Genomic DNA, 115343 nt, shown 5'->3' with positions numbered 1-115343 from the left:
ACCAAGGGCAGCGTTATGGCCGCCTCCAGCACATCCTTGCCGGGAAATTCCCGGCGGGCCAGAAGCCTGGCCACCGGCAGCCCAAAACAGGTTACAGACGCCAGTGCAATCAGCGCCACCCTGAGCGAAAGGAATACCGGAAACCAGTCGTGTATATGAAAATACATGGCTATAAATCAAACTTTATTTGGCTGTAAAGCCATAATTGTCAAATACTTTCGCGGCTTCGTCACTTTGCAGGAAAGCGGCAAAATCTTCGGTTTCCTTCTGGTGCTTGGTGCTTTTAATAACGGCCATGGGATATTCGATGGGTTTATGAGAATCCTCCGGAGCAGAGGCAATTACCTTAATCTTTTGGCCGGCCATAGCGTCCGACCGGTATACCATACCGGCGTCCACATTGCCGGTTTCAACATATTGCAGCACCTGGCGCACGTCTTTGGCCGGCACCAGTTTAGGCTGTATTTGATCCCACAGTTTCAAGTTGATCAGTGCTTCTTTGGCGTAGCTTCCCGCAGGCACGGTTTCGGGGGTGCCAATGCTGATTTGTTTTACGCCGTCGCCGGTTAGATCGTCAAATCCCGTGAGCCCGCTGTCCTGACCGGCGATCAACACCAACTCGTTACTCAGCAAGGTTACTCTGGAGCTTTCTATAATCAGCCCTTTGTCCGCCAGGGCATCCATTTGTTTTTTACCGGCGGAAATAAACAAATCTGCGGGAGCCCCTTCCTCAATCTGCTTTTGCAAAGTGCCGGAAGAAGCAAAATTATATGTTATATCCACTCCGGAATGCTCTTCCTGATAGATATCTTTTAACTCCGCCGCCGCATCCTGCAGGCTGGCGGCGGCGGATATGGTCAGTTTGACCTGTTCCACTTCCGTCCCGGGCTGCCCTTGATTACTGCCGCACCCGGCCAGGGCAAAGGCAATAAAGATTAAAAGACCTAAAAATATGTACCTCTTTTTCATAACCAGACTCCTTCCGTTAACCTTCGTTAATTTGTCAGTGATTGCATTAAGACGATGATATGATGCGCCGCCAAATTTTTTGTCCACCCCCCCTTAAATTCGGGATATCCCCTAAATTTTAAAATTGGTGACATTTCGCGAAAAAGGTGTATCCCCTTCCATATACAGCGTGTCCATTTTCTTATATCCTTTTGAATTTTTTAACAAAAAAACCCGACATTGCTGATATGTTGGGCATCATTGCCTTATAAATGACAAGAATATGTAGTTATCAGTTATATATTAGTTAATTACTAAAAGATATTAAACGTTACATAACTAAATTTAGATTATCCAGGCACAGTATCCAGGTCTTATTGATAATACTATATTCACCACCGGGACAGCATCAATGAGAAACATAAAGGCATACTTAATTCCTGACTAAACATAACGCAACGTAACTATACGTAAATAATAATGTATGCTAAAATAATTGTCAAGTTACATAAAAACGATATTAAACTAATATAAAACAACTTAATATAAAACAACAGCTTATGGGGAGGGAAATTCCGGTGGATATAACCGATGATATAGCAGCGCTAATCCTTGCGGCCGGCTCTTCATTTCAGATGAAGGAATTCAAGCCTTTGATGAAATTAGGGCATATTACTGCCGTTGAGCATGCTGTTCGCTGCTTTAACTATGCGGGCATCAACGATATAAGAATCGTACTGGGCTATAATGCGCTTGATGTGATAGAAACATTAAAGTATTATGTTGTCAGGTTTATTTTTAACAAGCGTTTTCAAGAGGAAATGTTCACCTCGGTGCAGGAGGGCATCATTACTTTAGAACCGGAAGTAAAAGCATTCTTCATTATGCCTGCGGACAACCCGCTCGTGAGTGTTAAAACAATATGCACCATGCTTGAGCGCTTTCACGCGCCGGATGAACCGGATATTGTATATCCAATATTTAATGGCAGGCGCGGGCATCCACCCCTCATCTCGGCCAAACTAAAAATGGATATTTATAATACTTCCAGCACCGAAGGGCTGCGTGGGGTATTGAAAAATTTTGAATCGGGGGCGGTAGAGGCAGAGGTGGATGATGAAGCAATATTACTGGATATGAATGCGTATGATGATTACCTCCGCTTGTTAAAATATCTCAAATACCAAAAAGTTGTGGGATAATTATTATTGAGTTTAGAAAATAACCGGTGACAGTTCGGAGGCGTAAAAAAATGGATGAATCATCTTTAACACCCGAAGAAGTGGCCAGAATATTAAAAATAGCTAAAAATACCGTTTACGAGCTAATCAAGCGGGGAGAGCTTCCCGCTTACCGGGTGGGCAGAAAAATCAGAGTAGATTTGAAAGACGTGGAGTCTTACAAAAGACGGGGCAAAAAAACCAATCCGACACTTGATGAATACAGTAATTACAGTGGTACTCAAGTAAGGGAAAAAAATATTCACTGTGCCAGTATTAACCTTGCATGTCAACAAGGGAAATTGATCATTTGCGGACAGGATGTTTTGTTGGATATCCTGACCCGCCACCTGGAACGTCATCCTTACGGGACACACGCCTTCCGGCACCATGTGGGCAGCTTCGCCGGGCTGCAGGCCCTGTACCAGGGCAAAGCCCAGATGGCGGCGATTCACCTCTGGGACGGAGATACCGACAAATACAACATACCCTACGTGCGGCATATGCTGCCCGGCACACCCACGACAATTATTCATCTGGCAGGCCGGCTGCAGGGGTTCTACGTAGCCGCCGGCAACCCCAAGGATATAAAAGAGTGGCAGGACCTGACCCGGCCCGGCATACGCTTTATCAACAGAGAAAAGGGCTGCGGTACACGGGTGCTGCTGGACGAGCAGCTCCGGTTAAAGAAAGTGGACCGCAGAATGATTAACGGCTACGAAAAGGAAGAGCTTTCCCACCTGGGGGTGGCTAGTGCCGTAGCCAGGGGAGAGGCCGACGTTGGGCTGGGCAATCAAAAAGCCGCCTTGCAGGTGCGCGGCATTGAGTTTGTTCCCATGCAGCAAGAACGATATGAGCTGGTCATCAAGCAGGAAGATTTGGACCGGCCGGAATTTAAGGCGACCATTGAAATACTGCAGTCCGAAGATTTCAAGGCCGAACTCCGGGGACTGGGTGATTACGACCTGTCCGAAACCGGGAGGATTGTTGCCAGAAGTTAGCTTTTAAATTTCAAACTATTCCACTAAAGATATACCTCGCATATGGACCATCCTATTCCGGCTATTGTAATGTAATTGATTCACATGGACATTGCCAAAACTTCGGCAATGTCCAAAACTTGAATTTGCCCCTGCCTCTCCTGGGAGGCAAGCGTCTCTTCCATCAGCATCTTGCAATACGGACAGGTGGTGCACAACAGGGAGGCTCCGGTGTCGATCACTTGCTGTACCCGGTTGGCAGCAATCAGGTTTTCTTCCCCGGCCTTGGTCCAAAACCGGCCGCCGCCCGCCCCGCAGCAGAACGAACAGCTCTCCTTGCGCTGCATCTCTACCAGCCGGACGCCGGGCAATGCGCTCAGAATTTCCCGCGGCTCGCGGTAGATACCGTTGTAACGCCCGAGATAACAAGCATCGTGGTAGGTTACCGTCAGATTATTATTAATAGCTGGCTTCAGCCGGCCTTCTGTCAACAGGCCGGCCAGCAGGACGGAATGGTGGATGACTTCACAGTTACCGCCAAATTGAGGATATTCATTTTTCAAAGTATTGTAGCAGTGGGGGCAAGCGGTAATCATTTTTCGCACACCCAACTCCTGCCATTTCCTGATGTTATTTTGGGCAATCTGCTGAAAGAGTGTTTCGTTTCCCATTCTGCGGGCTGTTTCGCCACAACACCACTCGTCCGCACCAAGTGTCGCAAAAGATACTCCGGCTTCTTTCATAATATTGATCAGGGCTGCGGCTACGCGCCCGGCCCTGGCGTCAAAAGAGGCGGCACAGCCTGCGAAAAAAACATACTCCGCACCGTTGCTCCCTGCTACCGCATTTGCACCAAAGCTTTCCAACCAGCCGGTGCAGTCGTTTCGGTTCACTCCCCATGGGTTGCCGAACGCCTCGACATTGGCAAAATACCGCCGCATCTCATCGGGAAAATCTTTTTTGGCCAAAACCAGATAACGCCGCATTTCAATAATCTTGGGAGTATGTTCGACGGAAACCGGACAGGCCTCCTCACAACTGCCGCACATGGCGCAACCCCAAATGAAATCCTTCTTGAAGACATTGCCGGCGATCTTCTTCTTTAAGACCGCCTGCGCCTGCCCGGAAGCGACCTGCTTTATGCCCCGCCTTGACCTTTGCATCAGCACAAGCGGCGCCCTTTCTTCGATGTGCTTGCGGAGACGGCCCTGCAACGGCTTGGGCTTGACCGGCTCACCGCTTTGAAAAGCGGGGCACTGGTCGTTGCAGCGACCGCACTTGGTGCAGGCATAAGCCTCCAAAAGCTGTTTCCAGGTCAAGTCCTCCATCTGATTAACTCCGAACGTTTTGCCGTCCCCACCGTCCAGATCGGTTTTCTTAATTGCCCCCTTGGGCTCCAGGGAGTGCCAGTAAGTGTTGAACGGGGCGAAGACAAGGTGCAAGTGCTTGGAGTTGGGGATAATCCAAAGCAAAGAAAAAATGGCCAGAAAATGCGCCCACCAGAAAATGGATGCCGCCGTGCCGGTGGCCTCAGCCGGTTTGTTAATGAATAAGCCGGAGAGAGCACCGGCCAGAGGAGCGGGCCAAAGGGTGCCGCCGCCCGGCTGAGACGCCAAATTGGCCCCGTGATACAGCGCTTCGATTGAAACCACAGTAACAATGAGCAGGAGTAGCCCTATGGCTTCGGTGTCGTTTTTCAACCATTCCGGCTTGCTGATTGTCCGCCGCAGCAGGCAGCCAATTATGCCCACCATAACCAATGCTATGAACAGATCTTTTATAAAGAGATAAGGGGCGTTATTTGCCACAAAGGGAAGCCCGGTGTGCAAAAACCTTTCGGAGATCATGCTGGGGATCCCCGGCAGCAGAAGCACAAACCCGTACATAATGAAGGTATGATATAAGCCGAAGAGAGGATCACGGCGGATCTTTTTCTGGCCCAATACATTGGCGGCAAAATATTTCCAGCGCTGGAGCGGCCGGCCGGTGTGTTCAACCGGCCGGCCCAGGCGGATATAACATATACGCCGGTAAACCATGTAGATAAAATAAACACACGATACGGTTAAAAGGGAAAAGAACAAATAACTTTCCATGATACCATTCCTTTTAATTTCTGTCCAATTTTCAGCGTTTCGTACAAAAAAAACTTCATCAAGAAAATACCCCACAGAAATAATTGTCATTAAAAAAAGATAAATATGGCCAACGTGATTACTCCGAAAAGGAAAACTCCAAGGTAAAATTCAATCTGAATCCAAACCAAAATATTGGGCATCCCCCTTAGACAAAAGTTTGTCCAAGGGGGATGCAGTTGGCCTTTAATCCTGCTGGTTGTTACTTAGTGCATTGATGATAACCGAGACGGCTTCTGCTCTGGTAGCATATGCCAGGGGACGCACGGTCTTGTCATCGTATCCGTTGATAATCCCGTTCTTGATAGCCGTAGCCATAGAACTTCTGGCCCAATCGGAGATACTACCACTGTCTTTAAACGTTATTTCTTCGGTTACCAGGGTTAGTTTGGCTGCTTTTACGATCATGGCAGCCATCTGCTCACGAGTAATCGGATCGTTCGGCCCAAAGGTGTTAGCATCATAGCCGCTAACGATACCATAATATGATGCTGTAGCTATGGTATCCTTGGCCCAGTGTTCGGCGGTGTCAGCAAAGACTTTGTCTTTCCGGGGCGCCAGCTTGAATGCTTTCACCAATATAGAGACAAATTCAGCTCTGGTAATTTTGTTGTCGGGCTTGAAGCTGCCGTCAGGATAACCACTGACAGCCCCGAGGGCAACCAGTTCTTTGATGCTGTTTTCTGCCCAGTGAACGGCAATATCATTTAAGGTTATCGACGATTGTTCTACTACAGGTACATTAGCTGTTTTCTTAACGGCAAACACAGTGTACTTGGTGAAGTGGTTCACTTGCACGGTGATGGTCGATTCGGATACAGTACCACCGATGTTGACCCACTTGCCCTTAGATTCATCATAGTAGTGAATAGCCGGGGTTTCATCTGCACCGATGGCGGCAGCGTTGAATTTAAACGTCAGGGTAACGCTCTTGGCAAAGCTGTACGTTTGCTTGCCCCCCACGGTAAACTCATACACGTCGCTGGCTGGCTTCGCGCCTTCGGGAGCCGTCGGAGGCGAGGCTACCTTCTGGATTTTTACTTCCGCGTCGGTTTCTTGCAACGCGCCCGCTGAAATGTCAACCACGGCGTCGTCGCCCAGACTGACTCTCGCGTTCTGATCCGAGGATACCGTGGCTGTTCCGCTATTAGAGTCAACTGTCGGCGTCGAAGTTTCTGTTACGGTAAAGGTAACAACTTCATCTTCGTTGCCGTTGTTTTCGCCGAGGGTATGTCCGTTATTCGCCGTCATGTTTTTGCTGATGATGATTTTATACGTTTTCCCGGGCGTCAGGTCGCTGGTCGGGGTGAGGAAGATATAATGTAAATTATCGTTAATTGAATCGGTGGATCCCAACCTGAAAACCTTTATGGAAACGTTCGAACCGGTGCTGTCCTGCAAAGATATACATCCCTTGTTGTGGCTCCAGACCGCGTCGGTGGTCACACCCCGGTCAAAATAAATTCTGATGGTGGGATCGACCGGCACGGTAGTGCTCCCTTCTATGGGACCATCGTCAGTGGAATTGTCCCCGCTGACTATGGTCAGGGAACTCTGGTCGGCTATAAAAGACAGGGGATTTTGCCCGGGCAGACTTTGTCCGGTAATAGCTGTGCTCCAGTTGCCTACCGCGTCACGTGCTTCTACCGACCAGACATAGGTATTGTTACCACGTTCCAACCCAGAGTCATCGTATGTGGTCGTGTTGTCGTCCACGGTATCCAGTTCGACACCGTCACGTTCAATCCTATAGCCGGTGACTCCTATGTTATCCGTGGCCTTCGGCCAGGTCAGGGTTGCCTCAGTCTGATTCCTGCTAACCGTCACTTTGGCATTGGCCGGCCAGGTGGGAGCCTCAGTATCGCCACCGTTGCCACCGCCGTCACCGGAGGCGGTTGTGGTGGCGCTGGTTTCGGGGCCGTCGGTGCTCCATTTGCCCGCTGCGTCACCCGCTTCCACCTTGAAGGTATAGGTGGTTGCAGCGGTAAGCCCGGTAACATGATAACTCAGGGTACTGCCTGATACGGAATCCAATAGTGTGCCGTCCTTGTAAATCCTGTAGCCTGTCACTCCCACGTTGTCCGTTGCGGTACTCCAGGTCAGGGTCAACCCAATCCGGGTCACGGCGGAAGCGGTAAGACTGTTGCCGGTGGGCCAGGTGGGAGCCAGGATGTCGGATGGTGCTGTTGACGTTACAGTCAGGTCAGCGCTGGCGACGTTGCTATCGTAGCCGGCTACGACGGTCAGTATCCCCGGGTCAACTTCCGGTACTTTGAAGGTGTCGCTGTAGTTGCCGCTCGCATTTGACTTGACGGCATCGAAAAAGACGATGTTCTGCACACTGACAAGGACTTTAATCGACACCCACTTATTGGGGTCGGACAGGCCGGAGGCAGTCACGTCTGCCCCGACAACGGCACTGTTTTTATTTAAAGACAGTAAAGGGTTCAAGGTACCGCCGCCGGTGGTCTTGACCGTTGTTTGCAGATTATTGGTACTCAGGTTATCGGCAAAATCAACAGCCTCCACCTTGAATTGGTAGTCGGTGGCCGGGGTAAGATTGGTAACCTGATAGGAATTTATCGCCCCATCCACGGTTGTTAACAGAGTTCCATTCTGGTAAATGTTGTAATGCAGGTTTTCATAGTCCAGTCCATGATTATCCTGGGCGGTAGGCCACTCCAAAGTCAGGCTGGTATCAGTCAGACCGGCAGTGGTAAGGCTGCTGCCGGGAGCCCAGTAGGGCTTGGTCTGGGAATCAGCCGTGGTGGTAAATTCAAAGGAAAAAGTACTGGAAATTGGCCCGGTATGGAAGGCAAAGCCTTTTAGCACTTCAACAACATAGGTTGTGTCAGGTTCCAGGGCTCTGCTTTTCAGGGCCAGTCCCAGGGGAGCCCGCCCTTGTATTTGCTTGAAATACCAATCAGTATATTCCATATACCTATCTGGAAGAGAACCCTCAAATGGTACCGGCTCGGTGAGGATATTGGGCAGTTCCACCTCTGCACCGGTATCTTTGTTATAAAACCTTACATAATCAGCCAGATTATCCGCAAAGTTTCTAAAGAAGCCGTTGGTAAAATAAATGGCCAGGTTGACATCATCATAATCCATCCGGTCATTCAAACGATATTTTACTATTTTTCCACCTGTAGGGTCGTCAGCACAGGCAATTTCAGTAGCGGCCGGTTCATAATCAACCAGTTCCAGTTGAATTACATTATTGGTTACCCCCAGGTTCGTAAAGCTTTCCAGTAATGTTCCATCTGCTGCTGCAACTGTCCCCTTGGTATAACTAACAGTAATTGTACCTGGGGTGTCAGAGTAGGTTACTAGACTGGCCAGGCTGAGCAAAATTTGATTGGCATTGCTGCCTGGGGATACTCCGGTTACCTGTTTATCGGTTCCATTTACGGATACTGCAAATTGAGCCTGGCTTCCCGCGGGATCAGCCATTGGTTTGTCCAATTGCAGGGTTATTATTTTACCTAAATGATCAGTGCCGGCGCTTACAACAACTGGCGCATTAGCTGCACTGGCTGCCGGCACACTGCTTAGCAGTGACGACAGCAGCATAAGCATACTGAATAATATAATCAGGCAGGGATAGTGCCGTGTAGTATATCTCTTACTCAATTCCATAGCCTCCTTATAGAATTAGGCACTAAAAAACTTAGGGTAGACGCCCATGCCGCTAAACGCGGCACCATCAGAAATGAAAATCTGCTTGCAGTTATGTCATTCTGAACGAAGTGAAGAATCTAAGATCCTTCGCTACGCTCAGGATGACATTTCCCTAAACTTATTTTCAGGGTAGTTAGCCGGGGAAAGTGCTGACTTCCCCCGGTACTTTTCAACCAACTTACTGTTGTAAAATCGTCGGGTTGAAGTTGGTGTCATTGGTTAAGTCGTCCACAATATATACTTTAACGACATCGCCGGGTTGCACGTTGAAGCCTGCCCTGGCGGTATGCACGGTGTCGAAATCCTCTTCTGTGGTATCCAGGCTAATCTGCATGCCGTTTCTAAGCAATACGAATACCGCTTTTTCGTTACCCGGATGATCTGTGACCGGGCTGATACTGACATTGAAGTACTTGAGCCCGGTAATACCGCTGTTCACGGTCATGGTGTCAATGCCGTCCGCAGTTTTGCCGTTGGCGTAGGTTGAGTCCACAGCCGGGGTCACCGTATAGATTCCTGTTGTGCCATCGCCACCCCTGGCGGTTGTGGTTGCGTCGACGGTTGGACCGTCGGAGCTCCAGTGGCCCGCCGCGTCGCCCGCCTCGACTTTAAAGGTGTAATTGGTGCCGGGGTCCAGGCCGGTGATGTTGTAAGTGGTGGTTGTGCCGTAAACTGTATCAATGACAGACCCGTCTTGATAGATTTTATAATTCGTTACGGCCACGTCGTCCGTAGCATAGCTCCAGGTCAGGGTCAACCCGGTCTGGGTTATACCGGAGGCATTCAGGATTGCGCCGTCAGGCCAGATGGGTGCTGTTGTGTCTGGATCACCATAGACTGCCGTAGTCACGCTGACGGTTGGGCCGTCGGTGCTCCAGTTGTCGTCCGCGTCGCCTGCCTCGACTTTAAAGGCGTAAGTAACGCCGGGGTTTAGGCCGTTGACGTTGTAAGTGGCGGTTGTACCGTAAACTGTATCAATGACAGACCCGTCTTGATAGATTTTATAATTCGTTACGGCCACGTCGTCCGTAGCATAGCTCCAGGTCAGGGTCAGGTCGTTTTGGGTTACGTTCGTAGCTGTCAAGCTGCTGCCTTTGGGCCAGGTGGGCGCTGTTGTGACACCTCCGCCACCGGAAGCAGTTGTGGTTATCGTTGTTTCCAGGCAATTGGTACTGAGGTTATTGGCAAAATCCACAGCCTCCACCTTAAACTGGTATTCGGTGGCCGGGGTAAGATTGGTGACACTATAGGAAGTTGTCTCCCCATCCACACTTGTCAGCAGGGTACCATTTTGATAAATGTTGTAATGCAGGTTATTATAGTCCACCCCGTGGTTATCCTGGGCTGCCGGCCATTCCAAGGTCAGGCCGCTATCAGTCAGACCGGAAGCGGTGAGGCTGCTGTCGTCGGCCCAGTAGGGCTTGGTCTGGGAGTCGGCCGTGGTGGTGAATTCAAAGATATAGGCATTGTTAATTGGACCAATATGAAAGGAAAACCCTTTTTGAACTTCAACAACATAGGTGGTGGACGGCTTCAGGGCCGTGCTTTTCAAAGCCAGTCCCAGGGGAGCCCGCCCGGAAATTTGCTTAAAGTACCAGTCGGTAATTTCCATATACCGTACCCCGTCGACATACGGAAGCGTACCATTATCTTGTATTCCCACAGTGACTACATTGGGCAGTTGCACCTCTGCTCCGGTATCTTTCTCATAAAATTTAACATAATTAGCCATATTATCCTCGAAGTTTCTAAAAAACCCGTTGCTAAAATACAAGGCCAGGTTGACATCATCGTAATCGACCAGGTTATCCAGGCGATATTTAAATATTTTGCCACCTGCTCCATCGTCATCGCAGGCAATTTCAGTGGCATCCGGTTCATAGTCGCGCAGTTCAATCGCTAACCTGTTATTTGCTACTGCAACACCTGTAAAGCTGGGCAGTAGTGTGCCATCTGCTGCCGCCACATCGCCCATCGTATAATTGAGGGTAATAACCTGGGGCGTTTCGCTTGAATAACCCCAATAGGGTATTTGGTAAAGCAGGGTAAGGATGATCTGATTTGGATTATCGCCCGGAGACACGGCGGCTACCGGGCTGTCAACCCCGTCTATTTTGACCAGAAACTGGTCCTGTTTGCCTGTGGGGTCGGCCATAGGCAGGTCAAAATTCATTGTTATTTTTTTGCCCAAGCTGTCGGTACCGGCAGAAACAACAGATACTGTTTCCCCCGGCGTCTGGCCGTTGTCTGCGGCAGTAAAGCTGAAGGGGTTGCTGGTAACCCCGTAGACCGAGGCGGTGACACCAATTGTACCGCTGCCGTTGATGGTCAGGGTGCTGTCCGAGACTGTGGCCAGGCCGGAGTACACTGCCCAGGTAACTGACTGGCCGGTAAGATCGAAAGCGTCCCCGTTCTGGTCCGTACCGGTCAGGATCAGGCTGTTCAGGTCGAAGGTTAAGGGGGTGCCGCTGTAGGTTAAATCCGGGCTGCCGCTTAAGGTGAGGGAAGCCAGAGTCGGTGCTTGAGACAATTGCATGTGGAAAATACGGGCATAGGAGCCGTCATTAATATAAAGATTTCCATCACCGTCAAATGCTAATTTTTGGGGACTAAAATTACCAATTGGGAAATTGAGGGTCCCATATACGGGAGTTGTTTTATCTGCAAAGGTAGTAATGGTACCGCCGGTGTCAACCTTACGTACATGCCCGTTTTCAGCTATATAGAGATTGCCTGCACTGTCCAAGGCAACACCTCTAGGAGATTTTAGCCGAGCGCTAGTGGCTGGACCACCGTCACCTGAGTAGCCGCCAGCATCATTGCCTGTTGCTCCAATACCAGCTACGGTGGTGATAATACCGCTATTGTCTATCCTGCGAACGCAATTATTAAGGTAATCAGCAATATAAAGATTGCCAACACTGTCACAGGCAATATCATGAGCGTTGTATATCTGTGCATTGATGGCCGGACCGCCGTCGCCGGAATAGCCGCCGCTTCCTGTGCCGGCAATGGTTGTTATGATGCCGTTGGTATCTATCCGGCGAACATAATTATTCATAGCCTCGCAGAGGTAGAGATTACCGACCCTGTCGAAGGCTATACTGCCAGACCCGATCTGGGCGTCGGTGGCTGGACCGTCGTCACCCGTATGACCATTGGTACCGGTGCCGGCTACGGTGGTGATGATGCCGCTGGTGTCTATTTTGCGTATCCGGTATGAACCACTTACATAGAAATTACCGGCCCTGTCAAAGGCAATAGAACCAGGCCTAACCTGAGCGCTGGTGGCCAACCCACCGTCACCATCAGAACCGTTTGTTCCGTTTCCGGCTATGGTGTAGATATAACCTGCCTGCATGGAAATTCCGTACTGCGTACCCGATACTGCCACCACCACACGAAGACGATTGTTGGCGACATCGGCAATAAAAAGGTTACCGGCACTGTCAAAGGTTATTTTTGCGGGAGAAGAAAACTTAGCATTTATTACCGGACAGCCGTCACCGTAGTAGCCAGTGCCTCCGTTGTTTACTGGGGTTATCGAGCCTACAGGCATGCCCGTAACGTTTAAGATCGAGGCTGAAGCCTGAGCCGGATTCACGCTTCCAATAATACTGAATATTATGGTAAACACTGCTAAAAGAGTGATCATTCTTTTGGTAGTAGATTTAAACTTGAAACCTGAAAACTCCATATCTTTCTCACTCCTGTTCAAACACAATATTTTTGTGCAATCAAAAAAGTGTTCGAGGACACATTCATTTATGCTAGTTCTTTTGACCTATACTCCTCACCTCCGGTAACGTATTTACAACACAAAAGCCGAGACGCCGGAAGCGTTGGACCGACATACTTGGCTCTTATTAAGTCTTGCGTTTTATTGCAAGATCAACTAATTAAAAAACACCTTGTCCATCCTTTCCGCAAATAACTATTTAATTGATTAGCTGTATATAAAAGCCATACTCATCAGCGTTTCAAACAGACAAAGGAGCGCTCAGTCCAGCGCCGGAACCGGCAATTGTAGCAGGATCTTTCCTCTTCAGCCACCAGTTCATCCTCGTCGTCCGGCAGGAAGTGCGGGCAATTTGCTGCTAATTGAGCGGCCTGCGACCAATCATGCCGTCCGCCTTTAAACTTGGCCTGTCCTCTTTCATTTTTAATCCAAAACTCCATTATCATCACCTCAATAATGCTCCAGGTGAGAGTTGGTACAGGTTTCCCACGCCAGCCCGTCCTCCCGGCGATAGACCGGCAGGATGCGTTTACCGTCCAGCAGTACGGTCTTTAATTTGTTGCCCAGCCGCACCTCTTCATCCTCGCGCAGAACATAGCCGTCCACACTCTGCACCCTTTCCACCGGACTGCTGCTTATGATTTCAGCCACATTGATGATGGCTCCGGGGGCTTTCAGTTGCAGCTTGCCTTGAAAGCGCCCGTCATTATTGGTCATTCTCAGGCCCACTCCTGCCAGCGCCCCGATCACGCCGAGACCCGTACCACCGTGTTCAGACAGGTGGACACCCAGTTTTCCTGCCAAGGCATAGGCTTCCTCTTTGGTCATGATCCTGATCTTGGTTTCATAACCATAAGCGATCAGGCTCTCGGTATCCCGAAGTTGTTCCTCCACCACCACACAAAGGCCGGGGTCGGAACCGGGTGCGCTGTGTTGCTCCAGAAATTGGCCGGCTTCCTCGATCAGAGGTTCCAGACAGGCGGCTTCAATTTCAGCGATAAAGCACATGGAGCTGTTGTGGGAGGTATAAGCTATGTCCGGGTGCAAGAGCAGCTGATGGCGGGTGAGCCCTTGACAGCTTCCCCAGTGATTCTCTTCAACGATCTTGATCACTTGATTAGCTGACGCCCCGGTGGCTCCCTGGTCAATATTGTCCGTGTCATCAATCCCAACATATATTTTCATCTCACACGCTCCATCCATATGACTTTTCACAGCCTGCAACTAAACAAAGTTAAGAATCTAAGATCCTTCGCTACACTCAGGATGACAACCCACAGAGCACACAGAATTTCGGTTAAAAGGACTGCCCGAATCATTCTGAATTCTGACTCCTGACTCCTAAACCCGGAATTCACATTTTCAGGGCAGTATAGGCAATATGGAAGGCATCAACTTCCAATTACCAATATCCAATATCCAATTACTAGTTAGTTTGCCAGGAGCCGGCCAGACGCGGCTTCAAGCGCTTGATCAGCACTGCTGCCAGGACGCCCCCCGCAGCGCCAAAGACGACATGTAGCAAGGTGGCATAAGCAAATCCCATGGCCAGAAAAACCATCGGTATATCAAGAATGACACCCAGGGCGATGCTGGCCAGCAGTTTGGACCAACTAATCAAGGCCCCGATGATCACTCCCACCCAGACAGATTCCAGCTTGTTAAGAAACAAAATTGCCAGAATATCCAGCAAGACCCCCGGTACAATGCACTTGAAAGCCAGCAAGGGGCCTTCTTTACCCAGGCCGAAGACAATGGCCAACAGCCCCGAAACAATGCCCATGATGGTTCCGGCGCCGAATTTGGGGATCAAGCCCTTCCCCAGCATCAGCAGGCCCATCCAATATACGCTGGTATGGCCGGGTACACCAATGGGCATTTGAAACACAAATCTGCTGACACTGATCAGAGTTCCAAACATGGTCAACCTGATCACATCGGCCAGACCAATGTTGAAGATAAAACTATCCACCGGGTTTTTTAAGTCAGATGACAATTCTTCTTTTTTCATCCCATCCATCTTTACCCATCCCTCTTTTCCCAGTTAATTGGCAACATTAAATTTAGCGACCTCTTTGATCATGACGCGGTTTCCCTCTGCTTTATTGACCATTGCAAAGGTACTGTTGCTATTTGAAGACAGGGCAATAACTTCAATGTCTTGAGGGCTCAACTTAAAATCTTGGCTGTCACCCACCCCGCCCACCTCAATGCATTGATAATCAATAATCCCCGCTGAGCCAAGCACAAAACTAAGTGATACTTCATTATTGCTGTTAGAATTGCTCTGGCCCTGACTCAGTTCTCGTTCCTGTTGACCCAATTGTCTAATTGTACCGGCATCCAAATAAGCAATGGTTTTGCTGTTTTGTACGACGGGTACCAGGATGCCCTTCCGGCTTCCTTGAACTTTGATAACATGTTCGAAAAGAAAGGCTCCCCCGACCACCAGGACAAGAACCAGGATACCAATGACGATCCGCCTGTTAAATGTCATGCTTTTCCCCTCGCTATCCCCTTTTTCTTCTCCTGAAAAATTCCGCGGCCACCCAGCCCGCCAGTATAATTCCGGCAGCTAAGGCCACATAATTTTGCACCCGTCGGCCTTGCTGCATGGCTGCAAACTTGTCAGCATCCGCCTGGCCGGGCGCTGCACTCCCGCCCGGTGATATTTCATTACTCCGACTTACGGTGGCTTCCGTATTGGATTCGACCGGGCTATCACCGGTCACAATCTTGTCTTTTACGGAACCTGCCACGGCCGGTTCCGCATTTTTGTCACTGGTGACGGTATTATTCGGAGCAGCGTCCGAAGCCTCTGCTGATTCGCTGGTATCAGCTGTTTTTGCCCCATTCCGATTGACAGTGGCTTCGGTATGGGATTTGTCCGGGCTGTCACCTGTGGCGGCGCTGGTATCCGCGGCGGGACCAGGTGCCGGCTCAGTACTTGCACCATTGGTGGCGGCAGCCGGATCACCGGCGGCAGATCCTGTGGATTTGCCGGCAGCAGCCGTTTTCTCACCGGCCGTTTTAAAGTTGATTGTCACCCCCTGGTTGTTGGTGGTCATGGCCAATGTGGAGCCGCCGTTTTTGGCCAGCAAATCCGGCGCCACATACAACTTGTAGTTGGTCCCGGGCGCAAGGGCTTCTACAGGTTCCACCCAGATATATTGCCGTTTGGAAAAATCCACCGTATCGTCTATTTTTGTTAAATTGAGAGCCAGTTCTGTACCGTTTTCATCATAAAGATGAAAACAGCGTTTGTTTCTTTCCCAGTAGAGCAGATACACGACATTTTTATCAAAATGCATGGTAATCTTGGGTTTCAGCGGTATGTTCCGCCCATCTATGATACTGGTTCCATCTTCGAGGGTGGCTGACGTAAGACCCAGGGGCTTAAATATCCCCTGGGCGTTACCTGTACCGTCACCATTATCCCCAAAGGCAGCCAACGGTAGAGTACTTAGAAAAATGACAATCAGCAGCAGGCCGGTCAGTCCCGAACGCCACCGCACGTGCCAATTGAACATCCTGTCCACCTTCCTTTACCCGCAGGTTGTTATCTTAGTATTTAATTAACGGAAAAATACAAATCACGGCTGTTATGGCCAGGGCTACCAAGTCCCGACGGCCAAAGCGCAGGTTTTTGGTGCGGCTGTAATGGGTTCCGCCGGTGTAGCACCTGCTTTCCATAGCTGTGGCCAAATCAGTGGCTCTCTGCAGCGAACCCACCACCAGAGGTATAAGAACCGCCAGAGTAGTTTTTAAGCGCACCAGCTTTTTCGGTGAAGCAAACGGGGCTCCACGGGACTTTTGGGCTCTGGTGATGGTCTCCGCCTCTTCCAGCAGGGTGGGTATGAATCTTAAGGAAATTGTCATGAGCATGGCAAACTGGTTTACCGGCACCTTAAGACGGTTTAAGGGAGCAAACAGAGCCTCCAGGCCCCCGGCCAGCTTCATGGGTGAAGTGGTCATGGTGAGGACGGTGGAACTCAGGTACAATATGAGCAGACGCAAAAATGTCGCCACGCCCCGGTAGACGCCTTCTCTGGTCACTATCACCGGGCCCAAACTAAACAGTGGCTCTCCCTGGGTGTAGATGCACTGAACAACGAAAGTCAGGAAAAAAATAAGCCATAACCATTTCACACCCTGTAATACAGATTTAAGGTTTATTTTCGCCAGGTAAATCACCGTAAAAATCAACACTGTATTCAGCGTGAGCACCGGCCAGCTATTATCAACCAATATGGCTATAATAATAGCGAAACCTCCCAGAAGCTTGGTTCGCGGGTCCAATTGATGAATGAGCGAAGTCCCCGGGGTATAACTACCCAGCTTTATTTTTTTCATACCTTGCCTCCCCCCAGGATCCTGTCAATTTCGTCAACAGCTTCCTCCACGGTCAGCACCCCTGTATTTACCTGCAAACCCTGGTTTTTTAAATTGTGCAACAATTTTATGTAATCCGGCAGCAGGTCATAATTCTTTAAATTATCACCGGCCAAAACCTCTCTGGTAGGTCCCCAGGCCCGCAGGCATCCATTATCAAGCAGGGCAATGCGGTCCGATAGAATTAAAAGCTCATTAATATAGTGAGAAACCACAATTACTGCAACATCCTGGTTATGCTGATATTTTTTCACCGTTGCCCAAATATGGGCACGGCCTTCGGGATCCAAACCGGCTGTTGGTTCATCCAAAACTAGAATGTCTGGCTTCATGGCCAGAATACTGGCCACCGCGACGCGGCGCCTCATCCCTCCGCTCAAACAAAGCGGTTCGGTGTTAAGAACCTGTTCCGGTATCAGCCCCACATTTTCCAAGGCTTCTTTTACGCGAACTTCAATCTCCGGCCGGCCCAGGCCCATGTTGCGGAGCCCGTAGGCCAGTTCGTCAAATACGGTCGCTTCAAATATCTGCTGTTCGGGAAATTGAAACACCAGTCCTACTGATTGCCACAACTGAGGCCCGTACTGCCGGTCCCGCGTATCATGTCCCAACACAGATATGCTTCCGGAGGAAGGAAGTAACAGCCCGTTGAAGTGCTGGATCAGGGTTGACTTGCCGGAACCGTTGGCGCCGACAATTCCCAGGAATTCGCCTTTCTCAACCGACAGGGAGATATTATCCAGCGCCTTTTTCTCATTGGGCGTTCCGGCGTTGTAGACATAGCTCAAGTTGCTGATTTCAATAACCGGCATATGCCGTTCTCCATTTGCTCTAGGGTGGTGGTTTGTTGCTCCAGCTGGTAGCCACGTTTTCTAAGCATTTGCGCCATCCTGGCTATACCCGGTGGTTTCAGATCAACGACATGATCAACCCGATTGAAAATTTCCCAGGGCACTGCGTCACCGGCTATCCTGCCCTCTTGCAGCATGATGACGCGGTCCGCCCCGGTTAGGTCCTCCATGTTGTGTGATATCAGGATGATGGTAATAGCCCGTTTCCTGTTTAGTTCCCTCAGGTATTCAAGGATTCCCCGCCTGCCGGTTTGGTCCAGCATGGCAGTTGGCTCATCCAGCACCAGATATTCAGGCTGCATAGCCAGGGCTGCGGCTATGGCCACACGCTGTTTTTGCCCCCCGGACAGCATGTGCGGGGATTTTTGCCGTAATTTCTCCAGACCCACTATATGTAAAACCTCTTCCACCCGCCTGCTGACCTCCCGGGGAGGCAGGTTCAGGTTTTCCGGCCCAAAGGCGATTTCTTCCTCGATTACCGGACTAACCAACTGGTTGTCGGGATTCTGAAAAACCATGGCCACCAGCCGACGTATCTCCCTGATGTACCGCCGCTGGCGGGTATCCATGCCGTTAACCGCAACCCTGCCTGCAGAAGGAAGGAGCAAACCGTTGAATAAACGGGCCAGAGTGGTTTTACCAGAGCCGTTCTTCCCTGCCAGGCCCACAAACTCACCGGGTTTTATGGTTAAATTTACTGTTTTTAAGGCGCAGGTTTTGCTGTTCTCACTACGGGCATATTCTTTAGTAACATCAGTCAGTTGAATTCCCCGCCTGCTGATAGGGCACCATTCCTTTCATTGATAACTTTGAATTGATAACCTTAAAATAATCCTATTGCGCAGATAATTTTACAATAACAGCAGCTGCTTCCGCCCGGCTGACCAGGGCCTGGGGCCTGAAGCTGTGATCCGGGTAACCTGACATGATCTCTTGCGCGCTCACCGTATTAACAGCTTCCCTGGCCCAGCCGGAGATCCGAGCCATATCGCTGTACTCCTGTCCCCCGGAAAGTGGAAACATTTTCTCCGCCTGGTAGATCATAAGAGCCATTTGTTCCCGGGTAACCGGAGCATCAGGGGCAAAATTATTCCCATCAACACCGTGCACAATACCGAGCGCCGCGGCAGTGGCAATACTGTCTTTGGCCCAGTGATTAACGGTATCGGCAAAGTTCACACCGGCACCGGTACGATCTTCCAGCTTGAACGCCTTAACCATTACGGTGCAAAATTCCGCCCGGGTGATACTGTTATCCGGTTTGAAGGTGTTATCCTGATACCCGCTCATGATACCTGCCGCGACCAGCTGCTTGGTACCGGCTTCCGCCCAATGACCGCTTATATCACTAAGTCTGCCTGCATCGTTTGGCGTCCCATTACCGGTTTTCGGGGGCGTAGTTGTGGCTGTTGTTTTTGTGGGAAGCGTTATCGCCTGTGCGTCTTTCCCCCTGGTAGTAAATTCAAAAGAATAGGTTTTTCCCAGTTTCAAGCCGTTGTTTAATTCAAAATCAGGCCCAATTTCAATAACATAGGTTGTGTTTGGCTGCAGGGCCTGGCTTTTGAGGTTCAGTCCCAGTGGAGCCCTGGCTCGTATTTGCCAAAAATACCAGTCGGTAATTTCCATATACCCGCGTTGTGTTCCGTCAGCCCAGGTACGCGATGAGAGTGAGCCGTTATCCAGCATCCCCACAGTAACTTTATTAGGAAGGTTCACCGGAGTGCCGGTATCTTTCTCATAAAATTTTACGTTCTTTGCCAGATTGGCTTCAAAAGTTCTGAAGAAGCCATTGGAAAAATAAATGGCCAGTTTTACATGGGCGTAGTCCATCACATCATTGAAACGATATTTTATTATTTGAGCAGACGGGTCATTGGCAATTTCAGTAGCCGCCGGTTCAATATCAACCAGCTTTGCTGTTATAGGAATATTTACCGCTGAATTTTGGGTTAGATTCGTAGTACTATCTGCGTTGGCTGCCGGCACATTGCCCGGCAGTGGTGACAGCGGTAAAAATATACTGAGTAATAAAACCAGCCAGATATAGCGCCTTGTAGAAAATTTTTTACTCACTTTCATTACCTCCCCTAAAGAATTAATCGTTACAATGCAAAATTTTTACCTGCTTCCTTGGCTGTGGCTGACCAGCCAGCTGAACGAGCAGTTGATTAGTGCTATATCCAGCAAAAAGATGATTAAAAAACTTTTTGCCTTGTTGTATATGTTTTTGTTCATTTTCGTTCATTTGTTTTGCAACACAATTAACATTTCAGATTATTTCACATATAAAAACGCTATTAAATGGGTATAGCCAAAACCCGTGTTTGATAGGGTAAACCCTCCGCCTTGTTAAGTTAAGCTGTTACAACCTATCCTTATAGGTATGAATAGCATATGTCTTTAGGTATTTTATATTATAACATAATCTAACATGACTTAAAGTAACTAATTTAATTATTTTATCTTGTTTTGTATGTTTTTGTTTAGTTGCATCCCAATAAGACAGCCAAATATTGTTTATTGCCCAGAATCATGGCATAATCTTTACCAGGAAGGTGGCCTACATCCATGAACTTTGGTAACCGCTTGAAGCAGATTAGAGAAAGCCGGATGCTTTCAACATCCAAGTTGTCCAAACAAGCCGGCCTAAGCCAGTCGTTTATCTGGAGAATGGAATCCGGGGAAAAACAACCGACCCTTGAGACCCTAAAAAAACTATCCCAAGGGCTGGGAATGAGTTTAGGCGAGTTGCTCGGTGAAGAGTTGTTGAGTGAACCTGAATCGACAAAGATCAACCGGATTATCAGCAATATACGAAAACTTCCGGTTGAACAGGTGGATGCACTTGATTTATTTATCGCCTCGCTTTCCAGTGGACACTCAGCCGGCGAGAACCCATTAACCCTGCAGGCGATTAATTTTAACCACACTAATAAGGATGGTTTTGAAATTGAACTGGTCTTCTCCGCCAATGTTTCCGCCATCATGGAGCACAGGATCCCGGACGGCACGAAGAGGAATATGGCTGGTTTCCATCTGTTTGACGATGGAATGAAGGAAGTGCCTATCGATGTCATACCTGGAAATAAAAGAACTTTTGGCAAAAAAGCTGAAAAAACTTTTATTATCAAGCCCCGGCTCCGGCTTGATGACGGCAGGACATATAAGTTGACCATATCCAAACTCTTGCAAGCCAATAACTACAAGTATCTGAAGGAAAACCACACGATCATGTTTTCAACGTCCGAAATCATAGACATCAAGCCCTTTAACAAGAAACTGTGCAGTGCTTATCTTTCATTGACACTGGACGGCAGCAATATCGTATCCGGCAACGAAAACATACCGGTTAATACGGATATCAAACTGACTTTTTCCAACAACGTCATTACGAATGCGGTGCGGAAACACAATCTGCAGTGCTTCTCTTTGGAAAGCAGCAAAAAGCAACCCGTCGAAATAGATGTTATCATGGCTGAACCGAATGATAATTCCGAGAAGAAAAAGGAGATCATCATCCACCCCAGGCAAGGCTTACATAGTAATACTGCTTACATCCTGACCATTTCCGAAAGCCTTCAGGGCGGCAACCAAAAGCTGCTGGGGACCGACAAGATTATCACCTTCACCACTGGGGACGCCAACATCACCAGTACGGATGAAAAAGATGGCTCATCAATTGCATAGGCGGGAATACAATCAGGCAGCTGGTGTTCCCGCTCCTCCAACTCCCACGAAATGCAAATTGCAACAAAGCTTAATCGGCATTAGGCAAAGCAAAACCCCAATTACCATTGCGCAGTTTTTTATAACAACATACAATAAAACATTTCATAACAAAGTAAAAAATAACTTTACGTGGTTTAACATGGTAAAAAATTATGTTAAAATTAATATCAGATTAGCATCAGTGTGTTTCGGAAGGAATTTTAGAAATAGTTTTTTCAAATAATTTAGTCAATGGGTGGAGGTGAGCCAATGGCTATGAAATGTGAGTATGAGATATCGCTAATTTTTTTGGCTTGGCATAAGTTCATCAAAACCGGCAAAATCGATCCGGCCGCAGTCCGGCCTGAAGTGGCCGAATCGTGGATCAGATGCTACAATACAGGCGTCGACCCCCTGACCACCCGCAGCAGGCGAATGCTGGACAAGCCCCAATTGGATGAATTACTGGAGAGAAAAAAATATTTAATTGATGTTGCCAGGCCGTTTATGACGAATCTCTACAGTTTCGTGGCCAACTCCAATTTCGTCGTGCTGCTGTGTGACGAACACGGCTATATTATGGAAACAGTGGGGGACAGCAACGACATCAAAAATGCCCCCGAATTGAACTTTTGCCGGGGAGCGTTATGGACTGAAGAAGAAATCGGCAACAACGGAGCCGGCACCTCCCTGGTGCTGAAAAGGCCGTTTCAGGTTTCAGGACCGGAACATTACTGCCGTAAGCATCATCCCTGGACCTGTTCGGGAGCCCCGATTTTTGATGATGACAACCGGATTATCGGAATCCTGGAAATGTCGGGACCTGTTGAGGAAACCCACCTGCACACTCTGGGCATGGTTGTGGCGGCGGTGGAAGCTATCCGGCAGCAGATGCGAAACCAGAAAAAAAACCGGGAACTGACATTGCTGAATAATCATTTAAATAATATCTTTTTAACCGTTTCGGACGGTGTTATCGTGGTCGATTTGCAGGGCGTCATCAGGCAAATAAATCCAGTAGCTGAAAAAATTCTTAATAAGACGCCAAGGGATATTGAAGGCCGCTCAATTACAAATATTTTTGAGCGATGCAAACCTATCAAAAATATGCTTGGATCGGGACGGGCCTTTACTGATTTGGAGCTTACGGTAAACACCGACGCAGGCTCTGTCTATACCTTTGCCTCGGGAAAGCCCATTAAGGATGACCGGGGGCATATCAACGGCGGGGTTATTTTCATCAATCCCATCAACAAGATTAAAAAACTGATCAACCGGTTCAACGGCGCCCAGGCGACATTCCATTTCAAGGATATCGTGGGGAACAGCAAACCGCTGCTAAAGGCAATGCAGTTGGCCGTTCTGGCCTCAAGCAACAACAGTAATGTTCTGCTCAACGGCGAAAGCGGCACCGGCAAGGAGATATTTGCCCAGTCCATTCACAATAGGAGCAAGCGCCACAACGGCCCCTTCATAGCTGTAAATTGCGGCGCCATACCCAGGGAATTAATCGGCAGCGAATTGTTCGGCTATGTAGAAGGCGCTTTTACCGGCGCCCAAAAGGGAGGAAGACCCGGCAAATTCGAATTGGCCTCCGGCGGCACCCTGTTCCTGGATGAGATTGGAGACATGCCTTTGGAACAGCAAGTATCCCTGCTGAGGGTGCTTCAGGATAAAACAATTACCCGCATCGGCGGAGATAAACCTACTGTTGTAGATGTGCGGATTATTTGCGCCACCAATAAGAATTTGCTGTTGGAAATCGCCAAGGGCAACTTTCGTCAGGACATTTACTATAGATTAAATGTTATTAACATAACCCTGCCCCCCTTGCGGGAACGCCGGGAGGACATACCGTTAATGTTTAATGTTTTTTTTGAAAAGGCCTGCCGCAAGCTGGGCATTTCCGTCCCACGGGTTAATCCGGAGGTAATTAAGCGCCTGCGGCAATATGACTGGCCCGGCAACGCCCGGGAGTTTCAAAATGTGGTGGAAAGAATGGTTAATATCGCCACCGGGCAACAAATCAATATTGAGCACCTGCCTGAAGAAATTCTTTCCCCGCGCCCGATTACCCGGCAATCGAAAACAACTTCACAGGTGATTACAATTATCGATGAGAAAAAGAAAATTAAAGAAATGCTGGCAGAAAAGGAACGCCAGGAAATTTATTACTTTCTATCCAAAAGCAACGGCAACCTGAGTCAGGTAGCCAGAGATATGGGAATTTCCCGCAATTCTCTTTACCGAAAACTTAAAAAATTAAATATTATGCCCTAAACCTTGCCCTTACCCCCAAATACAATTTATGACCTGTACGCAATAGCATTCGCCACTTCCGGCTGCTGACAAAAGCTTGTGTCAGCAGCTTTTTTATGCCGGCAAGCCATTTATTGCAACCTGGAAACTTACCCATCTTCCTGAGTCATTATCAAGGCATCATGTGCCACAGTGTATCGGAAGTGTAATACATAGCTTAACAACTGACTGTCAACACCGTTACAGGATTTACGGCGAAATTCCGTCACTACCAAATAGTATTTTATAAAATCACCTGGTCAAGCGCTTCTGACAAGAGCGCTTTATTAATTACTGATTTTACTTTCGGCAATTTCCATTCAACCGGGCACACGCTTTGCTTTATTTATAGAAAGTCTTAGCGGTGCTATTCCGTTGAAAAAAGAAATGCCGCACCGGAATAATTTCAAGACAATTTCGACAAAGGAGGTGGTGTGAAGCCGGGTCCGGTTTAAAACCGCCCACCTGTCAGCCATTTTATTACAGGCTTTTAAAAACATGAAGCGGGTTATTAGCCAATGTACATTAATGAAACAGAATGAGGAGTGATTAATAATGCAGAAACCGATGGATGACAGCTACAAGCTTTATATTAACGGTGCATGGGTTGACGGCAGGGAAGGCAAAGCTTTTAAAACTTATTGCCCCGCCACTGGAGAATTTCTGGCCGCCTGTGTCGATGCCGGCAAAGAAGATGTGGACGATGCCGTCAGGGCGGCCTGGAGTGCATGGGAGACATGGAAAACTGTCAGCCCGCAGGAACGGGCGGCCCTTTTGCTGAAAATAGCCGATCTTATTGATGAAAACGCCGAAAAACTGGCGATGGTGGAGACCATGGACAACGGCAAACCCATCCGTGAAACCATGGCCATCGACGTACCGCTGAGTTCCGATCATTTTCGTTATTTTGCCGCCGCCGTCAGGACTGAAGAAGGACAGGCGGTAATGATCGACAAGAACACCATGAGTATCGTCCTAAGAGAACCTCTCGGGGTAGTCGGACAAATCATCCCCTGGAACTTCCCGCTACTGATGGGTGCCTGGAAGATCGCTCCGGCACTGGCAGCCGGCTGCTGCACGGTGATAAAGCCGTCCAGCACCACTCCCTTGAGCTTGCTGGAACTTGCCAAATTGTTGGATCAGGTACTGCCTCCCGGTGTCGTCAACGTGATCACCGGAAGAGGATCGGTTTCCGGCAATTACATGCTGGAGCATAACGGTTTCCGCAAGCTGGCCTTCACCGGTTCCACCGAAATTGGTTACAGCATAGCCGATGCAGCGGCTAAAAAGCTGATACCGGCCACACTGGAACTGGGCGGCAAGTCGGCCAATATCTATTTCCCGGACTGCCCCTGGGAGAAAGCCATTGAGGGGCTGCAGATGGGCATCTTGTTTAATCAGGGCCAGGTATGCTGCGCCGGTTCCAGGGTTTTTGTTCATGATGATATCTATGATAAATTTGTGGCCGATGCGGTAAATGCTTTTAACAATGTCAAGGTAGGACTTCCCTGGGAAGAGGACACCGTTATGGGAACCCAGGTTAACGAGGTTCAGTTGGAAAAGATACTGGCCTATGTTGAGGTTGGCAAGCAGGAAGGGGCCAAGGTTGCCTGCGGCGGCTTCAGGATTACGGAAGGTGATTTGGGCAAGGGTGCCTTTATGAGGCCGACCTTGCTAGTGGACGCCAATAATAAGATGAGAGTGGCCCGGGAAGAAATTTTCGGGCCCGTTGCCGTTGTTATCAAATTTAAAACTGAAGATGAAGTTATCGCCATGGCCAATAACAGCGAATACGGCCTTGGCGGCGCTGTCTGGACCAGGGACATCAACAGGGCGTTCCGGGTGGCCAAAGCCATAGAGACAGGCCGCATGTGGGTCAACAATTATAACAATTTGCCGGCGCACTCTCCCTTTGGAGGTTATAAAAAGTCCGGTATCGGCCGCGAAACCCACAAGGTAATGCTTGATCATTACACCCAGCTAAAGAATATCTTCATCAGTCTGACCGAGGATAAAATCGGACTGTATTAATATCTCTATCTTCAGCTTGACGCTTTCCGGCCGGGGTACCCGTCCGCACCCCGGCCGGAAAGCTAAAAAATCTAAGGACGTGAGATATATGATTACAAAGATAACCAAAGATACATTGGTGGAGGATATTGTTTTGATGGGCAATCGCTATGACTCGTATGCAATCAGATTCAATGACATACAAGAGATTATAAGGAAAACGCTTGAGAATTTTGTGTCGAATCTCATCACCAACGAGCGGGCATGCCTCAGGATTGGCCATGACTTGCTCAATGGCTTCTTCAATTGCATCAAGGAACGAGAAACCAAGACCAAACGCTCTTTCCTGGTAATATAAAGCCGCCTCGTTTACCTCAGAGACGGCTTTCTCATGAAAAGTGACAGGTTTCATGAAATTATAACCCTCGCCTGCCGGAAGACCTCCTTAGCCGGCACTTCCTTAGCCTTACCTTCCCGTAGCTCGTTTAGTCTTCGCTCAGCTTCGGCAACCCACAAATGCAGATTCTCTTCTTCAGATGGAACGTCCAGACTTAATATAAGCTTTTCCGCAAGGCGTGCTCGCGCCTCAAGGCTAAGCTGCATAACTTTTTTTTCCAATTCTTTCTGGTCCATACTATCATACCCTTTTGCTTTATTTTAGGCCTAAAAACTTTGAATCTCATTTTGATTTCCTTTCTTTAGTATATCATATCATTTCAGACGCTAACAGATCATTGATAGATTTATCATTATCATTCCTTCCTTCTTTCGCTTTTTTTGAGAGATTATTTCACCCTCTACTATATAAACGTTTGAAGGTATGATTTGGTAACACTTTTTCCTCGAAAATTTTCAAATTATTTTTTCAAGCTTTCTCCGATACGTATTAATTCCACGCAATCTATTTAAATTTAAACAATTACCTGATGGATCTCTCTAAAAAATAAATTCTAACAGATAACAATCCATAGACATTTTTACATAAAAAAGAGCAGCGCCGTCGATACACCCGGTGCTGCTCTTTTTTGCCCGGCTCCGGCTTAACTCTATTGACAAGTATTTTACCATAATTTATTATTACCTCATAATACGTTACATATTGTTTTGTTTATTTACATATTGCGTCATTACCAAAATATCAACACTGACATCACGTTATGTAATGCTATATTTATTTATGCAACCAACAAACTACCCTGAAAAAAGTTTTTAAGTTACTTGCATCTGGCGCTCCGGTGGTTCCCTCCGTGCGCTGCGCAATTTTCCTTGTATCTTATGGTCTAATCCGTTAATTACCTAAATAATATGCCTGTTCACAGCGCTTGCGGCGGTGAACAGTTGATCAAACAACGGACAAGGAGGCAGATATTAATGTGGAAAATCTACGACGAGTTAATTGAGTCCGTGCCCCGGAACTTAGTGGTAAGTGATTGTTGTGTCGGGCTGCATTGGACTCTGGTTAAATCGAAAACCACCGGTGTTGCCATGACACCAACAGAAGGCTCCGGTTCGGTAAGCATGGCCGGCGGCATTGTGGGGATGGGTGTGCGGGAACTGGCGGGCTATATCAAATCGTGGGACAATTTTGAGGCGGCGGTTGCCCTGGCGGCAATCAATTCCGCTGTTAACACCGAAGAGCAGGTCAAGCGGATGACGGGGCGTTCCGTAAGCGAGCATCAACAAACAAATGCTTTCACCTATTATGGTAATCGGCTTTCCGGCAAGAAAGTGGCAGTGATTGGACGTTTCCCCGACTTGGATCAGCTAAATAAGATTTGCGAACTTTCCGTGCTTGAGCGGTGGCCCGGGCGCGGTGATTTCCCCGATCCGGCCTGCGAATACCTTTTGCCGCAGCAAGATTATGTCTTTATTACAGGCACTACGCTGATCAACAAAACCCTCCCGCGCCTGCTGCAGCTGACGGGAAAAAGCAAGGTGATCCTGGTGGGGCCAAGTACGCCTTTAACCCCGCGGCTGTTCGCCCACGGCATTTCCACCCTGGCCGGATCGGTGATAACTGATGCCGGGGTATGGGACTTTATCCGGCAGGGCGGTGGCGGTATGGCCATATTTCAGCACGGCTGCAGTATGGTTAAAATATCAAGTTCAGAGGTAAAGAATGTCTGACGGAATGACGGTCGGAAAGGCCGGTAAAAAATTGGGGCTGGCGAAAAGACTTAAAACCAAAACATTGAAGCACTGGCATAAGGAAGCAATTCTCGTGGGTATAGCCCTTTTAATTTTTATTCTTTCCTTCCCCCTCGGCAGGTACCCGGTGTCACCGGACAATTTATTTTTGATTTTGGCCGCCAAAATATTTCCCATCCCTCATACCTGGCCGGCGACCATGGATATCGTGGTATTCAATGTGCGGCTGCCAAGAATTTTTGCAGCCATGCTGGTCGGGGCCGCCCTGGCCGCTTCCGGAGCGGCTTACCAGGGCATGTTCAAGAATCCGCTGGTATCTCCGGATATTCTCGGGGCCTCTGCCGGTGCGGGATTTGGAGCCGCCATGGGTATTTATTTCTCGTTTAATGTTTTCGGCATTCAGTTATCATCATTTATCTTTGGCCTCATTGCCGTGATGCTCACTTATTTTATCAGCAGAAAGGTCCGGCTGGACCCCACGCTGGTATTGGTTTTAACCGGGGTATTGGTGGGCACGATGTTTAGTTCAGCCACGTCGTTGATCAAGTTTGTGGCCGACCCCTATGATAAGCTTCCGGCTATTACTTTTTGGCTGATGGGCAGCCTGGCCGCCATAACACCGCAAGATGTGTTGACAGGAATTATTCCCATTTTGCTGGGAGGAATACCCCTGTACATTCTGCGGTGGCGGCTGAATGTCTTATCCCTGGGCGAAGAAGAAGCAATGGCCATGGGACTGGAGACAAGAAAATTAAGGCTTGTTGTCATCTTGTGTTCTACGCTTATGACCGCGGCCGCCGTATCAATCAGCGGTCTCGTCGGCTGGGTGGGGCTGATCGTGCCGCACTGGGCGCGCATGATTGTCGGCCCCAATTATAAAATACTGCTGCCGACATCAATTATTCTTGGCGGCGCCTATCTGCTGCTGGTTGATGATTTGGCCCGCTGCGTGGCTTCCGTGGAAATTCCCCTGGGAATTCTTACCGCACTCATCGGAGCGCCGTTTTTTTTCTACCTGCTGGTATCCGGCCGGAAAGGAGGGGAGTGATCGGAAAAATTCAGTTAAAACGTTTCTGCAAATATCAAGATAAGGGGAGAGTAACTGCATGGGAAAAAGAAAAATCAGCTGTTTGCTCGGTCTGACCGTCATCGTTTGGCTTATGTTAAATCTCGCCGGATGCGGCCGGACTGCTTCAACACCGGCCGGCCAGGACGCCGCAACACGTACGATTCAAGATATGGCGGGGCGAACCGTAACTGTTCCCGCCACGATTGAGACGGCCTTCTCAACCAGCCCGGTGGGCGCCATTGCGCTTTATGCGCTGTGCCCGGATAAAATGGTGGGTTGGAATTCTGAATTGCGGCCTGACGAGAAAAAGTTTATTTTGCCCGAGTGCCAATCTTTACCCAATCTCGGAGGCTGGTATGCCAAAAACACCGGTAACATAGAGGAGTTATTAAAAATACATCCCGACGTCATTATCGACATGGGCGACATTTCGGAAACGAATATTTCTAACGCCGATAAAATTCAAAAGCAATTGGAAATACCGGTTGTTTTGGTTGACGCCCCTGTGACGGATATGGACAAGGCCCTTGAATTTCTGGGAGACCTGCTTGGCGAAAAAGCCCGCGCCCAAGAGTTGGCTGAGTACTGCCGTAATACAATTGCCGATGTTACAGCCAGAGCCGCCCAAATTCCCCCGGAGCAGCGGGTCAGGGTATATTACGCGGAAGGCCCCAAAGGCTTGGAAACAGAACCGGACGGTTCAAGGCATATTGAAACACTGCAGGTGGTCGGTGGACTTAACGTGGCTGACGTTACCGAACAGGGAACCGGGGGAATGAACGCGGGCAGGACACCGGTTTCCATGGAGCAGGTACTGTCCTGGAATCCCGAGGTAATCCTGGCCTGGCAGGAGAATCAGGGAGGATTCTATCAGGGGATTCTAAGTGACCCGGCCTGGCAGGAAATTAAGGCTGTTCAACAACATCAAGTTTATCGAATTCCCAATGCCCCTTATAACTGGTTTGACAGGCCGCCCTCAATTAACCGGATTATCGGGTTCAAATGGCTCGGCAATTTGCTCTATCCCCAGGTGTTTAACTACGACATGGTGGCGGAGGTAAAAGACTTTTATCAGAAATTCTATCACTACAATCTTACCGATGAACAGGCAAAAACACTGCTGAGTCAAAAGCCGGCGGCCAACTAACTGAATTAAGACGAGGAGGTAAGTGTATGAAGAGGTTGGTAAAATACTGTCTTGCTCCGATTATATGCCCTGGATGTAGTGGCAATTCCGGATGAAGCCCATGTTGTTGTGGTAGGTGCCCTGGCTCCCTTTTTAAAGAAGCTGAAAAAAACGCGGCCGACATTTCACGCTCCTGGAAATGGACCCCTCTACTTTAAAACCGGATGAAATGCCTTTTTATGCACATGGGGACAAAGCCGCTGAAATTGTTCCCCAGGCCGATGTGCTGGTCATAACCGGCACAACTTTAATCAATGACACTTTGGAGGGCTTATTAAAGGCGGCAAAACCGGGTGCGCATACCACCATGACTTGTTGCCGGGACAAAACCCATTGTTGGCACGGTAGGACCAACCATAGGCGCTGAATATGCCATTGATTGGTATGTAGCGCCCCTGATCAATAAATATCTATCTCAACCCACCATAACACCCAGGGGGTTACAAGTAAAACTGCTGGAAGATATCCCTGCCCCTATGCCCTTTGACTTTTATGCCCGGTTGCAAATACAAAAGTTTAACGGAGCCTATGCGGCCAAACCGGCCGGAAACCGTTTTTCTCCCTTGGCCAGGATGCTGCAAGCCAACGCCTATCTCCGCATTCCCGGAGAGGTTGACGGATATAAAGCAGGTGTAACCGTGGAAGCGGAATTACGCTGGCCCTTGGAATGGATATAGAGTAAGGAGGTGTTCGGCATGATTTTGGAACGCGTCTATGATTCAGCCCGGCCAAGGCTAGCGGGAAAAAAAATAAGCGAGGTCCGGGTGGGATTGAATTTGATGGCTGTTGAATTGGATGACGGCTCTATAGGTGTTACCTATGTTTTAAAAAATGAAATAGGTCATTCCTGTACAGCCCTTCCTCATGGCGGAAGCCTTGCGGGAATGCCCGCCGGGGAGGTTGCCGGATGGGCTTTGGAGGGCAAAAATGTCATAGATGTTGCCATGGGGTTGGCTGTATTAAACTCCGCTGCTGAATTCGAAAGATTGGAACAGGAAAATAATCCTCACAGTACTGATGCAGTATTTGCCGTAGAAATTCAACCCTCCGACACTGTCGGGGTAATTGGGCATATCGGTCCCGTTATCGCCAATTTGGAGGGCAAAGTCCGGCGCCTACTAATCTTTGAAAGGGGTGAGCAGGCTTCCGGTCTTTATTACCCGGAAACGGCCCAACCGCAACTTTTGCCGGAGTGTCAGGTGGTTTTTGTCAGCAGCACCTCTCTTATAAACAAAACCCTGGAAAAACTTTTAAAGTTTTGTACCAATACCCGGGATGTGGTTATGGTAGGCGCCAGCACACCCTTGTACCCTGATGCCTTTAGCGGTTCCGGGGTTACTGTTCTCTCAGGAACAAGATGGCTGTCATCGAACCGGAATGCTATCCTGACAGGCATCAGCCAGTGCGCCGGAATGCGGCAGATAATCAGATATGGACGGAAGATGTCGGTAAAAGTTAAGCAGTAACAAATTATCTTGGCCGGGCAATGAAATTTTTAATGTTGTTACGGAAGAAATCCGGAAGGAAAGGTGTTAAGAAGCATGGGTGAGATAAAAACGAATGTTCCCGAGTTTGATAAAATCGCCCGGGAAGTATTTGCCCCGATTTATCCTGTTATTGCGGAGCAAATCCAACTCAAAACCGGCATAACCGGAGGAAAGTGTTTGGAGCTCGGCTGCGGCGGCGGTTATTTGGGCATTGCCCTGGCCAGGATTACGGATCTTTATATTCATTTATTGGATAAGTCACCGGAAATGCTGGAGATTGCCGCCGGGAATATTTCTGCCGCCAGGCTGACAACAAGAATGCAAACCATACTTGCCGATGTTCAAGAAATCCCACTACCTGATCAATCCATCGATCTGATTATCAGCAGGGGCTCAATATTCTTCTGGGAAGACCGGCAAAAAGCCTTTGAAGAAATCTACCGGGTACTTGCCCCGGGTGGGGTTACATACATTGGCGGCGGTTTTGGTACGGCGGAGCTAAAAAAGAAAATTACTGCCAGAATGGAAAAAGAGAATAAAAATTGGCGTGCCATGCTGAATAAAAACATTGGGGAGAATGCCCCGGAAACTTTCATAAAAATACTGCAACAGACGAAAATACCTTTTTTTGAAATAAATCGGGATGAAGCAGGGTTATGGATACAAATAAGGAGACAGGAAAAATGAAATGTACTATCTGTGAGAGAGGCTGCACTATTCCGGAAGGAAATACCGGAGCCTGTGGACGTTATAAAAACAACGGGGAAAAAATAATTGAACTTTTCCCCGATAAATACTTGACTATATGTCCCATTTCCATTGAAACAATGCCAGTTTTGCACTTTCACCCGAGAGGTAAATTCCTGCAAATCAGTACTACAGGCTGCAATTTAAATTGTCAAGGCTGCTTTTCCACGGTTATTGCCAGGGAAATGGTCCATACCAGTAAAGCCTTGCGAGAATTATCTCCCCAGCAGGTGCTGGATGAAGCGGTAAAAAATGACTGCATCGGCATCGCATTTTTACTAAATGATCCCCTGGCATCATTTCCCACCTTTCTTAAAGTAGCCGCTACGGCCAAAAAGAGCGGCTTATTGGTTGGCTGTTCCTCAAATGCATATTTTACCGAAACCTCGCTGGCTGAGATCAGCCGTTTTCTAGATTTCATTAATGTAGGCGTAAAAGGATTGTCTCCCCGGGCTTACCAAAACTGCGGCGGCAGTACGGTAGAACCGGTTCTGAGAAATATTAAACAGCTCCATGAAAATGGCGTCCATGTAGAAGTATCATGTATTTTGCAAAACAATAATATGGAAGAAGTATTGGAACTGGCCGGGAGAATAGCAAACATATCGCCGGAAATACCTTTGCAGCTAATGCGTTACATCCCTTTGGAAGGAGCCGACCCGGCTCTGGAGCCCTCTATCCGGGAGGCTGAAAGTCTTTATCATCGTTTAAGAAAATATCTCAACTATGTATATCTTTTTAATTCACCCGGAACCGACTATCTCCATACATTCTGTCCCAACTGCGGAGAAGTTATCTTTAAAAGAGACTTTTACGGCCCGATGGGAGCAAAATTATTGTTTTCCGAGTCCGGTTCAACCCGAAAAAATGTTTGCCCGCAATGCGGCTGGACAATTCCGATAAAAGCACTTCCGGCAGAAATAAAGTACCAGGAAGAGGATTTTCAGGGAGGCTACCCCTTTACCAGAGCGCTGGAAATGGTGGAAGCAATCTTAATCACCATAGGCGTCACTGATATTAAAAAGGTGGTGCAGGTTTGGGAAGATATGCTCAGTCATAATGGACTGCCCCAATTGCACCGGGGGATTCAAAACATTGATTCTTATTTTGAGATAATCAACTATTTTGGCCGGTTGATCCAGATGGAAGATCAGGCCGCGGAGTTGGTTGCTTATATGCAAGAAAAAATTTCCTTGATTAACACGTCCTTGCCCCATGTTCAGAAGAGACCCCGTGTTTATTATGCCATGGGGAAACCACCTTTTTGTCTGATGGGAAAACGCTTCGAAAATCAGTTGGTTGAAGCAGCCGGGGGATTTAGTATAAATAAGGAAATAGAATATTCCGGCAGACCCGGAATGAAAATTTCTGTTGAACAATTAAACGACCTCAACCCGGAAGTTATATTTATTTCGGCTTTCCTATCCTCTTACGTTGAGGATTTTTATGCGGAATGCTGTAAAACCGGAATAAATGTAGCGGCAGTTAAAAACAAACGCATATATACCCACCCCGCCCCCGGCTGGGATTTTGGCAGCCCCCGGTGGATACTGGGTCTGATGCATATAGCCAATATGCTGCATCCCGGGATATATCATTTTGATGTATGGACAGAAGCAAAAAGGTTTTATAAGCAATTTTATGGCGTAGATTTTTCTCCGGCGGAGGTCAACCGCTCTTTCAGCAAGCCCAGCAACAAGTGGAAATGGCGGAACAACTGACTGCGGGAGCCCCCGTAAAGCCCCGGACTTTATAGAGTAAGCTGTTAACCTGGGAGGTGCGGCCCTTGAAACTGGAGATCAAACACGCTTCATGCGGCTATGGCAAACAAAATGTTGTTGAAGATATATCCATCAAACTGGAATCCGGAGAAATATTGTGTCTTCTGGGACCCAACGGGGTGGGGAAAACTACCTTGTTTAAAACCATCCTGGGTTTTTTAAAACTGCGCGGGGGCGAAATATCACTGGACGGGGAGAATGTGCAAACCTGGTCGCGCAAACGCCTGGCCAAAGCCATGGGGTATGTGCCTCAGGCCCATACCCCGCCTTTTCCCTTCAAAGTTATCGATGTGGTGGTTATGGGCAGGACCGCCCACCTGGGTCTGATCGGATCGCCTTCCCGGGCTGATCTGGCCATTGCCGAGGAAGCTCTGGAAATCCTCAATGTTTCTTTCCTCAAAGACCGAATTTATACCGAAATCAGCGGCGGTGAGCGGCAGATGGTGCTGATTGCCCGGGCGTTGGCCCAACAACCGGAGATCCTGGTCATGGACGAGCCGACTTCCAATTTGGATTTCGGCAACCAGATCAGAGTGCTGGAACAGATCAATCGCCTGTCTCAAAGGGGATTGGGAGTAATCATGACGTCACATTTTCCGGATCATGCTTTTCTTTGTTCAACCAAGGTTGCCCTGCTGCAAAGAAAAAATGTTTTTATCATAGGCAGTGCGGATGAAGTGATTACAGAGAAAAACTTAAAAGCAGCCTACGGTATCAATGTTAAAATAACCAACACGTTTAATAACCAAGGTGAACCAATAAAAGCCTGTATCCCTTTGCTTGCCGGTTAAAGGTATTATTATTTGGCCCGGGGAGTGTTTAAGGCATGCCTGGCATTTTCTCTGATCCGGGCTATCTGCTCCCGGGTTACCGCCCTTTCGAAGCTGCGAAAACCCGCCAGTTTAAAGCCGTGTTTACGGGCCAATGCGGAAATCTCTTCAACCTGCTGTAAAGACATGTCTCTTCCCAGGGAGAAGCTCTCATAACGCCCTTCCATGGACAGCATCATCGTTTCAGCCATACAAGCGTACGACATACCCGGAGGGAAACCAAAATTGAAGTTAAAGTTAACCTGGCCCGGCACCTCTACTACACCACCCTCAATAACCAGCACGTCATTGCGCTTTTCCGCCACCTCCCGGGAAACATTGCGCGGGCGGCTTACGTCGCAGACAACCGCGCCGGGCATCAGGTCCTCCGCCCCAATAATGGTATCAACGGCGCTGGTTACAGTAATTACGATTTGTGCATTATGCAGCGCGTGCCTGATATCAGAGGTGATCCTGGGCGCCACGCCGGATTCATAGGTTATTCTATGCGCCAGCTCCTCCAGACGGGTTTTCTCCCGGGCAACCAGAGTCAGCGCATGAACATCCCTGGCCAACAGGCTGGCGCAAACACGGCCGATTGACCCGGTGGCGCCAACCACTACGGCGTGACATCTTTTTAAATTATGACCCATTAGTGCGGCCGCCTCTCTGGCTCCTTCCACAGCCGTCGCCACGGTATAACTGTTTCCGGTAGTAACGGCAATATCAAGATTTTTGTCTATCGTAATTCCGGCATCCCCCACAACCGAAGTAAAAGCCCCCAGGCCGAGTATTTTGGCCCCCAGCTTTTGGGCGAGCTTGCCGGTTTTGATTATTTTTTTAATGACATATTCCTCAGGCAGGTCAATCATCAGGCGGGACGTTATGGGACAAGCAACAAACCATCCCTCAGTCTGCGCATGTTTGGAACGAACTCCCGTTATTTGAGAAACCTTAAGGGGAGGCGCGTATTTAAAAAGGCTTTCAACCAGACGGGGCGGCAATTTGCCCAGGGGGCCGAACTTCCTGGCAATATCACCAATCTCAATAGGGTGAATCATAAAAGCAAAGGTATTCATACGGGACCTCCTTAATTACGGGCCTTGACAGCCCTGATAACCGCCAGCAATTCAGCAGGGTTAACCAGCTTATCTTCCTTGAGCGGGGATTCTCCAATTTCAAATCCCACAACTTCTTTATCCAGTACGGCTCTCAATAAATTAATCCGTTTATCCGATCCAATAACCACTACCTGATCGCATGAATGCACCTTAGCGATAATGTCCATAATTGCGTTAAACAGTTCGATACCGCTTTTTTGCCGCACATAATCCCAGCGCTCCGATTCACTCATCAATAATATAAAGTCCACACCCTCCGCGCTCAACATGGAGCAAACCTCTTCCCGGTTGGCGATGGGAAACCCAATTACCGCCACACTCTTGCCCTTTCGGACTTCACCCAAGTTTTCCAGGCGGGAAATAAAAGTTCGGTCGATTCCCAGCCGCCCGGCGACATCGGTTTGTGACAATCCGGAAGACCTGAGCCGCAGTATTTCGCTTATTAAAAAATCAATCTTATACCTGCTGACAACTTTGTCACCGATGCGTATTAAATCCACCCGCCGGCCCCCCTAAAAAACCAATGTGCACATTTTTGTGTACAAAGATATTTTAACAGCAGTTCCCATTATAGTCAAATTAAAACCATCAAATAAAAAACGCGCGCTTAAATCAATCCCATTAGCGCACGTTTTGCCATTATTGTTCTTCCTGGAGCAGTTCCCAGAATTCACGGGTAAAAAATTCAAAGCTGCTGCCGCTGTTGATTTTACCCCGCAGGCGGGCGGAACCACGCAGCCCCTTTGTGTACCAGGCCAGATGCTTGCGCATCTCACGGTTGGCCAAATACTCACCCTTTGTTTCCACAAGCAGCAAATAGTGTCTGACTGCTGTTTCCCGGCGCATTTCCGGAGTTGGTCCGGGCAGCAATTCCCCGGTGGCCAGATAATGCAGGGTACGGCTAAAAATCCACGGGTTGCCCATGGCTGCCCGGCCGATCATGACAGCCTGGCAGCCGGTTTCCTGCAGCATGCGGGCGGCATCTTCCGGTGAATGGATGTCTCCATTACCGATAACGGGAACGTTAACTGTCCCGCAAACTTTTTTAATTATCCCCCAATCCGCCTCGCCACTGTAAAACTGCGATCTGGTTCTGCCATGCATAGTTATTGCGGCCGCACCGGCCTCAACTACAGCCAGCGCCACCTCGACAGCATTAACGCTGTCTTCATCCCAACCTTTCCGCAGCTTAACTGTAACCGGACAGCTCACCTGTGACACAACTGCGGCAACAATCCCGGCAGCCCGGCCGGGGTTTTTCATTAAGGCGCTGCCTTCTCCGTTTTTAACTATCTTCGGCGTTGGGCAGCCCATGTTAATATCGATGATATCAGCGCCACGCCCGGCGATTATTTCGGCAGCCCGCTGCATATACTCTTCGTTACTGCCGAAAATTTGCACCGCAATGGGTCCGTTTTCGCCCCTGCAGTCCAATAAAACATTGGTTTTGGGACTGCCATAAAGAAGGGCCTGGTCACTGATCATTTCGGTAAAAACCAGGCCGCAGCCATGTTCACGGGCCAGTATTCTAAAGGCCCGGTCGGTCACTCCGGCCATGGGGGCGGAAACGACCCGGTTTTTAATTGTTACGCCACCTATATCAAACATCAAAATAATCCACCTCCGGCTAAAGCGAGCCGGCCACAATCAACTGTTGCGCTCATAAATAATTCTAAGCCCGTTTAAGGTCAGGAACTTGTCCACTTTATCGATGGCCCTGGACTCCTCCGAAATCAGTTCAGCCAGCCCGCCCGTGGCCACCACCATGGCTTCCCTGCCCAGCTCATTTTTAATCCTGCGCACAATTTCATTTACCTGCCCGGCAAACCCGTAAACAATACCGGACTGCATACTATTGATGGTATTTTTGCCTATTACGGTGGGGGGCTTGACCAGTTCCACCCTGGGCAGCTTGGCCGCACGGGCAAACAATGCTTCGGTTGATATGCCTATTCCCGGTGCAATGGCACCGCCCAGGTATTCCCCTTTTCCCGAAATAGCGCAAAAAGTTGTGGCAGTACCAAAGTCTACTATAATCAGCGGGCCGCCGTACTGGTCGTATCCCGCCACAGCATTAACGATACGGTCGGCCCCTACCTCACGCGGGTTTTCGTATTTTATGGGAATACCGGTTTTTATGCCGGGGCCAACGGTCAGCGGCAGTAAGCCAAAGTATTTTTGACACATCTTTTCCAGGGTGGAATTAATGGGAGGAACTACCGAGGACAGAACCACGGCCTTGATATCATGCATAACCATACCGGAGGCATCAAATAATTCCCTCAGCAGCATTCCGTACTCATCCGAGGTGCGGTGCCGGGCCGTGGATAACCGCCAATTTTCCACAAGTTTTTTCCCCTGAAAGATTCCTAAAACTATATTAGTATTGCCAATATCAAAAACCAGTATCACATTCGTTCCCCTTCTCCAGTTTAAATCTACGCCAATTTTACCAGAACGGATCAAGCCGCGCAATAACTCCTAGGGTTGTTCCCGGCGCAGTTCCGGAATGCGCATGCTTACCAATCGTATCAACACTCCGGCGGTAGCTGCTTTTATTAAATCAAATCCGATGAAAGGCACAAACCCGATTGTCAGCACAGTAGCAACGTTATAAGTTTGGCCAACATAGTAATTCAAAATTGCATAGAGGTAAGGCAGCCCCACGGCATATATGACAACTACACCTGCAAGCATCGCCACGGTCGTACGAACCACTCCGGCATCCCTTTTACCCTGTAAAATCAATCCAACCACGTAGGCTGCCGCGATGAAACCAATTAAAAAGCCGAAAGTCGGTAAGAGCACATAACCCGGCCCGCCGTATGGCGGCTTTTCAAACACCGGTATACCCAGCAAGCCCATGACAACGTATAGCAACATGCTCATAGCACCCAGCCTGGGACCCAGCAAGCCCCCCGCCAGAAGGACCACAAAAGGCAACAAGCTAAAAGGAACGATCATACCGCCCAGAAATCTAAATAACAGAGCCGCCACCACAGCCAGAGCTGCAAACATGGCCATTAAAACGATTTCTCTTGGCGTTAGTTTACTCAAATCACAACACTCCTTTAATTTATTAGTTCTAATTATTAGTTTTCTTAATTGCTTAGTTATTGTCAACCACGTCAAATGTACCGGTTGACAATTTACTCGCACGATACCGCCTATTATTTTTTGCTATGCTTGCTTTCGCAGCGTCACCTCTCCCGCTATAAGCCGCTGAACCGAACCATCCCCGGTACGCACCAGAAGTGCCCCGGTATCGTCTACATCAACGGCATAGCCGCTGTAGGTTTCCTTAATCGTATGTACGGTAACCGGGCAATCAAGGGTAACACACATTTGACGCCATTTATTTAATACTGCGGCAAACCCTTCGTTAAGCCAACGATGGTACCATTTCTCAAGATGCTGCAAAAGGCATCTTAGAAGCGGAACCCTGTAAATATGCTGTCCGGATTCTATTTCCAACGAGGTAACAATATCTGCAAGCTCGGGGGGAAATTCATTTTTCTTGATATTTACATTAAGGCCGATGCCCGCCACCAGAAAGTTAACGCAGTCCATTTCGGCATTTAATTCTACCAGGATGCCGCAAATCTTCTTGCCGTCAACAAGTATATCATTGGGCCATTTTATTCCCGCAGGAACCCCTGTATGTTCCCTGACGGCTGTTGCCACCGCCACCGCCGTCACCATCGTCACCTGTGGTGTATCTACCAGGTTGATCGGGGGGCGAAGCACAATGGAAAACCACAATCCCCTGGACCGGGGGGAAAACCAGACGCGGCCCAGCCGGCCCTTGCCGCCTTTTTGAGTCTCAGCTACAATTACCGTTCCTTCGGGGCACCCTTCCCGGGCCAGTTTTTTAGCCTCAGCGTTGGTGGAAGCCACTTCTTCCATATGGACCAGATTAAGACCCAAAACTGAGGTGGAAAGCCCGGACATGACTTCCGCAGGGTAAGGAATATCAGGTGCGTCTGTAAGCCGGTAACCCAAGTTGGCCCTGGCTTCAATCCGGTACCCGTCCTCCCGTAAGCCGCTAACATGCTTCCAGACGGCGGTACGGGAAACACCGAGCTCCCGGCACAGTGTTTCGCCGGAAACCCAATCCTGATTATTTTTTAAGATATTAAGTATTTTTAATCTCATGGCACTTTAATTCTATGCATAACCGAGTATTATGTCAACTTGCTTTCGTGTTTGAAGTTTACGTTAGAGCCAAATACACCGGGGGATACTCCTGCGGGAAATGTCTCCAACGTAAGAGTATCCCCAATGCAGTGATGTTTGCCAATCAGTTATCTGATCCAACAAACCTACGCCTTTTCCCCGTGCTTCTCCTCAAACTTTTTAATAATTTTATTTTGCTCGTCAACCAAAACCACGGTTGGCTTAAAAACACGGGCTTCTTCCCGTTCCAGCATAGCGTAAGTGATAATGATCACCGTGTCGCCCGGTTGCACCAATCTGGCTGCCGCGCCGTTAAGACAGATAATGCCGGAGTCGCGGGGGCCGGGAATTACATAGGTTTCGAACCTGGCCCCGTTGTTGTTGTTGACTACTTGAACCTTTTCATTGGGCATTATGTCCGCAGCCTCCATCAATGCCTCGTCAATAGTTATGCTGCCAACATAATTAAGGTCGGCCTGAGTTACAACGGCACGGTGAATTTTGGACTTAAACACAGTCAAAAACATGCTCAAACCTCCACAATTATGTTATCAATGAGTCTGGTCCCGCCAAACCTTACCGCCAGTGCGGCCATCACCCTGCCCTGCAGCAAAACCACCGGCTCCAGGTTGGGTACGGACAGAATTTCAACATAATCTATATCCGCACCGGGAGTTGAGGCAATCATTTCTGTGATCGACCGGCGCAGGCTCTCCGCATCCTTCTCCCCCCGGTCGACGGCTTCACGGAAGGCGCAAAGACTCCGGTAAAGCACCGTGGCGTTGCGCCGTTGGTCCCGGTCAAGATAAACGTTGCGGGAACTCATGGCCAGACCGTCTTCTTCACGTATAATAGGTAAAACAACTATTTCCAGCCCCATGTTCAGGTCTGCCGCCATCCGCCGGATGACCATGGCCTGCTGGGCGTCTTTCTGGCCAAAAAAAGCCTTGTCGGGAGCAACAATGTTAAACAGTTTGGCAACCACGGTGGTTACGCCCAGAAAATGACCGGGCCTGGATAACCCGCAAAGCTTGTCGGTAATGCCTGTTACTTCCACATGAGTGCAAAATCCCTCGGGGTACATTTCCCGGTCCGGCGGAACAAATATGGCGTCAACCCCAACCTCTTCCGCCATGGCGCTATCCCGCTCAAAATCCCTGGGGTATTGCGCCAGGTCTTCCCTCGGCCCGAATTGAAGCGGGTTAACAAACAGAGAAACAACCACCCGGTGGCACGACTTTTTAGCCTCCCGCATCAGGCTGAGGTGGCCCTGGTGAAAGTAGCCCATGGTGGGCACAAGGCCCACCGTTTGCCCTTCAGCCTTGCACTTGGCCACAAAAGTCCTGATATCTTTAATTGTACGGCAGATTTGCATTAATCAACTCTCCTTGGGTTAGTACAGTTTTTTCAGTACCTCTTCGTCCATGCCAAAGCCGTGTTCCGGGCCGGGAAACGCACCGTTTTCAACTTCTTCGCGGTAGCTTTGCAAACCCTGCATAATAGCTTCATGCAAATTGGCGTAACACTTGACGAATTTTGGTGAAAACTGGCCGCTAAAGCCCAGCATATCATGGTAGACCAAAACCTGGCCGCTGCAGTGGGGACCGGCTCCGATGCCGATAGTAGGTATGCCTATATCTTCGGTAATTTTAGCGGCCAGAGGGGTTGGCACGCATTCCAAAACTACCGCAAAAGCCCCCGCATTCTCCAGAGCTTTTGTATCTTCAATTAACTTACGGGCCGCTGCCTCATCTTTACCCTGAACCTTGTATCCGCCCATCTGGTTGATCGACTGGGGTGTCAGGCCCAGGTGACCAACTACAGGGATGCCTGCATCTGTCAATGCCTTTACCGTTTCGGCAACCTCCCTGCCGCCTTCCAGTTTGACAGCCTGGGCGCCCGCTTCCTGCATAAACCGCCCGGCATTGCGCAAACTCTCTTCCTTGGATAAATGATAGGAAAGAAACGGCAGGTCGGCCACAACCATGGCCCGCTGCACGCCCCGGGTGACGGCTTTAACGTGGTGAACCATGTCATCCATGGTAACCGGTATGGTGGAGCCGTAACCTAAAACCACATTGCCCAGGGAATCCCCGACCAGTATAGCGTCGATGCCCGCTGCATCAACCAGCCTGGCGGTGGGATAATCATAGGCGGTTAGCATGGTGATCTTTTTGCCTTCCGCATGATACTTTCTAAACGTTGCCGTAGTAACGCGCTCATTACTCATTATTTAAAGTGCCCCCTTAAAAATTTTTTCTAGCTCATTTGCCTGTCCATCATTGATACTGCCCTTTTCCAGAGCCACTTCCACGGTATACCGTCCCAACCGGGCATAAAGCTCGGCCAACTCCGGGTTATGATTCTTAAATGCCTCCAAATGTCCTTCAATAGTGGAACCATCCCCCCGGGCCACCGGACCGGTCAGCGCCCCTGTTGGGCCAACCTTGCTGATATTGGCCACCGTCCCGCGAACAAGGGGATAAAGCGCTTCAAATGCTTCCCGGGGACCCAGGCCAAACCCCGCATAAAGTCCTGTGGCAAAATGCATCAGTGACACCAAATAGTTGGAAGCAATACACGCCGCGGCATGATATATAGGCTTATCCTGTGCCGATATGGTAAAAAACTTGCCGTTTAAATCTTCTACTACCTGCCTTGCCACCGGCATGGCCCCTTCATCGCCTTCAATGGAAAAGTATGATCCAGGCAGGTTTTCCATGGCCGCCTGAACCTCGGCAAAGGATTGCAAAGGATGAATGCTTACAGCCAGAGCACCGGCCTCCCTGACGCCCGTTAATTCTCCGGCCGCGTGGGCCCCGCTGGTGTGCGCCACCACCTGCCCGGACTTAAAGCCGCCTTCCCCGGCAATTTGCTTGGAAACCGGGGCTATTTCACGGTCAGGCGTGGTGATAAAGATTAGCTCCGCCCCGGCCGCAGCCTTCCGGTTGGTCAAAACCGGGCATTTTAATCGCTCCGCCAGCGCAGCTGCAGAGGCACTGGTGCGACTGGCCACTCCGGCAACGTTATAGCCTTTTTGCTGCAGCAAAAGGCCCAGGGCCGAACCGACTTTTCCCGCGCCGATAATGGCTATGGCCGGTTTTTTCATAACCTTCCCCTCCTTCCGGCCAATTCTAGGTTTTTGGTTATCTAGCGGTAAATAAAGTGTTAAATAAATCTGAGGTGTTTTGTAAAAAATTTAGTATTATTAGTAGTGCCGCAACGGCAGCAGGGTTATCCGATACCACACCCAAAACAAAAACCCCCCGGACAAGTCCGGAGGGCAATAATTTCCCTCGTTAACCCGTCTCGGTCCTACCGGCTCCAAGCGGAAATTTAACTTTAATTAAAAAACCAACTAAACTAAAGGTGCGGCTCCTGCGGGATACCGCCCTGCTGTCACCAATTTTAACACACTTCAACCCAATCAGCAATAATTTTTAGATAATTCTATTATTTAATTCTACTATTTAAAAATAATTTGATCTGGCAAATAGTAAGTGGTAGTTTATAGCTATGAATGTAATGTATTTCGAAAAAGACAAAAACTATAAAATACATGCGGGCAGGATAATTAACTGTGATGGGTTTTTTGCAGCCGGCCGCGCCCCCGGCAGCACATTATATGTCGCGGAAAACCGGATAGCAGCGATTACACACCGGAATGAGGTTTATCGCTTTTCCCGCCCTGACCGTACTGCAGTTGAGGTTGATCTCGCCGGGCTTACTATAGTTCCACCTTTAATTGACTGCCATGTTCACCTGGCCCTGGACGGGATAGACTTTACAGCGGCATTAAAGCGCTGGGACAACCAGGCAGAGCTGGATCGCTCAATTCAGGAACAATTACGCGATACCTTGGATTGCGGCATACTGGCGGTGAGGGACGGGGGCGACCGCAGGGGCATCGCCCGGCAGGCCAAAAGCCGCTACAACGCACCCTTAATTAAAAGTCCGGTGCATGCTCTGCGCAAACCCAAAACCTATGGGGCCTTTCTGGGACAGGGAACAAAGCAGCAGGAACTGGAAAACGTTTTGGACCATTTGGCCACGCTTGGCGCCGATCACGTTAAAGTTATCGTATCCGGTGTTGTCAGCTTCAAGGAATATGGCCAAGTTGGTCCGGTGCAGTATACCTATGAGGAACTGGCCCAAATAGTGCACGGGGCACACCATAGAGGATTGAAAGTAATGGCCCACGCCAGCTCCGACGAGGCCGTGTCCCTGTCAATTGCAGCCGGAGTGGATACAGTTGAACACGGCTATTTTTTAAGTGATGATTCCCTTGCCGGATTAGCCGAAAAACGCATACCATGGCTGCCCACCGTGATACCGGTAGCCGCTCAACTGCGCAACCCCACTACCGGGGGCAGCGACCGCCACAACAGATATGTAATCGAAAAAACAGTGGAGCGCCAGCTGGCCATGATCAATAAAGCCCCTGGTTTAGGCGTCGTGTTAGGTGTTGGCACCGATGCCGGTGCCGGAGGCGTCAGGCACGGTTACGGGTTTCATCAGGAGCTGGAACTATACAAAAATGCCGGCCTTTCCAACTCCCAAATACTGCAAAGCGCCACCTTGAACGGAGCTAATATTCTCAATCTTGACTGGGGCCGTATTGAGCCCGGTTACCCGGCAGCCTTTATCGCCGTGGCGGGGAACCCCTTGGATAATCTGGCGCCCCTTAAACACTTGAAATATGCTTTTTTACCGGGGGACTCCACCAGCAAACAGCAGTAAATAACCGACATAATGATTCAAGCCTGCTCTTTAGCTGTTTTCACGCATGGGGCAGCATCAATAATTTTCCATTGACCATAGTTATCGATCAAGAATATCGTTTGCCTGGCAAATTCGTCACCCTGGGAAAGTGCCTGCCTGCCGGGTTTGAAAAAAAGAATATCTGCGGCAAAAACATTTTTGTAATCAAGATAATCTCCGACATAGTATTTGCTAAGAGTATGGGGTGACGCAAGCAGTTCGGAGTCCAGGTTGGTCCAGGGAAATACATCCTTTCTCTTATAATGCAGACAATTGGCCGCCGCCGCATAATTTTCCCGTTCCACCAGGTTAATAAATCTGTCCACTGCCAACCCGGGTTTGAAACCATATTTTTCCGGTTTACTTTGCCAGAAATTATAAATACTGTATCGCCAATCGGGTTTAAAGGGTAACTCCTTGATTACTTGTCCGGTTTGGCTGTCTTTAATAACCGCTTTAAAGACATGGTTATTGTTCAGCAAAACTTCATCCCCGTGCACTTCAAAATACATAATATTGCTATTACCACTACTACTGGCGCCTGAGCCATCGGTAAGACTTGCGTCGAAGTCTCCGTAAAGATTCACTTTAAACGGATTGTCCTCAAAAAGTGAGTCGCTGTTGTTTTGGTCAACATTTTTAAAAGCTATCAGCCCCTGGAGTTTAACGGTTCTTTTTTCGGGATCAAAGATGTAAGGTCTGCTGTAAAAAAAACAAGTACTGATAAAAATACGCTGAATCCGGGGGTTATTTATTTTCATCGCCACTTTCCAGTACCAGGGCGATTCATGATTAATAAAGCTATAGTTTGTTTTATAGTTGTAAGCGACAACGTTTTTCAGAATGATCAAAGCATCTTCGGTTTCGGCCCGAGTGTACAGCGGGTACTCTTTTATCACTATTAAATGCTGGCTGTAAAAATATATTGAAACCACCAGCCAAGTGAAAACTAATCCCAGAGTAACGCTTAATACTTTTTTCTTGATCTCAGCCACTCAGTTCACCCCCATTTGTCCTATTCTTAACCGGTAATGGGGTTTCCTGCTAAAAATACATAGAATAACGCCAAAACAATACAGGCTATTAACATAGCTTTAAGGCGTGCGAATGAATGCGCCACAAGGTCAGCATGTTGATGTTTTTTTTAAAGCCGTTACATTTATACAACGGCTTTAATTGTTGATATATTACGCGATATGTAATAATATATTACTCATAAAGTAATACTAATCGAGGTGGTTCATTGTGCCCGGTAAGCTATTTCCTCTTGGCGGCCCGGTTCCGGAAAGGGATGTTGTGGACAGGGAGGATTTTATCGTTTCGCTTCAAACCAGGCTGGTGGAGGGACAAAGTATCATGTTGGCCGGTCCCCGCAGAATAGGTAAAACTTCCCTGGCCAATGAAGTTTTAAGACGAGCTAAAAATGAAGGGTTTTATACAGCAGCGGTTGATTTTTTCCGGCTTTCTAGTAAGCGGGATTTTGCTGTTTCCCTGATTAACGCCTGCCTGGAAAACAGGACTGGTGTACGCAGAACATTTGATAACCTGAAAGACCGTGCCAAGTCTATTGTTGGTACCGCCAAGCTTACCTTAAAACTTGAAGATTTAGAGTTTGGGATCGGGTTTCTCCATGATGAACAAAACGATGACGTTTTACTTGATTACGCTCTTGATCTGCCGGATGTCCTTGCTAAACATGATAAAAAATCCATGGTTATTTTATTTGACGAGTTTCAGGATGCTTCCAGGGTAGCAGATGCCGGGATTTATAAAAAGATGCGCTCCCATTTTCAGAATCAGGAAAGCGTGGCCTATATGTTTCTTGGTTCCAAAGAAGGAATTATGGATACTTTGTTTGGGAGCCGGAAAGAAGCTTTTTATCGTTTTGCCACCAGTCTTCCCATTCCTCCTATCCCGGAAAACGCATGGATAAAATATATCATAAAAAAATATAGCGACCGCGGTATTAACATTGAATACGAAATTGTTAAAGAGATTCTAACCCGAACCGGCGGTCACCCCCAAGATACAATGCTCGTCTGTTCGGAGATTTTTTACGCGCTCCTTGAAGCTGGAGAAAATACAATCACCCCGGGTATTGTCCGACTGGGTTATGATCGTGCTTTGATCACCTTAACGCCGGTTTACGATGAAATATTGGATGAATTAAGCCAGCGTTTTCAGGTTCGCGATGTGTTGAAACGCATTGCTTTCGGTAAAAACATCTACGCCAAAAATATAAACCCCAATGAAGCTAAAAGAGCGATAGACTACCTCATTGCCAAAGCGATAATTCAAAAAGCGGGGCGGGGAAGTTATACTTTTGTTGAACCGATGTTCCAAGCATATCTGCTGCGGGAATTTTTTAACCCGGGATATTAGAGCGTGCCGATCTCCTTCTTTAGTGCTTCAAAGCAAGACTTAGCTTCCGGCGAAAATTTGTGGAAGCTTTTAATTTTTTCACACTGCTGTTGTTCAGTGCAATACGCACAGTTTTCCAGGCCCTTTTGGCCGCAGCATTGCTTGATTCCACAGGTCTGACAGTAACCAATTTGCCTCCCTCCAGTTGTTAAACATCCGTCACAATTGATTTCTTCAGGCTTAAGATTAAATCCGTACAGCTTAGCATATAAAGCCGCAGTTTTTTCCCTGGCTACGTCATCATCGTTTTTAGTGGCTAAAAATGTGGGACAGTTAGAGCAAACAAGTCCGCAACAAGCAATCATTTTAGACAAAAAACATTTCCCCCTTCATTATTCGTATTTTAAGATACCTTTTAATTAATTGATTCCTAAATATAAAGCTACAATCACTACATGGCATTATTTACTAATTCTAAATCCTTTTGCAATTTCCTCCTAACTTCGCCGGTACTGCCCCTTAAAGCAAAGAAACCAGCAGATTAGCTGGTACCTTTTGAGGACTTTAAGCTAATTAAACGTCATATATTTCCTTAAAATTAAAACTACATCTTCTTCAATAATACTTCGTTCATACGAAGTCTGGGCCTTGGTGCCGGTTCTTGGTCCGGATATCCAATCGGCAATAGGGCAACAATTTCATACTTATCATCCAAGTTTATGGCTTTTTTGGTTTTTTCTTTATCAAACATCATTACCCAGCAACTACCAAGCCCCAAGTCAACTGCTCTTAAAGTGATATGGTCGATGGCTATTGCTGCATTCAAACTTAAATATGCCCTTAATGCAACTTCATCCATTGCTCTTCTTCTTTTGATGTAATCCTTAGCGTCAATATTATTTAATGGTGTATCAACAAAAGCATTAGCTTCTTTCAATTCTTTAAACCTTTCCTCAGATTTATATGCAGCTTGGGTATCAATACAAACTGCAATTACCGCAGGCGCCTGCCACACGAAAGGTAATGGAGAACAATCTCTCAGTTTGGCCCTGGCCTCGTCAGATTCAATTACAACATAGCGTGTAGGTTGAAGATTTGATCCGGATGGCGCCATTCTGCCGGCATCCAGCAGTTCATTAAGATAATTTTCAGGAATTGATTGTGCTTTAAATTTCCTAATACTTCTTCTTGATTTAATTGCATCCAATAGTTCCATGAGATACACCTCTTTTTTTGATTAAATAATATCGAAGTTATAATATCCTTTCAGTAAATTCTTTATGTTATAAGTTCATATCTACCGGACAAACATCTAAAGAAAACGGATTAACGCCCCGTGCCCGCCCCTCGATGAGGCCGGCTTTTCTTCAAGCACATAATTAACCTCATCCTCCATGGTCAGTTTTTTGCTAGTTGCAAGTGTGGCTTTAAAGAAGAAACTTCTGTACAAGATACCGTACTACGTCCCCACGGCTTACAACTCCGACAATCTTTTGTTCATTGACAACCGGTACCTTTTTAAACTTACGTCTGCTAAAAATTTGGGCTACCTTGGAAATTCGCGTATTCTCTGTAACTGTAATTACCTTTATCGCCTTGTATCACGTGAAAGAAAGGCTGTTAAAAAACATGACTTTTTCAAATTATAGTTCAAGAGTGTCCCGAAACTTTTGAAGATGTATTTAAAGTTATAGCTTATAAAAGTTTCACCTGTCCAGTTTTGCTGCAGCACCGGATTACCTCCCGGTATAGAAAAAACACCCGCAGGTTAAGTCTTAGGTCCTATGACAATTGGGAATATCAGCTCTGTACCGGCTAATGATCAAATCTTTATTATGAACATAAAAAGCTTGGGAGGTGTTTGCATGCTTACCCGAATCTTTGTTTCAGAAGATCCGATTAAGCTTCAGCAAAGATTAAAAGACTGGCTGGATGCGGAGCAACCCACGATCTGGAACTATAAGTTAGACGCTGCAGGCGATAAATTCGTAATGATCGTTACTTATATGATCTTGCCCGGGGAAGCCCTATACCGGACCTGGCCAGGTGGCATTTCCGTCTCGGAACTTATAGCATCTTAACCTTTATACACGAACAAATACCATTGTCAATCCGCTTTCTTGATTAAGAAACTTCCTTTTATAATAGATATAACCTAGATACGAATTTAGGGCGTGCCTGAAGAATTTTTAAAACCACCCCGGGAGAATCTATTGCCGAGGTGGTAATATTGTTTATTCCCCAAAGAGTCTTTTTTGAACAGAAGGCACTGGATTACCCGGTGGGCCGCAGGCTATTTAAAAAATTCAAATTGGATCGGATACCTGTTTCCATGATTGGCAGTCATAACAGGGTTACAGGCATTCCCGGCAAAACCCCGCGCGAGGCTTACCTTGAGGCCAAACGCACCCTGGTGGTGGGAGTGCGCCGTACTATGCAATTTTCCTCCTGCAAGCCCTCTGCCCATTACCAACTGCCCTTGAGCACCAGCTGCACCGGCCAGTGCGAATACTGCTATTTGAATACCACCCTGGGCAAAAAACCCTATGTAAGGGTTTACGTCAATATTGATGAAATTTTACAACAAGCGGAAAAGTACATCAAAGAAAGAGCTCCCGAGATTACCGTCTTTGAGGGAGCTGCCACCTCCGACCCTGTTCCCGTTGAGCCTTACACCGGCTCGCTGGCCAGAACGGTTGAGTTTTTCGGCCAACAGCCTTTGGGTCGGTTCCGTTTCGTCACCAAGTTTACCGACGTTGATTCCCTGTTGGATGCAAATCATAACGGCCATACCAGATTTCGCTTCAGCATCAACACTGAATATGTTATAAAAACCTACGAAAAAGGTACCCCTGTTGCAAAGGCCAGGATTGACGCCGCCGGCAAAGTGGCCGGGGCAGGCTATCCATTAGGTTTTTTGATCGCGCCGATATTCATCTACCCGGGATGGCAGGACGATTATGCCCACTTGATTCGTTCACTGGCAAAGCAGTTGAAACCGGCAATACACCAAGACATTACCTTTGAACTTATTTCGCACCGGTTCACCTTATCCGCTAAAAAACGGATCCTGGAGGTCTTTCCTGAAACCACCTTACCCATGGCTGAAGCCGGGCGCAAATTCAAATACGGGCAATTTGGTTATGGAAAATATGTTTATCCAAAGGAGACGCTGGAGGAGATGAAAACTTTCTTTCACCGGGAACTGGCTGAGCACTTTCCCGGCGCTAAAGTGGAGTATTTGGTATAGGTTGTACCAACCAGTTGCATTTAATAATTACCGGAAATACTTTGTTATCCAGAAGTATAGTTGCTTTTGCCTTCATTTTTTGCTAATTAGCCATTGGAATTTTATATCAGAATCATTTTTGGCTTTTATAATTCTATGAATATATTTATCGTAATCTCTTTCATAATGTAGATTTTATCACTTTAGGGTTTCCTAATCTTGCTTCATTATGGTTAATTCATTATGAATCCTGGCTACTATTATTTTTTGCATCTTGCCTGATAATACCTGTAAATCACGCTTTCATTATCGGAATTTTGATATATTGATAAAGTCGAAGGGTTAAGCCCCCTGGTTACAAATTGATTTTTGCTACAAACACGTTCCCTAATAGTGAGTCAGACCAACTTCATTACCACCACCAAGAGCTATGTACTTCAAGATACTCCACCCCTTCTCAGTGCATCGCTGTTATTATTTTAAAAGATAAATATACTTATCCATCTCTTTACTTAACGTATCAGCAAGCTTCCTATATTTCGATGTTAATTGCAGGGCGTGGATTCGCTTTGCCTCTGGATTTAATGGCTCCAAAAAACCATCTTTAATCCATTTATTTACCCTATCACGCACTGTTCTATCTCCTAACTCCAAAAGTTTTATTAATTCTTTTCGGGTAATACTGGTTCGTTTAAAGGCTAGTTGGGCAAATACTTGTCTTTGTGCCACATCAAGTTCTCTTAGGATTTTTGGCTCAACTGCTGTAAATTGTGCGCTTTTTTCTTTAACAATCATTGCTGCATCTTGAAAAACCTCATTTAAGCCTGAAATAAAAAATTCCAACCAGGGAGTTAAGTCGGGGTCATTTCGCCCAAAATAATAATTATGATGTAAGCCCATTTGCAGATTATCGTAGTACCCCTTCAAATTGCGGTCGTAGTATTTCTCAAGCACAAAAAGACCGTTTAGACCCAACCCGGCCAGGCGCAGCAGGTATGTAGCCAAGGCCCTGCCGGTTCTACCATTGCCATCCAGATAAGGATGAATAGTTAGAAATTGATAAAGGAAAATACCAGCCTTAATTGGCGCAGGCATATTTATATTTTCGGGGCTATTAACCCATGCCACCAAATCCTCCATAAGTGGTTGAACGTCATGAGGCTCTGGTGGTAAGTAAACTATTTTGCCTGATCCCTTTTCACCAACCTTATTTTGAAAATCCCTGTATTCACTTAACTTAGGCCGTCTACCAGAAGAAATAACCTGAATTATTGCATGTAGTTTTTTTATTAATTCTTCTGTAATTGGTAGTTTTCTTTTCTCACATTCCTCCAAGAACTCCATAGCCTTGCCGAGATTGTAAACTTCTTGCTCTTCGGTACTCTCACCGGCTTTAGTCATAGCCACTTTTTTTAGATTTTCGTCTAATAAATTACCCTCAATTTTGGTTGAAAGTATAATCGTTTCTACTAAAGAATCACGTTTTAGCTCTTTTAAAATATTAGCTGGCAACGGCAATTGTTCCACCAGGGTGCTGGCTTGTTGTATTTCCATTAAGTTTTTAGCTATTGTAAGTGTTATATTAAACTTCGGTATATAAGGCATTATTTATCCCTCGCTACTATTTTATCTCGTTAACCGCCGCTAAGACTCCCCGCCTCTACAGGCGGGAGTTAAGCGGCGATAAACTCGAAATAAGTGCGACTAAGGTTCAGGTGGGGTCAAAACCCCACCTGAACCAAGTCTTTTTTATTATATATTATATTATTGCCGCTAATTTGCCGCAATATATTGGCAAATAAAAAAACCGGGTTTTTACCCGTCAATTTTTTAATTTGCAACAAAAAGTTGCATCAGATTTTAATTACCTTTCGTTAGTTAGTATTTCCATTTCATCAGAAGATTAAACTCTTATTTTTATTAATAAATAAATGGTTATTTGATAGAAATGATCCAACGCACGGTAAATATGTTTATCCAAAGGAAACGCTGGATTAGATGAAACTAAACTTAAGCTGCCGTGAAATCCGTAGCCGAGGCCGACTTTGTGTTTAAGATCGGGACTGAGGTGAAGGAAATAACGGGATTAATAATGCCGATTGGGGGCTTGCTAAATTACATTACGTGTTTTTCTTTTAAACAAAGCTTTTTATACACTTCAAAATATACCCATACAGCATTTATCAATAACAAGGCACTGGTAACAAAACAGACATATCGAATACCCAAGTAGGCTGCTACTTGCCCGCCTAAAACAGAACCTCCAAATACGCCCAAATATCCTGCCGACATGGTAAGACCAAAAACTCCGCCTGTAAGGGAATCTGGTGTTATTTTCTTAACAAGGGTATTCACAGAAGGATTTAGCCCTGCTATTGTTAATCCTAATAAAAAACGCAGTCCCTGCACGTAAAATTGGCTTTAATGGATACTTTTAGCCAAAATTTCCCACAGAGCTTCAGATCCTCGATTTTAATAAAACAAGGTGTCGATCCAAGCGTCGGCGGTCAGCACATCCGCCTGACGAGGGAACACCTTCTCGGTAAGAATGCGGTGAACCTCGGGATCGGCATCAAGACATGCATCCGAAAGCACCTTAAGTGCATAATCTTTATCCGCCGCTTCTCGCAATGTGGATAAAACAACGCCACTTGTAGCAATTCCACATAAAATTAACGTATCGATTTGATGAGAACGGAGGATGATTTCGAGGTTGCTGCCGGCGGCGAACGCGCTAACTCGAAACTTGGTAACAACTGTTTCGTTCGGTTCGGGTTGTACTGATTCGTGGATTTGCGTTGTTATGTCTGAGACCGTCATTCCACTGGATTTAGAAATTGCTGAGAACGACTTGTTTTGAGGATTGATTTCGCCGGCAGTTGCCCTGCCGGTAACACTATCGATGCTTTATCAACAACCCTTGGCAGCTGTGGCCAAGAAATTGATCGAAAGTTTTTATGAAAGGAAAAACGCCACAAAAGAAAGCCATTGCTCCTTAATCTAGAGCATATGGCTTTCTTTTATAATTCCAACATAACAAAAAAGTAAGGCAGGTTAGTTAACCGCTAACTCTGTCTTACTTCTAAAACCATTGCACCACGGCGCACTGCCTGGCAGTGACGCACCATGTCATCCAAAGTAACGGGGAAGGTGTATTATAACCAAGCATGACCATACCGGGGGAATCCCCCACCAGGATCATGTTTACACCGGCTTTTTCCTGCATTTTGGCAGTCAGGTAATCGTAGGCAGTTAAATAGACGATTTTTTCACCTTTTTCGGCCCTGTTCTGAAAATCATTGATACTCTTCTTGCTCATTTAGTACACCTAACCACAAAATATAAACCAAGTCTTAAAAAAATATTGAACCTGTAGACCCTGAGGCGTGCTCCAAAAAGGTCAGCCAAAAGGAATATTGTAGCTTCCAGTAGAATATTTGGATGTATAAAATGATGCCGTTCCCAGGAGGCCGAAACCATGGACATATTTAACAACAATATCCTCAATTTAAAGCATATGAGAACACGGGCACAGATTGATCTTTTGGTCAAGTCAAGGTTGTTCGGGCAAGACAGGTATGGTAACTAGACGGTCGCTGGGGCGGCAGTTCGAGTGGCTTTGGGCGGCTTATGCGATCAGCACGTTCGGCACGTGGCTCGCGTTCGACGCTTTTTCTATTATCGCGATCCTCGTGCTGCACGCCGGACCGACCGAAGTGTCGGTGCTGGCTGCGGTTGGGCTGGCGGTGGGTGCGGTGGTGGCGGTGCCGCTCGGCCCGTGGGTGGAGTTCCGCCGTAAGCGTCCGGTAATGATCGCAATGGACCTGACCCGGTTCGCAGCGGTGATGAGCGTCCCAGCTGCGTTCGCGCTCGGCTGGCTTAGTCTCGCCCAACTCCTGGTCGTGTCGGTCATCGTCGCCGCAGCCAACATCACCTTCAAGGCAGCCAGCGGCGCATGCCTGAAGGCGCTCGTGCGGCCGGAGGACCTGCTTATCGCAAACGGACGGTTCGAGTCCACAACCTGGACCGCCACCGCGCTCGGACCGCCGCTCGGCGGGGTCGCGATCGGGCTGTTCGGTCCGGTAACGACCGTGGTGGCCGATGCGGTCAGCTACCTGTTCTCGGCAGTAGGGATCCGCGCGATTGGAGGCAGGGAGCCGCGCCCCGTACAAACCGATGCACCGCGGCTGCGAGCCGGCGACCTGCTCGAAGGGTGGCGGTACATCCTGACTCACCCGGCGCTGCGCCCGCTGTTCTTCAACACGGTGCTGGTCAACGGCCTGATCATGGCGACCTCGCCGCTGGTCGCCGTCCTCATGCTCGGACACCTCGGGTTCGCACCGTGGCAGTACGGCCTCGCGTTCGGAGCCCCCTGCGTTGGTGGCCTCATTGGCTCACGACTGGCCCCCCGGCTCGTCGCGAAGTTCGGGCAACACAAGGTTATGCTCACCGCCGGCACACTGCGCGCGTGCTGGTCAATCGGATTGGCCTTCATTCGCCCCGGCGCTGCCGGAATCGTGCTTGTCATCGTTGTCCAGCTTGGCTTGGTTACCTGCGTGGGAGTATTCAACCCGGTGTTCGCCAGCTACCGGCTCAACCAAACCGAAACGGACCGAGTCGCCCGCACCCTGTCCGCATGGTCGGTCACCAGCAACGCCACCATCGCGGCCCTGACCGCCCTGTGGGGCCTGCTAGCCGGCATCACCAGCCCACGCACTGCAATTGCGATCGCCGGTATCCTCTTGCTGGCTACCCCACTCGTGCTCCCCCGGCACGACTACGCACCACAGCACGAGCGGGAACCGGCCCAGAGCCATACATAACACACCGCAGCTCGCCGCTGCCCCCTGCAGGCGGACTGCGGTTTTGGAAAATATGTTTATCCAAAGTCGACGCTGGAGGAGATGAAAACCTTCTTTCACCGGGAACTGGCTGAGCACTTTCCCGGCGCTAAAGTGGAATATTTAGTTTAGATGCATAATGGTCGAATCCCCTTCTCTCCCCTCCCTGCTGAATGCGAAATGCTTGAGCCGATATGAATTTTCATCATATCAAGAGGCCTATCAGTTGGTTAATGAATACATTTAGTTTTATAATGAACGACGTATATATGGCAGCCTGTATGATTTTCCGCCTTGTGAATTCAAAGAGCGGCTAAGTAAGGCTTTCATTGTATAAGTTTAACCATAATTTTTTTAGAATACCCCCTACCATCACCCTCGCCCGTCCCCTACATTCAGTATTTCACGGCGAGTCAAATCTTGCCATCCATGTCGTACTGGTTGTACAAACAAACGAGTTGAGGTTATTGGTACTTGTCCCGTGAGCAATATTTATTAATTCTATGTAAACAAGAGAATAAGGGGAGTAGAGTCAAAGTGCCGAGGCTGGCGATTTACAGCTAAAGAGGCCACGCGTTATAGCCACATAATTTCTTTTTCCTTCCGGTCCACCGTTCTTTTAAAATTGTATTGAGGATATCCCAGGGTTATAGCCGAAATTATCTGGTTGTTTTTGGGAACGTTCAGGATATTGACCAGGCTGGAAGCGGCAGCGGTCGCATATCCGATGATACATGTGCCCAAACCCATAGCCTGGGCCTGGAGCATTAAGTAGTGTTGTGCAGCCAGGCAGTTGTCTTTGGCCATCACATTGCCTTTTAGGGCATAAATAAAGATTATGCATGGAGCGCCGCGAAAAACCGCGGGTTCACCTTTTTGTGAGCGCCTGAGCAAACCTTGAAAATCCGGAATTACTTTTTCCAGTTCACGAATGGCATGGGGCATAAAAACAGAACTGATTTTACGCATGACGGGATTCATCAAGGAGAGCAATTTTCTGTAATAATCTACCGTTGCTTTCTCTAGCTCGGCAATTTTATCGGGATCCGTTACGACAATGAACTCCCGTTCCTGCCGGTTGTTGTCACTGGGCGCCATTTGAGCCACCCGCAGTAGCCGCGTGATCACTTCTTGATCCACTTTTTTTTCCCGGTAATGCCTCACCGAGCGTTTAGCGCCCAAAAAACGTTCCATTTGTTCGGGTTCTATCCGTAAGTTTTCAACGGGAATAAAGTTTTGCATATTCATGTCTTTATGCTGCAGGGCTCCCGTTGGGCAAGCGGCAGCGCAATGGCCACAACGGATGCATTTATCTTCATCAACGACCCGCGGCAACTGGTTATTCTCATTAAGTGTAAACACATCTTCCACGCAGACCCGGGCACACAAACCGCAACCAAGGCACTTTTCCTGATCAAAGACGAACAATGCCACGTGCTTTTCACTCCTCTCGCCCAAACGGCAGGCTTAACCTGCCATTTTATCCTTTTCTAATAAATGCAGAGTAAGCCTAATCTTGCGCTTTAATTCGTCCCGGGAACTGTAGACAAGGCCCATCCGGCAGTCAAAATCATCCATTGCAAGCATGTTATATGGCAATAATTCAGTTTCTGTTTCCAGCCGCCCCAGCAACAACTTTAGCTCAGTCACCAGTTCCGGCCAGGAATTTGCGCCCAGGTAAACGACGTCACAGAAATCAGTAACCGGTGGTTCGTTTTTATTCGCCAGGGCGCCCTGGATGGTGTCAACCACCAGGGCGTATTCAACCTCCGCAGGGGAAAAAGAGGATATCGTTACCGGACCCGGGATTAACTCTGGTTTGACCGAAACCACGCGCTTATCCTTCAAAGACGGGAGTGCTTTCAGCAGAGAAAAGGCCCCTTGAGCGCCAAAGTAAAATGGTTTTTGAGTGTTTATACAAGATGAGCTACAACTAGCTCCGGGAGTATACCGTCGCAGGGAAACGTCGGTGATCACTCCATAAACCTTTGTTTTATCTTTTACATCGTCCAGTTTTTGCAGGACAAAAAATACCGCTCCTTCCGCCGGAAGGTAACCGGCCGGCGGATATCCGGCGCCGTTTCCTGCCCCGGTGCATTTCTGTCGATCAAGTTCAAAGGCCTTCAGAAACTCGGGGGTCAGGTTGGCATGTACCCCGCCCACCAGCGCGGTGCGGCACTCCCCTTGCATCAGGTACTTGATCCCGGCTTCCAGCGCGGTCGGAAAGGATGCCCCACCGGCATCGATAGCCACGTTTATACCGCGCACATCAAAGATGTTGGCAATTCTTCCGCCGGTTATATTATCCATATAACCGGGCAGCACGTCTTCTGCAGTTTCCGGCACATAACGCCTGACCTCGCTGAAGAAAGCGGTGACGATTTTGTCCCGCACTTCCTCGTCCAGTGCCTGGAAAGAAGGAAGGGAACGAAGAATTTCTTCGTATTCCACCAGCCGGATTCTCTGGTTGCTGAGAAAGCCCGACTCCAGGCCAAAGAAGGATCCGATAAAAATGCCTGTATCCTCTCCGGATAAGCCATCATCTCCGCAATCCTGCATCGCTTCCTCGGCTGCCAGCAGGGCCATAAGCTGGGAGCGGTCGATTTGGGCCAGTGCCCGGGGCGGTATTTTAAATTTCCGCCAGGGAAATGCCAGGTTTTCAATGAAAACGCCCAATTTCTTGTTCCCGGGATTATAGACAAGGTTGCTGTTCCAGTGCCACCTCTCTTCTGGAAAAGGGCCGGCCAGTTTATCTTGAGGCACCATAGCAGCCAAATATTCTTTGCTGTTTCGGGCCCCCGGAGCAAGGCATCCGATCCCGACAATGGCAATGGGCGTATCCCCGTTTGCCTTTGCCTTTACTGCAGTCAAGTTCCTATTTTTAACTAGTGTTCCATGGTAATCGGGAACAAATTCTTCCACGCAAATGGAAGTATTGATTCCCCCGAAGCCGAAGGCGTTGGCAGCAGCCCGCCGCACGCCATCACTGCATGCAGGCCAGGGCCGGGCCGAAGTGTTCACGTAAAAGGGAGAATTGTCCAACTCCATTTCCGGCAGGGAGGAGATATAGTTGTGGGTGGGAGGCATCGTCCGGTGCTTGAAACCCAGCAAAATTCTGATCAGGTTGGCCATGCCGGCGGCGGAAAAGGTGTGGCCGGTGAGGGATTTGACCGATCCCAGGGCAACTGTGCTTTTCGGGCCATGGCAGGTACTGAAAAGTTCTTTTAAGGAGTTTACTTCCGCCCTGTCACCGGTAGGGGTGCCGGTGGCATGAGTTTCAATATACTGGAGATCTTCCGGCTTGAACTCCGCTGTTTCCAGTGCCCGCCGCATGGCTGCCACCTGTCCCCGGGTGGAGGGCGCGTAAATGGCCTTACCCTTACCGTCGCAGCGGGAAGCGATCCCTCTGATTACACCGCAAACAGGATCGCCGTCCCTCACCGCATCCGCCAGTCGCTTTAAAATCACCGCACCGGCTCCTTCCCCCGGGATCAGCCCGTCCGCCCTTGCGTCCAGAGGGAGGCTGTGATTTCCTGAAAGACCGCCGATTTTGGCAAAGCTGACGTTACCGGTGACGTTCATATTGCCCATGGCACCACAGACCAGGGCCAGATCGGCGCTGCCGTCCTGCAGGTACCGGGCCGCCAGGTCAATGACCAGCAAACCCGAAGCGCAGGCGGCATCGCACACCCAGGCAGCGCCGGCGTTGAAAAACTTGCCTACGGCTCCGGCCAGGCTGCCCTGAAGAGCTGCCTGGGCATGTTCCTGATCAAGGGCGGGATATTGTTCCCCGATGGAATTAAAAAAATCCTTTTCGACGGCCGCCCGGGTTTCCACCGGCAAAGCGGCAAATTCCCTACAGTTCCTGATCCAGTGCCATATTTCCCGGGCCCGGAAATGGATGGAGGCGTGGCACATTAATTCATCTCCCAGCATGTTGCCTATGAAAAGACCCGTTTTAACTCCCTGCAGCCGTTCCCGGCCGTACCCGGCCATCTCGGCGGCTTGCAGCAGAGTATCCAGGATCATCAGCTGGGTGCGGTTGAAACCCGGGAGATCCCGGGGGGTAAGTTTGTGCTGCTCATAGGGGAAGGCGTAGTTTTCCAGGAATCCTCCCAACTTGCAGTAGGTTTTATCTTCCGCTTTCCGGTCCGGCGCATAAAATAGTTCCCAGCGCCAGCGATCGGGCGGCGGGGGCATAATCCCGCTTTTGCCGCTCAAGATGTTTTGCCAGTACCGGGCGGGATTGTGGGCATCCGGGGGAAAAACACACCCGTAGCCCACAATAGCTATTGGTTGAAAAGCTTCCAAGCTCACAGGGGTAACTCCTTTCGTTGGTTGGTGTGTTAACAGATCAAGGTAATACAAAAAACGCATCCCTTAAAAAAACCATACGACATGTTAACAGGGCGGCCGGGTAATGCCGGGAGGTCGGGAGCAGTGGTAAAAACCGGCCCCGCTTCGTTGGCGCCGGTCAACCGGACCGAGCCCAATCCGTAATAGAACCCCACGCCCAAGGCTTTCAGCAAGGACTCTTTCATCACCCATAGCAGTTTCACCCGCTCAGACAGGGTAAAACTACCAGCGATGGTCTGCAACGTCTCCATCTCACCGGGTGTGTACACCGTCCTGATGAAGGAGGGAGAGAGATCTTCCACCGGCTCCAGGTCAATGCCCACCCTTCCGTAGCTTGCCAGGGCGCAGACTGCCCATTGGCCGGCATGGCTCAGGGAAAAGTCGCTGAAAAAAGTTGAGGCGGCCGGGCCATCCACCCGGAGCAGGGGCTTGCCCCGCCCCGGTCCGGCCCTTATTTTCCTGATTACCACGTCGCGGGGGTGGAAGATCTCCCCCCTTCCCCTCTTATACCTGCAATACAGCCGTTTGGCCGCTACCCGCGCCGCCAGCCAGGGGAACTTTTTTTGGGGCCAGCGAAAGGAGGACAATTCTGCTTGTTCTTCCTCCGCCAGGTAAAGGCGGAAAAACTCATCGGGATCGGCGCAGTACGCCAGCGTGACGGCTGCCACGGGAAGCCTGGCGGCCACAACGGGCAGACTCCCCCGTCCCTTGCCAACCCGGTAAAAAAGCTCCTGCTTACAACAAACCGGTATCTCCATGTTCGCTGTTGATCCTGACCATGACCAGCCCGGGCATGTCTATGAGCAGGTTGTTTTCAGAATCGATCATTTCAACTTTAAAGTGGTAAAGGTCCCCATCTTCTTTTAAAAATTTGGTATAGGCATATACTTTTTCGCCGGGCAGAGGTGCCCGGTAAAAGATGACTTCATCAATGCTCCGGGGAACCACAATGTGTCCGGCGGTGTGAAAACTCCATAGCAGCGTGGACCGGCAGGCGTTATCGATTACCACCGGGGCGATCAGAAATCGCGGCGCGCCGACAGAGGCAAACAGGCCTTCGTTACGGGGTACCAAAGTTTCGCTGACCAGTTCGTAATCATTGATAGCTCTTACTTCCTGTAATGAACGGAAGGTGGGGCCGAACGTAATGTACCGGGAGGTATGCTGGTAAAACTTTTCCAAATTCATTTCGGCTGCCCGCGCCAGCAGCTCTCCGGCATTTACCGAAGCCGCCCGGGGTTGCTGCCTTTCTTTAGTCATCAGGTAGGTGCCCCGGGAGTGCAGGCGATCTTTTTCCAGTACCATCCCCCGGGAGTTGACGAAATCGGAACGTATTTCCACTTCCACTTCCGTCCCGCTTTCGTCAGTTCGCCGGACACGGGCGTTGATCTTAAGATTCAGTGGATTACGCTCGTAATACTTGATGAACTTGATGAACTCCACATCCCGGAGCCGGGCGGGGAAATGATCGGGGCACAACAGGGAGGCCGCTTCGCAATGGCTTTCCACGTGCAAAACTCCCGGGAAGGTGCCGGCCCCGTCCACCAGGTGATCGGAAAGGTAAAGGTCCTCCTGTAAATGCAACCTTTTTTCCGCATTTAAAAAGTCATTGGCCTCATATGCGGATACTCTTTCCAAAAGAGGGTAATGGATACGGTCCACCACTACTCCGTCCGGCCGGGCGGGGAAGACCACCCGCCGGCGTTCCCCGTCCAGACTATCCAGCTGCCCGGGGGGACTGTTCAGGCCCAGGGAACCGAAGATCATAACTTCCGGGTGTTCTCCGCCGAAAAACAACTCCTGGAGGAATTTGTGGACACCTTCTTTAATTTCCAGGTAAGTAAGCCCTCTTTGCTCCTGGACCCGGCGGACAGAATCGTATGCGGCCATGCCGGTATCCGCCCAGGCCGTCCAGTCAATGGTAAAGGAAAGCGGAGCGGCATTGCTTCTGGAGTGGATGTACGAGCACCTGGCCACAGCGTCGGCAGCGGCGCAATAGTCCACCTGGCCGTCCATACCGAAACGTCCGGAAATGGAGCCGAAGTTGACAAAAAATTTCAGGGGCTCTTGCCGGGTAGCCTTCCACAAGTGACGGAAGCCGTTTACCTTGACCCGGACCACATTACGGGAGTGCTCCACCGGTTTCTTGGGCACGGCGCCAAAAGACTCCAGACCGGCGCCGTGGAGAACCCCTTCGATAGGCCCGAAACGTTCCCTGATGCGGTCCACCAGCGCCAGGACCTGTTCCCGGTCGGCAACGTCACAGACCTCGTAATGGATATTGCTGTTCATGGCTTTGAGTTCCTGAAGATTCCGGAAAAGTTCTCGGGCATAAATCAGCTTCCGGCTTTCCCGCTCAACCTGCAGGGGAGTAAGGGCAGGATTTTCTTTTTTAAGTTTTTTCATGTACTCCTGCCGGTAGCGGGAGAAATCCTCCCCGTCCAGGCGCAGCCATTCTTCATCCCCGTCGGGGGCCGCTGTTCTGCCGGTGATGACAATTTGCGGCTGACACAATGCGCAAAGGCCTTTAAGGCACTCAAAGATGATTCCCCGGCCGCCTCCGGAAACCAGGATCACACTTGACCGGTCAATAGATAACGGAACCTGATGTTGACCCGGCTGCAGCGCTACCGGCAACACTTGGATAATTTTGCGCCCGCCGGCGGTATACCCGATTTCCAGGTGGTCTTCCGGCAGCTCTATTTCTTCCCCAAAAACCTGAGCAATGGTCTCGGGCGCTTCTTCGGCCGGGAAGTCCACCACTTTGGCCGCCAGGTTGGGCAGTTCCTTCTGCAGGCTTTTAACAAAGCCTGCAGTGAGTCCGCCCAAGGGATTTTGTCCGGCGGTCGCCTCCAGGCCGAAGACCCCGCCGGTGTTGGTGGCGGCAAAATATCCACCGGCGCCGGCCGGCAAGGCTTGCAGGTCCTTGTAAAATGCCCTGGCGGCCAGGAAATTAACGTTGAACTGGCTGCCCACTTCCCTTTCCCATTCTTCCCCGGACGCCTCAAAAAGGGAGAAGTCTTTTACCAGCGGGTAAAGATTGATGACCGACTGGATTCCCCCGGACTCCTCTTGCAAGGCGGCAAAAACGGCCTGCAGGGAATCGTCCCGGTCAAAGGAGGCGGGGATGGTTTTATCTGCTTCCAGGGCCATACCCTCCGGCACTGCCGCGTAGACTTGGGCCCCTTTGCGCCGCAATTCGGAAATCAGCCGGCCGGCCACCTCACCGGTCCGGTCCGCCATGACCAGGATCTTTTTCCCCCGCACCGTAAACATACCGCTGGCGGGAGAGGAAGGGAAAGGCTGTTCCATGGGAAGGGGAACATAACGCAAGGCCGTTTCGATTTGCTCTTTTACTGCCAGTCTTTTATAAAGGGGGGACTCTGCAGGCGCAGGCTCTGCCGGGGTTTGCACTGTGTTTGTGCCGAGAGTCGCGATGATGAAATCAGTAATCTTCCGGATGGTATTTAAATCTTTGAGCTTGATCTCCTTGCTGGTGGTAAAACGGTAGGCTTCCTGCAGCTGGCCGAAGATTTCCGCCTGCTTCACCGAGTCGATGCCCAGGTCGGCCTCCAGGTCCAGGTCGGGCTCCAGCATTTCCCGGGGATACCCCGTCTTTTCCGCCATGGCGTCTATTACCAGTTGTTCCACCTGCCCCGGGTCTACCAGTGGCAGTATGGAGGATGGCGCCCCGGCGCTTTCCTTTTCTTCTTGGCGTAGCGCGGGAGCCGCATGCATCAGGCCGGCGACGAATTCCACAATTTTCCCGATGGTATTGAGATCCTTTAACTTTACTTCCTCACTTACCACCAGGGTGTACTTGTCCTTCAGGTAGCCGAAGATTTCCGCCTGCTTCACCGAGTCGATACCCAGGTCGGCCTCCAGGTCCAGGTCGGGCTCCAGCATCTCCCGGGGATATCCCGTCTTTTCCACAAATGCCGCCAGCACAACCTGCTCGATCTCCTGCTGTTCTACCGCTTTCCCGGCACTTGCCGTCGTTTCGGCGGCAGTACCAGGCTGTTCCAGGAATCTTGCCGCCAGGTATTCGTAGATTTCCTGCAAAGTAAGATCTTTATCTTGAGGAAATCCGTCCTCGGACAGGCTAAATTTTTCCCGGACGGCCCGAAGGATGGCCTGGTAAATAAGAAGGCCCACCCCTAATTCAACCACTATCTTTTTATGGAACTGGATCAGCGGCCGGGGATAACCGGTTTTCCCGGCCACAATCTGCACCAGTTGCTCTTTGATCCCAGTTTCGGTCATTTGGCTATTACCCCTTTCCGGAACTGTTTTTTTGAACCCTTGCATTAGATTGATTTCCTGCCGGTCCGCCAATAGGCCGTGTACGTTGCAAAAAACACAAAATCTTTTCCAACTTGGGGTACCCCCCAAGGCAGGCAAATTGGTGCCGGCCACCAGCACATCATCCGCCGTCAGGTTTTTCCGCACCAGTTTAGACAGGATGTTCTTGGGGCCAACTTCAACAAAAACCCTGACGCCCTCGTCGTAAGCCTTTAAAATCAAGGAGCGGAAGTTGAAGGGAGTAATAAGCTGGCTGGCCAGGAAGGACGACATTCCTTTCACCACCTGGCGGTCATAGTATTCCCCGTGGATTGAGGACAGCACCTTTATTTCCGGCTTGCGCCAGCGGAAGGCCCGCAGCTTCTCCTCGAAGGAGGGCACCGCCGCAGCCATCAGTTTCGAATGAAAGGCGTGGGAAACCGGCAAAATGATCGAAGGAATCCCTTTTTCCCGGCACAACTGGTGAATCCGGTCCACGGCTTCACTTGCCCCGGAAATGATCAGTTGCTCCGGAGAATTGACGATGCTTTTGGTAAAATACCCTTTTACCCCGGAGAGCAGCCGGTCGGTACTGCCGGAGTCCCCTCCGGTTTGGATGCTGATCATGGCGCCCCGTTGGGCAGGGTTGATCAGGTTTACTGAACAAGCCCTGGCATAAACAGCCCGCAGGCCATCCTCAAAGGTTACAGCGCCTCCCGCCGCCAGGGCGGCAAACTCACCCAAACTGTGTCCAATAAAGAGATCGGCGTGCAAACCCAGGTCGGCGACAAGGTAGAACATGGCCATATTGGCCGTATAAATGGCCGGTTGCATAACCTCCGGACTTTTTAAATTCTCGTGCACCTCTTCTTCCCCATCGTGATCCCGGGAAAAGATCAGGCTGGTCAGGGCATCACCCGTGAGTCCCCGGTATATCTCATCAGCGCGCCTGAAAGTATCTTCCACCACTGGCTGGGTTGAAAAGAGATCTCTCATCATGTTGGGGTACTGAGCGCCGTGGCCTGGAAAAAGAAAGGCCGTCTTTCCTGCAACAGCAGAAAAATGAATATAAATCCCCTGTTTTTCCAATGTATCTATTATATTAAAATCGGTTCTTAGTGCATTTTGCTCCTGGAGTAACCGGGCAGGCATCCCGGCCATAAAAATCCCTCCCCATCATTTTAATAAAGAAGACTTGGTTCAGGTGGGGTTTTGACCCCATCTGAACCTTAGTCGCACTATTTCGAGCTTACAGCCTGTTAATCCCCGACCTAAGAGGGCGGGGTCTTACAGGCTGTGCGAAGATTAATGATACCGGCCTTGCGGGCCACTTTTCCGAGCACATCTAAAGCCCGGTCAATATCGTTGTCCTCCAGGGCTGCGGTAATGGTGGTGCGGAACCGGCTCATGCCCCGGGGAACGGCGGGAAAGATGGCCGAGGCAATATAAACTCCTTCATTAAGAAGTTCCCTGGACATCACCATGGTTTTCATGTCGTCTCCAATAAAAATAGGGATGACCGGAGTCACGCTGCCCATTGTATCAAATCCCAACTGAATCAAACCGGAACGAAACCGGATGGTGTTATGCCACAGCTTTTCTCTCCGCCAACTTTCTTTTTCCATTAGTTCCAGCGCTTTGATCACCCCGGCCACCACCACGGGAGGGGGAGCGGCGTTAAATATGTAAGCGTGGGCGGTGTGCCTGACGTACTCACAGATGTCGGCGGAGGTGGCAATAAAGCCCCCTACCCCGGCCAGGGCCTTGCTGAAAGTACCCATGATAATATCCGCGTTCACCCCGTAATGCTCTGTGGTGCCCCGTCCGGTCGGGCCTAAAATACCAAAGGAATGGGCCTCGTCCACCATCACCATTGCACCGTATTCCCGGGCCAGGTCAATGATCTCGTCCAGAGGAGCAATATCACCGTCCATGGAGAACACCCCGTCCACCACGATAAGTCTCCTTTTTGCTTCCTTGGAACGTTCCAGGATATACTTTAACTTGTCCATATCATTATGGGTGAAGATCTTGACCTTCCCTTCAGCGAGCTTGTAGCCGTCCACAATGCTCATATGGTTTAACTGGTCTGAAATGATCACTGTTTCTCCATCGCCCAGAGCGGAAATGGTGCCGACGTTGGTTAGAAATCCGGCACTGAAAATCAGGGCCGATTCAGTGCCGAGGAAACTGGCCAACCGTTCCTCAAGCTCCTTATGCAGAACCGTTGTACCGTTATGCAGCCTCGCTCCGCAGGTGCTGGAACCGAATTGGTCCACGGCTTCTTTCATGGCCTGTTTAATTTCCGGGTGATCCGCCAGTCCCAGGTAGTTATTGGAGGTAAGCATGATTACTTCCCTCCTTTCATAAATGGACCTACCACCCTGAGGTCCTGCGAAAGCGGGCTCAAAGCTATAAAGATTCAGCCTTTTTCCTTCCTTTACCGGGTCTACAACTTGAGCAAATATCCTTTGAAATTCCTCGGTGATCATGAATTAACACCTCCTATAAACCTTTTTAAGTAGTCGATTCTTAACGGATAGCTCCACCCTCCCCCCTGAGTATCCCCACTATTAACTTATAATGGTTTTTAATTTAATGTTTTTTTACCTGTCAATTTTGCTTGTCTAATTGTAACGCAACATTGTTAGAATATAATAGCTTTAGAGTTAAAATTTGGCTAACCATTGTTAATGCTGAGTTAAGTATAAATAAGCACAAGCATCCAACCCGTGCATTCGGATCGTTTGCTTGTGCTTTTATAGTACCAATGGGAAGCTGATTTTTAATGGCGTTTAATATTTCCACCAACGCAAACACTATATGAGCAGCAACGCAATTTTCCTTGCCTTGGGAACCGAGAAGCGGTCCCTGATGCTCCTCTTGATGGCGGGTCAAAATTATGCACTATTTCCCCTTTACGGTGTCAACACCTTGGAGCCGTTCCACTTGGGCGCGTAAGAGAGCGATGGCCAGCACCACTACCCATAGCATATAACCGAAGATGTTGATGCGCTCCCAAACCCCCATCCACGGCGTAGGCAGGTTTGCCGCAAGCCGAGGACCGTCCAAACCCGCCAAAGCGCCAAACATGAAGAGGATCAGGATTGTTCCGATCGAATAGAGGCGGAACCGCTTTCCGAATGCCGTAGCCCCGAACCCTATGGCAAGTAGAATAAAGAGAACACCCACACCCGTGACAATTGCATGCATAGTATCGGTAAGCGTTCCCTCGACCCCACGCAGGTGGATCGGAGCAAATAGGGTCCCCACGAAGCCAAGGACTTCCTTTCCGACCAGCAGGCTTCCTACGATGCGCAGAGCGCGCTTTCGACCGGCTGATCCCCAGACGCCCAATCCGAATGCAATCATAAGGATGCTATACGTGAGGAAAAGCGGAACGACGAGAGTTCTCGTCGGAGCGCCGATAGCGAACAGCTCGCTAACGGTTTGAGAGGTGTAGCTGTAGCCCTCCCATCGCATAGCTGCAAATATATCAGTGGCGACATAGAGCAGCGAAGACAAGATACCGCAGACGAGTAAGAGCTTTCGTACTATCTTCAGTGCGCGTACCTCGCCAGGCTGTGTTTTAATAATTTTATTCATGTCTATACCTCTTTCTATGTAATTTAAGAAATTCACAATTGTCTTGCCGCTTATGAATCCTCTCCAAATCCGAATGAAGATTTTATAAATTCATTCACATTCAGGCAAAAAATAACTTCCCGTATTGTTTTTTATTTTTGGAAATCAGTTAATCCTTTCAATATGAATTCCGTTATATAAAACAAAATCTGTGGAAAATGCTGAATCCCGATTTCACTTTTATGCATGTCGATATAAGGTATAGAGTCGAAAATGGCGATTATCATCTCATCATCCAGATCATCCCTTATTTTTCCTTCAGCCTTCCATTTTTTAATCAACTCTGCTTTACCGCTGCGCGATAATTCATCAATGCTTTCGAAACCGCCTTGTTTATAAAAATACTTCTCCAGTTTACTAAAGAGATCCCTGTTATACCATTCCTTTAGTATGAGATTTGAATTCATTTCAATGGCGTTCTGTGTGACTATTTTTGTGACCAAAGTTACGGGATCATCATTCAGGTCAATAGATTCGAACATGCGCTTCTTTTGATCCTCGTTTTCCTTGATATAAACTTCTAAGAAAAGCTCCTCTTTAGAAGAGTAATAGTTATAAAAAGTACCTACCCCAATCCCAGCCATCTTTGCTATCTCAGAAACGTTAGTGTCTTTGAAGCCTTTGGAATAGAACAACTCCCTTCCCGAATTAAGGATATCTGCTTTTTTATCTATCAAGTGACTAACCCCCATCATCCAGAATGAATATTTTTTCAATTCATTCATATTGTAGCATAACAATATCTAGTTCACAAGGTACTGTCATCTGTTTATAATCCATTTTACATAAAATATGGTTTTGTTGCAGTTGCGTTTTTATAAAGAACAATGTTGCATATCTGGTGGAGTATTTGGTGTAGGTATTTTGCAGCAAGGGCCTTTGCGCTACCCATATTATCCCTCCCATATTTGACTTCTCATAGTATATAACCCAAACTTTGAAATTTCTTAGAAAGACACTATGGTTTAAAGAGAATTTAAAGAATCATACGCCGTAGGTGTTGACTTAGAGTGTACTCTAGGGTATACCATAAGGTAGATGAAAGGCCAAATGGGAGAGGTAGATTATGGGGTATACAATAAAACAGGTAGCGGACAAGCTTGAACTGTCGGCGTATACGATTCGATACTACGAAAGAGAAGGCTTACTGCCTTTTGTTTCGCGAAATAAAAATGGAAACAGGGTGTTTAACGATAATGACATTGAATGGATTAAGTTAATTCGCTGCTTGCGGAACACCGGAATGCCTATTGGTGAGATAAAACGCTATGTTGAACTTTGCATGCAAGGCGATAACACCGTTGAGGTTCGCAGGCAAATCATAGAACGACATAAACAGGCGGTTGAGCAAAAAATCGAACAAATGAAAGATTATTTAAAGAATATAAATAAAAAACTGATCTGTTATGATGATTTTCTGGCAGGCAAGGGGATGGACTGTTGTAATCCAATGAACAGTGTGACCAACATCAATAACATGTCGACTTAGGTCATGCTCGAAGGAATAATATGTTTATATGAAGATAGAGGAGGATGGTTATGATGAAGTCTAAGGTTTATTTTACCAGTATGCGGGCCAAGCCCAATATGAATCTACTACAGAAGTTGGAGAAACTGGTCAAAACAGCTGGAATTGAACAAATTGATTTTAAGGATAAATTCACCGCTATAAAAATTCATTTTGGCGAACCCGGTAATCTCGCTTTTCTCCGGCCAAATTACTCTAAAGTGATTGCGGATGTGATAAAAGGCCTGGGTGGGAAGGTTTTTCTCACCGATTGCAATACTTTGTATGTAGGAAGACGCAAAAACGCTCTTGAACATTTAGATGCCGCTTATGAAAATGGTTATAACCCGCTAACGACCGGGTGTCAAGTTATTATCGCCGACGGATTAAAAGGAACCGATGAAGCATATGTGCCTGTACCATGTGGAGAATATGTGAAAGAAGCAAAGATCGGCCGGGCTATTATGGATGCCGATATTATTATCAGCCTTACTCATTTTAAAGGTCATGAGCTAACGGGATTCGGCGGCGCATTGAAAAATATCGGTATGGGTAGTGGTTCAAGATCTGGAAAAATGGAGATGCACAGCGATGGCAAACCTGTTGTACAAAGTGAAACCTGTGTAGGTTGTGGCTCGTGCGCTAAAATCTGTGCGCAGAGCGCGATCTCGCTTATAGGAAAAACCGCTAATATAGACAAAGCCATATGTGTAGGGTGCGGGAGATGTATAGGCACGTGCAATTTTAACGCAATTATTCCGGCATGGGATGAGTCCAATGATATTTTAAATAAAAAAATGGCTGAATATAGTTATGCTGTACTAAACGGCAGACCGCATTTTCATATTAGCTTAGTTATTGATGTGTCGCCATTCTGTGATTGCCATGCGGAAAATGATGTGCCAATCATTCCCGATATTGGAATGTTTGCGTCTCTCGATCCGGTAGCTCTTGATATGGCCTGTGCCGACATGGTCAACCAAACCCCAGCTAATTCAGGGAGTTACTTGGGTGAACAGCTGAAAGCTACGGCCGGGAACTGCAGCGACCATGATCATTTCCATGCAATTCACCCGGAAACCAACTGGATAACCTGCCTTGATCATGCTGAAAAGATTGGTCTAGGTACAAAACTGTACGAGCTTATTGAAATCTAATCCCCGTTACTGAACGCGCGTAGCAGCCATATCCGATGATAATAAGATCCGTACCATAACTAAAAGAGAAATTGGTCCTGAAACATTGTAAAGTATAATTACCGGTTAAACTTAAAGCCCCATAAATCATTGTATACAATGATTTGTGAGGCTTTTGCTTTTCTCACTAAAGTTTTGGTAAATATGTTTATCCAAAGGAGCAGTTGGAGGAGATGAATCTGGTCAAGTTTTATCTCAAACACACGCGGGACAAAACCATAAGAAAATCCGGGATAAATGAGATAGACAAAATAAGCGGCATAGATTTTAAAAAGGGGTACGGGTCAATTTTTTGTAAACATATACAGGATAATACAACAGTTTAGCGAAGTAATATATTGTTAACTTGTGTCAGCATCTTTGGAGATGCTGGCTATTTTTTTGTATAAGAAGCCAATTTAAAACAAAAGAAAGGTAGAAGAATCATGAATACAACACTGTTTAAATCTTATTGCGACAATGAATACTTACTGCAAAAAGTAGGTGCTTATTCCAAGGTAAGCGACGAAAATAGTGCGGAATCAAAAAAGGTAGTAAAATACATAGCATCTCTTATAACTCCAGCCACTTTTGACATTCCTTTTGCTAATGGAATAATGGAACGTACGCAGCTATCATCCCAGCAGCTATCAAATATTGATGCATTGGATCAAAGTGGGTTTAAGGCTGATTAGTCGTAAGTTTCCGCTGGTAGCTAATGAGTCAATTATTAGTGACAGGTTCACATTCCTTAGCGACGAATTCAGGTCATTTCCCCAAGGGACTCCTGTACTTATCCGTGAGACCGATAAAGCAACGATGATACATTTTTTCCCTTGCTCGGTTTACCGTAATGGCAGCATTGAGCCTGGCAATTTGCTTTCTGAAACTTCTATTCCTGTTCAGCTACCTAAACCGTCTGTTGAAACGGGACTTAAGGGACCCGAAATCATCATTATAAGCTTATTTAAGGGAATGGCTAGTGCTATCGAGGGAAAAATCGCCGCTGAAATCTTCAATGCAATTTTCCCAAATAACAGTTCTAATATAGAACAGATGCTAAGTGATCTAAAGGAAAATATCAAGAATATTTTCCGACAGGAATTGGATTTGCAAACAATTGATCAACTGAACTTAAAGATTCAGGGTGTTATACGTTACATGCAACAGACTTATAATTTGCAAAAGAAAAGCAGTTCTGATGCCGCCAAGCTGGAAAATCTTCTGATCACAGAAAATGAAAAAATGTATACCGAGCTAATGTCTTTACTTGTAGGCGAAAGATATCGAGCCAAAGGGATTGCTTATCTTGTAGTTGGTGCCAATGCTCACCTTGCAATTCTTCAGGAACTAGCTGCAGTCACGATGCAAAGCAATCCGGAAATCAGTAAAGCATATACGGCCAATTACTACGAACGTTTAGGCGAATACATCGACGCCTTGCGCAACGCCATTAACGAGGTTCACCAGAACCGATTGAATTATTTAAGCCCGTGTCAGGAAAGCACCATTAGAGGCGTTTCTACTGAACATTGGTGGTTTGTAGACAATTGGGCAAATTACACATCAGAATCGTATTACAATACGTATTCGTGGGATGATAAAATCAGTGAAGGAAACGGGTATACGATTAATGCAAAGATAAAAGCTAATCGTGCGAGAGATATTTATTTCAATAATATCTTTCATCCAACGATAGTAAATGATTTACAAATTTATGTGGACATGAAAAACACATGGGTAAATGCTTTACAGGGTTAATTGAGATGTGCGTAAAATAACCAATTATATTAATACATTAAGATACTAAAGTACCTAGATAGAAAAACTCCCTGCTGCCGCGAACATAAATCTTCTGATTAACATTTTCTCCGCTTTCCAGCCATTTAAGAATGGTATGGCAGGCAAAACTGTGCCGAATATCGTATAAACGTAGAGGTCTCCTATTCCAATTGTTTCCGCCATCCGGCATTAAACAGGGGCGTAGTTTTTCATCGCCCTGGGTCTGGCTTACGGGTTGCCGGTGGAAGATCTGGTTGAGCTGTACCTGTGCCTGAAGGACCTGCCCAAGCGCGTGCTGGTGTCCTCGTTTCGGGTTACCAGCTCAGGCAAGGAGGGCTGGAGCCCGGTTTTTTTCAGTAATTTCCCCGGATCACCCACAAGCGAAGAGACTGTTTTGGATGTGGCGCTTTCCAGCAGCGCGGCTCCGGTTTACTTTCCGTCTCACAACGGCCGGATCGACGGCGGCATGGTGGCCAACAATCCGAGCACGGCGGCAGTTTGTGCCGCAGTGGATCGTAACCTTGGCGGGCAAGCTTTGGAAAGGGTTTACCTGCTCTCTGTAGGCACCGGTTCCTGGCAGATCAGCATCAAGGACGACACTACACGCTGGGGAGCCTTTGAGTGGATGTTTTACCCTGACCCAATGTTACCCCTGCTGAGTATATTATTTAACGGGTCCGTATCAGCGGATGAACTTTACACGTCACAGCTCCTGACCAGCCGCTACTACAGACTGAACACAACGCTGCCGCGAAATATATCCCTTGATGATTACCAGAAGATACCCGCGTTGATGCAACTGGCGCAAAACTATAATATCGGCCCGGCCGCCGGCTGGGCTAAGAGCAACTGGTTTTAATAAACCGTTAACGATCATGGGCCGGCACCTTGGATGTTCCTACAGCATAAACAATAAAGTAGATAAAAGAAATTATTACCACAGTCAAACTCACGTTACCCACCGACCTCAAGTCTTCCGGCCCGGCCAGGAGAGCGTAGGAAACAGTAATATAAAGTATCCCGTGTGCAAATAAAAATCCCCCTGTTATATTGCAACCAGAGAAAACATTTTTTTAAGCAGGCCCGCCATTCCCATTGTGATAACCATGGCCCCGGTAAACAGAGGGCTTAGAATGCCATTGAACCGGCCTATAAAACTGGTGATCAGTGTTTTGCAGCATTATTGTGTTGATGCCTATAGAGATACAGGGGAGTACCAGGCCGCCAGACCGAGTCGTTCATTTCCCAATATTTTACTAAGATTTTTATCTTGGGAGCTGGAGAAAAAAGTTTGGCTTTATAATCCTTCCACCGTGATCGTGCCTGCCAGTCCGTCTACAGTTACGACCTGGCCATCCCTCAAGAGTTGGGTAGCATTACCGGCCGCGACTACTGCCGGGATACGGTACTCGCGCGCGATGATCGCCGAATGCGACAGAAATCCTCCCGAATCTGTAACCAGGGCGCCTACAATGGGAAAAAGTACCGACCAGACCGGCGAGGTAATGGGGCAAATCAACACGTCTCCCGCCTGAATTTTGTGGAATTCCGACTCGTCCAGAATTACCCGCACGGGTCCGGTATAACGGCCCGCCGACGCTGCTATTCCTTTAAGCAGCTGGGCGTCTGCCTGCCGGCGGCCGCTTGCCGTTGTGGCAAATACTCGCTCGTAGGACCAAAACACTGCTTCATGAACAAAACGAACTTTCGCGGGCAGGGCGGCAAAAGATGGCGCTTGCGGCAGCTTACCGTAACTTGCAGATCCCGGGTGCGCCAGCACCCAAGCGCGTTCCCCTTTTCGGCGGGAGACAAGTTCGTGCTGGACTGCGCCGTTGCCTAAGGCTGAAAGGGCTTCGTCCAATACCAAGAAGAAAACATCGGCCTGCTCGGCAATCTGCTTATGCTTTACCAGCCGGTTTCCTATCTCTAGAGCAGCGAACCGCAAAAGTGCCAGCGGCACGCTTGTGTCGTAAAACCCGTGCTCCTCGCGAACCGGATAAGCCCGCTCGGCCCTGTCCAGTATCCTTTCGAAGCGTTCCCGTTCCACCGGGCGTCCGGATAATAACCGGTTGGCCTGGTCCACCAGGCGGGCGCGTTTTTCTTCCAGTAAACGGTTGTTCTCTTCCGGGTCATATCCGCGCTTAATTTGGTCGCTAATTAATTTTAAGAACAGATCAGGCGTTTCTGCCAGAGCCGGATCTGCCAATTCGTAGCGAATGGTCCGGCAGCCAAATTCCCTTTGGTATTCAGCAAATAATTCCGCAAAATCAGCGTCTGCTGCGGCCATACGTTTTGTGGTATGCTGATCAATCTGTTGGAGCAAGTTCACCAGCACCGGTTTTTCCCGCACAAGCTGCGCAAGTCTTGCCAGAGCAAGAGACGGGGCGCTGGATTTCTCTGAGAGGCCTATCAACATGTCAAATGCCTGCTCCTCGTTCCAGCCCAGCAAATCACGGCAGGTGAAAACAAACTCGGCCAGCAACTGGTTAAGCGATTGGTTGAGCATCATATGTATTTCCTGACTTTCCCGGAGAAGGAGATTTAAAGCCGCAGTATGCTTTGCCAAGCTTTCAGCGGACAGCACCTGCAGATTGGTGTCTCGCAGGTCTACAAGCCGCTTCATCAGGTTGTTCTTAAGCTTGGTATGCCATTGTTCAATCCATTTTCCCGCCTTATCTGCGCGAAGCGCTTCTTCACAGTTCCGGATACGGGCCCGCAGCGGTGGCAGGTGTATCAATAATCGCAATAACCAATCAGGCGGCGGCTGGCGGTCTTTGCCACCCAACGGTACCGTCCTTAGATAGACCCACCCCCCAATCTCCCGTTCTTCCGCCGTTTCATAAAGCAAACCAAATTCAGCACACATCCGCCGGAACCCCTGGTTAGCTGCAGGCAGCAGTATCGAGCGAGTAAGGGGATATAGCGGCTGCGGGTAGTGGGAGTCCGCGCGCTCCCAGTATCCGGAAGGCAGCTCCACCGGCACAGGTACAGTCTCAACTGCCTCGGTATTTGATAGAGTGGTAATAGGGCGAGCCTGCAGCAGGTAAAGTTTGCCGTTACCCAACGCCCATTCTATGTCCTGTGGTACGCCGTAGTGCGCCTCCACTTGGCGGGCCAACTCTGCTATAGCCAACACCTCGCGTTCTTTAAGTGCTCCCTCCGGAGCGCTACGGCAGATTGCCTGTTCCTCCTGGACCAGCCACTCGTCCGGAGAAACCAGGCCGGAGACCAGCCGGTCCCCAAGACCCCGAACGGCGCTTACCACCGTCTCGGAGCAGTCACCTGTCACAGGATTGGCAGTGAAAGCAACCCCGGCTGCGTCGGCTTCAATCAAGGGCTGGATTAGCAATGCCATCTGGCCCGACACTAGCTCCCAAGCCGCTTGGTAGGTCCGAATATGGTGACTGAAAGCTGAAGCCCAGCATTTGCGCACAGCATCGAAAACAGCTGTGTTACCACGTACACCCAAAACCGTTTCATACTGGCCGGCAAAAGAAGCTCCGGCCAAATCCTCCGCTACCCCGGAAGAGCGCACAGCCAGGGGGGTGTTGCCGAAGGGAGCAAGGGCAAGACGGATTGCCTCCTCAACTGAGGGCGGCAGCGATTTTTTCTCTATTTCGTCAATAGCTTGCTCAGGGTTGGTAACTGCTGCGCTAACATGAGCTTTAAATGCCGTAGTGGTTATAACAATACCGTCAGGGACAGGAAACCCCAAGACCAGCAGACGGGATAAATTTGCGGCTTTAATACCGGCTTGATCGGGAAAAGCTACCTCAGGCGCTCGTAGTGTCAAGACGTATTTTGATTCTTCCTGTTGCCCGGCATTATTCTTAATCATGCTATGTGCCTCCTTCTTAAACCTTTGAATTGACACTAGCTTCCTGTCGTTTGAGGTCACGGATTAATACTTCCAATGCCCAGGTAAGTGCGGCTGCAGTATCTTCAGCGTCAAGTCCGAACTGTCGGCGAAGGGTCACCCAACCCTGAGAGCCGGCCAGGTAGCGGATTACGGCAGCTGTCCGCCGGGTTACCTTCTGTGATAAATGAGGAGTACTTTCGTCCACAATTTTATCAATTAGTTCGTCCCGTCGCTGCTTGCTTTCCGGGTTGATGTTAAGCGCCGCCAGGACGGATATAACGGCCTGAATTATAGTCGCATGTTGTTCAAACACCGGAATTGACTTGTCAATCCAAGCGGGAATCTCCTCAATTACGCTGGGGGCGGCCGGCATCAGCGATCCGGCTAATTCACTTGCCCACTCGTACATTTCCTCTAATAATGCCTCTCGGGTCGGAAAATGGCGGTAGACTGAAGCATAAGAAATGCCGGCACGATCTGCTACGTCCTGCACACTAAATGTATGTATGCTTCCCTCCGTGACAAAGGAAGCAACAGCCTCCATAATGAGTCTTCGAGTATATTCCCGCTGGCGATCCCTTAGGGGACTGGAATACGATCTTGTTTCAGGTTTATCTTTGGGCATAACTATTGAAACACCACCTATATTAGATATATATTTTATATAGTTAATTATTCTTGAATTCATCATATGGTAGCTGAGTGTAGGTGTCAATAGGTCCCATAAAAAATCGAAACAATCTTTGGTAATAAAAAAAAACCCAAGAGGGGCTTAAACCAGGATGGGGTTCTCGCATGGAAAATTCCTTTCTTCCTGTCCGCAGTGGGTTTTCATATTGCATTCTGCTTGAACTAGTCTTGCCTTCAGGTGCTATAGAGGAGGGTTAGTTAATGATCTGGAAACTAATAACTGCAATTTTTGGACATAGGCCATTGGTAGATAAAAGCTTTTCCCTTCTTTAAGTTTGAGCCTTTATTTTGGCATGATGTTGGATGATTTCTTCTTTGTGCAAACTAACATAATTACAACTCGGGGTTGTGCCGCATTTCCGACATGCTATGTCATAGGCGGAATTTATAGTGCGACATTCATAGCACGAGTAATGCTCGTAGACAAGCATTCTATTTGAAACAAATAAAAACAGGAAAACCGCAAACCTTGACGCACAAGGGATTTGGGGGGGCATTCCGATTTAGCAAATGGTAAATATGTTTATCCAAAGTCGACGCTGGAGGAGATGAAAACCTTCTCCCACCGAGGCATATCGAGCATTATATGCAAATTCCTCAAACGTAACAGCGGGGTACCCGCTTACTGATCATGCATACCACTTCATAATTAATGGTTCCCATAGCCTCGGCAACTTTTTCCACCGGCAGCACTTGGTCCCCCTGGCGGCCGAATAGGACAACTTCGCTGCCAACTTCAACACCGGGGATGTCTGATACGTCAATCATAAACTGATCCATGCAGATCCGTCCCACCACGGGGGCAAAGCAGCCGTTCACCAACACCCGGGCCTTTGGAGAAAGCAGCCTGCTCCAGCCGTCGGCATAGCCCAGGGGCACAGTGGCGATGGTCGAATCCCTGTCCGTGGTATAGGTGCAGCCGTAACTTATGGAATAGCCCCGGGGCAGCTGCTTAACGTGTGAAACCCTGGCCTTCAGCTGCATCGCGGGCCTTAAATCAATTACTTTATTTACTTCCTCGGAAGGCCATAAACCATAAATAATGATCCCTGCCCTAACCATGTCCAGTTGATAGTCGGGAAGATCCAGGATGGCGGCGCTGTTGGCCAGGTGCCGGATAGGTATGCGCAGGCCGCTGCTCTCCATGGACTGGACAGCCTCGTTAAACCGGGTCCTTTGCAGGCTCGCATACGCCTTATCCGCGCTGTCCGCACTGGCCAGGTGAGAAAACAGCCCTTCGATAGCCAGGCCGGGCAGTGCAGCTATTGACGCCGCCAGCTCGCTGGCCTCTCCCGGGGTGATTCCCAGACGGCCCATACCGGTTTCAATTTTTAAATGCACACTGGCTGTTTTACCCATCTTTTGGGCCGCCCGGGATAGCGCCCGGGCCGTATCCAGCGAGTAAACAGTTGGCGTAAGCCCGTATTGCACAACCGGCTCAGCCATTTCAGCCGGTGTGTAGCCCAGGATCAGTATGGGAACAGTGACGCCCGCGCTGCGCAGCGCAATACCTTCTTCAGCAATGGCCACCCCCAGCCTTTGGGCGCCGTTTTGCAAGGCTGTTACGGCTACGGGCAGGGCGCCGTGACCGTAGCCGTCGGCTTTAACAATCGCCATTAACCTGGTGCCCGGTTCCAGCAGGCTGCGTATCTCTTGGATATTGTGCGCTATGGCAGATAGATCAACCTCTGCCCAAACGGGACGACCGTACATGTATACCACCTCAATCGAGAAATAAATAAGCAGGGCCTCCCGCAATTGGAGAGGCCCCGGTTCAGCTTAATTTAAGCCAGGTGCTCATTAATGTTTGCCGGTAAATCCACTACTTGGGCCAGCGGCACATATTCCAGATTCAAGGCCTGTGCCACTGCTTTATAGGTAACTTTACCGTCAATGGTGTTAACTCCCCGGGCCAGGGCGATATCTTCCTTAATTGCTTTTTCGTAACCTTTATTGGCCAGGGCTGCAGCATAGGGCAGGGTTACGTTGGTTAAGGCAAAGGTGGAAGTTCTGGCGACAGCACCCGGCATGTTTGCTACACTATAGTGTACCACACCGTACTTAATAAAGGTAGGCTCAGCATGGGTAGTTACCCGGTCCACAGTGGCCACGCAACCGCCCTGGTCAATGGCCACATCCACAATCACCGAACCCGGCTGCATAGCCTGCACCATCTCCTCGGTGACAATTTTAGGCGCCCGGGCGCCGGGAATCAGCACAGCGCCGATGAGCGCATCAGCTTCCGCCACCGCTGCTTTAACGTTGTAGCTGTTGGACATTAAAGTTTTCAAGCGGGCACCGAAGATATCGTCTAAATAACGCAAACGGTTGGGGTTTTTATCCAAAATGGTTACATCGGCCCCCATGCCCAGGGCAATTTTAGCAGCGTTGGTACCTACCATGCCACCACCGACGATGGTCACTTTGGCGGGAGCGACACCCGGCACGCCGGCCATCAAGACACCTTTGCCGCCGTGCGGTTTTTCTAAAATTTGCGCGGCAATTTGGATGGACATCCGGCCGGCCACTTCGCTCATAGGTGTCAACAGCGGCAGTGATCCGTCTTCCGGCTGAATGGTTTCATAAGCAATGCCCACTACTTTTTTCTTGAGCAGGGCCCGGGTCAATTCGGGTTCCGGAGCCAGGTGCAGGTAAGTAAAAAGTACCTGGCCTTCCTTGAATAAATCATATTCCTCGGCCAGCGGCTCCTTAACTTTCATAATCATATCCGCAGCCTGATAAACTTCTGCGGGCTTGTCCAGCATCCGGGCACCTGCTGCAAGGTATTGTTCATCGCTGATACCGCTGCCTGCGCCGGCATTTTTTTCAATAACCACCTGATGCCCGGCGCCAACCAGTGTTTCTACGCCGGCGGGTGTAATGGCCACCCGGTTTTCATTGTTTTTTATTTCTTTGGGAATGCCGATAATCATACTTACCCACCCCTTAGCGAATTTTTTATTTAATCAAATTATAAACCTGCAATTTTTAAGGCCGTTAGCAACATTTTTCCGCATTATGTTGTTGATTTAACCATTGTGACCTCGTATTATTAAATTTTTATGACAATTATTTGTGGTCGTAAGCCGGCCGGCCGGACACGCTGTCCTGTTTGTTCATGCCCAGGGCGTAATAAGAAACCAGCAGCAGGACCAGCCAAACCGGCCCCACATAAAGCGCCACCCGGGTGCTCGGGTCAAAGGCCAGGATAACCAGCACGAACACCAGAAAAGCCAGCGACAGATAAGAGGATACCGGGTACCAGGGCATGGGGTAGCGCAGGTTTTTAATTTCCTGCGGCGACAGGCCGCTGCGGTACTTAATCTGCACCAGCAAAATAATGGCCCACACAAACAGTGCTCCGAAGGTGGCTACGCTGGTGATGTAAATAAACACCTGGGCAGGCACCAGGTAGTTCAGCACCACGCCCACCAGCAGGAAAACAGCGGAGACGATAATGCCGAGCGCCGGAATGCCGCTCCGGCTTACTTTGGCAAAAAACCGGGGCGCTTTTTTTTGCAGAGCCAGGTTGTACAGCATGCGCCCGGTGCTGAAAAGGCCGCTGTTGCAGGAAGATAGCGCCGCGGTTAAAACCACAAAGTTGATAATGCCGGCAGCGGCCCGGATGCCGATGGCATTAAAAGTAAGGACGAACGGGCTGCCTTTGGTGCCGATTTCATTCCAGGGGAATAAAGCCATAATTACAAACAGCGCTCCCACGTAGAAAATAAGAATCCTCCAGAATACCTTGTCAATTGCCGCGGGTATGGTTTTTTCAGGATTTTCGGCCTCACCGGCAGTTACGCCGATTAGTTCGATGCCCAGGTAGGCAAACATGACCATAGACAGGGACATGACAACTCCTTTAATGCCGTGTGCAAAGAAACCGCCGTGGGTCCACAGGTTGGAAATGCCCACGGAAACTCCTCCGTGCCCCAAGCCAAAGATGATCATACCCAGCCCGATCAGAATCATGGCGATAATGGTCACCACCTTAATCAAGGCAAACCAAAATTCAAATTCACCGTACGCTTTAACATTAATTAAGTTGACCAACGTCATCACCAGCAGCGCTGCCAGCGCGGGTATCCACTGGGGCAGCTCGGGCAGCCAATAATTAACATAAATGCCCACCGCGGTAATTTCCGCCATACAGGTAACCACCCACATAAACCAGTAGGTCCAGCCCGTCAGGTAGCCGGGCAGGGGCCCTAAAAAGGTATTAGCATAGGCGCTGAAAGAACCCGAAACAGGATAGGAAACTGCTATCTCGCCCAGGGCCCGCATGATTGCAAAAATTACCAGACCCCCGACCATATAAGACAGCATCAAAGCCGGCCCTGCAGTCTTGATCGCGGAAGCCGAGCCCAAAAAAAGGCCGACCCCAATGGCGCCACCCAGGGCAATCAATTGGATATGCCTTTCCCGTAACCCGCGGTGCAGGTCTTCTTTTAGCTGTAGCTGTTGCTGCATAAAATTTTTCCCCCTTTAAATAATCTTGAAGAAAGCAAACACTTTCCATTAACGAAATAAGCCTCCTCCTTTCCGATAAAGTAAGTTTAAAACTATGTTAATTTTTAATATAATTTATAAATATCACATTATACTTAAAATTCCCTCACTTCATCTTTACTTTAAATGTAACAATCTCTACTGGATAAACTAACAATTAGGTTAAAAATTGGCTATTTATTATTTTGTTGTATCATTTTTTTATACTGTTAAAGAACAACGTGATTATACTTTTGCTTTATAAATGGTTTATAATTTATTAACAGGGTGACATTAAAATTGCCGGCCGTGGGGGCATAAGTTTTGGGGTGAGAGGATGTACAAGATTTTACCTCACTCAGCACCGCCTGCAGCAGGCCCGGCGGCTCCTGATAAGCACGGAAAAGACTATCGACGAAATAGCCTATGCCGTGGGCTACAGCAACAACATTGGTATAATTTGAGAGGAGTTTATAATGGTCAAAGAATTAGTTGCTGGTAAAACAATTGAAGCATGGCTAAAAACACACCCATTACTGGAGAAAGTTATTTCAACTGAAGAAGTTTTTTGGACTAATCCCAAATTTGGATCGTTGGCACGGTCCGAGGGTAAACTGCCGCTTGGTGAACTCGATGTAAAGGATGCTGAGGAACGACTTACCCGTTTCGCGCCATATATTGCTAAAGTTTTCCCCCGGACTAAACAAGCGAATGGATTAATTGAATCCCCTCTGGCTATGCTTCCAAATATGCAGCAGCTACTGGAAAAGATTTTGGACAGCCAAATTTTGGGGGAATTATATCTAAAATGTGATAACGAATTACCGATTTCCGGATCTATAAAGGCTCGAGGTGGTATTTACGAGGTACTTAAACACGCCGAGGATCTTGCCATCCGGGAAAATATGCTAAGCAATAGCGATGATTATTCTATTCTTGACAGTAGCAACTTTAGAAACTTCTTTTCTCAGTACTCTATTGCAGTTGGCTCTACCGGTAACTTAGGACTAAGTATTGGGATCATGGGTGCTAAGTTAGGTTTTCATGTTACGGTACATATGTCGGCAGATGCCAAGCAGTGGAAGAAAGACCTGCTAAGAAGCAAGGGTGTCACTGTTATCGAATATGAGTCGGACTATAGTAAAGCAGTTGAAGAAGGCAGAGAACAGTCTAATGAGAATCCAAACAGTTATTTTATAGATGATGAAAATTCCAAAGATTTATTCTTAGGCTATGCAGTCGCGGCTAACCGACTTAAGCAACAGCTTGATGATCGGGGTATAGTTATCGATGAGAACCATCCGTTATTTGTTTATTTACCCTGTGGAGTGGGTGGTGGTCCTGGCGGAGTAACTTTCGGACTAAAATTAATTTTTAAGGATAATGTCCATTGTTTCTTTGCTGAGCCGACCCATTCGCCCGCGATGTTAGTTGGCCTAATAACAGGTTTACACGACAAAGTTTCAGTTGGAGATTTCGGGATTGATAATATTACTGATGCTGATGGATTAGCTGTAGGAAGACCTTCCGGCTTTGTCGGTAAGACCCTGGAAAACTTAATCAGTGGTGTTTGTACTGTAAAAGACGAACAACTGTATGGGTTATTAGCTATGTTGGCAAATTCGGAAGGAATCTATCTTGAACCCTCGGCATTAGCGGGGTTTCCCGGAATAATCAAACTATTGAAGGAGAAAAGTGGTCGAACGTATTTAAAAAATCAAAATTTAAGCAAAGTTATGGGCAATGCGATCCATGTTGTTTGGGCTACCGGCGGTAGTATGGTACCTAAGGTTATTATGCAAGATTACTATAAAAAAGGACTTCGGTTATTGGGTGTTCGGAGTTGGAGCATTTTCCAGTCCCCCTTTGATTTCAAAGGAAATTAGGCCTCCAAAACCCGTCATTTGCCGTTTGGCCAGTTCATGCCGTGGTAGCCAACTAATGTTAGCATAGTATAAATACTGAGATAGGTTAAATAATAACAATAATAAGTACAGGAGGTGGATCGCAATTGGCATATAACCTATCTCAAAAAGAAAATATGTTGCTGCAGGATCAAAAGAAACATGAAGAACTATGTGTGCAAAAGTATCAAAACTACGCTCAGCAGGCCCAGGATCCTCAACTTAAGCAAATGTTCAATGCGCTGGCCCAAACAGAACAACAGCATCTAAATACTGTTAATCAGCTGTTAAGCGGTCAGGTTCCTAACCTGCAACAAAGTCAACAGAATCAGAGCCAGGGCCAAAGCCAATACACACAAGCGGCTGCCCAGAACAAGAACCCGGGCACAGCAAGCCAAAATGATATCGGGCTGTGTAACGATATGCTAGTTACCGAAAAATACATTTCCGGCACATACGATAATACAATTTTTGAATGCACCAATGCCAATGTCCGGCAGGTATTAAATCACATACAAAAAGAAGAACAGCAGCATGGCGAGGCTATCTTTAATTATTTGCAGAGCCGAGGCATGTATAATGTGCAGTAAACGCAACAGCAAAGCCCAGGAATTTTCCTGGGCTTTGCTGTTAAGATGCCCCTTCCCGAACCATATGATTTCTATTATAAAAATAACCGCCGAAATCCATAAATTCGGCAACTTGGGCGGTTTCCGGCAGGTTTACACCCGCTAACACTTCTTCTTTAAAAATGTTATACCCGGTTCTATCAACTATATAGCCCACGTGCTCTTTAGGCAGACTGCGGTCTATGTGTTTTTCAATATATCCGTACATGTTTTTGATCACACTAATTACAACATCTTCATCCACCCACTGTAAAAAGGTGCGGGCCAGTCGAGGGTTCTTTTTACCTGTACGCCCCATGATCACAAGCCGGTAAAAATTATTACCTCTGGTCCAGGCCGCATTGGGACAGGTAAGCACGCATTCCCCGCAGCCAAGGCATTGCCTTTCATCCCTTTCCACCCGGTAATTGACCATTCTCAGGGCGCCGGAGGAGCGCTTACGGCAATTGTCTACGCAGGCCCCGCAGGAAATACACCGACTGGGATCATAAACCGGTTCAACCATGCCCAGTACCCCTATATCCTGCATATGGGCCTTGATGCAGTCGTTCGGACATCCCGAAACGGCAATTTTCACATGGTAATTGTTGGGGTAAATAGTGCGCTCAATTTTATAAGCCAGGTCGGTGGTGTCATAATTGGCATAGGGACAGACTCTGCTGCCAATACAGGCTGAAACGTTCCTGGTACCCGCAGCCGGGTATCCTTCGTGGTTGTTCTCAATGGCAACGCCAATTTCCTTTTCCAGTCCCCGGATGATCGGCTCAATCATTAGATTTACTTCGTTCATCTTTTCCATAGGAATGCCGGGCACTTCAAAACCCTGGCGGGTTGTTATATGCACCGTACCGTTACCGAATTTTTGGGCCACTTCCTTGATAATATCCAGATACTTAACATCAAGATGACCGCCGGGGACCCTGATTCTAAGGGCGGTTATGCCCCTGTCCCTGGTAACACGATAAGCGTTTTTAATCATTTTCTTGGTGTTTACAGTCATTTTACTTTCCCTCCCCGGTTAGTCAATCAAATTTTTGGCCCGGGTATAGTTAAATACGGGACCCTCCAGGCACACGTAAGTATCATCTATTTTGCAGTGGCCGCATTTGCCGATACCGCAGCACATCTTTCTTTCAAAGGATACGGTTATGTTTTTCTCGGGCACGCCGAGCCTGAGAAATTCTTGAACTGTGAATTTCATCATCAAAGGCGGTCCTACTACGATTACTTCTACCTCACCGGGTTTACTCAAGTTTAATGATTGAACATACTGTGTTATTAGCCCAACATTGCCATTCCAGTTTTCATCGCCCCGGTCAACTGTTACTGTAGCATTGAAATATTGCCCCCATTTCTTCAGTTCGGGGCGAAATAGCACATCCGCGGGGCTTTTAAATCCGGCAAGCAAAGTTAATCCACCAAATTCCCGGTGACGGTTGAGCAGGCTTTTAACCGGGGCCAGCCCCGTGCCGCCTGCCGCAACGACCACTTCCCTGCCACGGTATTTATCCATCGAAAAGCCGTTGCCATAAGGGCCTCGTATAAATAATCCATCCCCTTCTTTAAGCTGGTGCAGCACATTGGTTACCTTGCCCACCCGGCGGATGGTCATCTCAAACCAACCGTCTCCGAAATCGCTCACGGATATGGGGCATTCACCCACTTTGGGCAGTGAGACCTCTACAAATTGGCCGCTGCTTGGTTTGATGCCGCTTTCCAAAATGAAAGTATAGTCGATATCAGTCTGGGGTTTAATGCTGATGATTTTTGCCTTTTGCGATAAATACGGGTTAGTCGCCACTGGTTATTCACCCCCTGAAGGTACTTCAATTTTTAATCAAGCTTTTCTATACACTTTGTAATCGAAATGTATTCCGGGCAGATATGATCACACCTGCCACAGCCAACGCACATATGATATCCGAATCGCTTATGGAAATCGTAGAACTTATGCATCACTTTAAACCGCATTCGTTCCCCCTGATTATTCCTGAAAGCATGACCGCCGGCCATTTCACTAAACCCGTCCACCATGCAGGAGGCCCATACGCGCCGCCGCTCTCCGCAATTTTCATTGTCACGATAAAAAATATCCTGCATGGTAAAGCAGCTGCAAGTCGGGCAGACAAAATTGCACCGGCCGCATCCCGTGCAGCGCGAGGTATATTCCTGCCACAGGGGGCTGTTAAATACATCGTTGTTAATGTTTTGCGGCAGTCGTGGTGTATATTGGTTTTTTTCTATAAAACGCGGAGTTATTTCTATGTTTTCATTTAACCCGTTGAAATAAGGTTTTAATTCAGGGTCCTTTACCTGGCACTGTACAAAACCCGCGGTGGGTCTTACAAGCAATGCATAATCATCTGTTACATTCGTCCCCGTAGCAACGCAAAAGCAGCTATCAAAACCTTCCCCGCATTCCATCAGGATAAACTTAACCTTTTCCCGCTGCTGCTGATAAGAGCTATCCTTAAAAGGTCCGTTGTTAATAAAAATTTCATCCAGGCGTTTATAAGCATTGATATCGCATGGACGGGCAAAAATGAGTATATTTTGGCTTTGTACAGCCGGTTGTTGATATTCGTTTTCGGTAAAATAAAACATTGTCTCAACCGGCTTAAAAACAATTTCTTTGGCTGAATATGCAGATCTTTGGTTAAATACAATCTCTTCAAATTTGTTGATCTCGCCATATGCTACCAGGTCCGTTCCCGCAAAGGCGCCCTTTCCCTTCATCTTCACCGGTGCATAAACCCGAAAATTCCGGCGCAAATCACCCAAAATAGCGTTAAACGCTTCTATCTCCAGTCTGTAACCCATGAGCACACCTCCCAAGCTTTATAATAAGGGTGCCGGTATTACGGCCCGCACCTTTTATTAAATTTGTTATATTAAAATGTTTAATGATTGGTTAGCCAAGGATTTATTTACTGCCAGCAGCCTTGCTATACCATTAAAAAGATCAAGGTAGCGCGGCCTTGCTGTTTTAAAGAAGGTGATACTTTTCCTTTAATCTTGCTGCAACGTTATTAAGCAGGGCAAAAGATTTTTCAACTGTTTTAGCTCCGTCGGCATTGACCAGGCAGCAGCGGGCCGGCGCCAGCCAGGCCTGGGAAACAATTAATTCCAGATTGATCCCCCGCTTATCCAGGTAAATCCAAAAATTTTCCAGCCTGTCCGCCAGAGTGTTGACTTCTTCAGCATCAACCTCCTCTGTCAGAGTTGGCACTATTCCCCAGCTAATTATGCCACCCCGCTTTAAAAATTCATTAATCTCATCCGCATACCGCACAAAAATTTGTCCATTACCAAATACATCTATGGACAGGATATCCAAATCCAAGCCGCTTAACAAAAAGGACCAGTCGGGGTTGCCGCACAAGTGCACTCCCCGGGGTCCCTCCAACCTGGTCAGGAAACCTCTAAAGTCTTCCTTGGCCCTGGAACTGGGATAACCTGTAAACGACGAAAAAATCATCTCCAAACCGGGTTCATCCACCCAAACAAATGGATTATCATGCACCTTTTTTAACTGTCTGTATTGAGCGTTTACTTTTTGAGCTATAAAGTCATATAAAAACTCCCTGATGTCATCGTTATAGATAATAGGCTTTAAATTTTCATCGGTTATTTTTAAGCCAAAACTTATTGGCCCTATATTCTGGCCCCTTATGTACTGATAATCCTTGAAATCTTCCAGCAGAAACCTATTTAGTGTGACTGAGTATTTAGGCGACAATTTAAATATTCCCTCACCGTCACTTTTGACTGCGTATTCCGACAGCTTATTGTAAAAAGAAGCGGTATCCAAGGATACACGATATTTTTCCTCGTCAATGTTAATGCCGGGAAAATTCTCGCATACCTGAACATACATATCTTCATAAAAGCTGAACTTGGGAAGCTGCGGCCAAAAAGGAATGTCAACAGAGAAAGCAATTTTAAAAGCATCCTCTATATTGTCATGGGGCAAAATACCCATTGCTGTTGTTAAACAGTTGCCGGTTAATTTCACCTTAAAGCACCTCCATGCTAAGATTCCTTAGATTATTATTCCTTGGGCATTGACTCTTCTTTTATTTATTTTAGATCACAACCTGAATTCTCATAACTTTTATAACATCATAGCCAATTTATCTATTATTAGAAGTTTGCTAAGTCACGAAACAGGTGTGATATTTATCACTGCCGGGAATATTTTCAAGAAAAACAGGAACAGGAGGCAAATTATCCAAACTAAAAAATCAAACAAAAATCCCGCAAGTACTTGGCTACCAAGGGTTTGCGGGATTTTTGTTTTAGAGTGGCCGCACAGATAAATATGTTTATCCAAAGGAGACGCTGGAGGAGATGAAAATATTCTTTCACCCGGAGCTGGATGAGCACTTTCCCGGCGCTAATTGGTAAAACTCTGCTCACCGGGGCTTGTTTTATTTGTTAATACATAAATAGTCCATGGTGCAATACTGGTTTCACTGACCCATTTATAAGTGTCACTCTCTCTGGCCAGTGGCTTGTAGGTTTTAACCAATTCAAGCCCGGCTTTTTTAAAAATCTTTTTATAATCATCGTCTGTGCACATAAAATCTTCTACCGGCCGTTTGTCTTCTATATCTGTAATAATTATTTTGACCTTGTCTCCACTTTTGGCCTTTTTATTTTCGGGAAAGCCCCAGGTGGAGAATGATGCCCATTCATTTATATAAATTTCAGGCGACGATACAAGGTTGACAATTATTCCATCTCTCTTTAGTATACTCCCCATATCCCCTAAAATATCAACCTTCTTTTCCACTGAGGGGATATTGTCAAAAGCAAACGCAGACAGAGTCAGGTCGTAGGTATTATTTTCAAATTGGCTCAGGCGGCCATCTTTTATAAGAATATAATTTCCGTCAGGATCCATTTCCAACGCTTTTTCTATCATATCCTTTGCAATATCAACCCCCACAGTGTCAAACCCCAGCTTTTTCAGGAACCGGGTGGAACGTCCGGCGCCACAGCCAAAATCCAGGGCCTTTTTTCCGTTTGCATGTTCAAACAGTATATCCGGCAAATCCCTGTATGCCAGGAAGTACGTGCCCGAAAACTCCAGTTTGGCATACGCCCGGGCGCGTTTGGCATCATTGTAACAATTAATGGCTGCCATAATATCCCCCCTTATGCTTATAATGTCAACTGCATCCAAATTACATCGAAGTTAATACCCTTTTTCATTCCTATTCCGGTAAAACGACCGCATTGTTCAAACCCATGCCTGCTGTGAAAACGAATGCTGCCCTGGTTAATGGAAGATATTGCGGCCAGTATGTTTTTGATGCCTCTTGACCTGGCTTCCTCCAGCAGATACTCCAGCAAAAGGGTTCCCAGCCCCCGACTCGTCATATCCGGTTTGATAAAGTAGGTGATTTCGCTGGTGCCGCGAAATGCAGGTATAGGACTATGTGGACGCAGCATAGCAAAGCCGATAATGTTTCCTTCTTGATTCTCTGCAACTATCCGGGGATAGCCTTCGCTCTTTAGAAATAATTCATCGAAGAATGTATAAGGTATTTTTTCCTCCGGAAAGGCAGAAAAGCTTTGCTCAACATAATAATTAAAGATGTCAATGACTGATGTGCGGTCCTTTTCATTCATCTGGCGAATTGTTGCCATATTCATCACCTTTCTTTATCAGGACGTAGCTCTTGTACATACAGGCAAGATAATTTGTTCCAAAACTCCTGTATTGATAATAGCCTTATTTCTTTTTAATAGACAGGTACAGTTTATAGAAAACTGACCTATAACAGTTGTAAAATTTGTGTTACTGTTTTATAGTGGTGCTGAAAAGACCGTAAGGAGCTGTGATAGGAATTAAAAAGTATGACCAAATTATGAATAGAATTATGGATCTTATCAGGCTGGAAACGCTGAAAGATGGCGAACGGGTGCCCTCTGTCCGCTCCATGGCCAAACAAATGGGCGTTAGTATAATGACCGTCCTTGAGGCGTATCGCCGCCTGGAGAACATGGGATTAATTGAAAGCCGGCCGCAAAGCGGATACTATGTTTGTTCCAGTGCTCTTCGCCCGACATATAAATTGGCTTGTCCTCCACAGGCAACCCGGTCGGATATTGCCCTCAGGACTGAAGCGGTAATGATTCCGGAGGCTGTAGAAAGACTTCTGACTCTGGCATTAAGAAAAGACATTCTACCTCTCGGCACCGGGATGCCTGAACCCGGTTATTTTCCAAGCGAAGAACTGAGCATACGCCTGGCCCGGGTTGCCCGCACCGATCCAAATCTGATTAACAGGTATTGCGTTGGCAGAGGACACCACTCCCTGGTGGAAATGATTGCGAAATGGATGATTGAGGCCGGGTGCGTTATTCCGGAAGATGAGATTGCTGTAACGGCCGGGGCAACCCAGGCTCTAATGCTGGCGATAAGATCATTGACCCGGCCAGGAGATACTGTAGCTGTTGAATCACCCGGTTACTACGGTTTTTACTCCCTTTTGCAGTTTTTTAACCTAAAAGCGGTTGAAATACCTTGCGACCCGCAAAGCGGTCTGGCAGTGGACGCATTGCAAACAATATTGAGCCGGGGGCTGAAACCCGCCTGTTTAATACTGTCACCCAGTTATTCCAATCCAACGGGAGCGGTGATGCCCGATGAGAATAAGGAAGCTCTGGTTGAACTTTGCTTAAAACATAACCTTCCTATGATAGAAGACGATACATTTGGAGAACTTACCTTCAATACTTATCGTCCGCGCCCATTAAAGGCGCTGGCTCCGGATAGGGTGATTTATGTAGGGAGTTTCAGTAAGATACTTGCTCCGGGATACAGGGTCGCCTGGCTGGCCGGTGGGCCTTACACCAGTGACATACTGCGCTGTCATGCCATGTCCGTGCTTGCAACACCCGTGGCAACGCAGCTGGCTCTGGCAGCGTATTTGAAAGACGGTGGTTTGAAGCGGCACCTGCGGCTTTTACGCAAGAAATATAAGGTAAACGCCAGTCTTTTGCAAGACAAAATTGCTCTTTTCTTTCCAACCGGAACGCGTACAAGCAATCCCCAAGGCGGTCATTTTTTATGGGTTGAACTGCCTCCGGGTTATGATGCCGTTGAGCTTTCTGCTACTGCGGCAAATGAGGGAATTTCTATTGCCCCGGGGGTTCTTTTTTCCTCACGGCAGCACTACATAAGAAATTTCCGTCTAAATTTTGCCGTCAATTGGAGTAAGGAAGTTGACGAGGCTATTATGCGGCTTGGTAAACTCTCGCTGAATTTGTTGGGGTGCAATACGTGCATTATCCAAAGTAGAAAAACCGAATAAAACCCGCAGGTCCCTTATTCGTAAGGCCTTGCGGGTTTTAAGTTTTTAAGGTGGTTGGCACGATTGACTGGCCGTCAGAAGGCGGGCTGATATCTCCAATTATAGGGAATGCGTTCTTTGAAGCCTTAAAATTCAAAATGGCAAAATTCAGCTTGGAGGAAGAACCGGATGTGTTAGTTGCACAAGTCCGGTTCTTGAAGGTACGAAGGACTTTTGCAAGTATGTTATTCACAGGTTTGGCCAAACTAAGATCAGCCTACATGGTAATCAAAAAAATCAAGAAAGGATTGGACAAATGAGCAAAGAACGCAGACATGGCAAGAATAACAAGGTGTTTGAGCTCAATATGGGCCACGCAGGCGTTTATAAGCCATGGGTAGCTCATAGGGAAAAAGTAAGCCCAGATAGAAGTAAATGACAAAGCACTCCGGAGAATAAATGGTTTAGGCTATTTCTATTTTTCAAGTAATATAGACCTAATTGACTCGTTTAGAGCGTTAGGTCTAAAATTTACCTTTATAAAATCCTGTTAATTCATCATGATGAGATTGATATATTAAATTTTGCTGGTTTAAATAATCATTTACCTTGCTCGAATATATAATAGAGGATATAACTATCCCCAATATACTCATCATACTGCAGTCAAGGATAACTGAAAAACCAACTAATAAACTATTAAATAATTGTTTATGCTCATCAGACAGATTGGGCGATAATTTCTTTACTTTTCTTTTGTTTTACGGTCGGTCTTGGAAATTAAATCGGTGAGCTGCCGAGGAGAGAGTATATAGGGGGAAGATCATGTGAATTACATTGAAATAGTCAATGACGCCATACAATATATTGAGTCTAATTTGCACCGCAAGCTGGCCTTGGAGGAACTGGCATCACGGTATTATATATCTACTACATATTTCTATCGAATCTTCCATGCAGTAACCAATCAGACCGTTAAATCATATATTCTGGGGCGCAGGCTTACCGCAGCTGCCATTGAATTAAGAAAGACAGACCGCAATATAGCCGACATTGCATTCCAGCACGGCTTCAATTCCCATGAGCAGTTCACCCGGGATTTTAAAAAAATGTTTCATATCACCCCATACAACTACAGGAAGAATAACATTTCCGTTGCCTTAAAGGAAGAGCTGGATGTCGTCGAGCGCGACTTCAGGAATAAAAACAAGGATATTATTATTGACTACTCTTGTCGGGAACTTAAAGAAATAACGCTGTTGGGAAAAGAAATCTTTTTTCAACCGGAAATTAGGTGCGAATTGGAGGAAGCAATCCGTAGGGGCAACAATTTTGAAGAGGAGTATTTTATCAAAGGCACCGCCGGACGGCTGTTCAATGTCATGCGCGCTTGTAATAGCAATGGCTTCCGCATTAACTGTTTTTCAGGCATACCCGCAGGGGAATATACAGGTGATTGTTCCGGTTTAAAGCAAAGGACTATTCCCGCATCCAAATACGCGGTATTCAGATACCCGGATATTTTGGGACTGTTTTTTCATACAGTACTGGGAGATTTGCACAAATGGCTCCGTGTATCGAAATTTAAATTAAACAAAGGTGTGGGCTTTGATCTGTTTACATTGCAAACCGAAGATTACGAGCAAACAAGAAAATTTTATCTTTATTTACCTGTGCTTTAAATTGATTACTGTAAAAAACCTCAAGACCTCACCTTCCATCTTGGTTATTATTTAATCATAGCCTGAGAGGGGGATACCAATGAAAGAAAAACAGATCAGCCGTACCGCATTGTTAATGGCCTACGTTCGTGGCTACCATGCCATGAGTGGTACCCTAAGAATCTTTGAGGACAATCTGGCGTATGATTTACTTACGGATGAAGAACGCGGAATATTTGAGCAGCAATTTACGCCGCCGCCTATTCAGCTTATTGAATCTGTTGACCCTATAGGCGCCGAGTCCTGCCATAACCAGGCAGACCGTCTGGCATGAGCGTTGCGGGTCATACCGAGCGCATCCCACAGCCTTAGCCGTTCTCGTTATACGGAAGATGCCCTTAAAGATGCCCTAAGTCAGGGTGTGCAACAGTATGTGATACTGGGGGCGGGGATGGATACCTTTGCTTTTCGGCACCCTGAGATGTTAGATAAAATTAAGATTTTTGAGCTTGACCATCCCGCCACGCAGGAATTTAAGCGCCACCGGCTCATTGAATTAGGCTGGGAACTTCCGAAAAATCTACATTTCGTTCCGGTGGATTTCACAAATGCCGGGAGTGGGGGGAGCCGCTAATTACAGGCTTTGACCCGCCCATGCTTGCCGAGGACCTTGGACGCTTGGGCTTACGCCTCAACGAAGATCTAAGCCCGTCCGGCATCCAGGAACGCTACTTCCGGGGACGCACGAACGGCTATTATGCTGTTGAGCATGTACACTTCGCGTGGGCAGTGGTTAAATAGTATTATGCTTCAACGAATAAAATTTGTAGCTACTTTATTTTCTCTTTCCGGTTCCTCCACAGCCCCTTTTCCGTTTTTAACTAATTTCAGGACCCATGCCATATTTCTACCAAGGACCCTCATGATTTGCACTCCTTCAGCATCTTGCAACGCTTCCCCAGGCGTCGTGCCGTGAATAACATTCCAATAACATGAGGTTGGCATGATCATTTCGGAATAAGTAAGATAATGATTTAATTGGTCAAAGGCAGGCAATCCCCCTGAACGTCTTACAGCAACAACAGCAGCACCCACCTTATGTCTAAATATTCCACCGTTGTTACCAGCAACAAAAAATGCCCTATCTAAAAAGGCTTTCATTGTAGCACCAATTGACGAATAGTGAACAGGTGATCCCAAAATTATGCCGTCCGCTTCTTTCATTTTTTGAATCCATTCGTTCACTTCATCTCCCGCAATACACTTCTCATCCCTTTTCTTCCCGCATTGCCCACATGCTAAACATCCTCTAATCGACTTGTTTCCTACATGAATAATTTCTGTTTCTATACCTTCTTTTTCAAGCTCACCTGTAACTATTCTTAGTGCATGATAAGTATTTCCTTCTTTATGTGGACTGCCGTTAAAAGCTACTACTTTCATTAATCTTCCTCCTTAAAATTGGTTAATGCCTCTTTTTACTTAATTAAGTTAATATGAGTATATACACATATTAACTTAATGTCAAACTGAAACAAGCACTACTTTTCATGCTATGGATACTTAAGCGACCATAAATTTCTATTGGCTCACCGTTGGTTAAATTGGAATATACTTTTGGTAGTTGCCCCAGCTTAACTAAATAATTATCATACCACAGGCAAACGGCCTATTGGACGCATTCGCCATTTAGGAATAATAGCGCTTTTATATTTATTCTACTCAGTCGTCTGCAATTAACTTCGTATACTTGAGCAATACAATGGTTGTTTTATATCCACCTTCCATATGGGGACAGGTATATTTTTCTGGCGTAATAAAATGCAGTAAAATAAAAAGGCTTTGAGTTGTTAATTATTGACGGAATTAACCACCCAAAGCTTAAAACAAAATATTCATTTTGGTTTAAGCTTTTTCTGTTGAACTGCACCTCGGTATGTTGTGTTAATAAATCCATTTCTTTCTTACATTAATGATACTTAATCCGAATAAAGCGACACTAAATCCAATCAGCATTAAAAAACTGAACCAGATCAGCATGTACCCGTTGCCGCTGATGGCTGTTTTTAATATGTCGGCACCATAAGTGAGTGGCAAAATATAAGATATGGGTTGCAAAAAAATGGGTAATTCTTGCACCGGAATAAATAACCCGCACAGAAAGATCATAGGAAATCTAAAAAAGTTGGAGAAAGTTTGCGCCTCAAAAACTTCACTTACTGATACCGCGATGAATAAGCCCAGAAAAGTTGGGGTTAGAGCAATTAAAAAAACACTTCCGGTCATGGTAAGCCAGTGGACGCCGGACAAATCAGTCATAAAAAGGGCAAATATAACCGGCACAAAGGCATTAATAATGCCAAATAGAATTGCTCCGGTGGTTTTGGCCAACATCAGCAGATTAAGACTGATAGGCGCCAACAAAAGTCTTTCAAATGAGCGGCTTTTTCTTTCAAAAGTGATCGTTACCGAGAGCATGGATGTAGTTCCAAAAAGAATGGAAATGGAAATAATCCCCGGTAAAATGTCCCGGATATCCATTGCGCTTTGGGATCTAAGGAAAAACATCAGGGTCCAGGCAAAGGGGAAGATTATACCCCAGCTTATGTTGGGTGGTTTTAAATAATAAGTTTTAATGTCTTTCATTAGAATGCTCCCAAAAGCGGTCCAAACACTCATTTCTTTCGCCCCTCTTTCTCTTTCTTCATCTTCTCAGGTTCAATGCCGGTTACTTTCACAAATACTTCTTCCAGAGAAGGACGTATTATTTTTGCTTCGAATACGGTGAGACCATTATCTTCAAAAAACCTCATAAATGGCATAAGATTAATGGAAGCGGGGGAATGAATTCTAATGCTGTTGTCACCTGTGATCTCAACTGTATAGTCCGGGAATTCCACCTTTATAACCTGTGTTATTTTTGAAGCTCCGCCGTCAAAGGAAAATTGAACAATGCTTTCCCGCTGGGCTTCCTGCATCAGCTCGTCTGTGGTTCCGCAGCGTACAATCTCACCGCCAACAATAAATGCTACCCTGTGACAAAGCCGCTCTGCTTCCTCTATGTAGTGCGTGGTTAAGAAAACAGTAGTGCCATTTTTATTTAGTTCTTTAATTAAAGAGCGTATCTGCCTGGCACTGGCCACATCAATGCCGGTTGTAGGTTCGTCTAAAAAGAGTACCTTGGGTTCGTGGATAATACCGGCGGCGATGGTAAGTTTTCTTTTCATCCCTTTGGAATAAGCCTTAAAAAGTTTTTTGCCTGTATCAGCCAGGCCGAATTGGCTTAAAAGATGCCGGGCTCTTTCTTCACGCATACGCTTTTCCAGACCATAAAGGGAGGCGCAGAAGCAGAGGTTTTCAAACCCGTCAAGTTCTTCGTAAAGGTTACTTTCGTCAGGGACGATACCCATCAGCTGCTGAGCTTGCTTTATATGGCGGGTTAAATCAATGCCGGATAAATTAACGGAACCGGAAGTTATTTTAGCTAAACCGGTCAACATATTAATTGTGGTGGTTTTTCCGGCGCCATTGGGACCAAGAAAGCCGAAGATTTCCCCTTTGGCGACGCTGAAAGCAACATCTTTTACCGCAGCAAAGTCTCCATATTTTTTAGTTAAACCGTTTACCTCCAGCATGTTCAATTTCCTCCCTTCCGTATTATGTATACCGTATAGTATTTTGTTCTATACAAGATGACTATTGCAGTATAAATAGGGGTGGGAAAGTAACTACCCCACCCCTCCAAATCAACACTATTCTTTTTTACCCTGGCAAGGATGGTCTTTCACATCCCCATGGCACTTTTGAATCTGTTCCGGAGTGCATTTTTCCGGGCTTTCTTTCAATTTTTCCGGACGTTCACAATTGCAATTGCACATCTTTGGTTCCCTCCTTTCCCCAGTATCTGCCTTCCTTGAATATTTCTGATGACATACATGCTCATGGTAGCTAGGCTGAGTGGTTATTTTTTTTAATTCTTCAGCAACCATAATGAGCAATTCTTTTTCTACCGAGTAATGGGTCCAATAACCATTTTTTTCTCCTTTCACCAATCCCGCTTTTCTTAATGTTTGTAAATGCTGGGAAACGGCTGCCTTAGAGATGCCCAAATTGTAGGCCAGAGCCCCAACACAATAATTATGGGTAATAAGTATGTTTATTATTTTAAAGCGCGTTTCATCAGCCAGTGCTTTTAATATTACTGATAGATCATTCATGACAATTCAATCCTTTTTAATTAAGTAAAAACTTAAATAGATTTTAATACGCTTAAATGATTAAGTCAACAATAATATCGATTTGAGTCTTAGGTCCTACGGCAATTGGGAATATCAGCTCTGTATCGGCTAACGACCAAACCTCTATGATGAAAATAATAAAAGCTTGGGAGGTGCTTACATGCTTACCCGAATCTTTATTTCAGAAGATCCAATGAAGCTTCAGCGAAGATTAAAAAACTGGCTGGATGCGGAGCAACCCACGGTCTGGAACTACAAGCTGGACGCTGCAGACGATAAATTCGTAATGATCGTTACCTATATGATATTGCCCGGAGAACCTCTATACCGGGCCTGGCCAGGTGGCATTTCCGTCTCGGCACTCACAGCATCTTAAACCTTTATTCACGAACAAATGCCGTTATCCATCCACTTTCTTGATTAAGAGACTTATTTACCAGCCTGGCTTGCACCAATTGCAATACTCAAATAAGTAATTATTTTAGGAAGGGTTAACAATCGAGGGCTGATGAATAGTTTATTTGTGACATGGCTGCGGACAGGTGTTTGAGGTATATATTTATAAAGCCCCGGTTCTCCAGCAGCCCCTTGATGTAGCCATCGGTCTTATATCCGAGCCCGTTCAGCCGGGTTTTCCAGGAGTCTCTCCCGTCGCCGTACAGGTCGTTTAAAGCATGATCCCCAGCAATGTTCATAAAGGGCATCAGGGTGACATTTTTAACCCCGGACGCTGCTAGATCCGCTACAATTTCCTCCAGGGTGGGGTAGCCTTCTACGGTACCCAGGAACACGTTTTTATACTTGTGCCGCAAAACATCATTGAACTTCCCGTAAGCAGCATCGGCAGGATGGTGTTCACTGCCGTGACCCATTAAAACCACGGCGTTGGCCGCGGTATTGACAGGTAACTGGGCAGTTATCGCCTCCGCGGCAGCAATGTAATCCTCGTGATGGTACAAAAGAGGCTTACCCAGAGCTATTCCCTTTACCACCGACTGCGACATTAATAAGCCGTTGAGGTCAGCAACGAGGTCGTTGTATTCCCGACCCGGGATTACGTGCACCGATTGTACCACAACTTTTTCAAATCCGTCCTCCCACAACCTTTTCAGGGCCGTAATGGGATCATTAATGATCTTGCCGTCCCTTTCGGCTATTATGTCTCTAATAGTTTTGGCAGTATAGGCCCAGCGCACTTCAACGCCGGGAAAGGTGTCTTTCACCGTTTGCTCAAGATTGACAAAGGCCGGCACCGCGGCTTGTACACTTGTCCCGAAAGTAACCAGCAAAATGGCTCTTTTATTCTTCAAAAAACTGATTCCTCCTTACTTTTTAGGGGTTAGGTTTAACAAGGGCGTCTACCGGACCCCGGGCAGAGAAAGGGATTATGTATGCTGTGTAAGGGGCGCTTAAAAAGTAGTGCATAGTAGTGCATAAAAGAGGCTAAATACAAAAACCCCGGCTTTTCCGTAAAAGCCGGGGTTTCTAAAGGCATGATACCTCTGAATCCAATATCCTGTGCGCACCTAACCTCTCCACGGAAGGCGATACTTGATTTTTTGCCCAGGCAGGTCTCCTGACTTGTGGTTAACAGCGCTACCCCGCCTTCCCGGGCATTAAATACCCAGTGGCATTTGGGGGCCGCCTCTCACTTACAGTGGCCGGACCGTCCGGGATTTGCACCCGGTTCCCTTTTACCCCCCCGGCGTAACCGGGGGACCTGAACAAGTTATTCAATTACATGTATATTAACATCATTTGGCTGTTTTGTCCACCATTCCATACTAGCCTACACGCTCTTTTTTATTGGACGGAAAGCTGGGTGGTCACCTGAGCCAGCTGGTTTAAAAAATATGATTCTTCCCTGATCATATGGTTGAGCGCCAGGGGCACGCCGGTATTTTGCACAGTGCAGACGCCGAATCCTTGCTCCAGGGATTGCTGCAGGCCCAGATGCAGTTGAAATATCTATTTCAGCGCATTGGTAATAACCGTCACCGCTTCAGCCCGCGTGGCATAGTTTTTTGGTCTGAAGGTGGCGTCAGGGTAGCCATTCATTATACCCTTCTGTACGACAGCCGCCACGGATTCTTTAGCCCAGGCGGAAATACTGGCGTTATCTTTATAGGAGGGTTGAACCGATGCCGGGCTGAGCTTGGCGGCATTGCCAATCATAACGGACATCTGCTCCCGGGTAATGGGCTCGTTCGGCCCAAAAGATGTTTCACCTAAACCGCTTACAATTCCGTAAAAAGTCGCGGTGGCGATATTGTCTTTAGCCCAATGGTTAGTAGTGTCACTGAACACTTTACCACCATCCTGCTGCTGTAATTTAAAGGCCTTCACCAGCACGGTAACGAACTCAGCTCTGGTAATATTATTGTTGGGCTTAAAGGTACCGTCGGAATAGCCGCCAATGGCACCCAAGCCGGCCAACTGAAGTATGTTCTTTTCCGCCCAGTGCCCGGCAATGTCGGTGAGGGTCACGGACGGAGGTTGAGTGGTTTCTTTAATCGGAGCGGCTGCTTTTTCCATGACGGCGTATTTGGTGAAGTGGTTTACGGTGACGGTAATGGTCTGGCCGGAAACCGTACCCCCGATATTAACCCACTGCCCGTTGGTTTCGTCGTAATAATAAACTGCCGGGGTTGCACCCGGGGCCAATTTCGACGGATTGATGGTGAAGGTCAGGGTGACCGGCTTGTTGAAACTGTAACTTTCAGACTCACCAACCTTAAATTCATACACACTGCCCAGTACCATGAACCCGGAGGGTGCTGCCGGGGGGGAGTTTACCTTCTGTACCGTGACCTTAACAGCGGAGTTACCTTGCAGCGCACCGGCCGGTATAGCAACTGAGGCCTCACCGCCCAGACCGACTTTACCGCCGGCACCGGGAGTAACCGAAGCTGACCCGCTAGTGCTGCTGACCGACTGGGAAGGGGAACTCCCACCGCCGCCACCGCCACCACTGCCGCCACTGCCGCCACCGCTATCTCCACCGTTTTCTTCGCTGCCGGAGGATGCCGTTACATTAAAGCTGGCACTGCTTGCGCTTCCTCCTCCGGCTACATCGACAGTCCATGTACCGGTGGGAGCATCCGCCGGTAAAGTAAATTGAAAACTGTAACCCTCTGTGCCGGTTTTGGTTTGGTCTACAACAAATACTCCGTTTGAGGGGTTCTTAATGGTGATTCCTATGGATGTCCCTGGAGCTATATCTGTGGCGGTGCCACTGATTTGAATATTGCCGCCCGGTACGACGGCGCTGCCCGGAACGTTGAGAGTAATCCCGGCCGCCAGCGCAACATTACATACCAGCAGCAAAGTCAGTATCACTGTCATACTGAACAGGGCCAGCCATTTCCTTTTAAAAGGATTCATAAATTTCCTCCTTTATATTTTGCCTGGTACATCTCTATTAACAGAACATAGAAAGCCATTTTAAATTATAATTCTGCAACCTCATTTTTAGCCGGTAAATTTAATGCAAGGGAGCAGGAAACCCGCTCCCTCTTTTAATTAGTTAGTTGACATTTATTGAAGTTTCTACCGGCTCGGCCAGGGGCTGCCAAGAAGTTGTGTTTGACCAATCACTCCAGTAAAAGCCCTTTACTGTACATGTTCCACTGGTTGTCGGCTGATACAGTACAGAATATTCCGTATTCTGGTCACCATATACTTTAAGTCCTTTTGCTGCATTCAGAAAAACCGGCTGATCGCCGTTAAGCACTTCCACAATGGCTAATCCGGGTATGTCACCGTCAGAATTTTTCCTGGCTTTCCAGGTCAAATAGTACTGTTGGCCGCGTTCAAGGTTGCCGGTGACCGGCTGTTGATTGCCGTCTACTACGAGAAGGCTCTCAATAGTAGCAATTTCCTGATCAGTCTTTTGTTTATTCTGGATACGCTGTTCTATTTGAGCGGTTATTCCTGCCGTTCCAGCCGCCGTGACAGCGTCGGCCAGGGCATCTCTAATCAAGATATGGGTATCAACCATATTGGTAGCCTGTAAAAATGCCCCGAAACCATCACCGCCTCCAGCCATGAAGTTATTCGTCGCCACTTTGTAAGTTGTAGTACTATCGGTCATATCCACTGGCGTACCGTCGCTCTTGGAAATGCTTACCACTTTGCTGCCAAAGGGCTGGTTAGGGTCATAAGTAAATTTCAGCCCGGAAACTTGAATGCCTTTGCCACCCTGTTGCGCTGCCGGTACTGATGTATCTACGCCCACAGCCTGTTCCAGCAGTAATTTAAGTTGGGTACCGGTCATATCACAGGTTACGATGGTATTGTCAAAGGGCATAAACTGGTAGATCGTTGACATGGTAATTTGCCCCTGGGGTATATCACACCGGAGGCCGCCATTGTTCTGGAAGCCAAATTCGGCTTCGCCTTCGCTGCGTGTCACATCCGTGGCCCAGTTGCCCGCCAGTGATTCGCCATAGGGCGAATCAGCCTGCGAACGCCCCATGTAAATCTGCGCCGATCCCAGAACCTCATTTAAAATCGGTCCGACCTCTTCCATTGCATCAGCAACAATTTGTTTTGCAGTTTGGTCGACAGTCGGCGTTGCCGTTTTATAGCCATAAGGGTAAACCGTGCTGGTGGTATCCTGAGCAACATAAGCCGAGTTGGCATTATCGAAAGTTATACTGCCATCCTCATGCAGGATGAGCTTAAGGTCAATATAACCTTTACCGTTACAGCTACCAATTTCCAACGGCATGCTTTTTCCCGAGTTTGTGGTAACCGTCGTACTGACGACACTGTGGGTGTGTCCGCCTAGAACAGCATCGACACCAACCAGATTTTCAGCAATGTCCACAATGGGACCGGAAGTGCCGTTGTTTAAGTCATCTCCCTCATGGATAAGAGCGATAACAATTTGAGCGCCGTCTTCCGTTCTAGCCTGCTCGGCGTATTTGTTGATATAGGTCACATTGCTGAGCACATCATAATCCTTAATGTAGTCAGCCAGAACAATACCCGGTGTTTCCTCGGCAATTCCACCGACCACAGCAATCTTCACCCCGTCAAGAGTAAATACCTTATACGGATCGAACACGGGATCCGTCGTGTTGCCTTTTGGAAACAAATTGGCGCAAATTATGGGGTATTGGGCAGCTACAGGATTGGATATGTCGGTTACCTTATCCAGACCCCAGTCAAATTCGTGATTGCCCAAGGCTGAAGCGGCAACGCCAATATAGTTGAAGATTTCCATCACCGGCTCACCATACAGCAGATTGGAGATAGCCGTCCCCTGGTAATTATCTCCACCGGACAAGATCAGGGTACGGTCCGGATTATTGGCATACACATTATTTTTTATATTTTCCGCCAGTACCCCGGCAATCTGGTTGCTTGCGGTATCGCCAATATTACCATGTAAGTCTGTTATCTCTACGATGTCAAAAATCTTATCCGACGGCGATGCAGCTCTAGTAACATCAGCAGCATTTTGGACAAGTAACTGGAGATCGTCATAGATTGAAGCCACCGCTATTACATCAACCATGTCGCCGGCATTGAATCCAGTAAGCGACGGCATTTTATAGATATTAATGGTATTACCGTCCGCATCTGTTAAAGGAGTGTTGCTGTCCGTCGTGGTTCCCAGGATAACATCTTTAATTTTAATTCGTTGTGATTCATAATCAGCAACTTGCTTGATTGTCACGACCTTGGGGTCAGGGAGAGGGTTGTTGCTGCTAAGAATAGAAACATCCGTTGCCTGGGGACTCATTTCCAATAACCCGTGATAGAGGCTCAACGGACCGGTGGCTCTGATTTGGTCGCCTTGTTGAAGAGCAGGTGACAATCCGGAGACATAAACGTTAATGCCTGCTGAATTATCCTGAATATAATAGTTTCTTCCATCCGTATAGGTTACCACCCCGGTTACCGTCGCTGTTTGCCCGGCACCGAGATCCCTGGCATCAAGGATCGATCCGGATGATTTGACTATGTCCGCTGCACTCCGGATAATAAGCTCGTCATGGTTATAAGTTGAAACTATGCCTACTATGTCCACCTTGTCGCCTTTACCGATACCAGTAAGTGCTGGTATCCGATAGATAACGGTGCTATTTCCCGATTCATCAGTAACCGTGGTTTCACCACCGGTAGTAATGTCTCCTAAAGTTAAATTTTCAATTTTTACTAGTTGAGATTGATAATCTCCCGTCTGGTTGACGGTTATAACTTTGGGTTCGGGAATGGCATTGCCACTGCTAACGATGCTAACGTCCGATGGTTCAGGCATCATTTCCAATAACCCGTGATATAAACTCATTGGTCCGGAAACTTGGATTTTGTCACCCTGCTGAGGGGCGGGTGACAGTGAGGTATTATAGACACAAATACCAGCTGTACTGTCTTGTATGAAATAGGAGCCGTCAGTGGTGGGATTGACACAGGTTACAATCCCTGTTACCGTCGCTGTTTGATCGGCGCCGAGATCCCGGGCTTCACTGATAGGAATGCCGACATCGGCAGTCATATATTTTACATGTAAAGTTGGCACCTGATCCGAGTGGCTGCCGGCGCCTTCAAAGGATTCCGCCGTTCTGTTGCCCGTACCGCTGAAAATAAAGCTTATGGCGTTTCCTTCAGTCCATCCGTCTTTGTCTATAATTTCCTGTACCAGAGACGCCAGATTGGGGGTTTGCTGGGCTGTATCAGCTTCATGCGTTGTAGTCCATATGGGGGCGTCTGCCCAGTTTACAGAAGTTGCCGTCTTGACACGCGAGGAGACAGTATAAGGGACATTTTCAAAAGCAGTTGAATCAGCAACATCCTCAGCATGAATATTTACGTCAAAGGGATTATGGCTCTTATCCGGTTCGTCAACTGAAAACTGAATATACGCGTCAAGAATTGTCATCCCTTTGGGTATGGCCAGGTCGGTAAATCTAATACCAATGAGCTGGTTCTTTACATCGGTATCGGTTGGGCTTTCCCAGGTAATCTCCAGGTCGGAACTGTCCCAATCCAATGACCCGTCTGCACGTTCTTCCATATCGTCCAAACCGTTTTTGACGGGAACTACAATTTCGGTTCCGTTTGCCGTCGCTAAAACCGTTATTGTCACTGTATTACTGGTGCATGTTTTTTCGTCAAGGGTGACTTCCGCCGAAATAGTTACGTTGACATTACGAGAAGGTTCATTTTGTACGGTTACCGTTCCATCCGCAGATATGGCCAGTATATCTTCTTGATCAGTCTGATATTCTACTGTGGCGGAAGAGAGGTCCATATCGGCCCCCAGGGTGTCTTTCCCTGTTAAAGCAAGCTTGATGCCCGCGGTGGAATTAATTGTTATCGTATCGTCATCCGCCGTTAATTCAACCATTGCCAGTCCATATGGGTTTTGCACCTTAATATCCAACTGGTTGCTTGAAACCATGTCGTTTCCGTCATATACCTCGGCCCAAACCTTAACGGTTTCATCCATAGCGGGCTTATTCTTCACTGTCACAGTGCCGTCCGCCGCAATGGACAAAATGTCGGCGTTATCCGTTTTATATAATACATAGGTATCGGAAAGGTCTACATCGTCACCATTACTGTCTGTTGCAGCCAGACTGAGTTTAATGCTGCTGGAATCATCCGCTGCAAGTAAAGTATCCCCGTCTGCCGTAAGGGTCAGTTGGGAAAGATCCAACGCAGGCTGTGAACCATCTTTTTTAATGGTATATGTGTCGGTCAGGGCCATGGTATCGGTTCTGTAGGTAGAAATGTTTAAGCTGTCGGCCGTTACGGTAAGCCTGGAGAAGGTCGGTACGCGGATCTGGCTCCTGACCACGGAATAGGTTTCCGGAATGGCTTGCAGGTCATAATATTTACTGCCGCTGGCGGAGTTTAAAGTGATATAAAGGGTGCCTAACGGGTTGACAACGGCGCCATTGGCATCAACATTTTGATTTGTTAGCGCTTGATCTTGATACATATGGTAAGTTCTTGTATAACTATGATCATGCCCGTTTAATACCAAATCAATTTTATATTTGTCGAATACAGGGAATAATGCTTGTCTTAAATTTATGATGGACGACGATGTGGAATGGCTGGCCGAACCGTAAACGTCCTGGTGGAACATAACCACTTTCCAGGTTGCATCCGGGTTCGCTTCGATCGCTTGCTCCATGAATGCATCGTGTTCAGCGCCGCTGGAGTTATTTGTATTTAACACCATAAACAAAGTGTTGCCGTATGTGAAATAATAATCACTGCTCCCTGGAGTGGTGGTAGCGTATGAGGAAAGATTGGGGAGATTAAAATGATAGTCGTAATTGGCGGCACCGTTGTCATGATTGCCCAGTAACGGTGCAACAGGCAAACTCCTTAGTTCCGGTGGCGCGAAATAGCCGGTGTATTGGGATTCATTGTTATTAGAATTGACCTGATCACCAAGAGATGCCAGAAAACTCACATCGGGGAATTGGTTAAGCGCCTGGGACATCGTGTCTTCCCAGCCACTGGTGTCACTTGCAACACTGCCGCCCGCACCGATCTGGGGATCACCGACTGCCAGAAAACTAAAGGAGTTGGTATCATGGGTCGTAAAGTTGTAAACCGGACTCCAGTTTTCATCATTACCGTCCCCTACACGATAAATATAATCAGTGGATTCCTGCAGGCCGGTGACAGTTGCCTTGTTGGAAAAAAAATCTGTAACTGCCGAAGAAACTGTGCCGGTATACGTGGTTGCACTGTCAACCGGAAAATCAGGTCCGGTCATATCATCTTTCTCGGCAACCTGAACCACACTATTGGTCGAAATAACATTAGAGTACCAGGCAAAATTTAATTCTGTAGCATCTCTACCCGGTGCAAACGTAATATCGGTAGCAGCATAAGCTTCATATGTCTCACTCAATACAGTATTATATGTTTCACTTAATACTGTCCCTTGGTCAACACCGTTATTTTGATCATTACTGTTGTCAACGGCAAATGCATTGACCGGAACAACAACGTTACACAAAAGCATGCAAATCAAAAGTACAGTCGACAAAACCTTCCTTGTGAATCTCATATTAACCTCCTTGAAATAACCGGATTGATACTAACAACTTTGCCATATCCTTCGAGGACACAATAGTTTAAGTTTATTCTTACTTATCACATCACCTCTCTCTTTTATCAACTAAACCATGCAGGGATCTTTGTAATTGATGATTTGCAGATAAACATACGAAAACACTCCACGCATAATCCTTTTGATAAATTATACCAATCATATGTTAATTTACCGGTTTGCAAATGTTAACCGAAAGTAAAAATTTATACATTAATTTTTTAACATCATCAATCATGGCAAGTCAGATAAAATTCAACCAATTAAACCTGATCCATTCGTGCCCTATAATTTAGACCGCCAATTAAATTACATACCTGCTGATAATTGCATTTCTTAACATTAACTTAATCAATACTTATAATGATTAACATGGATTTAATGCAAACTACATTGTATTTCTTTAAAATAAAATTATAAGCGTTAAATCAAAATACTTAGATCTTGGGCTGATAAGGGAGACCAAATGAAACATCCAAAAATTATTCAAATAACCCTATCAATCATAATATTCCTCCTTTTTTCAATCTTTCTGTATCACTTCAACACAGGTAACCAGACAAGCCGGAATGTATCCGGCACAGTTAACAATATAAAATATGAAAAGGCAAAAATTCTTAAAGTTATCGATGAGTCGCTGAAGAAGGATGATTTCTTGAGTGGATTATACCGGGGCACTCAGGATCTGGAGGTTAAAATTCTGACCGGAGAACACAAAGGAGAAGTTCATACTGTAAAGAACTATTTAAGCAATTATTACAATGTACTTGGCAAAGAAGGCATGTACATCACTATAGCATATGATTCCGCCGGTGCCGGACATACTCAGGTTTCAGTTTATAATTATTATCGAGCACCGTATTTATACGGCTTTACTTTTTTATTCTTTGGAGCACTATGGGGAATAGGTGGTAAAAAAGGTTTGTTGTCTGTTTTAGCTTTAATATTAACGTTTATGTGTATACTTTTTTTGTTTATACCAATGCTATACAGGGGGTACTCACCAATTTGGACTTCTGTAATAATTGTTGTACTTGCCACTTCAATTACACTCCTTTTAATGAACGGATGGGGTCCTAAATCCATTTCAGCCATTCTCGGTACAATACTTGGAGTTGTCATTGCCGGCTTAGCCGCCAATGCAGCCGGGTCGCTGGCGCATATCTCAGGTCTCAGCACCGAGGAGACCGAATCATTACTTCTGATCGCCTCAAATACACACATGCATGTCCCCGAGCTTTTATTTGCCGGTATTCTTATTGCATCCCTCGGCGCCATCATGGATATAAGCATCTCCATCGCCTCAGCCATTCAGGAAGTACACCTTTCCAATCGCAAGCTCAAGCAAAATACACTGTTTACATCCGGGCTAAACGTTGGGCGAGACATGATGGGAACAATGTCCAACACCCTTATTCTTGCCTTTACGGGCACTTCCCTTAATACACTCATTTTGATCTATTCTTATAATGTCTCATATAATCAATTAATCAATATGAATTTAATCGGCATTGAATTCATCCAGGGATTATCTGGTAGCCTGGGAGTAATATTAACCGTACCCGTCGTTGCCTTTATTGCCTCAAAGCTGATTCCTGCCATGAAGAAATAATTAAAAGGATTTGTAAATCAACTGCCGAAAGGAGAAATATTAGCATTGCATAGGGTAATTTGTTCCATGGATCGAGGTTAGTTACAGGTGGTTATTTAAGGCTAGGGATATTAAAAGGCGCGCTAGGTGAGAACTAATATAGCGCGCCTTGTTGGTGTTTTTTATGCATTTTCCTGCTCGGACAGGCAGTTACTTGGCTGGTTAGCCGGCAGGCTATACAGCGGCAGGATAAATAAAAGGCTGATGATAAACAGTATTCCCGCCGCTTCATATATGGCAACCAGAGAAAACATTTTTTTCAACAGGCCCGCCATGCCCATTGTAATGACCATGGCCCCGGTAAACAGAGGGCTTAAAATGCCGTTGACCCGGCCTATAAACTGGTGATCAGTGTTTTGCAGCATTATTGTGTTGATGCCTATGGAGATACAGGGGAGTACCAGGCCGCTGATAAACTGTCCGGCCAAGGTTAGCCATGTAGTAGTCGATATACCACATATGGCTATGCCGATAGCATCGAAGAACAGGCCGAAGATAAGCAGTTTTTGCGGTGCCGCCGCTTTGGCGAAAACCGCGGCCAGCCCGCCGCCCACAATCATCCCCAGCCCGTAGACGGTCAGCAGCCATTTTAAAAATTCCTTTTCCTGCCCGAGTCGTTCCGTGACCAGGAACACGCCCATCGGCTGGATTAACCCCAGCGCCAGGCCGGCAGCCAGAAAACAGGCCCCCAGCAGCGTGAGCGCTTTCTTGGACAGCAGGTAACGAATCCCGGCCGCCATCTCTTTTAGAATTGGCGCAGGCACTATGCTTTCCTCCCTGATATCGGACGGCAACAGCAATAACAGAGCGGCGGCCGACAGCAGAAAAGCGGTTCCCGTTAAAGCAATGGCCACATAAATGCCCAGGGTTTGAAATACATAAGTGCCCAGTACCGGTCCCAAAACCATAAATATTGAAAAAATGGTTTGGTAAAGCGACATGCCGGCCTGTATCTCCTGGGCGGGTAAATGCATTTTAAACAGCTTCAGCCCGGACGGCTGCGAGAATTGAGACAATATCGCCGAAAACAGGGTGGTGAAAAAAACAGCCTGCCAGGAGCCGAAAACCAGTGCCAGCAATACGGCAAATACCGAAACGGCGCTCAAGACATCGCACCAGATCATCGTCCGTTTGGGCCGCCAGCGGTCGGCAAAGGTGCCCCCGATAAAAGAGAAGATAAAGATGGGCGCGAACTCAGCAACCGAAACCATTGAAACAGCGAAAGGATCCTCTCCCGTCATTTCCACTACAAACAGCAATACAGAAAAATTACGTATCCAGATGCCGATTTGCAAAAAAAACTGGGATAACAGGATGCCTTGCACAACGCTATTGCGATATAGACCGGATGTGGATGATGCAGACAATAGAAAACCTCCTTATCGGTTATTCCGGACAGGAGGTGGAAAAAAACAAAAAGAGCCAGTACTCGCGTACCAAAATAATCCTTTTGTAATATAAAAAATACACACTAACCCTATCCAGAAAAATATTTCGTATTACGAATGTTTTTTGGGGAATAGGATTAGTTGATCATTAGTTTAAAAGTCACCCTTCCAAGTAAATTTAATAAAGAAGACTTGGTTCAGGTGGGGTTTTGACCCCACCTGAACCTTAGTCGCACTTATTTCGAGTTTATCGCCGCTTAACTCCCGCCTGTGGAGGTGGGAGTCTTAGCGTCGGTTAACGAGATAAACTTTAGTGAACCTTAATTATTATATGCGCTTTTTTACCCACTGTAAATACCTCACGGTGTATCTTTATCCCTGTTTCAACTATATTTTTGACCTGCGTGATCTTCTGATATTTGTTTCTGCAAATTTAAAAATATTAAGTATACATTCAGGGAATATTCAGGAAACATTCAGGATATTCTTGTTTTTTGATGTAAGATATAACTATAGGCAAAAATTAGTAATAAATTGAGCGGTGTTACTAGCCATATTTGATTACAACGAGGGGGTATAAATGTGAATATTTCATCATTATCTTCTGCGGCTAATACTGTTTTATCGGCAAACACCTCTACATCATCCAGTGATGATATAGATCAATTAGAAAAGCAAAAAGCAATTCTGCAGCAGCAAATTCAAACAGAAAACCAAAGCAAAGACGATGCCCAAACAAAGCAGGAAAAAATTAAGCAACTGCAGCAGCAAATACAGCAAATAGAACTGCAAATTGAGCAGTTACAGGCTAAAAAGTTCAACCAAAACCAAAATTTAGAACCACCTGCCAATAGCAATACCAATAATAATGAAAATCAAAGCAATATTACTAACGATTTAACAGTTAATTCAACTGGCCAAAACATTGATGAACATGTTTAAGGATTCCAGGGAAACATCTTCAGCACCATAGACACATCAGGCTGCTGACATTGGCTTTTGTCAGCAGCCTGAAATAAAACATTATCTGTTTTCAGTGAGCATCTGTTTAACTGCGTTTGTCCAACTTTCTTTGCCGTTAACAGCCACCTTCCCCCGCACACGCTTTAGATTGCTTAACAATTGCTGCACACATTCCGATTGATCCTTTAATGTATCGGTGGTGTGGCCGGTGATACCGGAAAACTTGCCCACCACCTGGCTTACCTCCCCGGCCACAGCCTGCACCCCCCCCATCCCCAAATCCAGAGCTTCAGCGCCGGCATAGGCCTTTTCCACCGCAGTCACACTGATTACCATATGTTCTACAATTTCGTGGCAAAGATCGTTAACCCGGGCAATTAAATCCATGCCGGTTTGCACCCCTTCGACCCCCTGGGACATACTTTGCATTACCATTAAAGCACTATTTTTAACACGCTTGAGCGTGACAGAAACATCGTCGACCATTTTTTTGCTTTTTACCGCCAGCTTGCTTACTTCCTGGGCCACCACCGCAAATCCCCGCCCGGCCTCTCCGGACCGGGCCGCCTCTATGGATGCGTTTAGGGCCAGTAATTTGGTTTGGTCCGCTATGGATTTAATGTCTTCCAGCATCTCCCCAAAAGTTTTGACATCATCGCGCAGGCCGGAATATATATTGATCGACTCCAAAACCTGTTGTTGAATAGCTTTCATCTCCGTACCGGCTTTATCAAGGCGGACAACACCCTCTTCGGCAAACTCTTTCGCCTTGCTTAACGATGAGCGTGTGTCTTCCATTTGTTTCATGCTTTCCGTCACATGCCCGCTCAGTTCGTTTACCATACCCTGGGCGCACATAGCGGTTTCACCGGCTTCAGAGACCATGATCTGTACTTCTTGCCTGGAGTCAAGTAAGCTGCTGTTTAAATCAGCCACCTTTTGAGCCATACTATCCAATTCAGCAATTTCTTTTAAAAGCGATGGTCCGGTTGAAATTGCCGTATCAGCATTGCTTTTATTAAACAACATTGAAAAAAGCGCCGTATACAACACCCCCTGGTTGCGTTGACAATAATGACAATCATTATCATTAACTGGTTAAAATAAACTACCCTTTAAATAGCCGCAGTCACTTCATGCCCTGTATAATCTTTGACCCTTGCCCCGGATAAGTCATGCCCTGCATTAGACTCCTTGTGCCACGCTGCAAGCAGCGAAGGGTTTTGTTCAACCATTGCGGTAAAAGTATTTACCATATAGGGATCAAATTGCTCCCCGGCATGCATATGCAATTCACTCAGAGCCCGTTCCATGGACATTCTTTTGCGGTAAGAACGGTCTGAGGTCATGGCGTCCCAGGCATCGGCAATGGAAACTATGCGAGCCTCATAAGGAATGCCTTCACCCTTCAGCCCACCGGGGTAACCCTTGCCGTCTATTCTTTCATGGTGATAGTGCACGATAGAGCGAATGCCTTGTAAAAAATCCACCGGCTGCAGAATGGTTATCCCAATAACAGGGTGAGTCTTAATTGTTTCATACTCTTTTTGCTCAAGCTTACCGTTTTTATTTAAAATAGCTTCAGGAATGCCTATTTTACCTATATCATGCAGTAAGGCGCCATATTCGATGGTCTGGATTTCCCGGGCACTGAGCTTTAGCCCATGGGACAGCAGTACCGCCACCCTGGCTACGTTTTTGGAATGGTTGCGGGTGTACCGGTCCTTGGCATCAATGGCCGAAACAAGCGCAGCAATGGTCTCCAGGTATACTTGTTTTTTCCCGTTTTCCATTTTTAACAGCGTATTATGAAGCACCAGGGCCGCCTGGCCGGCAAATACGGATATAGTATCGATATCCTTGGGAGAATAATCTCCGGGGTGGTCCTCTCCCGCTGAAAGACGGTGCATTAACACAAGTATGCCGACTGTCTTTCTTTCCACAATCATGGGAACGGAAATAAAAGAAAGTAAAGCAGGGTCTGCCCTTACCATTTCAGTGAAACCCTTGGAGGTCTTGGTCAGGCAGATAACTTTCCTGCCGGCCTCCGGCCTCCGGATAAAATTAGCCTGGTCCAGTATTTTCTGAAACTGCTCTTCGGTCAGTTCCCCGCGCAGCAGCATAATTTGCGTAGCACCGGAAAAAGGTTCAGTAAGCAAAACTCCCCCCACTTCACTGTGGGTAATCTTGATGGCCAGGTCTAAAATTGCTGCCAGGGTGCTGTCCATGTCCGTAGTTTTAATTAAAGTTAGCAATACCTCGTTGACAAACTGGACTTCCTGTAACCTTTTCTTTAATTTAGAATTGCTTAAACCATTGATAGATTTGGCTTCTGTTGCTGAAAGAGTCCCTTTCGGCACGGGCATTATTTTTGCACCTCTTTTCTCAACTCTTCTTCGTGGCAACATTCACCGGTGCTGTTGCCGCCGCTGACGCTACAATTACCACCGTAACAACAACTTCCCTTCTATGCTCTAAATGTGAATAGAATTGTCTTTTTAATACAGCTCCAAAACACTGGTTTTTAGGGATATGTACTGGAAGCGATAAAGATAATCATCATCATTGTTGCCTAAAAAAATGATAATGATTATCATTTACATTGTATTTTTTATTGCCACATTAGTCAAGTAATAATTTAACTTTCCCGCAGGGAAGTCCCCGCCCTGAGCCTTCCTTGCTCGCGAAGCGAGGGTGAAGGGCGGGGATGAGAGGTGGGTCTTGTTTTTCAATGAACTATTGTTCTATATTGGTTCTGTTGTTACAATATAGCCATGAAATACCAAATTGATAGAGTTTGTCACTCAGTATATTCACTTCGCTTCCATTACGTCTGTTACGTCAAGTACCGTCGAAAAGTTCTCACGCCGGAAGTATCCGAGTTTCTAAAGAAGGTAAACCAAGACATAGCCGGCAAGTTCGGCGTACAGATAATCGAACAAGAAACTGATAGGGATCACATCCACATTATCTTTGCATCAAAACCGGCAGTTCAACTTTCCAAGTTTATCAACTCCTTAAAGTCCACTTGAGCCAGGTTGATATTCCGCGATTACCCGCAAGTTGAAAAACAACTTTGGGGCGGCAACTTCCGGTCGCCAAGCTATTTCTTATCCACTGTCGGGGAAGTGAAACTGGAGGATGTCAAAAAATATGTCCAGTCCCAAGGGAATCCGTAATTATAAGTTTCGTATCCACCCCAATAAAGAGCAGGAACGTAAGCTAACTAATTGGCTGGCCACGTGCCGTATAATCTACAACTCGGCCCTGGCCGACCGGAAAAACTACTATGAACGCAATAGCAAAGGGCTAACCAGGATAGCACAACAAGAAACTCTCAAAGCCGATAAAGCAAAGCGCCCGCAGGTTAAAAAAGTCCATTCACAAGTAGCCCAGGAAGTTTTGTTCCGGGTGGAACGCGCCTACAACAATTTCTTCCGCCGTGTGCAAGCTGGAGAGAAACCCGGATACCCCAGATATAAAGGGCCGGGGCAATATAAATCACTTACTTTCACCCAGTTTGGCGATGGCCTTGGCGCCTCGTTCCAAAACGATAAACTAAAACTATCCAAGATAGGCTTGGTTAAAATAGATTTGCACCGGGAGATCTACGGTAAAGCAAAGACCTGTACCATAAAACATGAACAATCCGGCAAATGGTACGCGATAATAACAGTGGAAGAATACCCGGTACTATACTCTCCCAATTGGCAGTCCATCGGCCTGGACGTGGGAATAAAGGAGTTTGCCGTATTATCCAATGGCGAAAAAATAGCTAATCCCAAGCACTTACAAAAATCCGAGCGCAAACTCAAAACCCTCCAAAGAAGTTTGGCACGTAAGAAGAAAGGTTCAAAGAACCGGGCTAGAGTTAGGCTTAAACTGGCAAAACAGCATGAAAAAGTGCGTAACCAGCGCAAAGACTTCCACCATCAACTATCCAACCAACTGGTATGGAAGTATGGCAAAATTATAGTGGAAGACTTGCAGATAACAAACATGGTCAAAAACCATAGCCTGGCAAAGAGCATTTCCGATGCCGGTTGGGGCGAATTCATCTCCATGCTGACCTACAAGGCTGAGAGTGCCGGTAGGGTATTGGAGAAAGTGCCGCCCCACGGAACGACGCAGGAGTGCAGCCGGTGTGGTAATATTGTCAAGAAAAGCCTGTCGGTAAGGATACACGCCTGCCCGCATTGTGGCCTGGTTCTCGACCGGGATCACAATGCCGCAATAAATATTGTACATAAGACTAAAGCATCATAGTTCAAAAATCTGTGCCGCCGGAACGGCGGACAAATGCCCGGGGAGCTAGGTTGCATTAAGGACCTACTATGAACCGGGAAACTCCGTAACTTTGTTTTGCTCTTGGAAGCCCCTTCCTGAGCCAAGCGAAGGGAGGGGTAGTTCACCAATATTCGCATCAGAAACCACCTGCGCCAAACTATAAAGGGAATGAATGTAGAAGCCTATTAATAATCGAGAAAGAAAAAGGAAGTTTTGAGCGCGAGGTTCTTCCCAATATTCAACCAAAAATAGGAAAGTACGATAAACTTCATCCGGCTTAGCCCAAACTTTAGAGTCTTGTGTCGGTTTTAACATCCGTAACTTTCAGAGAGGAATAATGTCATGGATACCCTGAATATTTCGATTGCTCATGAAGAGGATATTTTGATTAACCATGATGAATCCGGAGAAACCCCCTATTATTAGAGTCTATATCCCATAATCTCTTGATTTCATAGAATTACATAAAATAGTACTGTGGGATTTAAACTTTCCATGATGGACGGCGGCCTTGACAGCCCTAAGGGCTGTAGTGTGTGTTAATTACCGATGGGCGGCTCCGAAAACATGTAATAAGCTTACCGTTCCATCGGACTTAATATTATACAACAGCCCTCTTAACGGGCTATCAAGGCTACCCAAAGGCGCCTAGTACTAAGGCCCAAGGGTTCCTCAGGGACTCACCAAAAACATGACTTTATTAAACCTTAACAATAAATGGTTTCACCTTGCCGGCTGCCAATTGTTCAATAAACTGTAAAGG

102 protein-coding genes, 2 pseudogenes and 1 riboswitch (1 of these 105 running past the window's edge) are annotated in these 115343 nt (G+C 47.4%); of the genes and pseudogenes, 38 read left to right on the top strand and 66 right to left on the bottom strand.

All coding sequences use genetic code 11. The features are described from left to right. Window positions 1-167, bottom strand: the 5' portion of a protein-coding gene (modB, locus tag BM056_RS19110; RefSeq protein ID WP_092473432.1) for a molybdate ABC transporter permease subunit. It extends 505 nt beyond the left edge of the window; the window shows 167 of its 672 coding nt (coding positions 1-167); the start codon lies at window positions 165-167; its stop codon lies off the left edge, out of view. A gap of 16 nt (window positions 168-183) precedes the next feature. Continuing rightward, window positions 184-969, bottom strand: coding sequence for a molybdate ABC transporter substrate-binding protein (gene modA / locus BM056_RS19105; RefSeq protein WP_092473430.1), 786 nt, complete (start codon window positions 967-969; stop codon window positions 184-186). Between the two features lie 557 nt (window positions 970-1526). Here modA and BM056_RS19100 point away from each other — a divergent pair. Beyond that, a complete protein-coding gene (locus BM056_RS19100; RefSeq protein WP_165613615.1) occupies window positions 1527-2150 on the top strand; it encodes a nucleotidyltransferase family protein in 624 nt (207 codons plus the stop codon). A 50-nt stretch (window positions 2151-2200) separates the two neighbouring features. Further along, window positions 2201-3169 carry a helix-turn-helix transcriptional regulator gene (locus tag BM056_RS19095; RefSeq protein WP_092473426.1) on the top strand — a complete coding sequence of 323 codons (969 nt, stop codon included), beginning with the start codon at window positions 2201-2203 and terminating at the stop codon, window positions 3167-3169. An 80-nt stretch (window positions 3170-3249) separates the two neighbouring features. Here the strand turns inward: BM056_RS19095 and BM056_RS19090 are convergent, their stop codons facing one another. The 12 genes from BM056_RS19090 to BM056_RS19035 form a co-directional block, all read right to left on the bottom strand. Then, the gene (locus BM056_RS19090) at window positions 3250-5334 is read right to left on the bottom strand and encodes a (Fe-S)-binding protein (RefSeq protein WP_092473424.1); all 2085 of its coding nucleotides are present in this window, start codon (window positions 5332-5334) and stop codon (window positions 3250-3252) included. A gap of 135 nt (window positions 5335-5469) precedes the next feature. Next, window positions 5470-8919 (bottom strand): S-layer homology domain-containing protein, encoded by a 3450-nt coding sequence (locus tag BM056_RS19085; RefSeq protein WP_165613614.1) that lies wholly within the window; start codon window positions 8917-8919, stop codon window positions 5470-5472. A 226-nt stretch (window positions 8920-9145) separates the two neighbouring features. Beyond that, the gene (locus tag BM056_RS19080; RefSeq protein ID WP_092473420.1) at window positions 9146-12664 is read right to left on the bottom strand and encodes a fibronectin type III domain-containing protein; all 3519 of its coding nucleotides are present in this window, start codon (window positions 12662-12664) and stop codon (window positions 9146-9148) included. A 275-nt stretch (window positions 12665-12939) separates the two neighbouring features. Continuing rightward, window positions 12940-13146 carry a hypothetical protein gene (locus BM056_RS19075; RefSeq protein ID WP_092473461.1) on the bottom strand — a complete coding sequence of 69 codons (207 nt, stop codon included), beginning with the start codon at window positions 13144-13146 and terminating at the stop codon, window positions 12940-12942. A 10-nt stretch (window positions 13147-13156) separates the two neighbouring features. After that, window positions 13157-13891, bottom strand: a complete 735-nt coding sequence (locus BM056_RS19070; protein ID WP_092473418.1) for a hypothetical protein — start codon at window positions 13889-13891, stop codon at window positions 13157-13159. 241 nt (window positions 13892-14132) lie between these two features. Beyond that, window positions 14133-14726 carry a hypothetical protein gene (locus BM056_RS19065; RefSeq protein ID WP_092473416.1) on the bottom strand — a complete coding sequence of 198 codons (594 nt, stop codon included), beginning with the start codon at window positions 14724-14726 and terminating at the stop codon, window positions 14133-14135. A 24-nt stretch (window positions 14727-14750) separates the two neighbouring features. After that, a complete protein-coding gene (locus BM056_RS19060) occupies window positions 14751-15203 on the bottom strand; it encodes a hypothetical protein (RefSeq protein ID WP_092473414.1) in 453 nt (150 codons plus the stop codon). Window positions 15204-15216: 13 nt separating this feature from the next. Next, window positions 15217-16236, bottom strand: a complete 1020-nt coding sequence (locus tag BM056_RS19055; RefSeq protein WP_092473412.1) for a hypothetical protein — start codon at window positions 16234-16236, stop codon at window positions 15217-15219. 34 nt (window positions 16237-16270) lie between these two features. Next, window positions 16271-17059, bottom strand: a complete 789-nt coding sequence (locus tag BM056_RS19050; RefSeq protein ID WP_092473410.1) for an energy-coupling factor transporter transmembrane component T family protein — start codon at window positions 17057-17059, stop codon at window positions 16271-16273. Next, on the bottom strand, window positions 17056-17910 hold the full coding sequence (locus BM056_RS19045; protein WP_092473408.1) for an energy-coupling factor transporter ATPase: 855 nt from the start codon (window positions 17908-17910) through the stop codon (window positions 17056-17058). Before BM056_RS19045 ends, BM056_RS19050 begins: the two co-directional genes overlap by 4 nt. Further along, window positions 17883-18710: an energy-coupling factor transporter ATPase gene (locus BM056_RS19040; RefSeq protein ID WP_238456559.1), complete on the bottom strand. Its 828-nt coding sequence runs from the start codon at window positions 18708-18710 to the stop codon at window positions 17883-17885. The genes BM056_RS19045 and BM056_RS19040 overlap by 28 nt, the downstream gene beginning before the upstream one ends. A 73-nt stretch (window positions 18711-18783) precedes the next feature. Then, window positions 18784-20022: an S-layer homology domain-containing protein gene (locus BM056_RS19035; RefSeq protein WP_114319305.1), complete on the bottom strand. Its 1239-nt coding sequence runs from the start codon at window positions 20020-20022 to the stop codon at window positions 18784-18786. Between the two features lie 495 nt (window positions 20023-20517). On the opposite strand from BM056_RS19035, the gene BM056_RS19025 reads away from it, so the two are divergent. The 3 genes from BM056_RS19025 (at window position 20518) to BM056_RS19010 (ending at window position 25986) form a co-directional block, all read left to right on the top strand. Continuing rightward, window positions 20518-21636, top strand: coding sequence for an Ig-like domain-containing protein (locus BM056_RS19025; RefSeq protein WP_092473400.1), 1119 nt, complete (start codon window positions 20518-20520; stop codon window positions 21634-21636). A gap of 291 nt (window positions 21637-21927) precedes the next feature. Beyond that, on the top strand, window positions 21928-23937 hold the full coding sequence (locus BM056_RS19015; protein ID WP_092473396.1) for a sigma-54-dependent Fis family transcriptional regulator: 2010 nt from the start codon (window positions 21928-21930) through the stop codon (window positions 23935-23937). 573 nt (window positions 23938-24510) lie between these two features. After that, window positions 24511-25986, top strand: a complete 1476-nt coding sequence (locus BM056_RS19010) for an aldehyde dehydrogenase family protein (RefSeq protein ID WP_092473394.1) — start codon at window positions 24511-24513, stop codon at window positions 25984-25986. Here the strand turns inward: BM056_RS19010 and BM056_RS27705 are convergent. Together BM056_RS27705 and BM056_RS19000 are read right to left on the bottom strand one after the other, a co-directional pair. After that, complete coding sequence (locus BM056_RS27705; RefSeq protein WP_092473392.1) at window positions 25952-26377, bottom strand: type II toxin-antitoxin system RelE/ParE family toxin; 426 nt, start codon at window positions 26375-26377, stop codon at window positions 25952-25954. The two genes, BM056_RS19010 and BM056_RS27705, sit on opposite strands and share 35 nt — an antisense overlap. Beyond that, on the bottom strand, window positions 26374-26598 hold the full coding sequence (locus BM056_RS19000) for an addiction module protein (RefSeq protein WP_092473390.1): 225 nt from the start codon (window positions 26596-26598) through the stop codon (window positions 26374-26376). Before BM056_RS19000 ends, BM056_RS27705 begins: the two co-directional genes overlap by 4 nt. A gap of 738 nt (window positions 26599-27336) precedes the next feature. Between BM056_RS19000 and BM056_RS18995 the strand changes: the two genes are divergently transcribed. The 9 genes from BM056_RS18995 (at window position 27337) to BM056_RS18955 (ending at window position 35174) form a co-directional block, all read left to right on the top strand. After that, complete coding sequence (locus BM056_RS18995; RefSeq protein ID WP_092473388.1) at window positions 27337-28092, top strand: DUF364 domain-containing protein; 756 nt, start codon at window positions 27337-27339, stop codon at window positions 28090-28092. Continuing rightward, window positions 28085-29161 carry a FecCD family ABC transporter permease gene (locus BM056_RS18990; RefSeq protein WP_092473386.1) on the top strand — a complete coding sequence of 359 codons (1077 nt, stop codon included), beginning with the start codon at window positions 28085-28087 and terminating at the stop codon, window positions 29159-29161. Before BM056_RS18995 ends, BM056_RS18990 begins: the two co-directional genes overlap by 8 nt. Window positions 29162-29219: 58 nt before the next feature. Beyond that, the gene (locus tag BM056_RS18985; protein WP_092473385.1) at window positions 29220-30329 is read left to right on the top strand and encodes an ABC transporter substrate-binding protein; all 1110 of its coding nucleotides are present in this window, start codon (window positions 29220-29222) and stop codon (window positions 30327-30329) included. A gap of 178 nt (window positions 30330-30507) precedes the next feature. Next, a complete protein-coding gene (locus BM056_RS18980) occupies window positions 30508-30735 on the top strand; it encodes a Rossmann-like domain-containing protein (RefSeq protein ID WP_207648223.1) in 228 nt (75 codons plus the stop codon). Continuing rightward, window positions 30701-31045, top strand: coding sequence for a molybdopterin-binding domain-containing protein (locus BM056_RS27530; protein WP_337833530.1), 345 nt, complete (start codon window positions 30701-30703; stop codon window positions 31043-31045). The genes BM056_RS18980 and BM056_RS27530 overlap by 35 nt, the downstream gene beginning before the upstream one ends. 18 nt (window positions 31046-31063) lie before the next feature. Further along, window positions 31064-31834, top strand: a complete 771-nt coding sequence (locus tag BM056_RS18970) for a DUF364 domain-containing protein (protein WP_092473382.1) — start codon at window positions 31064-31066, stop codon at window positions 31832-31834. Between the two features lie 75 nt (window positions 31835-31909). Beyond that, window positions 31910-32542 (top strand): class I SAM-dependent methyltransferase, encoded by a 633-nt coding sequence (locus BM056_RS18965; RefSeq protein ID WP_092473381.1) that lies wholly within the window; start codon window positions 31910-31912, stop codon window positions 32540-32542. Beyond that, on the top strand, window positions 32512-34323 hold the full coding sequence (locus BM056_RS18960) for a radical SAM protein (protein WP_238456553.1): 1812 nt from the start codon (window positions 32512-32514) through the stop codon (window positions 34321-34323). Before BM056_RS18965 ends, BM056_RS18960 begins: the two co-directional genes overlap by 31 nt. A gap of 65 nt (window positions 34324-34388) precedes the next feature. Beyond that, on the top strand, window positions 34389-35174 hold the full coding sequence (locus BM056_RS18955; RefSeq protein WP_092473377.1) for an ABC transporter ATP-binding protein: 786 nt from the start codon (window positions 34389-34391) through the stop codon (window positions 35172-35174). Between the two features lie 8 nt (window positions 35175-35182). On the opposite strand, the gene BM056_RS18950 is transcribed toward BM056_RS18955, so the two are convergent. The 10 genes from BM056_RS18950 to BM056_RS18905 form a co-directional block, all read right to left on the bottom strand. Next, complete coding sequence (locus BM056_RS18950; protein WP_092473375.1) at window positions 35183-36271, bottom strand: NAD(P)H-binding protein; 1089 nt, start codon at window positions 36269-36271, stop codon at window positions 35183-35185. Between the two features lie 11 nt (window positions 36272-36282). After that, entirely contained in the window at window positions 36283-36813 is a 531-nt protein-coding gene (locus BM056_RS18945; protein WP_092473373.1) for a helix-turn-helix domain-containing protein, read from the bottom strand. 139 nt (window positions 36814-36952) lie between these two features. Beyond that, entirely contained in the window at window positions 36953-37921 is a 969-nt protein-coding gene (gene dusB / locus BM056_RS18940) for a tRNA dihydrouridine synthase DusB (RefSeq protein ID WP_092473371.1), read from the bottom strand. A gap of 39 nt (window positions 37922-37960) precedes the next feature. Further along, complete coding sequence (locus BM056_RS18935) at window positions 37961-38725, bottom strand: type III pantothenate kinase (RefSeq protein WP_092473369.1); 765 nt, start codon at window positions 38723-38725, stop codon at window positions 37961-37963. A gap of 69 nt (window positions 38726-38794) precedes the next feature. Further along, window positions 38795-39370: a biotin transporter BioY gene (locus BM056_RS18930; RefSeq protein ID WP_092473367.1), complete on the bottom strand. Its 576-nt coding sequence runs from the start codon at window positions 39368-39370 to the stop codon at window positions 38795-38797. 123 nt (window positions 39371-39493) lie between these two features. Next, on the bottom strand, window positions 39494-40468 hold the full coding sequence (locus BM056_RS18925) for a biotin--[acetyl-CoA-carboxylase] ligase (RefSeq protein ID WP_092473365.1): 975 nt from the start codon (window positions 40466-40468) through the stop codon (window positions 39494-39496). 167 nt (window positions 40469-40635) lie between these two features. Next, on the bottom strand, window positions 40636-41016 hold the full coding sequence (gene panD, locus BM056_RS18920) for an aspartate 1-decarboxylase (protein ID WP_092473363.1): 381 nt from the start codon (window positions 41014-41016) through the stop codon (window positions 40636-40638). A gap of 2 nt (window positions 41017-41018) precedes the next feature. Further along, a complete protein-coding gene (gene panC, locus BM056_RS18915; RefSeq protein ID WP_092473361.1) occupies window positions 41019-41864 on the bottom strand; it encodes a pantoate--beta-alanine ligase in 846 nt (281 codons plus the stop codon). Between the two features lie 18 nt (window positions 41865-41882). Beyond that, a complete protein-coding gene (gene panB / locus BM056_RS18910) occupies window positions 41883-42719 on the bottom strand; it encodes a 3-methyl-2-oxobutanoate hydroxymethyltransferase (RefSeq protein WP_092473359.1) in 837 nt (278 codons plus the stop codon). Window positions 42720-42722: 3 nt separating this feature from the next. Continuing rightward, complete coding sequence (locus BM056_RS18905; RefSeq protein ID WP_092473357.1) at window positions 42723-43598, bottom strand: Rossmann-like and DUF2520 domain-containing protein; 876 nt, start codon at window positions 43596-43598, stop codon at window positions 42723-42725. A gap of 416 nt (window positions 43599-44014) precedes the next feature. On the opposite strand from BM056_RS18905, the gene BM056_RS18900 reads away from it, so the two are divergent. Further along, on the top strand, window positions 44015-45229 hold the full coding sequence (locus BM056_RS18900) for an amidohydrolase family protein (protein ID WP_165613613.1): 1215 nt from the start codon (window positions 44015-44017) through the stop codon (window positions 45227-45229). Window positions 45230-45246: 17 nt separating this feature from the next. Here BM056_RS18900 and BM056_RS18895 read toward each other — a convergent pair whose 3' ends face one another. Further along, window positions 45247-46245 (bottom strand): hypothetical protein, encoded by a 999-nt coding sequence (locus BM056_RS18895; protein WP_092473353.1) that lies wholly within the window; start codon window positions 46243-46245, stop codon window positions 45247-45249. 250 nt (window positions 46246-46495) lie between these two features. On the opposite strand from BM056_RS18895, the gene BM056_RS18890 reads away from it, so the two are divergent. After that, window positions 46496-47632: an AAA family ATPase gene (locus BM056_RS18890; RefSeq protein ID WP_092473351.1), complete on the top strand. Its 1137-nt coding sequence runs from the start codon at window positions 46496-46498 to the stop codon at window positions 47630-47632. On the opposite strand, the gene BM056_RS18885 is transcribed toward BM056_RS18890, so the two are convergent. The 3 genes from BM056_RS18885 to BM056_RS27700 form a co-directional block, all read right to left on the bottom strand. Next, on the bottom strand, window positions 47629-47976 hold the full coding sequence (locus BM056_RS18885; protein ID WP_238456558.1) for a DUF3795 domain-containing protein: 348 nt from the start codon (window positions 47974-47976) through the stop codon (window positions 47629-47631). The two genes, BM056_RS18890 and BM056_RS18885, sit on opposite strands and share 4 nt — an antisense overlap. 239 nt (window positions 47977-48215) lie before the next feature. Then, on the bottom strand, window positions 48216-48827 hold the full coding sequence (locus BM056_RS18880) for a nitroreductase family protein (RefSeq protein ID WP_092473346.1): 612 nt from the start codon (window positions 48825-48827) through the stop codon (window positions 48216-48218). Between the two features lie 211 nt (window positions 48828-49038). After that, a complete protein-coding gene (locus tag BM056_RS27700; RefSeq protein ID WP_353740153.1) occupies window positions 49039-49194 on the bottom strand; it encodes a CBS domain-containing protein in 156 nt (51 codons plus the stop codon). Window positions 49195-49476: 282 nt separating this feature from the next. On the opposite strand from BM056_RS27700, the gene BM056_RS18870 reads away from it, so the two are divergent. Continuing rightward, window positions 49477-49692 (top strand): hypothetical protein, encoded by a 216-nt coding sequence (locus tag BM056_RS18870; protein WP_092473344.1) that lies wholly within the window; start codon window positions 49477-49479, stop codon window positions 49690-49692. Between the two features lie 149 nt (window positions 49693-49841). After that, window positions 49842-50861, top strand: coding sequence for a spore photoproduct lyase (gene splB, locus BM056_RS18865; RefSeq protein ID WP_207648222.1), 1020 nt, complete (start codon window positions 49842-49844; stop codon window positions 50859-50861). Window positions 50862-51314: 453 nt separating this feature from the next. On the opposite strand, the gene BM056_RS18860 is transcribed toward splB, so the two are convergent. The 3 genes and pseudogenes from BM056_RS18860 to BM056_RS18850 all read right to left on the bottom strand — a co-directional run bounded on the left by BM056_RS18860 (window position 51315) and on the right by BM056_RS18850 (window position 53708). Continuing rightward, window positions 51315-52445, bottom strand: coding sequence for a Fic family protein (locus BM056_RS18860; RefSeq protein WP_092473341.1), 1131 nt, complete (start codon window positions 52443-52445; stop codon window positions 51315-51317). Between the two features lie 510 nt (window positions 52446-52955). Continuing rightward, window positions 52956-53249, bottom strand: a pseudogene (locus BM056_RS18855) (MFS transporter); the annotation flags it as partial. A 63-nt stretch (window positions 53250-53312) separates the two neighbouring features. Further along, entirely contained in the window at window positions 53313-53708 is a 396-nt protein-coding gene (locus BM056_RS18850; RefSeq protein WP_435050977.1) for a cysteine hydrolase family protein, read from the bottom strand. On the opposite strand from BM056_RS18850, the gene BM056_RS25720 reads away from it, so the two are divergent. Then, window positions 53704-53844, top strand: coding sequence for a hypothetical protein (locus BM056_RS25720; RefSeq protein ID WP_174549980.1), 141 nt, complete (start codon window positions 53704-53706; stop codon window positions 53842-53844). The genes BM056_RS18850 and BM056_RS25720 overlap by 5 nt on opposite strands. 78 nt (window positions 53845-53922) lie before the next feature. Here BM056_RS25720 and BM056_RS18845 read toward each other — a convergent pair whose 3' ends face one another. Continuing rightward, a complete protein-coding gene (locus tag BM056_RS18845; protein ID WP_337833528.1) occupies window positions 53923-54159 on the bottom strand; it encodes a 3-methyl-2-oxobutanoate hydroxymethyltransferase in 237 nt (78 codons plus the stop codon). Between the two features lie 259 nt (window positions 54160-54418). Between BM056_RS18845 and BM056_RS18840 the strand changes: the two genes are divergently transcribed. Further along, a complete protein-coding gene (locus BM056_RS18840) occupies window positions 54419-55663 on the top strand; it encodes an MFS transporter (protein WP_092473337.1) in 1245 nt (414 codons plus the stop codon). A gap of 594 nt (window positions 55664-56257) precedes the next feature. Here the strand turns inward: BM056_RS18840 and BM056_RS18835 are convergent. The 8 genes from BM056_RS18835 to BM056_RS18800 all read right to left on the bottom strand — a co-directional run bounded on the left by BM056_RS18835 (window position 56258) and on the right by BM056_RS18800 (window position 68688). Further along, entirely contained in the window at window positions 56258-57115 is an 858-nt protein-coding gene (locus BM056_RS18835; RefSeq protein WP_165613612.1) for a nitroreductase family protein, read from the bottom strand. Between the two features lie 33 nt (window positions 57116-57148). Continuing rightward, window positions 57149-59998, bottom strand: coding sequence for a beta-ketoacyl synthase N-terminal-like domain-containing protein (locus BM056_RS18830; protein WP_165613611.1), 2850 nt, complete (start codon window positions 59996-59998; stop codon window positions 57149-57151). A 29-nt stretch (window positions 59999-60027) separates the two neighbouring features. Next, window positions 60028-60795 carry a 4'-phosphopantetheinyl transferase family protein gene (locus BM056_RS18825; protein ID WP_092473331.1) on the bottom strand — a complete coding sequence of 256 codons (768 nt, stop codon included), beginning with the start codon at window positions 60793-60795 and terminating at the stop codon, window positions 60028-60030. Further along, complete coding sequence (locus BM056_RS18820) at window positions 60773-65479, bottom strand: SDR family NAD(P)-dependent oxidoreductase (protein WP_092473329.1); 4707 nt, start codon at window positions 65477-65479, stop codon at window positions 60773-60775. Before BM056_RS18820 ends, BM056_RS18825 begins: the two co-directional genes overlap by 23 nt. A gap of 110 nt (window positions 65480-65589) precedes the next feature. Then, window positions 65590-66810 (bottom strand): aminotransferase class I/II-fold pyridoxal phosphate-dependent enzyme, encoded by a 1221-nt coding sequence (locus tag BM056_RS18815; protein WP_092473327.1) that lies wholly within the window; start codon window positions 66808-66810, stop codon window positions 65590-65592. Between the two features lie 121 nt (window positions 66811-66931). Continuing rightward, window positions 66932-67216 (bottom strand): hypothetical protein, encoded by a 285-nt coding sequence (locus BM056_RS18810; protein ID WP_092473325.1) that lies wholly within the window; start codon window positions 67214-67216, stop codon window positions 66932-66934. Between the two features lie 9 nt (window positions 67217-67225). Beyond that, window positions 67226-67924, bottom strand: coding sequence for a DUF998 domain-containing protein (locus tag BM056_RS18805; RefSeq protein WP_092473323.1), 699 nt, complete (start codon window positions 67922-67924; stop codon window positions 67226-67228). Window positions 67925-68055: 131 nt separating this feature from the next. Further along, window positions 68056-68688 carry a TetR/AcrR family transcriptional regulator gene (locus BM056_RS18800; protein WP_238456551.1) on the bottom strand — a complete coding sequence of 211 codons (633 nt, stop codon included), beginning with the start codon at window positions 68686-68688 and terminating at the stop codon, window positions 68056-68058. 341 nt (window positions 68689-69029) lie between these two features. Between BM056_RS18800 and BM056_RS18795 the strand changes: the two genes are divergently transcribed. The 4 genes from BM056_RS18795 (at window position 69030) to BM056_RS18780 (ending at window position 72406) form a co-directional block, all read left to right on the top strand. Further along, a complete protein-coding gene (locus BM056_RS18795; protein ID WP_092473319.1) occupies window positions 69030-69452 on the top strand; it encodes a MerR family transcriptional regulator in 423 nt (140 codons plus the stop codon). Window positions 69453-69502: 50 nt separating this feature from the next. Further along, entirely contained in the window at window positions 69503-70627 is a 1125-nt protein-coding gene (locus tag BM056_RS18790; protein ID WP_092473317.1) for a DUF362 domain-containing protein, read from the top strand. A gap of 464 nt (window positions 70628-71091) precedes the next feature. Continuing rightward, window positions 71092-71340, top strand: coding sequence for a hypothetical protein (locus tag BM056_RS18785; RefSeq protein WP_092473315.1), 249 nt, complete (start codon window positions 71092-71094; stop codon window positions 71338-71340). After that, window positions 71303-72406 carry a hypothetical protein gene (locus BM056_RS18780; RefSeq protein WP_092473313.1) on the top strand — a complete coding sequence of 368 codons (1104 nt, stop codon included), beginning with the start codon at window positions 71303-71305 and terminating at the stop codon, window positions 72404-72406. The genes BM056_RS18785 and BM056_RS18780 overlap by 38 nt, the downstream gene beginning before the upstream one ends. A 54-nt stretch (window positions 72407-72460) precedes the next feature. Here BM056_RS18780 and BM056_RS26350 read toward each other — a convergent pair whose 3' ends face one another. Then, the gene (locus BM056_RS26350) at window positions 72461-72610 is read right to left on the bottom strand and encodes a hypothetical protein (protein ID WP_165613610.1); all 150 of its coding nucleotides are present in this window, start codon (window positions 72608-72610) and stop codon (window positions 72461-72463) included. A gap of 58 nt (window positions 72611-72668) precedes the next feature. On the opposite strand from BM056_RS26350, the gene BM056_RS18775 reads away from it, so the two are divergent. Further along, window positions 72669-73286: a patatin-like phospholipase family protein gene (locus tag BM056_RS18775; RefSeq protein ID WP_337833529.1), complete on the top strand. Its 618-nt coding sequence runs from the start codon at window positions 72669-72671 to the stop codon at window positions 73284-73286. A 438-nt stretch (window positions 73287-73724) separates the two neighbouring features. Here the strand turns inward: BM056_RS18775 and BM056_RS18760 are convergent, their stop codons facing one another. From BM056_RS18760 to BM056_RS18740, 5 genes are all read right to left on the bottom strand, one after another. After that, the gene (locus BM056_RS18760; protein WP_092473309.1) at window positions 73725-76265 is read right to left on the bottom strand and encodes a PEP/pyruvate-binding domain-containing protein; all 2541 of its coding nucleotides are present in this window, start codon (window positions 76263-76265) and stop codon (window positions 73725-73727) included. A 16-nt stretch (window positions 76266-76281) separates the two neighbouring features. Then, entirely contained in the window at window positions 76282-76911 is a 630-nt protein-coding gene (locus tag BM056_RS18755) for a TetR/AcrR family transcriptional regulator (RefSeq protein WP_092473307.1), read from the bottom strand. 662 nt (window positions 76912-77573) lie between these two features. Beyond that, complete coding sequence (gene alr / locus BM056_RS18750) at window positions 77574-78689, bottom strand: alanine racemase (protein WP_092473305.1); 1116 nt, start codon at window positions 78687-78689, stop codon at window positions 77574-77576. 71 nt (window positions 78690-78760) lie between these two features. Further along, window positions 78761-79909, bottom strand: coding sequence for an alanine dehydrogenase (gene ald / locus BM056_RS18745; RefSeq protein ID WP_092473303.1), 1149 nt, complete (start codon window positions 79907-79909; stop codon window positions 78761-78763). Window positions 79910-80045: 136 nt separating this feature from the next. After that, on the bottom strand, window positions 80046-81449 hold the full coding sequence (locus BM056_RS18740) for an amino acid permease (protein ID WP_092473301.1): 1404 nt from the start codon (window positions 81447-81449) through the stop codon (window positions 80046-80048). A gap of 347 nt (window positions 81450-81796) precedes the next feature. On the opposite strand from BM056_RS18740, the gene BM056_RS25705 reads away from it, so the two are divergent. The 3 genes from BM056_RS25705 (at window position 81797) to BM056_RS18730 (ending at window position 83961) form a co-directional block, all read left to right on the top strand. Beyond that, window positions 81797-81931: a helix-turn-helix domain-containing protein gene (locus BM056_RS25705; RefSeq protein WP_165613609.1), complete on the top strand. Its 135-nt coding sequence runs from the start codon at window positions 81797-81799 to the stop codon at window positions 81929-81931. Between the two features lie 12 nt (window positions 81932-81943). Then, window positions 81944-83353: a D-serine ammonia-lyase gene (gene dsdA, locus BM056_RS18735; protein ID WP_092473299.1), complete on the top strand. Its 1410-nt coding sequence runs from the start codon at window positions 81944-81946 to the stop codon at window positions 83351-83353. A gap of 155 nt (window positions 83354-83508) precedes the next feature. After that, window positions 83509-83961: a spore coat protein gene (locus tag BM056_RS18730; protein ID WP_092473454.1), complete on the top strand. Its 453-nt coding sequence runs from the start codon at window positions 83509-83511 to the stop codon at window positions 83959-83961. Window positions 83962-84001: 40 nt separating this feature from the next. Here BM056_RS18730 and asrC read toward each other — a convergent pair whose 3' ends face one another. From asrC to BM056_RS18700, 6 genes are all read right to left on the bottom strand, one after another. Then, window positions 84002-85000, bottom strand: coding sequence for a sulfite reductase subunit C (asrC, locus tag BM056_RS18725; protein ID WP_092473297.1), 999 nt, complete (start codon window positions 84998-85000; stop codon window positions 84002-84004). A gap of 18 nt (window positions 85001-85018) precedes the next feature. Further along, complete coding sequence (asrB, locus tag BM056_RS18720; protein ID WP_092473295.1) at window positions 85019-85801, bottom strand: anaerobic sulfite reductase subunit AsrB; 783 nt, start codon at window positions 85799-85801, stop codon at window positions 85019-85021. A 32-nt stretch (window positions 85802-85833) separates the two neighbouring features. Continuing rightward, entirely contained in the window at window positions 85834-86820 is a 987-nt protein-coding gene (gene asrA, locus BM056_RS18715) for an anaerobic sulfite reductase subunit AsrA (RefSeq protein WP_092473293.1), read from the bottom strand. Window positions 86821-86986: 166 nt separating this feature from the next. Then, window positions 86987-88015 (bottom strand): uroporphyrinogen decarboxylase/cobalamine-independent methonine synthase family protein, encoded by a 1029-nt coding sequence (locus BM056_RS18710; protein WP_092473291.1) that lies wholly within the window; start codon window positions 88013-88015, stop codon window positions 86987-86989. Between the two features lie 381 nt (window positions 88016-88396). Continuing rightward, a complete protein-coding gene (locus BM056_RS18705; protein ID WP_092473289.1) occupies window positions 88397-89149 on the bottom strand; it encodes a class I SAM-dependent methyltransferase in 753 nt (250 codons plus the stop codon). A gap of 17 nt (window positions 89150-89166) precedes the next feature. Then, window positions 89167-89637 carry a GNAT family N-acetyltransferase gene (locus tag BM056_RS18700; RefSeq protein WP_207648220.1) on the bottom strand — a complete coding sequence of 157 codons (471 nt, stop codon included), beginning with the start codon at window positions 89635-89637 and terminating at the stop codon, window positions 89167-89169. 209 nt (window positions 89638-89846) lie between these two features. Between BM056_RS18700 and BM056_RS18695 the strand changes: the two genes are divergently transcribed. The 5 genes from BM056_RS18695 (at window position 89847) to BM056_RS26670 (ending at window position 93599) form a co-directional block, all read left to right on the top strand. Continuing rightward, window positions 89847-91325, top strand: a complete 1479-nt coding sequence (locus BM056_RS18695) for an aminotransferase-like domain-containing protein (protein WP_092473285.1) — start codon at window positions 89847-89849, stop codon at window positions 91323-91325. 50 nt (window positions 91326-91375) lie between these two features. Next, a complete protein-coding gene (locus tag BM056_RS18690) occupies window positions 91376-91624 on the top strand; it encodes a hypothetical protein (RefSeq protein WP_092473284.1) in 249 nt (82 codons plus the stop codon). 507 nt (window positions 91625-92131) lie between these two features. After that, window positions 92132-92986: a helix-turn-helix domain-containing protein gene (locus tag BM056_RS18685; protein WP_092473281.1), complete on the top strand. Its 855-nt coding sequence runs from the start codon at window positions 92132-92134 to the stop codon at window positions 92984-92986. A 79-nt stretch (window positions 92987-93065) separates the two neighbouring features. Then, window positions 93066-93299: a hypothetical protein gene (locus tag BM056_RS26675; protein WP_207648219.1), complete on the top strand. Its 234-nt coding sequence runs from the start codon at window positions 93066-93068 to the stop codon at window positions 93297-93299. An 87-nt stretch (window positions 93300-93386) separates the two neighbouring features. Next, window positions 93387-93599 carry a class I SAM-dependent methyltransferase gene (locus tag BM056_RS26670; RefSeq protein WP_238456550.1) on the top strand — a complete coding sequence of 71 codons (213 nt, stop codon included), beginning with the start codon at window positions 93387-93389 and terminating at the stop codon, window positions 93597-93599. 176 nt (window positions 93600-93775) lie between these two features. Here BM056_RS26670 and BM056_RS18675 read toward each other — a convergent pair whose 3' ends face one another. The 4 genes from BM056_RS18675 to BM056_RS26665 form a co-directional block, all read right to left on the bottom strand. Further along, entirely contained in the window at window positions 93776-94408 is a 633-nt protein-coding gene (locus tag BM056_RS18675) for a flavodoxin family protein (protein ID WP_092473279.1), read from the bottom strand. Window positions 94409-94909: 501 nt separating this feature from the next. After that, window positions 94910-95644 carry an ABC transporter permease gene (locus BM056_RS18670; RefSeq protein WP_092473277.1) on the bottom strand — a complete coding sequence of 245 codons (735 nt, stop codon included), beginning with the start codon at window positions 95642-95644 and terminating at the stop codon, window positions 94910-94912. Next, complete coding sequence (locus BM056_RS18665) at window positions 95641-96600, bottom strand: ABC transporter ATP-binding protein (RefSeq protein ID WP_092473275.1); 960 nt, start codon at window positions 96598-96600, stop codon at window positions 95641-95643. The genes BM056_RS18670 and BM056_RS18665 overlap by 4 nt, the downstream gene beginning before the upstream one ends. 117 nt (window positions 96601-96717) lie before the next feature. After that, a complete protein-coding gene (locus BM056_RS26665) occupies window positions 96718-97182 on the bottom strand; it encodes an ArsR/SmtB family transcription factor (RefSeq protein WP_092473273.1) in 465 nt (154 codons plus the stop codon). A 181-nt stretch (window positions 97183-97363) separates the two neighbouring features. Here BM056_RS26665 and BM056_RS18655 point away from each other — a divergent pair, with 181 nt between their 5' ends. After that, window positions 97364-97579, top strand: a complete 216-nt coding sequence (locus tag BM056_RS18655; protein ID WP_092473271.1) for a hypothetical protein — start codon at window positions 97364-97366, stop codon at window positions 97577-97579. Window positions 97580-97694: 115 nt separating this feature from the next. On the opposite strand, the gene BM056_RS18650 is transcribed toward BM056_RS18655, so the two are convergent. From BM056_RS18650 to BM056_RS18640, 4 genes are all read right to left on the bottom strand, one after another. Next, on the bottom strand, window positions 97695-98513 hold the full coding sequence (locus BM056_RS18650) for a sirohydrochlorin cobaltochelatase (RefSeq protein WP_092473269.1): 819 nt from the start codon (window positions 98511-98513) through the stop codon (window positions 97695-97697). A 239-nt stretch (window positions 98514-98752) separates the two neighbouring features. Then, a riboswitch (cobalamin riboswitch) is annotated at window positions 98753-98942 on the bottom strand. Between the two features lie 64 nt (window positions 98943-99006). After that, window positions 99007-99138: a hypothetical protein gene (locus BM056_RS26340; RefSeq protein ID WP_274377567.1), complete on the bottom strand. Its 132-nt coding sequence runs from the start codon at window positions 99136-99138 to the stop codon at window positions 99007-99009. Between the two features lie 33 nt (window positions 99139-99171). Continuing rightward, window positions 99172-100587, bottom strand: a complete 1416-nt coding sequence (locus BM056_RS18645) for an S-layer homology domain-containing protein (RefSeq protein WP_092473267.1) — start codon at window positions 100585-100587, stop codon at window positions 99172-99174. Window positions 100588-100729: 142 nt separating this feature from the next. Beyond that, the gene (locus BM056_RS18640; protein WP_092473265.1) at window positions 100730-106249 is read right to left on the bottom strand and encodes a 5'-nucleotidase C-terminal domain-containing protein; all 5520 of its coding nucleotides are present in this window, start codon (window positions 106247-106249) and stop codon (window positions 100730-100732) included. 697 nt (window positions 106250-106946) lie between these two features. On the opposite strand from BM056_RS18640, the gene BM056_RS18635 reads away from it, so the two are divergent. Beyond that, entirely contained in the window at window positions 106947-107903 is a 957-nt protein-coding gene (locus BM056_RS18635; protein ID WP_238456548.1) for a YibE/F family protein, read from the top strand. Between the two features lie 161 nt (window positions 107904-108064). Here the strand turns inward: BM056_RS18635 and BM056_RS18630 are convergent, their stop codons facing one another. Then, the gene (locus BM056_RS18630) at window positions 108065-109309 is read right to left on the bottom strand and encodes an MFS transporter (protein WP_092473261.1); all 1245 of its coding nucleotides are present in this window, start codon (window positions 109307-109309) and stop codon (window positions 108065-108067) included. Between the two features lie 603 nt (window positions 109310-109912). On the opposite strand from BM056_RS18630, the gene BM056_RS18620 reads away from it, so the two are divergent. After that, window positions 109913-110272: a FlxA-like family protein gene (locus tag BM056_RS18620; RefSeq protein ID WP_165613606.1), complete on the top strand. Its 360-nt coding sequence runs from the start codon at window positions 109913-109915 to the stop codon at window positions 110270-110272. Between the two features lie 81 nt (window positions 110273-110353). On the opposite strand, the gene BM056_RS18615 is transcribed toward BM056_RS18620, so the two are convergent. Then, window positions 110354-111322, bottom strand: coding sequence for a methyl-accepting chemotaxis protein (locus tag BM056_RS18615; protein WP_092473255.1), 969 nt, complete (start codon window positions 111320-111322; stop codon window positions 110354-110356). A gap of 86 nt (window positions 111323-111408) precedes the next feature. After that, window positions 111409-112659, bottom strand: coding sequence for an HD-GYP domain-containing protein (locus BM056_RS18610; RefSeq protein ID WP_092473253.1), 1251 nt, complete (start codon window positions 112657-112659; stop codon window positions 111409-111411). A gap of 421 nt (window positions 112660-113080) precedes the next feature. On the opposite strand from BM056_RS18610, the pseudogene tnpA reads away from it, so the two are divergent. After that, window positions 113081-113472: pseudogene (gene tnpA, locus BM056_RS18605) on the top strand (IS200/IS605 family transposase). Beyond that, window positions 113447-114559 carry an RNA-guided endonuclease InsQ/TnpB family protein gene (locus tag BM056_RS18600; RefSeq protein ID WP_092473251.1) on the top strand — a complete coding sequence of 371 codons (1113 nt, stop codon included), beginning with the start codon at window positions 113447-113449 and terminating at the stop codon, window positions 114557-114559. Before tnpA ends, BM056_RS18600 begins: the two are co-directional and overlap by 26 nt. Window positions 114560-114625: 66 nt before the next feature. Here the strand turns inward: BM056_RS18600 and BM056_RS18595 are convergent, their stop codons facing one another. Next, window positions 114626-114895, bottom strand: coding sequence for a hypothetical protein (locus BM056_RS18595; RefSeq protein ID WP_092473249.1), 270 nt, complete (start codon window positions 114893-114895; stop codon window positions 114626-114628). Window positions 114896-115343: the final 448 nt, after the last annotated feature.

Source organism: Desulfotruncus arcticus DSM 17038 (assembly GCF_900113335.1).
Lineage (GTDB): Bacteria > Bacillota > Desulfotomaculia > Desulfotomaculales > Desulfallaceae > Desulfotruncus > Desulfotruncus arcticus.
Note: the sequence above shows the minus strand (reverse complement) of the source record. Positions and strands in the feature narration are given on the sequence as shown.

Coding starts and splice junctions, on each gene's coding strand:
- modA (WP_092473430.1), bottom strand. CDS start 969: ATGAAAAAGAGGTACATATTTTTAGGTCTTTTAATCTTTATTGCCTTT.
- BM056_RS19095 (WP_092473426.1), top strand. CDS start 2,201: ATGGATGAATCATCTTTAACACCCGAAGAAGTGGCCAGAATATTAAAA.
- BM056_RS19090 (WP_092473424.1), bottom strand. CDS start 5,334: ATGACAATTATTTCTGTGGGGTATTTTCTTGATGAAGTTTTTTTTGTA.
- BM056_RS19080 (WP_092473420.1), bottom strand. CDS start 12,664: ATGGAGTTTTCAGGTTTCAAGTTTAAATCTACTACCAAAAGAATGATC.
- BM056_RS19075 (WP_092473461.1), bottom strand. CDS start 13,146: ATGGAGTTTTGGATTAAAAATGAAAGAGGACAGGCCAAGTTTAAAGGC.
- BM056_RS19070 (WP_092473418.1), bottom strand. CDS start 13,891: ATGAAAATATATGTTGGGATTGATGACACGGACAATATTGACCAGGGA.
- BM056_RS19065 (WP_092473416.1), bottom strand. CDS start 14,726: ATGGATGGGATGAAAAAAGAAGAATTGTCATCTGACTTAAAAAACCCG.
- BM056_RS19060 (WP_092473414.1), bottom strand. CDS start 15,203: ATGACATTTAACAGGCGGATCGTCATTGGTATCCTGGTTCTTGTCCTG.
- BM056_RS19055 (WP_092473412.1), bottom strand. CDS start 16,236: ATGTTCAATTGGCACGTGCGGTGGCGTTCGGGACTGACCGGCCTGCTG.
- BM056_RS19050 (WP_092473410.1), bottom strand. CDS start 17,059: ATGAAAAAAATAAAGCTGGGTAGTTATACCCCGGGGACTTCGCTCATT.
- BM056_RS19045 (WP_092473408.1), bottom strand. CDS start 17,910: ATGCCGGTTATTGAAATCAGCAACTTGAGCTATGTCTACAACGCCGGA.
- BM056_RS19025 (WP_092473400.1), top strand. CDS start 20,518: ATGAACTTTGGTAACCGCTTGAAGCAGATTAGAGAAAGCCGGATGCTT.
- BM056_RS19015 (WP_092473396.1), top strand. CDS start 21,928: ATGGCTATGAAATGTGAGTATGAGATATCGCTAATTTTTTTGGCTTGG.
- BM056_RS19010 (WP_092473394.1), top strand. CDS start 24,511: ATGCAGAAACCGATGGATGACAGCTACAAGCTTTATATTAACGGTGCA.
- BM056_RS27705 (WP_092473392.1), bottom strand. CDS start 26,377: ATGAAACCTGTCACTTTTCATGAGAAAGCCGTCTCTGAGGTAAACGAG.
- BM056_RS19000 (WP_092473390.1), bottom strand. CDS start 26,598: ATGGACCAGAAAGAATTGGAAAAAAAAGTTATGCAGCTTAGCCTTGAG.
- BM056_RS18995 (WP_092473388.1), top strand. CDS start 27,337: ATGTGGAAAATCTACGACGAGTTAATTGAGTCCGTGCCCCGGAACTTA.
- BM056_RS18990 (WP_092473386.1), top strand. CDS start 28,085: ATGTCTGACGGAATGACGGTCGGAAAGGCCGGTAAAAAATTGGGGCTG.
- BM056_RS18985 (WP_092473385.1), top strand. CDS start 29,220: ATGGGAAAAAGAAAAATCAGCTGTTTGCTCGGTCTGACCGTCATCGTT.
- BM056_RS18980 (WP_207648223.1), top strand. CDS start 30,508: ATGGACCCCTCTACTTTAAAACCGGATGAAATGCCTTTTTATGCACAT.
- BM056_RS18970 (WP_092473382.1), top strand. CDS start 31,064: ATGATTTTGGAACGCGTCTATGATTCAGCCCGGCCAAGGCTAGCGGGA.
- BM056_RS18965 (WP_092473381.1), top strand. CDS start 31,910: ATGGGTGAGATAAAAACGAATGTTCCCGAGTTTGATAAAATCGCCCGG.
- BM056_RS18960 (WP_238456553.1), top strand. CDS start 32,512: ATGGATACAAATAAGGAGACAGGAAAAATGAAATGTACTATCTGTGAG.
- BM056_RS18950 (WP_092473375.1), bottom strand. CDS start 36,271: ATGAATACCTTTGCTTTTATGATTCACCCTATTGAGATTGGTGATATT.
- dusB (WP_092473371.1), bottom strand. CDS start 37,921: ATGTTTGATATAGGTGGCGTAACAATTAAAAACCGGGTCGTTTCCGCC.
- BM056_RS18925 (WP_092473365.1), bottom strand. CDS start 40,468: ATGAGATTAAAAATACTTAATATCTTAAAAAATAATCAGGATTGGGTT.
- panD (WP_092473363.1), bottom strand. CDS start 41,016: ATGTTTTTGACTGTGTTTAAGTCCAAAATTCACCGTGCCGTTGTAACT.
- panC (WP_092473361.1), bottom strand. CDS start 41,864: ATGCAAATCTGCCGTACAATTAAAGATATCAGGACTTTTGTGGCCAAG.
- panB (WP_092473359.1), bottom strand. CDS start 42,719: ATGAGTAATGAGCGCGTTACTACGGCAACGTTTAGAAAGTATCATGCG.
- BM056_RS18905 (WP_092473357.1), bottom strand. CDS start 43,598: ATGAAAAAACCGGCCATAGCCATTATCGGCGCGGGAAAAGTCGGTTCG.
- BM056_RS18900 (WP_165613613.1), top strand. CDS start 44,015: ATGTATTTCGAAAAAGACAAAAACTATAAAATACATGCGGGCAGGATA.
- BM056_RS18885 (WP_238456558.1), bottom strand. CDS start 47,976: ATGATTGCTTGTTGCGGACTTGTTTGCTCTAACTGTCCCACATTTTTA.
- BM056_RS18880 (WP_092473346.1), bottom strand. CDS start 48,827: ATGGAACTATTGGATGCAATTAAATCAAGAAGAAGTATTAGGAAATTT.
- BM056_RS18870 (WP_092473344.1), top strand. CDS start 49,477: ATGCTTACCCGAATCTTTGTTTCAGAAGATCCGATTAAGCTTCAGCAA.
- BM056_RS18860 (WP_092473341.1), bottom strand. CDS start 52,445: ATGCCTTATATACCGAAGTTTAATATAACACTTACAATAGCTAAAAAC.
- BM056_RS18845 (WP_337833528.1), bottom strand. CDS start 54,159: ATGAGCAAGAAGAGTATCAATGATTTTCAGAACAGGGCCGAAAAAGGT.
- BM056_RS18840 (WP_092473337.1), top strand. CDS start 54,419: ATGGTAACTAGACGGTCGCTGGGGCGGCAGTTCGAGTGGCTTTGGGCG.
- BM056_RS18825 (WP_092473331.1), bottom strand. CDS start 60,795: ATGGAGATACCGGTTTGTTGTAAGCAGGAGCTTTTTTACCGGGTTGGC.
- BM056_RS18820 (WP_092473329.1), bottom strand. CDS start 65,479: ATGGCCGGGATGCCTGCCCGGTTACTCCAGGAGCAAAATGCACTAAGA.
- BM056_RS18815 (WP_092473327.1), bottom strand. CDS start 66,810: ATGATCACCGAGGAATTTCAAAGGATATTTGCTCAAGTTGTAGACCCG.
- BM056_RS18805 (WP_092473323.1), bottom strand. CDS start 67,924: ATGAATAAAATTATTAAAACACAGCCTGGCGAGGTACGCGCACTGAAG.
- BM056_RS18800 (WP_238456551.1), bottom strand. CDS start 68,688: ATGAATGAATTGAAAAAATATTCATTCTGGATGATGGGGGTTAGTCAC.
- BM056_RS18795 (WP_092473319.1), top strand. CDS start 69,030: ATGGGGTATACAATAAAACAGGTAGCGGACAAGCTTGAACTGTCGGCG.
- BM056_RS18790 (WP_092473317.1), top strand. CDS start 69,503: ATGATGAAGTCTAAGGTTTATTTTACCAGTATGCGGGCCAAGCCCAAT.
- BM056_RS18785 (WP_092473315.1), top strand. CDS start 71,092: ATGAATACAACACTGTTTAAATCTTATTGCGACAATGAATACTTACTG.
- BM056_RS26350 (WP_165613610.1), bottom strand. CDS start 72,610: ATGGCGGAAACAATTGGAATAGGAGACCTCTACGTTTATACGATATTC.
- BM056_RS18760 (WP_092473309.1), bottom strand. CDS start 76,265: ATGATTAAGAATAATGCCGGGCAACAGGAAGAATCAAAATACGTCTTG.
- BM056_RS18755 (WP_092473307.1), bottom strand. CDS start 76,911: ATGCCCAAAGATAAACCTGAAACAAGATCGTATTCCAGTCCCCTAAGG.
- alr (WP_092473305.1), bottom strand. CDS start 78,689: ATGTACGGTCGTCCCGTTTGGGCAGAGGTTGATCTATCTGCCATAGCG.
- ald (WP_092473303.1), bottom strand. CDS start 79,909: ATGATTATCGGCATTCCCAAAGAAATAAAAAACAATGAAAACCGGGTG.
- BM056_RS18740 (WP_092473301.1), bottom strand. CDS start 81,449: ATGCAGCAACAGCTACAGCTAAAAGAAGACCTGCACCGCGGGTTACGG.
- dsdA (WP_092473299.1), top strand. CDS start 81,944: ATGGTCAAAGAATTAGTTGCTGGTAAAACAATTGAAGCATGGCTAAAA.
- BM056_RS18730 (WP_092473454.1), top strand. CDS start 83,509: ATGTTGCTGCAGGATCAAAAGAAACATGAAGAACTATGTGTGCAAAAG.
- asrC (WP_092473297.1), bottom strand. CDS start 85,000: ATGACTGTAAACACCAAGAAAATGATTAAAAACGCTTATCGTGTTACC.
- asrA (WP_092473293.1), bottom strand. CDS start 86,820: ATGGGTTACAGACTGGAGATAGAAGCGTTTAACGCTATTTTGGGTGAT.
- BM056_RS18705 (WP_092473289.1), bottom strand. CDS start 89,149: ATGGCAGCCATTAATTGTTACAATGATGCCAAACGCGCCCGGGCGTAT.
- BM056_RS18700 (WP_207648220.1), bottom strand. CDS start 89,637: ATGAATGAAAAGGACCGCACATCAGTCATTGACATCTTTAATTATTAT.
- BM056_RS26675 (WP_207648219.1), top strand. CDS start 93,066: ATGAAAGAAAAACAGATCAGCCGTACCGCATTGTTAATGGCCTACGTT.
- BM056_RS18675 (WP_092473279.1), bottom strand. CDS start 94,408: ATGAAAGTAGTAGCTTTTAACGGCAGTCCACATAAAGAAGGAAATACT.
- BM056_RS18670 (WP_092473277.1), bottom strand. CDS start 95,644: ATGAGTGTTTGGACCGCTTTTGGGAGCATTCTAATGAAAGACATTAAA.
- BM056_RS18665 (WP_092473275.1), bottom strand. CDS start 96,600: ATGCTGGAGGTAAACGGTTTAACTAAAAAATATGGAGACTTTGCTGCG.
- BM056_RS26665 (WP_092473273.1), bottom strand. CDS start 97,182: ATGAATGATCTATCAGTAATATTAAAAGCACTGGCTGATGAAACGCGC.
- BM056_RS18655 (WP_092473271.1), top strand. CDS start 97,364: ATGCTTACCCGAATCTTTATTTCAGAAGATCCAATGAAGCTTCAGCGA.
- BM056_RS18645 (WP_092473267.1), bottom strand. CDS start 100,587: ATGAATCCTTTTAAAAGGAAATGGCTGGCCCTGTTCAGTATGACAGTG.
- BM056_RS18640 (WP_092473265.1), bottom strand. CDS start 106,249: ATGAGATTCACAAGGAAGGTTTTGTCGACTGTACTTTTGATTTGCATG.
- BM056_RS18615 (WP_092473255.1), bottom strand. CDS start 111,322: ATGTTGTTTAATAAAAGCAATGCTGATACGGCAATTTCAACCGGACCA.
- BM056_RS18610 (WP_092473253.1), bottom strand. CDS start 112,659: ATGCCCGTGCCGAAAGGGACTCTTTCAGCAACAGAAGCCAAATCTATC.
- BM056_RS18600 (WP_092473251.1), top strand. CDS start 113,447: ATGTCCAGTCCCAAGGGAATCCGTAATTATAAGTTTCGTATCCACCCC.
- BM056_RS18595 (WP_092473249.1), bottom strand. CDS start 114,895: ATGTTAAAACCGACACAAGACTCTAAAGTTTGGGCTAAGCCGGATGAA.